Source organism: Aquimarina latercula DSM 2041, assembly GCF_000430645.1.
Classification (GTDB): Bacteria; Bacteroidota; Bacteroidia; order Flavobacteriales; family Flavobacteriaceae; genus Aquimarina; species Aquimarina latercula.
The window spans coordinates 692,057-807,399 of sequence record NZ_AUMK01000003.1; the positions used below are offsets into that span (position 1 = coordinate 692,057).

A 115,343-nucleotide genomic window follows, 5' to 3' on the forward strand; every position below is an offset into this window, starting at 1 on the left:
TGGAGTTATTACTGGTGGTGGACCAGGTATTATGGAAGCTGGTAATAAAGGTGCCCATTTAGGAGGAGGAACCTCTGTAGGTTTAAATATTGACTTACCTTTTGAACAACACGATAATCCATATATTGATAGTGATAAAAGCTTAGATTTTGATTATTTCTTTGTTAGAAAAGTAATGTTTGTTAAATACTCTCAGGGGTTTGTGGTTATGCCTGGAGGGTTTGGAACGTTAGATGAGCTATTTGAAGCAATTACATTGATACAAACAAAAAAAATAGCAACATTTCCTATTATTTTAGTAAGTACTGAGTTTTGGGGAGGACTAATGGATTGGGTAAAGAGTACTCTTTTAGATAAATTTGGAAATATTAGCCCTGGAGATATGGATTTAATTCATATTGTAGATACTCCAGAAGAAGTATTACAAATTCTAGATAAATTCTATGGAAAATACAATTTAAGTCCTAATTTCTAAAAATATCTCTTTTCACACAAACTCAACAAACTCAATAATGAAAGGAATATTCATACCCCTTATGGTTTTTTTTGGTGTTCAAATTTCTTTTGGACAAGCCACAATTAAAACTATGTTCTATAATGTTCTTAACTATCCTGAAGCCCCTCCGGAGAATAGAGAAGAAATACTGGAAATTATAATAGATAGTTATGAGCCTGATATTTTCATGATTTGCGAATTAGAAACAGAAATTGGAGGTGAAGAAATATTGAATGAATCATTAAATGATGACAATAACAACTATTCCAGTGCTCCTTTTTTAAGTAATTTTTCTAATTCTGATGTAGAATTACATCAATTATTATATTATAATAACCAAAAGTTTACCTTAATAGATAGCCAAAGACTAACAACTACAATAAGAGATATTAACTGGTATACTTTAGAATTAATATCAGATAATCAAGTCACAAATCCTATTAGAATTGAAGTTTTCGTATCACACTTAAAAGCAAGCAGAGGTACGGAAAATGAGGTTAAGCGTTTAAATATGGTTAATAAATTTATTGATAATTACGAGAATCTAGATGAAGATGCATATGTCATTTTTGCCGGTGATCTAAACGTATATTCTTCGGATGAACCCGCTTATCAAGAGTTACTAAATAGTAACAATAAAATTACCATGGCTGACCCTATAAACAAGCCAGGAAACTGGACTAGTAATGAGACTTTTACCACAATACATACCCAAAGCACCCGTCTTAGTAGTGAAGACTTTGATAATTTTGGAAGCGGTGGTGGATTAGACGATCGCTTTGATTTTATTTTAATATCAGAAAATATGATAAACAATACAGAATTAAGTTATGTTCCTGATAGTTATCTTGCTTATGGTAATAATGGTGATTGTTATAATCAAAGAATTGATGATACAGATTGTACGGGAATATATGATAGTTCATTGAGAGATGCATTATATACTATGAGTGATCATTTACCTGTAGTGATGGAACTACAATCAAACCAACAGTTTTTAAATACTCCGGAATTTACAGAAACAGTAAAAAACATACAATTAACCAATGGCAATATTATCCGTGATAAACTGTCTTTACAAATTGATAATACTTTAGAATCAATAGATTTTGAAATATATAATACCTTAGGACAAAAAATAAAATCGTTTTCCGCAGATAGTAATACTATTACTAATATTTCTGTTTCTGAATTAAGTCTCGGAATGTACTATCTTGTTCCTATTAATATAAATAATAATACGATCAAATTTTTAAAAGTAAATTGAAACTTATCAGAATATTCCATATAATTCTTACTATATTTTTATTTCAAGCCAATAATTATGCGCAACATAATATTGTTATTGACGGAGTTCTCGATACTGAAAATAAGGTAATATCAATACAACAAGAGATTACATTTAAGAATACTTCTAACGACACCTTGCGAGAGATTTTTTTACATGACTGGGCTAATAGCTTTTCTAGTAAAACCACTCCATTGGGAAAGCGTTTTTCTGAAGATTTTGTAAGGAAATTTTATTTTGCAAAGGACTATGAACGTGGATCTACCATCATTGAATCAATTTCAGATAAAGCAGCTAAAGAATTAACTTGGTCCTTACAAGAAAAAGCTCCGGACATTTTAAAACTTGATATAGATACCCCACTGTACCCAGGAAAAAGCTTTACCTTTAACCTAAAGTATAAAGTAAAAATTCCTAGTGAAAAATTTACTAGATATGGATACCATAAAAATGGAAATTTTAGTCTAAAACATTGGTATATCCTTCCTGCTGTTTATGACACAAAGTGGAATACATATAGTCATAAGAATTTAGACGATCTTTATGCTCCTACAATAAGCTATAAAATTAATTTTACTTTACCATCTATATATCATCTCACAAGTGAATTTGATCATACAACATTATCAGATTCAGATAGCCCTACTAAAACGATTCAACTTCTTGGAGAAAAACGAAATGAAGTCAATTTATATCTAGAGAAAGAGAATAGCTTTTATACCATCGAAACAAAGAACATTGAATTTATCAGTAATATTAGGGATAATGATTTGATGCCCGAAATGAAAAGCGTAGCTGTTGAAAAAATTCTAAAATTTCTAGAAAAACACTTAGGCCTATATCCTTTTGATAAAATTCTAGTTTCGGAAAATGATTACAAAAAAAATCCAGTTTATGGATTAAATCAATTACCAGATATTTTAAGACCATTTCCTGATGGTTTTCAGTATGAGATCAAACAACTTAAAGCTATTACAGAAAGTTATTTAGAAAAAACATTAATTATTAACCCTAGATATGACGCTTGGATAAAAGATGCGATACATATCTATATAATGATGGCATATACAGAACAGTATTATCCCGAAATGAAAATAATTGGTAACCTGAGTAAGGTTATAGGGTTACGATGGTTTCACGCTGCGGATCTAGAATTTAATGATCAATATTTTTTAGGGTACAAAAATATTATACGTAATTTTAGAGATCAACCTTTAAATACACCGCAGGATGAACTTATTAAATTTAACAAAAATATTGCCAATGCCTATAAAGCAGGAGTAGGTTTCAAATATTTGGAAGATTATCTAGAAGATGATAATATTCTTGCGGAGGCAATCCAAGAATACTATACCAATAATATATTGAAACAAACAAATTCTCAAGAATTTGAAAAAATATTAAAACGACTTGCCACAAAGGATGTTGATTGGTTTTTTGAAGATTATGTCAAGACGAATCAGAAACTTGATTTTAAAATTTCATCTGTAAAAAAGAGCAAAGACTCTCTAGAAGTTACTATAAAAAACAAAAGAGATAACAATATGCCAATATCACTGGGGGCAACCAGAGATGATGTACTAATCTCTAAAACGTGGGTTAAAGATATACAAGGCAAAAAAAAGGTTACGATTGGTAATGAGGATATCGATAAACTGGTTTTAGATTACGATCAAAATATTCCAGAATTTAATAGAAGAAACAATTACAGGAACTTAAATTGGATTTTTAATAAACCATTTCATTTTACTTTTATACAAGACGTAGAGGATCCTACAAAAAGTCAAATATTCTATACTCCAGAGTTCGAGTTTAATAATGTATATGATGGATTTACCATTGGTGCTAAATTTTTTAATAAAAATATTATTAGAAAAAACTTTGATTACAGAATTAAACCTAGTTATGGATTTGCCTCCAATAAATTATTAGGTTCTGGTTTTTTTCAGGTAAGGCAACAAATTGCAGATCACGATCTTTTTCTAATACGATATTCTTTTAGCGGCAGCAGTTCTAGTTATGCACCTGGATTATTAGTTAGACGCTTTTCTCCAACCGTACGTTTTTCTTGGAGACCAGAAGATTTACGATCAAATAAAAGTCAGACATTAAGCATAAGAAGTGTAAACGTTTTTAGACAACGTGATGAGATAAACCCAGTTAACACACCGGATTACAGTGTTTTTAATGTCCGATATAGATATTCTAACTTCAATCTAATCAACACCTCTTCTTTCAATTTTGATTACCAATTAAACAAAAATTTTAGTAAATTCTCTACTACTATAAATTATAGAAAACTATTTCTTAATAACCGACAACTTAATCTTCGTCTTTTTGCTGGAGCGTTTATATTTAATGATACCAGTAGAGATGGTGATTTTTTTAGCTTCGCCTTAGATCGCCCTACAGATTATCTTTTTGATTTTAATTACTTAGGTCGTAGTGAAGATAGTGGTTTAGTAAGTCAACAAATTATTATCGCCGAAGGAGGTTTTAAATCTCAACTAGATTTCCCATTTGCTAATCAATGGATTACAACACTTAATGCTAATACCAATATCTGGAATTGGGTATATGCTTATGCCGATGGAGGTATCGTTAAAAATAGAGGAGTCTCACCAAAATTTGTATACGACGCAGGAATACGATTAAGTCTTGTAGCTGATTATTTTGAGCTTTTCTTTCCTATAGCTTCTAATAATGGTTTTGAAATAAACCAACCTAATTATGACGAGAAAATTAGGTTTATTGTTACGTTAAGTCCTCAAACTCTTATTGGGCTTTTTACCAGAAGATGGTATTAATTTAGCCTACAAACATTTCTATAAATAACGTTCGTTTGAATCAATAGTTTTTTCTGGTGTAGTTTCTAGCAAGAATTTCATGAAAATATACAAGCTTAAAACATGTGCTATATTGATAAGAACTGTAAAAATTCGATTAAAGTAAAATAGTTCATTTATAGGTAATAAAGAAATTATGAATATACATAAACAAGAAACTATAATCAACTTCAAACCACCTCTATATGTGTCTTGCATATAGATAAGATAGGCAACCAATATATACACTGTAGAACTAACCAAACAAAAAACTACTTCTGGTACGACCTCCCTAACCATATCTATTAGTAATTGAGAAATAGAAAAAATTAAATAAGCCACTAACGCAGAACTAATTAAAATTGGAATTGACAAAAAAGTACTACGTTGAACGGTTTTAATGAATAAATATTTTCTTAAAGCTATTGTACAAAATATAAAATATAAAGATGTAAGAATACAAATACTGGAAAAGTTAGAAATGAAATCTGTATAAATAAGAACATCACAGAAAATCATAGAAACTAAGCTAAGCAGATACCATACATTGAACTTCTTAATATTACACATATATATCCCCCCTATAAAAAACATAGTTATGGGCAAAGCATAAGCCAAATATTTTCTATCAAAAAATGTCGTAATTATAATAACTACCGAAAAAGCAAGGTAAAATAATATGTCGGTGAGTTTTATATTCTTCAAAAATTCACGATTACATTAATAATGATAACGAATATTTCTTCTAAGTTATATTATTTTTTGGATTTGTAGGAAAAAAAGATAATAAACCTTAATTCCTACATTTACAAAAACATATACTCTCATCGCGCTATCAAAGAACAAATTGATTATCAAGTATATAAAAGTCATTATACTACAAGAAAATTGTACCAACACACTACCCTATTAAACCTCTTTTCTAGAAATGTGAAAATTTTGAATATTTGTTAATCAAGTCTTAAAATAATTACTCAAAAAAAGAATTCAACAATAAAATACTATTTTAAATGAATTATCTTCAATAAATTTAATACTTCTTATCTTGGAATTGGCTTGAATTTTCGCTAAATTTGCAAACCGTAAAAAATCGTTCACATGCAGTCTGAAACAACTATTACACCTAATATTTCCTTCGAAGAATATAAAGATCAAATACTTAGAGATTATAAAATCGCTTTAACAAGTAGAGAGTGTAGTTTGTTAGGACGTCGTGAAGTACTTACCGGAAAATCTAAATTCGGAATTTTTGGAGGAGGTAAAGAATTACCACAATTAGCAATGGCTAGGGTATTTCGTGATGGTGATTTCAGATCGGGATACTATAGAGATCAAACATTTATGATGGCTATTGATCAATATAATGTAGAACAATTTTTTGCTGGATTGTATGCGCACACGGATATTGAAAAAGAGCCTTTTGCGGCAGGAAGACAGATGGGCGGACACTTTGCTACTCATAGTCTTAATGAAGATGGATCTTGGAAAAATCTAACAAAACAGAAGAATTCTAGTTCAGATATCTCTCCTACAGCTGGTCAAATGCCAAGATTACTAGGACTTGCGCAAGCATCAAAAGTATATCGAAATGAAAAAAGTGTATCTGAGCACACTAACTTCTCCATTAATGGAAATGAAGTTGCTTGGGGTACTATTGGTAATGCAAGTACTAGTGAGGGTCTTTTTTGGGAAACCGTAAACGCAGGAGGTGTTTTACAAGTACCTATGGTAATTAGTATTTGGGACGATGAATATGGTATTTCTGTTCATGCAAAACACCAAACTACTAAAGAAAATATTTCGCTAGTATTAGAAGGTTTCCGACGTGATGAAAAACATGATGGTTATGAAATCATTGTTGTAAATGGTTGGGATTATCCCGCTTTAGTGGATGCGTATGAGACAGCAGAAGATTTAGCTAGAGAGCAACATATTCCTGTAATTGTACATGTAAAAGAACTTACTCAACCACAAGGTCACTCCACTTCTGGTTCTCATGAAAGATACAAAAGTGAAGAACGCTTAAACTGGGAACGAGAGCACGACTGTAACAAGAAATTCAAAGAATGGATTATTGGTCACAATATCGCAACAGCTGATGAATTATTGGAACTAGAAAAATCTTGTAAAAAAGCAGTAAGACAAGGAAAAAACAATGCTTGGAATGCTTATATCTCTGAAATTAAAGAAGAGCAGAAACAAGCTTTAATAAGATTAGAAGCGGTAGAAAATAAAAGCGCAAATAAAAACTTTATCTCTCCTCTTGTAAGAACATTGGCAGATAAAGATGAACCAATAAGAAAAGATATTCTAGAAGCAACTAGAAGAACATTGCGATATTTAATTAAAGAAGATTTTGCCGAAAAGACAGCTCTACAGAATTGGATAAATAATTATATTGCCGAAATTCAACCAAAATATAGCGATCACCTATATAATGATTTTGACAGTAATGCTACTAAAATAAAAGAAGTAAAACCTGAATATACCGATAATGCAGAAACAGTAGATGCTAGAGTAATATTAAGAGATAATTTTGATCAAATATTTAGTAGAGTCCCTGAATCTTTAATTTTTGGAGAAGATAGCGGTAAAATTGGTGATGTTAACCAAGGACTTGAAGGATTACAACAGAAATTTGGAGAAATCAGAGTTTCTGATGCTGGAATTAGAGAAGCAACAATTATTGGACAAGGAATTGGTATGGCAATGAGAGGCCTTAGACCAATTGCGGAGATACAATATTTAGATTATATACTTTATTGTATTCAAGGACTAAGTGATGATCTTGCTACTTTAAGATATAGAACTTTTGCTAAGCAAAAAGCACCACTAATTGTTAGAACAAGAGGACACCGCTTAGAAGGTATATGGCATTCTGGATCTCAAATGGGTGGATTGATTCATTTATTAAGAGGTATTCACATTCTTGTTCCTAGAAATATGACTAAGGCTGCAGGATTTTACAATACGCTACTAGATAGTGATGAGCCTGCTGTTGTTGTAGAATGTCTGAATGGGTATCGTCTAAAAGAAAAAATGCCTTCTAATTTATCTGAAATAAGAACTCCATTAGGTATTGTAGAAACAGTAAAAGAAGGGAGTGACATTACATTAATTTCTTATGGCTCTACACTAAGATTAGTTGAGCAAGCTGCTAAAGAACTATTATCTGTAGGGATAAACGCAGAGGTAATTGATGTGCAGTCTCTTATACCTTTTGACCTAACTCACGATATCGTAAAAAGTATTGCTAAAACGAACAGAGTTTTAGTAATAGATGAGGATGTTCCTGGAGGCGCTACTGGATATATACTGCACAAACTTATTGATGAGCAAAATATATATCAATATTTAGATAGTGAACCGCAAACTTTAAGTGCTCAACCACATCGCCCAGCATTTGGTACAGATGGAGATTACTTTAGTAAACCATCTACAGAAGATATTTTTGAAAAGGTGTATGAAATAATGAACGAGGTAAATCCATCTAATTTTCCCCGGTTAAGATAATCAGTTTACTTAAAAAGGATTTTCTATTTTGATTCGTTTGCCTTCTTTGTAAGAAATAACGAAAATATTTTTATCAATAACACCAGACTTTAGCAATATTTTTCTGAATTCCTGGGCCTCAACGAGTGTTTCGAAAATCCCTAAACTTAATTTATAGTAAGAGGTATCACTGTACACAAGAGAGTTTGTGAATTTTTCTGAAACCAAAGAAATTTTTTTATCCGTAAATGACTGAATTTGAACAGAATAAACAGTATCCTTGTTTATTAAATCTCTGTACATATAAAGGTTTTTTAAGTCATTTAAATCGGATTGATCACTTTTCAATTGATTAAGTTGTGTTTTTAATCCGTTAATTTCTGACTGAAAGGAAGAGAACTCCTTATTTTCCATTACTAAAACATCACCATTATTTCTATCCACCCAAAACACCAAATAAACAATTAATGATATCGTAAGTATTAATAAAACAGAACAAAGTAATTTAAGCATCATTTTAGATGCTCTATTCCGTTTAAGTTCAACAGATTTGTCATTAAGAAGATCTTCTAATTTTCGTTGCTCTACTTCAGCTTTTTCTATTTGATAATGCAATGATAAAAGATCTTCGTTTTTAATATCTGGCATTGGTATGGAGGTTTAATGATACTTTATAGGCTTACGGTAATTTTTGCTTGGTTATTTTATAAACGATTCCATCATTCATCTCTAAGATCATAATAGGATCCTCAGAGATAATTTTCTGAAACGCTTTTAAAGGAAATCCTTTAGAAATTTGGTTTAAATTCTGAATACGAACTTTATCATTTAGCTCTAACCTTCTTAGTTTCGTATTTGTATTAGAAACATAGTAATTATCATATAAAAAATACAATGTATCGCCATTTTTATCAATATCGTATTCGGCGTCATTGTTTTCTTTAGCTTTTTTTACTGCTTTTCTACCTTTATAGTACTCAATAAAATCCGCCTCAATAAAAATAACACCATTCGTTCTAAACACATTCTTCACATAACAATGTTGTTTTTTAAATTTTAGCTTTTTAGCATCATCTTCTATTACGTCTTGAGCGCTATCTACCATAGCTGAATCAATACCTATTTCAGAATTACCATCAACACGTGATCCCAATTTTTCCTTATAATCAGATATATCAGTTTTTAGTTTCATTAATTCTTCTTGTAAAGAATCATTCATTTTTTTTATCTGATCTATATTCTCCGGCGTGTCCTGTGCTTGATCAGAATCTGGATTAAAACCATCCTGATTTAGATAATACATAGTAAAAGACATCCCTATGACTACCAAAAAGAACAAAATCATAAAAACAATACTATTCCTTTTACTTCTTTTCAACTCTTTGGATATAGAAACAAGACGATCTTCTAGTTTCTGTTGTTTCATACCAGATTTTTCAATCCTATATTGTACAGATAATAATTCGTCTTCTTTATTTTTCATTTCGCATTCTAAATTTCTATAAAATCATTTACCCTATGGTATCCATTTAATATCTTTAAAATCAGGTTTCCTTTTTTCCAAAAAGGCATTTCTTCCTTCTTTTGCCTCTTCCGTCATATATGCTAATCTAGTTGCTTCACCTGCAAAAACCTGTTGCCCAACCATACCATCGTCAGTAAGATTCATTGCAAACTTTAGCATTTTTATAGAAGTAGGTGATTTTTCTAATATCTCTTTAGCCCACTGATATGCAGTGTCTTCTAATTCTTCGTGAGGTATAACAGCATTTACCATACCCATTTCATATGCTTCTTGCGCTGAATAGTTCCTTCCTAAAAAGAAAATTTCTCGAGCCTTTTTTTGCCCTACCATCTTTGCCAAATAAGCAGATCCATATCCACCGTCAAAACTCGTAACATCCGCATCTGTTTGTTTAAAAATAGCGTGTTCTTTACTTGCTAACGTTAAATCACAAACAACATGAAGACTATGCCCTCCTCCTACTGCCCATCCAGGCACAACTGCAATTACTACTTTTGGCATAAATCTAATTAATCGTTGTACTTCTAAAATATTCAACCTATGCATTCCGTCCTGACCCACATATCCTTGATGCCCTCTAGCTTTTTGATCACCACCGCTACAAAAACTATACACTCCATCCTTGGTTGATGGTCCTTCTGCAGAAAGTAACACAACTCCTATAGACGTATCTTCCTGAGCGTCATAAAAAGCATCATACAACTCACTAGTTGTATTTGGTCTAAAAGCATTACGAACATTAGGTCTATTAAATGCTATTCTGGCAACACCTTTTGATTTTTTATAGGTTATATCTTGATATTCTTTTACAGTTTTCCAATTTATCGAACTCATTATATTTTTTTTATGCTATCAAAAATAATACAATATATTGTATCCAGCTACATCATTATAGTAGTTAAATCAAGTTAAAAAAGTAATATTTTTACATCTTTCATATAAATTAACACAGGTTTTGCACGATTTTTGATATTTTAGACAAAACAGATAATTAGAAATTACTATGAAGATTCTCCCTATCTTATTTTTAAGCTGTATTGGTCTTATCTCTTATGGACAAGAAAAGCCTTCATTAACAATTGATTGGGAAACTTGGAATACACATATTGCGGATAACAGCTCTCAATATACGCTTGAACATAAAGAAATAACTCCTTCTTTATCTTATGTAAGAGAGTTAATTTCTACTGGAAATTACGTTTTAATGGAGATCAACTTATCCGTTGATTTACGTAAACAACATCTTGAAAACGAAACACCAATTCTTTTACTTCCTGAAAATAAATTTATACAATCCGATTATGCGTTCTCTCTTCCTAATAACACAAATCAAAATCAAAATAATTTAAGATTTACGATAACAGGTAATGGAGGATATAACGCTAATAATAGCGGAAAAGGAGGTGTTAAAAACAATGCTTATAGGGATGCAAGTACTTATACGGGAATATATTGCCCCGCGACTGGTGTTCCTTTAACGTATTAAAAATACAACTATGTTTAGTAATGGATTATTGAAACTAATCGACTAAACGAATACCATCTTTTTCTATCACTATTTTTTTCGCTTTATATAAAGAACCAATAGCTTTCTTAAAACTTTTTTTACTCAGCTGAAAAACATCTTTGATATCCTTAGGATCTGACTTATCATTAAGATCAATAAATCCTCCACTTGACTTTAATTCATCAAGTATTTGTTGAGCATTAGGTTCTATGGCACGATATCCGTGTCTTTGCAAGGTAAGATCAATCTTTCCATCGGGACGTACTTTTTTCACAAATCCTTTTAATTGATCTCCTGGTGTTATTTTTTGAAAAATTTCATCTTCATACACTAAACCTAAATGCTTTTGATTGACAATCATATTCCATCCATAAGGAGATGGATGTGATGCAATTAAATCTACCTCATCATAAGAAGATAACAAAACTAAAGAATTATCTAAAAATGCATTCGTCTTACTTGACCCAACTAATCTATTCGTTTCCTCGTCTAGATATACATAAACAAGATACCAGCTTCCAATTCTCATCTTAGATGCTTGCTCTCTAAAAGGTATAAACAACTCCTTTTCTAACCCCCAGTCCATAAATGCTCCAATATCTGAAACAGTGGTACACTTTAAATAAGCAAATGATTTTACCGTAGCATACGGTTCTAAAGTTGTAGCGACAATTCGTTCTTCATGATCTAAGTAAAGAAATACTTTGATCTCGTCTCTAATCATAAACTGATTCGGAACATATTTGTTAGGCAATAACACTTCATTCCCATCATCATCACTAAGATAGACACCTTGATCTCTCTCTCTTACAAATTCCAATGTGTTATATTCACCAAGCTTAAGCATCGTTTTATATTTTTGCGCAAAGATAATTGTTTAATCTTCCTATATATCATATTAAAACAAAAAAAGGTGCTCAATCAAGAACACCTTTTCTGTTTTCAATATCTGTTATTCTATTTGTACACAGATTCTTTCTTAAAATGCTTTGCTAATAAATAATAAACTACTGCTCTATATTTATTTCTATTAGATTTCCCATACGCATCCATAACAGAAGCAATTGCCTCATCTAACTTTGGTCCATCGGAAAGACCTAACTTTTTAATTAAGAAATTTTTCTTTACAGTTTCTAATTCTGAAGGATCACTCCCAGATACTGTAGCAGCATCTTTATTATAAATAGAAGGTCCACAACCAATAGTAACTTTAGTTAAAAAGTCCATATCTGGAGTTTGACCAATTTTATCTTTAATATCCGCAGCGTACTTAGTAATCAATTCGTCTCTTTTACTCATAAGGTGATAATGTTTTAGGTTTTAGTTAATTTATTATGTTATCTCAAATATAACTCATTTATAAATGAATTATTCATTTATAAATTATAATAAACTTGTTTTTTTAGACAAAATGCTTAAAATAATCGATTAAAACACCATCATTCATTTTTCTAGGAGTAAAAACTTCTAATAATTGAGGTTTGTCGTTCTTATTATAGAGATTTCTTATAGCTTGTCTTAGTTCATCTTTTCCTTGAACAGTGGTATATTCAAAATTAAACATAGTAGACAATTGCTCTGCTGTTAAACTATGTTTTGTTTCGAAATAAGTACTAAAATTGTAGCTCTCAGATTTACCAGGTAAAATTCTAAAAATCCCTCCTCCACTATTATTAATTAAAATAATCTTGAAATTAGAAGGAATAGAATCATTCCACAGTCCATTACTATCATAAAAAAAACTAAGATCACCGGTTATTAATGTAGTAGGAACCTCTGAAGCTACCGCTGCACCTATTGCAGTAGAAGTACTTCCATCTATTCCACTTGTTCCTCGATTACAGTATACTTTAAATGAAGGGTTCAATGAAAATAATTGCGCATACCTAACAGTAGAACTATTGCTTAACTGAATCATCTGATCATTAGGAATAAGATCAAACATCGTTTCAAACACTTTGAGGTCAGAAAAATCTACTTCTTGTAGATACTTCTCGTGTCTTACCCTTCTTTGATTTCTTTTTGCAATCCAAAAAGATTTATACTCATTATCAATAATCTTTGTATCCGGTAAAAAACCCGATAAAAACATACTAGGGTTCATTTTTATATGCTCCGTTAAGCAAAAATATGTATCATAGGCTTTCTTTTGATCAATATGCCAATGAACTTTAGGTTGGTAATTTCGTAAAAAAGCCTTTATTCTTTTAGAAACTACCATACCTCCAAACGTCAATAATACATCCGGTTGTAAAGCTTTAAATTCACTATCACTTAGAGAGGTAATTAATTGATCAATACAATTTACATGTGTTTCGTGATGGATATTAGATGTCGTTTCTGTCAAAACTAAAACCGAGGGATCTTTAGCTAAATAATCAATCAACTCCTTTTCTATACTATTAGGAGGGTTTACTCCTATCAATACTAATTTACGTTTAGATATATTCCATTGCTTCAACATGGTAGAACGTAACGTATCAGAGATACGTTGTTCTATGTGCTCCACAGGAATATTCTTAGGAACTATTGTTGGTTGAGTAATCGTATCATATAACGGCTCGTAAAAAGGAACATTAATATGAACAGGTCCATTTCTTTCTATAGCTTTATTAAGCGCTATATTAATCTCCCGCTCATTATGTTTTTGGGCTTCATGCTGTTTTTGTTTTATCTTAATATCATCTATTTCAATCTCAGGAACAATTTCTGAATATAAGTTGGCTGAATATAAAATATGATTTTCAAATACATTCTTTTGTCGAATCGTTTGCCCATCACCAATATCAATGCGTTCAATAGGTCGATCTGCACTTAATACTACTAACGGTACATCACTATAAAATGCCTCTGAAATTGCAGGGTAATAATTCAATAATGCGCTCCCTGAAGTACAAACCAATGCAACAGGTTTTTTTATCTGTTGTGCAATTCCTAAAGCAAAAAAAGCAGCGCATCGTTCATCGACAATACTATAACATTTCATAGTAGGGTTTTCCGTAAAACCAATTGTCAAAGGAGCATTTCTAGATCCAGGAGAAATAACCACATGTAAAATTCCTTTTGCTTCACATAAAGCAACTATGGTTTGAGATAAAGGAATTTTGGAATATAAACGTTTCTTCATTCGAGTGGCTAAATTACAATATAGTGTCAAGTAAAGCCAGTCTTTTGAAGTATTTTAATACAAAACCTTTTTCATTGTTTCACTTTTTCGTACAGTTTCTTCCCACTCTTTTTCTGGAACAGAGTCTTTAGTAATTCCTCCTCCAATATAGACAATAGCTTTCTCTTGGTCTATTTCCATACATCTAAGATTTACATATAGGTTGGACACAACATTACCTTCGTGATTAATTAGCAATTCTCCTAAAAAACCTGTATAATATTTTCGGTTATATGGTTCATTATTTAAAATAAATAATCTCGCTGAATCTTTAGGCAAACCACATACAGCAGGTGTGGGATGTATACCTTCAATAATAGAATCAATATCAGAATCTTTATTTTTTACAACACCAGTAATATCTGTTTTAAGATGTAATAAGGAACCAGCCCTATACGTATAGGTTTTAGATTTTTTGATGTTATTGATTTTTGGCAAGAGCTTATTTAAAACAAAATCCGTAACCATAGCTTGTTCTTCAATTTCTTTTGTTCCCCATTCCACATTTAAAGAATCTACATAAGGTTGAGTTCCCGCTAAAGCCATCGTGTTAAATTCATTTCCTCTTATTGTCATAAGAGTTTCTGGTGTAGCACCAAGCCAAGTTCCGACAGCAGGATGATACCATAAATACACAAATGCATTTGGGTAACAATTAATCAATCTTTTAAAAACTTCTAAAGGATTTTTTTTAGAAAAAGAAACCTCTTCTCTTCTAGAAACAACTACTTTTTTAAAAAGATCATCGTTAATAGCACGTACGCTATCTTTTACAAGCTGTACATATTTTATTTTTGCACTTAGATCCTGTTTGGTAGACAAGATATCCTTTTGAATATGTTTTGACATTTCGTTAGTTGATGTAACTAGGGAACTGTAATATGTGCTTTTTTCTTTGGGGATTAAAACCGCTTGTTTCCTATTATCAAATGGAGCAAAAACAAAACCAGCGGTACTATACGAATCGATTTCATATAAATTATTATCATTCTGCAAAAAACAATTTATAGTTAATTCTTGAGACTTCCGATATACTACGAATGGCAGTTGACTATCCATATGGGATTGGATTTTTAGGTATAATGCCAAAATATCCATATTACCTAGATTTTGCTAATGCTATTGTAGTTAACTTAACAATCGAAATTAATTGCTTTTCTTCATTACGTATTTTTATATCCCAAAGTTGAGTTGTTCTCCCTTTATGTACAATTTCTGCTCTAGCATATACATAACCTTCTCTTATACTTTTTACGTGATTCGCTGAGATCTCTAATCCTCTAATATAATACTCCTTTGTATCTAAAAAAATATGCGAAGCTGCGCTACCAACACTTTCTGCAAGCGCAACCATAGCACCGCCGTGTAACACACCGTCAGGCTGATGAACTTTTGATGTTACAGGCATCTTTGCTACCAAATAATCTTCACCTACTTCACAAAAAGAAATATCCAATGTTTCCATTAACGTATTCTTACACATTTTAGCACATTGCTCCAATATCTCTTCTTCAGTTAACTTCATAAATTTAATTTTAAGTAAAAATAAACAATGGCATTAAATAATTCTAACTATATTTATGTATTATTTTAACGAACGTTCAATAAAATGCCTAAAACCAAAACATCCAAAGCAGAAGTCTTGAGTAAAGTAATCCCTATACTTAGAGAAAAAGGTATCTGCAAAAGCAGTATGAGTGAATTAGCAAAAGCTTGTGAAATTCAAAAATCTCATTTCTATTATTATTTTAATAACAAAGAACAGTTGATAAAAGAAGTCTTAGCTACAGTGAACAGTTATTTTAAACATAATTTATTTAAGGTGATTGAAAACAACACCCTTACTACTGATCAAAAATTAAAAAAAATTCGCATACTCATTGATAAAATGTTCAAAAACGCCAATAGTGGGTGTATTATGGCAAATACAGCATTAGAAACAGCACATTTAAACCCTATTTACAAGGAAGAGATTAAACACTTTTTTGAAGATTTCATATCTGGTTTACAACTATTACTAGTCCCTAATTACTCTAAAGAAGAATCCTTATCACTTGCAGAACAGATGGTCCAAGATTTAGAAGGTGGAATTCTGTTAATGCGGGTATATAATGATCATAAATACATTAATAATGCTGTTTCTAGAATGGAAAAAATAATCTTAAAAGGATAATTATGAAATCATTTACTATTCAATCTAACGACGGATACCCTATTTCCGCACACGAGTTTCTTCCTGAATTTTCAAATAACAAAACTATTGTATTTGCTCCAGCAGTTGCTGTACCGCAAAAGTTTTACTTTAACATGGCTAATTACCTAGCAGAAAAAGGATGTAACGTATTTACTTTTGATTATCGCAGTATTGGTTCTTCCAATTCTAAAAGTATTCAATCTCTAAAAAAACATGGATTTTTCTCTTGGGCAATGGATTTTAACGCGGTTTCTAACTATGTAAAAACAAAATACCCAAATAACCTACAATACATGATTGGTCATAGTTATGGAGGAAATAGTGTTGGTTTCAGTGATGCATTTCAATATTATGATAAATATATAACTATTGGATCCCAATTTGGCTTTTATAAACATTTTACTCCTAGAATGCGTTTTTTAATATATTTAAATTTCAAATTCTTCGTTCCAATTACAACCTCTATTTTAGGATATTATCCATCCAGTTGGTTTGGATTAGGTAGACCATTGACTACAAAAGCTGCCAAAGATTGGGCTACTTTTTTATTACATCCAGATTCCATGTTACATTTCACAGATGGCAATTCAGAAACTTATTACCAAAACATAAAGGAGTCTATGTTACTTATTAGCATAGATGATGATCTTTTTGCTCCTAAAAAATCGGTAGACATTCTGGCAGATAGAGTATACAGCCATGCCCTAACTACAAGAAAGCATATAAATCCTTCTGATTACAATTTAAAAACAATTGGACATTTTGATTTTTTTAGAAAGAAAAATCAAGATATCTTGTGGCCGATAATAGATCAATGGTTTGAACTATAAAAGTGACTAATTATGCAAAAAGAGGTTGTCTATCAATCTACTAACACATTTGACACATTGAATGATTTAACCAATCAAACCAAAACAGTTTGGCTCGTATTTCATGGAATTGGCTATTTAAGTAGATATTTCATCCGTTTATTTCAAAGTCTTGACGCTAAAGACAATTATATTATTGCTCCGCAAGCTCCTTCTAAATATTACAAAAACAATGATTATAAAAGAGTAGGATCTAGCTGGTTAACAAAAGAAAATACTGGAACAGAAACTAAAAATGTACTCAACTACATAGATGCAATTATGGAATTAGAGAAGCTACCACCTTCTGTAAATTTTGTAGTTTTAGGATATTCACAAGGGGTGAGTATCGCCAGCAGATGGATCGCAAGTAGAAAGATACAACCAAATGCCTTTGTTATGATTTCTGGTGGGTTTCCAAAGGAATTGAAAAAAGATGATTTTACTTTTCTAAACCAAACTACTAAGGTGACCCACATTTTAGGTGAAAATGATCCTTATTTTGAAATCAAAAAAGTAGAAGCTGAAAAAATACGTTTAAAAGAGATATTACCACAAATAGAATTTAGATCTCATCCTGGTGGTCATGAATTAGACATAAGAACTGTTAAAAACATTTTTTGAGCGGTAACATTTTCGGTTATTAAGACATATACTTATAGAAGCTTTAATTTAAATAGCTATTATAATGTCTAAATATTCCTTATTTATAATACTCATCTGCCTATTTTCTTTAGAAATAGTATACCCTTATGAAGATTATTATATCGATCGTGTAACAGGACTAGAGCTAGGATTAGATGGTTCCGAAACAAATAATTTAAGAGTTATTGATATTAGAGAATGGAACTACGTAATTGAAGAAAAAGGAGGCGTCAAATCTATCTCTGGTATACAAGAATTACACAAAAATAGCTCTATAATTACATTTGATGAAGATCAGATACAAATGGAAGTACAAAGAATTGCTGATGACACTATGGAAGAAGGGTTAGAGAATCAGGTTTTCATAGTATTAAATGTTAATAATGGAAAAGTTTCTGCGGTCAGAGACTGGATACCAGAGCTAAAGACCAATTCAGAAATCATGATTAATACATATGGCGTTGGTAGTAATAGTGCTCCACGGGTAGGAGAAGGGTTAATGCTTCTAGGACAATTACACGGACATCCTAAAGAATTGCAAGAAAACAAAAAAAATATTAGAACTGTTTCTGAATTTGATATAAAAGTAGCCCGAGAACTAGGGATTACAATTTTTGCCGTTGATGCTTTTAACGCATTTGATATTTTTGATTCAAAAAACTCTAAAAATGGTTCTAAATCCCTTCACATACACTGCGTTACAAAGAATGGTGAAGTTAAAAATTTTATTGGCAGAACTATTGGAAAGAACAATATAAACACCTTTAACTTTTCTTATTATTTCGATTCAATTTTAAGAAAAAACAATAGCATAAAAGTTCTATAGCATTACATTAATCAAAGAAAAAAGTATATCCTATCTATAAAGTATCTATCAATCTTCTTGAATTCACTGTATCATAGATAATAGTTAATTTTTGAATTTTATTATCTTCTGAAAGATCTAAAATATCAACTACTTTAAAATTCACTTTTTCATTATTCTTAAGTATCCATTCATAATCAAAAAGTAAGGAAAGGCGATTGGTATCTTTCTCTAAAAATATTCCATCTAAATGAAGTTTGGAAGAATTCGTGTCTGCCGATAAATCCTTATAGAATTTAGCTGCTGATAACGTACCATATAAAGGAGATATCACAATACCATCATCGGTGAATAGGTCTACTACTTTGGCTACGTCACCTTTTTCTAATAAAAAAAGATATTTCCTTGCTACTTCTTCTTTTGTCATCTTTAAATTTTACAAATATCTTTCTTTAATGATTTCTACGTGATGGTTTTGATGACCAGAAAGTATATAACCCGCAGCTCTAGCACTCATAGGGCTACCACTCGCCTCTCCTATTTGACTTAACATCTCTGATGTAAATCTTTTATATAAAGTAATTGAGCTATTCCTTACGGATTCAAAGTCTTCAATAAGATCTTCAATACTAAATGTATTTGCATTAGAATTCGGCACATAAGCATCTTGATCAAAACCAATCAAAGGAGTTTCATCTTTTCTCGCGAACCTAAGTGCTCTATATGAAAATATACGCTCCGTATCAATTATATGCTGTATCACCTCTGCTATGGTCCATTTACCATCTTCATAGGCATAAGTCAATTTTTCCTTAGGGATAGCGTTTACAAAATCAATAAACTTCTTCTTTCCTAGCTGTAGCCCTTCTACGATATTATTACTTTCTGCTTTATCTATAAAACTTCCGTAATATGGATTATATTCTTCTTGCGCAAGTAATGATTGCATATATAACTATTTATAAATTTTGTTGAAATTTACTAATTCTAGAAACATTCATTGATTGCATTAACAGTTATTTATAAGATAAGCGGATTATACTAAATAGTAAATTTATTGTTTAGCATCAATAAACTTTATTGCCTCTATAACATTCTTGTCTTTAGTTAAATCTTGAAAGTTAGCCTCTTTAATAATCTCTATTTCCGGTTTAATGGTTTTTGTAAACGTCGCAGATTTATCTGTCGCATAACTTAATGTTATCGCAGCTTTTGTTTTAAATGGCAATTCAAATAAATCATTAGCAGTAGTCAAACCACAACTTTCCTCTCCGATAATCACCGTGTTTTTTCTTCTTCTAATACCTAAGGCTACAAACTCTCCAGCACTAGCCGTCATTACACCAGTTATTAAAGCAACAGGGGTTTCTGTTTTAGGTCTAGTAGCTGTCTTTACTTGCGCTTGTATTTTTTGATCTTCATAATAAATGCCATTATCAAGTCCCGAACGATTTTTTACATTCTTATCCGCATCTAAATATAATGACACTGTATTATCGCCGATTAAATGGTATAATCCAGCAAGCATGACATTAGAGTTCCCTCCTATGTTTAGTCGTAAATCAATGATCCATCCTTTTATTTTGTTAGAAGTATCCACTTTTATGATGGCATCATATATTTCTTGACTTCTTTCATTTAGTTCCTTTTCTGTCGCATTCAATAATAACATTCCTGGAATAAACACATATCCATAATGATCATTAATTACTTTTATATCAAACTTTGGTTCTTCACTGTATTTTGCCAATAAACTACTGTGTAAATCTTCTTTAGTAATTTGTCTTTTGAGACTACTTTGATACATTTTTTTCTCTGAAAAAAGCAATAAATGATCTCCTTTAATAGTATCAAAAAGTTTCGAGCAAACCTCTAATGATTCCTCGAAAGTACTTTTCTTCAAAGCTTCTTTTTTTACATATGGTTTTATTTTACTCCAGTTAACATTTTTTCGATACAGATAATTAGCTTCTAACTGTTCAAAAAAACGATCATAGAATATATTAATACTATCTTGAACGGATTCAACTTTTTCTTGACTGTAGCTCTTTGAATAAAATACTGAAATGGTAATGATTACGACTAAAAAAAATCTTTTCATAACTATGGTTTTTAAATTTCACTTCTTCAAAATTATAGACCATGAAAAGAAAAACACTTCTAAAAAAATACAAGAATGTCCAGAAAAAAAATATTGGACTTATTCGTTTTTATGATTCTTCTTATACTGCGTAGGAGTTAGACCCGTTATCTTTTTGAATACCGCATTAAATGAAGATTTTGAACTAAAACCAGATTTTTCTGCAATTGCTAATAATGTAAACTTTTTTTCTTCAGAAGAAACCAACAATGTTTTTACCTTTTCGATTCTATAAGTATTTATAAAATCATTGAAAGACATATGATACGTATCGTGGATATATAGGGATAGTTCTTTTTCTGATATAGATAACAAAGACGCTAGATCAGAAACTTTGAGGTTTTGATTTGTAAAAATCTCTTCTGTTTTCATATAATACGCTATACTATTCCTCAACGCAATATCTGTTTCTTCTTCTTTATGATCTTTTAGGCAAAAAGTTTTAAACAGCAGATTAGATTTTGTAAAACCAATAAAACCTATCCAATAGATATAGATAGAATTTAAAACCAATATTACATAGTAAAACTCTCCGCTATCTTCGAGATTAAAAAGAACTGCAATGATTTGATGAAGTAAATTAAGAATAATAAATACAATAAACATCCAGGAAAATGTGGAAAACCATTCCCAATTTTTGCGAATAGACAGAGAACCTTTGATCTGGTCTTTATTCTTATTTATAAATCCTAGGACATATATCATGAGAATTAGGTTAAACGTCAGATAAACAAAATCATTATATAGAAAAAAACCTGTTTGATAGACTCTATAAAAAATATGTTCATCAATACCACTATGGAGCATCACATACCAATAAGTTCTTAAGATTCCATACAAAATTGCGGGAATAAACAATAGATATTCAACAAAGGAAATAACGTAAGCTTTTTTTTCTATTTGGCTTTTTATATAAAAATAAAATCCCACACCAATAAGATACTTATACGGAAATGGAAAAGAAGTCAAAGGAAGAAAACCTATTGAATTGACATTCATATACAGGAATGCATATGTCAAATTATAAAAGGACAAAGAAAATAAAAACAATATGTAATAATTAAATGCTCTTTTATTCTCTCTTCTTTTAGAAAGTAGATATAAACATAGTGTAAAACCCTGTATTGCACCAAAAAGGACTATAATATTTAATACTGTGTAATTTATGGTGTTGTTTTTATTAGTAAAACGATCAATTAATAAATAAGTCTTTGGATGGTTTTAATAAACTTAATTCTTTGTTCTATAAATATTTCTTGGGTAATCAGAGATTCGTACATTTTCTTTTTGCAATTCGTTTAATGCATTTTTTGCTATCCAAATTGCAGAAGAGCTCTTTAATTCTAATAATTGATTAGCAACTTTTATAGCTTTTTTATTTAAATCTATATTTCTCTTTCCAATATTTCTCAAAGCCCAATTTATCGCTTTTTTCACATACAATCTGTCATCATTTGATTCTTTTTTAATGATTGGAAAAAATTGTTCAAACAATTCATTATCTGATTTTTTATCAGCCATACAATAAGCAGCCATAATAGCAAAACCAGCTCTTTTTTCGAATTCGGGTTTTCTCTTTGTCCAATCAATTATTTTAGCCAGTGCAAATTTACTTTTAGCAAACAGTCCCATACAGAAGCTATCACAAATTTCCCAGTTTTCAAAGGTTTTTACCCATTTCTCCATCAGTTCTTCTGTAACATCATTAGGATTAAATAATTTACTACACAACAACCTACCTTCATATATATTACTATCAAAAAGCTGCAAAGCAAGATCATTTCTACCCTTTCCAATATCTTTCGCTAATTCTTTTAGATCTTTATGATATATGCCTAAAGAATTGTGAGCTACAATTCCAAATTTCCTTTCTTTGAAAATTATTTTTTCAGGGTCTTTTAGCTCATTAAGATATACTATTATTTCATCGTAAGTCACACTAAGTTTTTCTGTTCATTAGATTATTCATTCCTACTATTTTACAAAATAAGTAAGAGGATCTTTTATTTTGTTTTCCTTTTCACCCAATTTATTATTAAGGTTAACGCCTTAGGAGAAAAAGTCTGTTCTATTTCGGCATATTCGCTTAATGAACCACTTTCTGATTCTTGAAAAAGGTGATTTAGATTTTCTAAGGTTACAATTTCTACATCTTGGTTACCTCCTTTTGCTAAGGCATTTTTAATTCCGGATAAATTTTCTTTTACTGAAACCTGCAGATCTTTATCTCCATTTAGAGCTAACACAGGAATATCAATTTCTTCTAAATATGCTGCAGGTTGGGACCTAATAAAACTAGCTACTTCTGAACCAGTAATCTGTTCTACCAACATTTTTCTTTGATTCTCTGGAAATAGCGCTCCATATTTATTAGAGTAATACGAGTTAATACTGTCTTTTAATGAAATATTATCTAAGTCAGAATTCACTACTATATCATAAGCTTCCTTTACTACTTTCTGACCTTGTTGAATTTGTAATTCATTTATTCCAAGATTTCTTTCGAAAGCAGCTTTTTGCAAAAGCATTAATTCATCCCCGTTTATTCCTGGCGCAGCAAGTAGAACCAAAAAATCTAAATCACCTTTCTCTACAGCAACTTTAGGAGCGACAATACCACCAATACTATGACCTATTAGTCCTATTTTAGAATCACTAAATTCCTTTCTTTCTTTTAAAAAATCAATTGCATACTTGACATCAGCAGCAGAGACGTCTATGGTAACCATATTAAAATCTCCTTCCGATTCGCCCACACCTCTTTCATCAAAACGAAATACAGCTATTCCGTTCTTTGTTAATTCATTTGCCAACACAAAATATGGTTTATGACCAAACATATCTCCATCTCTATTTTGTGCACCGCTACCACTAACTATAATAGCCAAAGCGTAATTACCCTTCTCTTTCGGCATTGTTAGTGTTCCACTTAACTTCACGTTATCATCTTTATTAACAAATACTACATTTTCAGAATGATAATTAAATGGTGGTTTGGGTTCTTGAGGTCTATTTAATGTAATAGTTCCTTTCTTAAGGTCTAAAGGAATAGGATGACCGCTTTGCGAAAAATTACCAATAATCTCCATCTTATCATTAAGTTTTCCCTTATACTCTAGTTTAAGATCGGGAAATGAAATAGTAATTATTGAGTCTGCAAAAACTGTGGCTGAAGCCTTAGCGCCGCTCAATCCTTGTTTTAAAATGCTAAGTGTTGATACATAATCATTAGCAACTTTTTCTATATTAAAAGCTATTTCTAACTTATTTCCATTAACATTTACTTCTCCAATCCAATCTCCAGAAACATCCTGAGAAAACGAAAAAACTGTAAAAAAGAAAAAAGAGAAGATGATAAATATTCTATCCATTTGTGTGAATGTTTTATAAACTAAAATAGTATATATTTTATACTCAACTAATTTATACTATTTTAGTTAGTAAATGGTATGAACAAAAAAAAGAATGAATAAAACTCATTCTTTTCGAAAATCATTTTAAACTATTGTAGCGAATATTACTCTAATGAAAATGTATACACACCTGTATCCTGATCAAATACAAATTCGGAATTTTGTATTTCTAAATTACTAAAATTGATCACATCACAACATTCTCCTTTAATTCGTTCTGTAGTTAATTCTAAAGCAAATAACTCCGAATTAGAAATTTCTATTGAATAAGCAGTTGTTCCCGCAGATATACTTGTCGAGTTTATTACCAAAATAGTAGTGTTATTTTCATTTATTTCGGCGAAATCAATCGTATTTTGATTATTTATATCTAAAATCATAATATTATTAACCTGAAGCGTACCGTTTGATATAACATTTTCTCCATCTGAATTTACTATTTCAAATCTAAATAAAGCATCTGGAGCACATACTACCAATTCACAATCGCTACTATTACAACTACTGAATAAAAGAACCATCATCAAAATAAGAGAAAAAAAACTAACTTTCATTATTTCATTTTTTAGTTATATCTATTAGATACATAACTTATACAATAGTTGCTTCAAGTATATAAATAACAAATACTATTATCAGATACTCCTAAACAAAAAAACCACAATAATGAAGTTATTGTGGTTTATCTTTTACATATAATCTCCCTAAGCAGAATTACGACTTGCATTAATATTTCCAAATAATGAACGCGTCACCATTTTTTCATAAATTTCTAAATCCTCTGCATCTTCTCCAGTTCTATTAATATCTTGGATTTTCTTTAATGCATATTGCTGAATAGTTAGCAATGGAAGTACAATATTTTCTCTAATATCGATAGAAGCCTTCCCTGCTGGTTCATTTTCCATTAACTCAGAATATCCTGTTAGTTTTAACAATAGGCGTTTAGTAAGTGTATATTCATCATGTATAATATTCCAAAAAGCGCCATATTCTTCATCTTCTTTCATATAAGCTGTTAATTGAAAAAACGATTTAGTCAAACTCATCATACTATTCCCTAACAACGCTCTAAAAAAAGCTGATTCCTTATACAGACTTGTTATTTTGTCAAATTCGTCTCTATCTTCAAAAGTTTTTAAGGCTGTTCCAACCCCATAAAACCCAGGAACATTCTGTTTTAACTGACTCCAACTACCAACAAATGGTATTGCTCTTAAGTCTCCAAAATCTAAACTACTACTTTTACTACGTTTAGAAGGACGACTACCTATATTCGCTTTTCCATAATATTTAAGCGTACTCATATGCTCTAAATATGGTAAAAACTTAGGATGGTTTTTAAAATCCACATAGGTCTGATAACTAATATCCGCCAATTCTTGCATTGTCTCTTTATTCTCTTTAGAAAAAAGATTGGCTTCGTTTGCTGTTAGTTGATTCTCTACTCCAGCTCCTAACAATTGTTCTAAATTATATTGACAAGAATCTAGTGTTCCGAAATTAGAACTAATGGTTTGTCCTTGGACCGTTATTTGAATTTGTTCATCCTCGACCGTCGGGCCAAGAGACGCATAAAATTGATTAGTATTTCCTCCTCCTCTAGCTGGTGGACCACCTCGACCATCAAAGAATATTACTTTTACATTATATTTTCTAGAAATCTCTGTAAGTGCTTCTTTAGCTTTAAAAATACCCCAGTTTGCCATCAGATATCCACCATCTTTTGTACCGTCAGAGAAACCTAACATAATAGTTTGTTTCATTCCTCGACTCTTTAGATGCTCCATATAAACTGGATTACTATACAATGTCTCCATCACCTGATGAGATACACGAAGATCAGGAACAGTTTCAAACAGTGGTATTACATCAACAGTAGGTTTTTCCCAATCACACAATCTAATCATAGCAAAAGCTTCCATGACATTAAGAACACTACCATTGTTACTAATTATGTAACGATTTGATCCTCGCTCTCCATTATTATTCTGTATGGTTTTAATTGCATAAATAGATTCTATGGTAGCTCTAGCCATATCATTATCTAATACTGAAGGATCTAATTTTCCTGTTACAGTAGACAATACCTTTATCTGCTCTTCTTCTGATAGTGTTTCGTAATTTTCTGGAAAAAAACCTAATCCTAAATCATTAGTTTTCTTTACGATCTCAGTAAGCACACCATGATGTACTCTAGAATCTTGCCTGATATCTAAAGTTCCAAAATGGAAACCAAAAATCTTTACCTTATTAATTAAATCCTGTAATTCTTCTAAAAACAAGGATTGATGTTTACTTATTAATTCTTCTCTAACTTCTAAAAGACCATTCATTAAGGTATCTATTGATAAAGGTTCAGCCGTTTTAGCATAATAGAAATTATCATATAAAGCAGACTCTAGAACTCCTAATTTATCCTGCAAATTTCCAAAGGTAATTCTACGTTTTAACTTACGCATATCTCTATAATAATTAATCAATATAGTTTTACGTAATCTTTTTGCAACTTTGAGAGTCGTTTCTGTTGTCACAAATGGATTTCCATCTCTATCTCCTCCAGGCCAAAAACCTAGGTTTATTAGATCGTTTTCGAGATCTTCTCCTTTGAATATATTTTGTTGAATATAGTTATAAATAGTCCCTACAGAATGATAGAATACATTTTCTAAATACCATATTAAACTAACAGCTTCATCATATGGAGTAGGCTTTTCTTTTTTAAAAAATGCTGTCTTACCTAATTGTGCTAGTAATCTTTTTATTTTTTGAGAATCATTCTCTCTTATTGCTGTATCAAGATCATGAATAATACCTAATACGGTACCTGGATAAAATTGTGTAGGATGCGCTGTTAAAGTTGGTCTAATCTTAAACCTCCTTAAATACTCCTTTAATTCTTCTAGTTGTCCTTTTGCTTGTGCTTCTTCTTTAATGCTTCGTAGCGTACCTCTTCCATCCATATTATTAACGATCGGAAACGCTGCATCTTCTATAGCATCAAACAATACTACCTGACGTTCTATATACTGAATAAATCTAAACAGCAAATCATGCTTATCCTTGTCTGAAGGATCATCTTGATAAGATGTAAAGAAGTTTTCTACTATTTCTGAAGGGTTCATCTTTTGATCATACCCTTTTTCACAAACTTCTTTAAAAAGAGGTAATAATACACCTGTATTGGTGATTTCATCAAAAGGTAATGTAATAAATATACTATTGTATATCTGATATTTAGTAAGAACGTTGTGGTTAAAACGATCTATTTTTGGTTGTCTTGCCATAATTGTGGTTACGAATATGGTTGATTAATAATTATTTTACATTAAAAAACCCTCTAAGATGATTTCCTAAAGGGTTTATATGTTTTAATACGATTGCCCTTTACAAATCTTGGAAAATAGAATGCATTAAGCGTTTTTTATCATTAATACTTTCCTCTAGTGATATCATAGTTTCCGTACGGTATACCCCATCAATATCATCTAACTGGAAAATAATGTCTTTCGCATGATTAGTATCTTTTGCTCTTACTTTACAAAAGATATTAAACTTTCCAGTAGTAATGTGAGCTACAGTCACAAAAGGAATTTCTTTAATTCTCTGTAATACAAATTTGGTTTGCGAAGTATTCTGAAGATATATCCCTACATAAGCGATAAAAGAATACCCTAATTTTTTATAATCTAATGTTAATGAAGAACCTTCAATAATTCCAGCTTCTTCCATTTTCTTAACACGCACGTGTACGGTTCCTGCAGAAATAAGTAATTTTTTTGCGATATCCGTAAATGGGGTACGAGTATTTTCGATCAACATGTCTAATATTTGGTGATCTACTTCGTCTAATTTAAATTTTGCCATAGTAATTCTAATAAATTTTCCCGATTAATTACATTGCAAAAATAACAGAAAAATTATCTATTCATACACTTTTTTTCAACTTTTTCTTAATTCTGTTGAGAATAATTCATCATTTAACTTGAATTTTAACAACTCATTTTCCGGAAGTACCTCTACTGTAACGTTTTCGTTAAATATCACTCTTTTGTTACCGATAATTTCTCTGTGACCATAAACATTTCGTAAATCATCAATTTTAACAACTTTTGGAATGAATTTAATATCATTTTGGGATAATTCTTCAGCATACTGGATGGCGATATCAACATTCTTATTATCTAGAATAACATCTCTAATGACTATATCGTAAAAACATTTCCCATTTTCTGGAATATCAAAATAAGCCTGATGCTTATTCCCTAGCACATCATTCATTGAAATATATTGAATAGATGTTACTAATGCATAAAAAATATAAACTCTAGTAGTATCCCGTGTATAATCGTTCTTATAATGTCCAGCTTCAAATAAAATAGTAGGAACACCTAAATCTGATAATGTATCTCCAACACAATTTATATTAAAGCCATCATCATATCTACCAATACCATTAGGAATGTACTTTTGTAATACAGAATTCATTTCTGCAATAATCTCCATAGCTATTTTTCGAGACTTGGTAATTGTGCGCTCATTATCACCAGCAGGTGATAAAAAAGAAACAGTAGCAGGTATATTTGTTGTTCCTACACTAAAAATAGTACGTTGTCCGTGTAAATTAAATGCGAAATCTGGTTTGATCTTATCAATTACATTTCTCAATATTACACTTTCCTTTTGACTCCTATCTTGAGCGTCTCTATTAAGATCAATCTGATTATGATTAAGCCTAGTATAAGCCTTTGCGCCATCAGGGCTTAATATAGGTATTATATATAAAGTACAAGAAGCTAATATTTGTTTTGAAACTTCGTTAGAGTCATCGGATAGCATATTCAAAAAATCGAACATCGATTTTGTAGTTGTACTTTCATTTCCATGCATCTGTGACCAGAACAACAACTTCTTGGAACCATTACCAACTTTAATAAGATGTATAGGTGCTTCATTTTCTGAGACACCTAACAGCTCCACAGTCATTCTATTAGAAAGATTATCTATTAACGGACCAATATGACCCAGATGTATGTAACGTCCTGATAACCTTGATTCTTTGTATTTAGTAAATGAACGAGATAATTCATTAATATCCATAAGCATATAAAAGAACCAAAATTACTACTGTTTACCGAAGATTCATAACAAATAGCTTAGTTTTTACAGATGTAAACCTAAGCTGTATTTACAATTGTAAATAAGTGTTATTTACAGATGTAAACATTTGAAAAATGGTGTTTGTTTAAGATGTTAAACAGAAAGTTAAATCATCCATTTATAATACTACGGAATTAAGTAATATTTCATTGATTGTAACATAAATTACTGTTTTTCAAGAATTAAAACATGTTTACCTATAGTTTTTATTTAATATTAGAATTGTTTATTATTCTTAAAGTTACAATTGTAAACTATTCTTTTGTAGGGTTTGTTTACCTTTGTAACACATTGCTAATTATAAAACGGTTTACAATGGTAAACACTGCAGCTTTTGGAAAAAGAATCCAAGAAATCATGAAATTTTATCACGTCTCGGCCTCAGGGTTTGCCGATGCTATGGGTGTTGGTCGTTCTTCTATCTCTCATATTTTATCTGGTAGAAATAAACCTAGCCTAGATTTTGTTATGAAGATTACTGAAGCCTACCCTGAAGCAGAGTTATATTGGCTTTTATACGGACAAGGATCATTTCCTAAGTCAAAAATCCCTAAACAAGAACAAGAAACACCTGCACAAAAAGAATCCATAACTCCTACTCCAATAATATCACCTACCGAAACGGAATCAGAACAAGACCTATTTTCACATTCTAATAATGATATACCTTTATCCAAGGATGCTTCAGAAGAAACAATAGCACCAATAATTAAAACTAATTCGACAAATAAAAATATTAGCCAGATAGTATTTTTTTATAAGGATGGTACTTTCGACGTTTATAAGAATTAAATATCTTAACAACTTTTATACTGGTTACTGTAAAATCTGTTGAAATAGATTTATTTTCGTTTCTCGTTATTATACTTTTATGAAACGATTTATTTTTTTATTATTTATCTCTGCTCTGTTTACAGGATGTTACCAACAAAAACGGGACTGTACAGAATTTCAAACAGGAACGTTTGAATTTGAGACATATCTAAACGGAGAACTTGCTAAAACAACGTTTATACGTAATGATTCTATAGAGATTGATTATTTTCAAGGTAGAAGTGACACCGCTAGTATTCGTTGGATTAATGATTGTGAGTATATTGTAAAAAAACTTCACCCAAAAAACATGGCTGAAGAAAAGGCTATACACATGAAAATATTAACTACAGAAAAAGACACTTATACTTTTGAATATGGGCTTGTAGGTGTTAAAAAAAATAAACAAAAAGGAACTGCCAAAAAAATTAAGTAATGTTTGAGATTTTCGCAACAGCAGATGCTTGGATAGCATTGTTAACACTAACCTTTCTAGAAATTGTGCTAGGAATTGATAATATTATATTTATTTCATTAGCTTCTAGTAAATTACCTGATCAAGAACAAAAAAAAGCTACAAACATTGGTTTGTTATTAGCTATGGTAATGAGGATTGTTTTACTATTTGGTATCTCCCTACTTGTAGCAATGGAGGCTCCTTTTTGGCACATCAATCTTCCTTGGATAGAAGCAGGAATTAGTGGTCAATCCCTAATATTATTTGGAGGAGGAATATTCTTATTATACAAAAGTGTCCATGAAATCCATGAAAAAGTAGATGAAAAAGGAGAAGAAGAGAAAGAAATAAAAGAAAAGAGTTCAAGTTCTTTATCTAAAGCTATTATTCAGATTACATTGATTAATGTGGTTTTCTCTTTTGATTCCATACTTACTGCAGTTGGTATGACTAATGGATTAAGTGATAATCCAACAGATGCTTTGATTATCATGATTATTGCGGTAGTTATTTCTGTTTTAATTATGATGTTGTTCGCTACTCCTGTTGGTCGTTTTGTAAACAAACACCCATCTATCCAGATTCTCGGACTATCTTTCTTAATATTAATTGGATTTATGTTGATAGCTGAAGCTGCACATCTAGCACATTTACAGATATTTGATTCAGAAGTAGGTACGATACCAAAAGGATATTTATATTTTACTATCGCATTTTCGTTATTTGTAGAGTTTATCAACTTTAAACTACGTAAAAAAGGAAAATTAAGCAGCCAAGAGAGCTAGTTTTACAACTTATAAATCAAGAATGAGTAAACTAAAAGAATTACAAGATCGTAGTCATACTACATGCGAATTATGCGGTGCTACTGATAATCTATCAATATATGATATCCCAGAATCTCCAAATGTAGGGTTAGACTCTAGTATTCTTATTTGCTCTATTTGTAAAGATCAAATTGAAAATGTTCTTACAATGAACCCTAATCATTGGCGTTGTCTTAATGATAGTATGTGGAGTCAAGTCCCTGGCGTACAGGTCATGGCGTATAGAATGCTTCATAGATTAAAATCTGAAGGGTGGCCACAAGATCTTATAGATATGCTATATCTGGACGATGATACTTTAGCATGGGCTAAAGCTACAGGAGAAGGTGATGATGAAAGTACTAAGATTAAGCATTTAGACTCTAATGGAGCTTTACTCAATGCAGGTGACAATGTGGTTTTAATAAAAGATCTAAATGTTAAAGGAGCTAATTTTACCGCAAAAAGAGGAACTGCTGTTCGCAATATTTCTTTAGTCCACGACAATCCTGAACATATAGAAGGAAAAGTAAGTGGTCAGCATATTGTCATTTTAACCAAATTTGTAAAAAAGTCCTAATTAATATATTCATAATCAAAAAACTGAAAAATTTTTACTTAAAATTTAAGTAAAAAAAATATTCAATATCCTCAATATTTTTTGTTTCTCATAGTTATTAAAGAATTTTATCTTGATTTTACCTAGTTAATTAATCACTTTAAGCAAATAGTTACAACTTACTTAAAATCAATTTTTTGAAACATAAAAAAAACAATTATAATGAACTTATTTTACAAATCAACATTTCGAATTATCCTTTCATTTTTATTTCTAATATTATCTCTTGGAAATACTAAAGCACAGACCTATTGTATACAATCAGGATCAGAACAAATTGCCGGAGAAGAAGATGGATTTAGATATGAGTTATGGAATCAAAATTCTCAAGGAACTGCTTGCATGACACTGGGAAATGAAGCATTATTTAGTGGAGAATGGGATGGTATATTGAACTATTTAGCGAGAAGAGGATTAGGGTACAATCAAACACAAGAACATCAAGAAATAGGGAACTTTTTCGCTACATATAACTGTAACTACAACCCTTCTACTTCTTCAGGAAACTCCTATCTATCTATTTATGGATGGACTATTGATCCCCTTGTAGAATATTATATTATTGAAGACTGGCGAAATTGGATTCCATCAATGGCTGATGGAGCAGTATTAAAAAAGTCTTTCGAAATAAACGGAAGTATTTACGATATTTATGAAAACACAAGAGTAAATCAACCATCAATTGTTGGAATCGCTACTTTCCAGCAATATTTTAGTATTAGAAGAGACACAAGAAATAGTGGTACAATAGATATTTCTGAACATTTTGAGCAATGGGAATCTATTGATATGAATTTAGGAAAACTACACGAAGTTTCTTTTGTTGTAGAAGGATACCAAAGTAGTGGTAGTTTTGAGTTTAACGAACTTAATATAGTTGCAGACAATACGACACTAGGAATAAACGAGATCAATAACCCCAATTCTTATTTTAAGATTTACCCTAATCCAGCGATTGATGAAGCTTATATAAAGTTTAAAAAAACTAACACAACTAAAAAACTTAAAATCTATGATACTTCAGGTAAAATGGTGTTATCAAAAAACTATGACAACACAGAGAACATAGCAAAAATTTCTAATTTAACAAAAGGTGTTTACTTTGTTTCATTAAACATCAATAATCAAAAGGTAGTAGATAAATTAATTGTCTACTAAGAATCACTAATACAATTGTTTTAATTTACTAGAATATTCTTTTTAGAACAAACTTGTCTGTTCTCCATCTCCATCATCATCTTCACCGTCTAACGAAACACCATTACCAGATTCTACATCTCCAGATATCTTTGAATCTGGAGTTACAGATTCTTCCTCAACTACTTCTATTTCTTCTGCTGGAATATCATCCGGCTCATCATACGGTAAAGGATCTAATAAATTAATCTGTCTTACTTTTTCTGTAGTTAATTGGTTTCCTTGTGCTTTTATACCTTTTATTGAAATAAAATCCTCAAGACTTATCTCATCATTTGGTCGCTGATCTTTTCCTCTAATTTTATTATATACTATCTCCGCAATTGGTCTATAATCGGTAGAGACAATTTCTAAAAACGATTTCTGATGATCGGAAATAAAAGTCTCTTCTCGATCCGCATTTTCTACTATGAATCGTTTTACATAATATCTTTCCTTATCTCCATCCCAGTAAATAGCAGAAATTGGTTTCATAGGTTTCCACTTCTCTAAAACTATCATATCAGATCCAAAATGAACTGTAATCTCTGGAACAATTGTCTTCAAAACACCTTTTTGATTGATTATCAACAACCTATCTTCTCCTTTAAACTCACCTAAAAGCTCTCCTCTTCCATCAACATTCAATCTTCTAACTGTATCATCAAACCAAATCTTACGAGGTTTCAATGTAGAAACCCCTAACTCCTTTAACTCAATTTTTTTAATATTATACTTAGTAACAATATTTCCTTTTACTCCTCTACCCTTTATCAATAAGTCAGAAAAATCAAGATCAAATTTCAGCTTCTTAATACTTCCCGCTTGGCGAAGAAAAATAGTAATCACTTCTGCTTCTCCATTAGGATTTGCAGTAAAATAAGTTGCTTTAGAACCTTTCTTACCTTGGGTTAAATCATATTCTTTATCTCTGGTAACACTAGTAACAGCAAAACGTTTAACATATGATGCTCCTCCTCTACCGTCTTGATAAATCATATTATAAATAGTACGTTTATCTTTCTTTTTAAAGACCGCAACATGAATAATGTCTTTCCCAACAAAAGTCTTAGCATCCACCTTTGTTATCATCATTTTACCATCTGCCATAAAACAAATAATATCATCAATATCAGAACAATCAGTTACATATTCATTTTTACGCAATGATGTACCTACAAAACCTTCTTCTCTATTTACATATAGTTTTGTATTTCTTATAACAACTTTCGTAGCTTCAATATCATCAAAAATTCTGATTTCGGTTTTACGCTCTCTTCCTTTACCATAAGTATCTTTTAACCTCTTAAAGTAAGAGATAGCATATTCTACAAGATGTTCTAAATGATATTTTACCTGTGCTATATCATCTTCTAACGCCTCAATTTTTTGTTGCGCTTTATCAATATCAAATTTTGAGATTCTTTTAATTCTAATCTCTGTCAAACGTACAATATCCTCTTCAGTAACTGCACGTTTTAAGTGTTTTATATGAGGTTGTAACCCTTTATCAATTGCTTGTATTACTCCTTCCCAGGTTTCTTCCTCTTCTATCTCACGATAAATACGGTTTTCGATAAAAATTCGTTCTAATGATGCAAAATGCCATTGTTCTTGCAATTCATTTAATTGAATCTCCAACTCTTTTTTAAGCAGCTCTAAGGTATTATCCGTAGAACGTTTTAACATTTCGGAGACTCCTATAAAATTAGGACGACTATTCTCTTCGATAACACATCCCAACGGCGAAATAGATGATTCACAATTAGTAAAGGCATATAATGCATCTATAGTTTTATCAGGAGAAATACCTCCTGGCAAATGCACTAATATCTCCACTTCAGCAGCGGTATTATCTTCTATTTTTTTTATTTTAATCTTACCTTTATCATTAGCTTTAAGGATAGAGTCTATTAAACTAGAGGTTGTAGTAGAGAAGGGTATCTCATTTATAACCAGTGTGTTCTTGTCTAATTGTGAGATTTTTGCACGCACTCTAACTTTTCCTCCGCGGTTTCCATCATTATAGTTAGTAAAATCAGCAATTCCTGCAGTTGGAAAATCTGGGAGTATTGTAAAACGTTTTCCTTGTAAATGTTTTATTGAAGCTTCTATCAGTTCAATAAAATTATGAGGAAGAATTTTAGTACTTAATCCTACTGCAATACCTTCGGCCCCTTGAGCAAGAAGTAATGGGAATTTTACAGGAAGATTTATTGGTTCCTTTTTCCTACCATCATAAGATAATTGCCAATCGGTAACTTTTGGATTATAAACAACATCTAAAGCAAATTTTGATAAACGCGCTTCAATATATCTAGATGCGGCAGCTCTATCACCTGTAAGAATATTACCCCAGTTACCCTGCATATCGATCAACAGATCTCGTTGTCCAATCTGCACCATAGCATCAGCAATACTTGCATCACCATGCGGGTGATATTGCATTGTATGCCCCACTATATTTGCAACTTTATTATATCTCCCATCATCCAAATCTTTCATAGAATGAAGAATTCTTCGTTGCACAGGTTTTAATCCATCTTCTATTGCTGGGACTGCACGTTCTAAGATTACATAAGATGCGTAATCCAAAAACCAGTCTTTATACATCCCAGTAACTTTGGTAATAACTTCCTGAGGTTGATGATCCTCTGGGGTTAACTCATTATGTAATTCTTCGTTTTCGTTTTCTATATCCATACCTTTTTCTGGGGCACTTTTTTGTATTCCTTTAGTACTACTCTTCTACTGCGTCTAATTCTACCTTTAAATTTTCGATAATAAATTCTTGTCTACTAGGTGTATTTTTTCCCATATAAAAAGATAGTAGCTCTTCTATAGACTTATCTTTATCTAACATTACAGGATCTAAACGAATATCATCTCCAATAAAATGAACAAATTCATCTGGCGATATTTCTCCTAATCCCTTAAATCGAGTGATTTCAGGCTTTCCAGACAATTTTTCAATAGCATCTCTTCTTTCCTGCTCAGAATAACAATAGATGGTTTCTTTTTTATTTCGTACTCTAAAAAGTGGTGTTTGAAGAATATACAAATGACCTTCTTTAATTACTTCTGGAAAAAATTGAAGAAAAAATGTAATTAATAATAACCTTATGTGCATTCCATCGACATCGGCATCAGTAGCAATTACAATATTATTATATCTAAGATCTTCTAAGGACTCTTCTATATTTAATGCTGCTTGTAATAAATTAAACTCCTCATTTTCATACACAATTTTTTTACTCATATTGTAGCTATTTAGCGGTTTCCCACGTAAGCTAAATACGGCCTGTGTATTTACGTCTCTAGATTTTGTTATTGATCCACTTGCAGAATCTCCCTCGGTAATAAATAAAGTACTCTCTAAATTCCTGTCTTTTTTGCTATCAGTAAGATGAACTCGGCAATCTCTTAATTTTTTATTATGTAAACTTGCTTTTTTTGCTCGTTCACGAGCCAGTTTACGGATACCAGATAAATCTTTTCGTTCTCGTTCTGCTTGTAGTATTTTTCTTTGCAGTGCCTCTGCTACATCTGAGTTCTTATGTAGAAAATTATCTAATTTTGTTTTTACAAAATCATTGATATAGGTTCTAACAGTTGGCAAATCTCCACCCATCTCCGTAGAACCTAACTTCGTTTTTGTTTGACTTTCAAAAACTGGTTCCATTACTTTTATACTAATAGCAGAAACAATTGATTTACGAATATCACTAGCCTCATAATTCTTACCGTAAAACTCCCTAATTGTCTTAACCACAGCTTCTCTAAAAGCAGCTTGATGTGTTCCACCTTGGGTAGTATGTTGTCCATTCACAAAAGAATGATACTCTTCACTGTACTGAGTTTTACTATGCGTAATTGCTATTTCTATATCATTACCTAACAAATGAATAATAGGATACAACCTATCATCTTCATTAATATTATCTGAAAGCAGATCTTTTAGTCCATTTTCTGAAAAATATTTTTCTCCATTAAAAATGATGGTTAACCCAGGATTTAGATACACATAGTTTTTAAGCATCTTCGCCACATACTCCGTTCGATACTTATAATGTTTAAAAATGGTATTATCAGGAACGAAAGAAACTTTTGTTCCTCTTCGTCTAGAGGTTTCGTCTAGAGTATCTTGATTCGTAAGGTTTCCTTTTTCAAATTCTGCAGATGCAGATTTTCCATCTCTAGTAGATTCTACTCTAAAATACGTGGATAAGGCATTAACAGCTTTTGTACCAACACCATTTAACCCTACGGACTTTTTAAATGCTCTTGAATCGTATTTTCCACCAGTATTCATTTTAGAAACTACATCTACAACTTTACCTAAAGGGATTCCACGTCCATAATCTCTAACAATTACTTTATCTCCTTGTATTGAAATTTCGATCGTTTTACCAGCGCCCATAACATATTCATCAATAGAATTGTCAAGCACTTCTTTTAATAAAATATAGATTCCATCATCAGCTGAAGATCCATCACCTAATTTTCCAATATACATTCCAGGTCGCATACGGATATGCTCTTTCCAATCGAGGGATCGTATATTATCTTCGGTATATTTAGTTTCCTTACTCATAAAATTTTAGGTAGAATGCTTGCTAATATAAGATTTCACTTACTAAATTGAAATAGTCCTCTTACAAAGTAATTAACAATTCTAAATAAGTTTTTGTTGATTATTTGAACTACAATGGATTAATTAAAAAATTGATCGATATTATTAGCAAAAACACTTATCATACTTTTCTAAAGTATGATTTAATATTATAAAATACTTATTCTTTAATATCTTATACATCTAAATTAAAAATAGTGTTTCTACTAAACTAAGTTGTTAGGTTTCTAAATACAAGCATCTTGATAAAAATTAAAAAAAATACAAGCTTAACTATTTCTACATCGAAAAAACTTACTCAAGAAAAAAATAAAACAATTATAATTACCAAAACTAACAGGCTAATATTGCGTAAACTACAAGTTTCTGATGCAGAAAAGTTCTTTTCATTAAATTCTGATCCTGAAGTTTTAAAATACACAGGTGATTATCCTTTTTTATCGATTGAAGATGCAAAATCCTTTTTAAAAAATTATCAAGAGTATAATATAAATGGGTATGGACGCTGGGCTGTATTACTTAAAGAAACAAATGATTTTATTGGCTGGTGTAGTCTTAAACGAAACAAAGATGGAGATATTGATATCGGTTTTCGTTTTTTTAGAAATAAATGGAATAAAGGATATGCGACAGAATCTTCAATAGCCGCATTAGCATATGGATTTACTCAATTAGGTATTAAAGAAATTATTGCAAGAGTGGTATCAGAAAACAAAGCTTCCATTAAAGTTTTAGAAAAAATAGGCATGACGTTTTGGAAAAAAAGCGACTGTAAAGGAATCCCCAACGTCCTATTTTACAAAATCGATAAATCTGATTTTCAAAATATTGTGTGCAAATAAAAAAGGTGACCTACCGTATAGATCACCTTTTAAAAATCTCAATTTTTCAATTTCAATATTATTTTAAATCAAATCGATCTAAATCCATAACTTTAGACCAGGCTGATACAAAATCATTAACAAACTTTTCATTAACATCTTCTGAAGCATATACCTCAGCAACTGCTCTTAATTCTGTATTAGAACCAAAAATAAGATCAGCTCTAGTACCTGTGAATCTAGTTACTCCTGTTCTACGATCACTACCTTCAAACAGTGTGTCATCCTTAGATATAGGTTTCCAAGTATAAGTAAAATCTAAAATATTCTTAAAGAAGTCATTTGTTAATGCATCCTCGCTATCTGTAAATACACCATTTTTGGAACCATCATAATTAGCGCCTAACACTCTTAAACCTCCAACAAGAACTGTCATTTCAGGAATAGATAATGTTAGTAACTGAGCACGATCAATCAATAATTCTTCTGCAGCTAATTTTAAATCACCTCTTAAGTAATTTCTAAATCCATCAGCTAAAGGTTCTAAATGTCCAAATGATTCTACATCTGTTTGTTCTTGAGAAGCATCTCCTCTACCACTTGTAAAAGGCACGTTTACATCGAAACCAGCATTTTTAGCTGCTAGTTCTACACCTACATTACCTCCAAGAACAATTAAATCAGCTATAGAAACATCTCCAGAAAAATCTTTTTGTATACCTTCATAAACACTTAAAACTTCTGATAAAGCTTTAGGATTATTTACTTCCCAGCTTCTCTGTGGTTCTAAACGAAGACGTCCTCCATTAGCTCCTCCACGATTATCAGAACCTCTAAATGTAGAGGCAGATGCCCAAGCTGTAGTAACTAATTGCGAAACGGTAAGACCAGAAACCGAAATCATATTTTTTAAAGATGCAATATCCGAATCTTTAAGGCTCTTACCTGCTGGAATTGGATCTTGCCATATTAGTTCTTCACTAGGAACTTCTGGACCTAAATAACGAGAAACAGGCCCCATATCTCTATGTGTCAATTTATACCACGCTCTAATAAAAGCATCTTCAAACTCTTCTGGGTTATTACGAAAACGCTGAGAAATCTTTAAATAATCAGGATCCATTTTTAATGCCATATCGGCATCGGTCATCATTAAAGCTTGTCTCTTCGAAGCATCACCTGCAGTTGGTGCTGTAGGAGCTCCAGAATCCGCAGTTGGAGTCCATTGATTTGCTCCTGCTGGACTTTTTGTTTGTTCCCAATCATAATCTAATAACACTTTGAAATAATCATAATCCCATTTATCCGGATTAGGTGTCCAAGCACCTTCTAAACCACTAGTAATCGCATCATCCAACACTCCTGTTCCATACGTATTTTTCCAACCTAAACTCATCTCTTGAATAGAAGCTCCGTGTGGTTCAACACCCACATATTTATCTGGGTCTGCAGCACCATGAGCCTTTCCAAAAGTATGACCTCCAGCTGTAAGCGCAACAGTTTCTTCGTCATTCATCGCCATTCTACCAAACGTTTCTTTAATAAGTTTAGCCGTCCCTAATGGATCAGACGAGCCATTAGGACCTTCTGGATTCACGTAAATTAACCCCATATGAGCCGCACCAAGATACCCTTCGAGATCACCATCTGCGAAACGTTCTTTATTAGCTAACCATTCTGTTTCATCACCCCAATAAACATCTTGTTCTGGTTCCCATACATCTGCTCTTCCTCCAGCAAATCCAAACGTTTTTAAACCCATAGATTCTATTGCGCAATTCCCTGCTAGAATCATTAAATCCGCCCAAGAAATCTTTTCACCATATTTCTGTTTAATCGGCCATAGCAGTAATCGCGCTTTATCCAAGTTTCCGTTATCTGGCCAACTATTTAACGGTGCAAAACGTTGATTACCTGTACCTGCTCCTCCTCTACCATCACCAACTCTATAAGTACCCGCACTATGCCATGCCATTCGGACCATTAAACCTCCATAATGACCATAATCTGCAGGCCACCAATCTTGAGAGTCTGTCATTAAAGCCACTACATCTGCTTTAAGTTCCTCATAATTAACACTATTAAATGCCTTCGCATAATCAAAATCATCACCCATAGGATTAGACTTTGATCCATTTTGACGAAGAATATTTAATTTTAATTCATTTGGCCACCAATCACGATTTGTGGTACCTTGACCAGCAGAGGCCTTAGCAGTTCCGCCCATAAAAGGACATTTACTAATATCGCCCTCACCATTAATATTGTAACTTCCTGTGTTATCCATAATTTTATCGAGTTTTAAAGTATGTCTTTCCAAATTTAATGAATTGCATTTCTATTACATATAGATTAATTATATATTTAAATGAATTAACAATAAATAAAATCTATACCATATGAATTAAAACAAAACTTGCGTAACCGAATGATTACATTTATATTTGTAACCAATCAGTTACACATTAATAATGAGAAGAGATGTTTTTCAAGCCATTGCAGATCCCGTTAGAAGAGATATTATCTCTTTACTGGCAGAACAAGCACTATCTATTAATGCCATTGCTGAAAAATTTGATATTAGTCGACCTGCTATCTCTAAGCATATAAAGATCCTAGAAGAATGTGGAATTATATCAATAAATAAAAAAGGTAGAGAAAGATATTGTCTAATTCAGCCTAAAAACCTTGTTCCTGCATTCCTATGGATAGATCAATACAAAAATTTATGGGAAGAAAAATTAGACTCTTTTGAAGAATATTTAAATAAACTACAATCTAAAACCTAAACAATGAATGATTTAAACAAACGCACATTATCATTAAGTAGAACCTTTAATGCACCAATAGAATTAGTTTGGCAAGCTTGGACACAACCTGAACATATAGCTCAATGGTGGGGACCAAAAGGAATGAAAACTAAAGTTATCTCTCATGATTTTAGTGTTGGAGGAACATGGAAATATTCAATGTTAATGCCTGATGGTAATGAATTTATCTCAGAAGGTGTCTACACCGAAATCATAGAGCACAAAAAAATATCGTCATCTGCTAATTTTAAACCAATGACAGAAGGAGTAGAAATACAAGCGCTATTTGAAAAGAATGGAGATAAAACTAATTTTACTTTTAATGTAGTCCACCCTACCGAAGAATATTGTCTACAACAAGAAAAAATGGGCTTTATGAACGGTTGGGGATCTGTTTTTGATAGACTTAAAGAATTTGTTGAAACCATATAATATTAATTATCAAACAGTTTTTATTATTTACATTACAGTAGTAATTTAAATGTAAGATATCCTTATTAGCCATTTCTTCTGTATTCTAAAAAACTATACCTTTAACAAAAATTGCTAAACCTAAGATATAACAACAGGTATTAAAGTGTATGGAAAAAGAAAACTATTCGGAAATATCTTCAAGTGACAATAAAAAATATGACACCATAATTATTGGATCTGGTGCTGGTGGACTTTCTTCTGCAATTTGCCTAGCTCGTTCTGGTCAAAAAGTTTTAGTACTAGAACAACACGATGTTCCTGGAGGATGGTGTCATAGTTTTTATCTTAAAGGATATCGTTATACTCCCGGAGTTCATTATGTAGGTCTACTAAATAAAGGAGAATCGACCAGTACACTTTATGAAGGCTTAGGAATTGCAAATGATATTTCTTTTTTTAGAATGAATCCTGATGCTTATGAACATTGCTGGATTGGTGATAAGCGAATTGATATGCCTGCAGGATACGAGAATATCAAAAAAACACTAAGTAAAAAATTTCCTGAAGAAGAAAAAGGAATCTCTAGTTATTTAAAACTAGTTAGTGATGTTTGTTATGAATTACAATTAATTCCCAAAGTAAAAGGCTTCTGGGCACACCTAACCATACCATTCCGAACTAAAAACATGGGTAAATACAGTGTATTTAGTTTACGAAAAGTGATTAAAAAACATATTAAAAGCCCATTACTTAGAGCTGTCTTAAACATACAAATTGGTGATCACGGATTACCACCAGGACAAGCAAGTTTTCCATTACATGCAGCGGTTATGGGACATTATTCTAGTGGTGGTTATTACCCAATTGGTGGTGGCGGTGCTTTGGTAAAAGCAATGACAAAAGCACTAAAAAAACATCAAGGAGAAATCAGAACTAGTCAAAAAGTAAAACAAATCTTATTAGAGGGTAACAAGAAAAAGAAAGCGATTGGGGTACAATTAGAAAATGGAGAACAAATTTTTGCAAAAAGAATTATTTCTAATGCCGATCCAGGAAAAACATTTATTGATTTAATAGGGAGAGAGCATATTAGTAAAAAGCTTAATAAACGTTTAAATAAAACGAAATACTCTTGTACTTCATTAATGTTATTTCTAACAGTTGATATGGATATGCGCAAAGCAGGTTTAGACTCTGGGAATATTTGGATGATGGCTCACGAGGATCTTGATACTATATTTGAAGAAACTCAAAAAATTAATATTTTAGAAGGTGATACGTTTCCTGGAATGTTTATTAGTTGCACTACACTTAAAGATCCTATAAGTTTTGATGGTAGGTACCATACTATAGAAGCCATTACTTATATTAACCACGAATCCTTTAATCAATTTAAGAATGAAGATAGTAGACGTTCTGAAGCCTATTTAGATTTTAAAGATCAATTAATGTCTAAGATGATTAAAACTCTAGAGGCAGTTATTCCTGGAATAAAAAGCAACATTGTACAAAAGGAATTGGGAACACCGATTACCAATGAATATTATATAAATTCTACCAATGGCTGTGTTTATGGAACAGAAAAAAGTTTTTGGCAAATAGGACCTTTTGCATATAAAGCAAAAAGCGAAATAGAGAATCTCTATTTATGTGGAGCCAGTGTTTTATCTCATGGTGTTGCTGGAGCTGGTTATTCTGGTGTGGAAACTGCTGCAAAAATTCTAAAATGTAGACAAGAAGATCTTATACAGCCTGATGATTCTCAAGAAATTAAAATTTATGAAGCAGAAGATGATTCTGAATATCCTGATTGGATGAGGAAAAAGATTAAAGTTAAAAGGGATCGTCTAGCAGCTGGAGTGGATGGGTTTCCTGAAACTTTATCTTAAAAAAAAATATTTCAAATTAAATATAAAATTCTTTTAATAAAAAAACGGATCAATTTGATCCGTTTTTTTATTCTTTTATACTTTTGAACTATCCTTTTAGCCAAGAATTTCGTAATTCTAATTGTGCTTTTGTTGGATTTTCTATATCACTTAAAGCTTTACCTTTAGTATAGGATTTGGTAAGATTTGTTTTTATTATAATTTCTTTTCCTTCTCTATCCAATTTTACCTCTACCTCATCACCAACTTTCCATTGTAGCGTTCCTTGTAAGACAGAATTTGCATTTAACAAAGTTAATTCTGTTCCATTGATCTCCTTTATTACATCAAATGGCTGTACTCCATTATCCGCCCAGAAACTATTTTCAGTAACTTCTTCTGTAAAAAATATAGTTTTCTTATCCTGATCTCCTCCAACTATTATAGAACTACCGTTTCTTACATAATCTGTTTCAATATTTTTTTCACCCACTGAAAGACCTACTTTCCTAAAAAAATCGTTATAATTAATAGGAGTATCTCCAACCACATGTGTATTTAAGAACTCTCCAATAGATGGATAGGTCATTTCAACGATTTCTTCAATTATTTTATCATCCTCAAAAGGTTTATTCTTACCATATTTTAGGGATAGTTCCTTCATTAGAGATAAAATACCTCGATTTCCTTTGCTTTCTTCTCGTATAAGTATATCAATACACATACCTATCAAAGCTCCTTTTTCATAAACATTTGCATAATTCTTTGCATAAGGTTCATTTAATATGTTTTCACTCATTACAGTAAAACTCATCGCATCATCATATAAGTTAGCAGATTCAATTTTACCCATCATCTTAGTATAAAACTCTTCTTCTCCAACTAAATCTTGGTTTATCTGAAAAACACTAGCAAAATACTCTGTAACTCCTTCATACATCCATAAATGTTTAGAAAAAGTAGGATCGTTATAATCGAAATAGTGTACATCTTCTGAGTGAACACTTAAAGGTGTTACGATGTGAAAAAACTCATGAGATACTACATCTATCATTGCAGATGCCAATGCATCTTCTGGTATAGCTTCTGGCAATACGACTACAGTAGATGTGTGATGCTCCAATGCTCCGAAACCGGTAGGAGCAGTCTGCGACTGAGGCGCCAGATATAAATAAATATCATATCTTGGAGTACTATCAATATCTCCCAAATACTTTTTCTGGGCCTTCATCATTTTAAAAACAGTTTCTTTAATTCCAGCTGCAGTGTATGTTTTGTTTGGAGAATATACGCTTAAAACGATTTTAATTCCTCCTACTTCAAACTCTTCTACATCTAATTTACCGTACATCATAGGGTTGTCGGTAATATCAAAATATCTTGCAGCAAAATATTTATCAACTGTAACCGTACCATCCTCGCTTTTTTCAGAGCCAACATTTTGTAAAGCAGAAGTTCGTTGCATTGTCGTCGGAGCTTTTACTTCTAATGCATATTGGTTGTTTTTTAAAACATCAAAATAACCAATAAACCCATGTAAGTTTAACACAAAATTATCTTCTTCAATATTAGTGCCAGAGGGAGAAAAAGGTGTCCCTACTCCAGTATTCTCGATATCATAAGTATCATTAACGTCATACACAATCTTATCCAATTGTTTCGCATTTGCGATCAGCCAAGTATTAGTATCAACCTTTTCCGTTTTCAGTTCAGCTCCATTATAATCTAATGCTCTAAAACCATCTACAAACTTTCCGAAATCACTAACTGCATATGTTCCTTGGACAACCTTTGGAAGATAATATTTAACAGTATCTTGTATAAACCTTCCGGGATTAATAACCACAGGAACTTTATCATCTGTAACCTGAGTTAAATCAACCTCTGTAGTTATTGGAACTTTAGAAGCAATCCCATTTTTTTGATTAACTGATCCACATCCAATTAGCATGACGCTAATGGTCAATGACAATAATACTTTTTTCATTTATTCAATTGTTTATAATGCTAGACGCAAAAAATTAGTGAGCGTTACAACTTTGGTCATGCAAAATATATAAATTGTATAGACTTTAACCTATTTTTGGGCATTATTTACTTATACCTATCACTTTGGATATTAATATTGATACAACCAGAATACGACTTTCTGAAGATCTTAGATCATTTAACCTATCAAAACCTACCATAATATTTTTACACGATTCCTTAGGGTGTATAGAACTTTGGAGAGATTTTCCAAACAAAATAAAACAGTCTACAAACTTTAATGTACTTTCTTATGATCGTCAGGGGTATGGAAAATCAGAAAGGTTTTCAGAAACTAAAAGAAGCAAAGATTATCTTAAAAAGGAAGCTGAAATATTAGCACGATTAATTGATACCCTAGAGTTAAAAAAAGTTATCCTTTTTGGTCATAGTGATGGAGGCACTATTGCATTACTTACAGCTTCTTTATATCCTGAAAAAGTAACTGGTATAATTACCGAAGGAGCACATGTATTTGTAGAAAAAGAAACTTTACAAGGAATTCGCAAAGCCAAAATTGCCTATAAAACAACCAATCTAAAAGATAAGCTGACTAAATATCATCGGAATAATACAGAGGATGTATTTAGAATGTGGACGGAAACTTGGTTATCTCCCTCTTTTCTGGATTGGAATATTGAAAACTATCTTTCAAACATACAGTGTCCATCTTTAATTATTCAAGGAGAAAATGATGAGTATGGAACTTTGGAACAAGTCTACAGTATTGTTCGAAAAACTTCTGGAAAATCTAAGTCCTTAATCATCCCTAATATTGGGCACACTCCGCACAAAGAAAATTCTGAAGTAGTAATAGACAAAACGACAAACTTTGTCCTAAATTTATAAATTCGTGGCAATACACTACTCCTAAAAAACCTGAAATCTAATATTTCAGTAATTAAATCTCTATTTTTGAGTTGTCATATCTTATAAAACTCAAAAAATATATTATGAACTTCATCAAATCATTTTTTATTATACTGTTTTTGGGCTCAGTATTAAATGCCCAAGAAAATTTAGAATATCAAAAACCCGTAAAGGAAATCCTAGATTTGGTAGATGTCCCACTCGCACCATCTATACGTATTGATCAGAAAGGAGAACATATGATTTTTCTATATCGAGATGGATATAAAACTATCGCAGAATTATCAGAAAAAGAAATGCGCTTGGCGGGATTAAGAATTAATCCAAAAACAAATATTTCTAGCCGTACTAGTTACTATAATAATATTAAAATAAAGAAAATAGATGGAGAGCCTGTACAAGTGACTGGATTGCCAACTAAGCCTAGAATATCAAATATATCTTGGTCCCCTAATCAAACCAAAGCCGCATTTACAAATACAAGTGGCAATGGAGTTGAATTATGGATTTTAGATATAAAAAATAATAAAGCTAATAAGATAACAGATGCCACATTAAATGCTAATATTGGTTCTCCGTTTAGATGGTTTAAGGACGATTCTTCTTTATTAGTAAAGTTTCTACCTAATAAAAAGAAAGATCTAATTAACGTAGATGAAGCAATTCCATCCGGACCTACCATTTCTATTAGTGAAGGAACAAAAGCACAAAATAGAACATATCAGGATCTTTTAAAAAATCCAAATGATGAGTATAATTTTGAGCAACTAGCAACTTCAGAAATATTTAAAGTAAATCTTGATGGTACTAAGAAATCTTGGTCTAAAACAGGAATGATACGTAATTATTCTTTTTCTCCTGATGGAAACTATGTAATGGTCACTGAAATAAAGAAACCATTTTCGTATTTAGTTCCTTATTATCGTTTTCCTCAAGAAACTACTATTTATAAAAGTACTGGTGAAGTTTTTAAGACTATTAATAAAGTTCCTATTGATGAAGTACGCCCTAAAGGTTTTATGTCTGCTAGAACCGGAAAAAGATCTATTAGTTGGAGAACAGATAAACCATCTACTCTAATTTGGGCGGAAGCCTTAGATAAAGGTGATCCAAATATAGAAGTTGAATATAGAGATGAAGTTTTTCAACAAGATGCTCCTTTCGAAAGCACACCAAAATCAATACTAAAAACAATCAATAGATATAGCGGAATTCAATGGAGCTCAGATAATAACATAGCTTTTGCTTATGACTATTGGTGGAATACTAGAAATACGAAAACGTACGTTTTTAATCCAAACGAATCCTCTGAAAAGCCCCAAATAATACATGATAGAAATTATCAAGACAGATATAATGATCCTGGAAACTTCGTAACTGCTAGAAATGAATTTGGACGTTCTGTAGTAGACATTAATAAAGGAAATGTATACTTAATGGGAGATGGTTATACTAAAGAAGGGCAATTTCCTTTTGTTGATCAATTTAGTATAAAAGGTAACACTACTAAGAGGGTGTATACTTCCTCATATACTGACAAAGTAGAAAACATCTATTTCGCAACTAATATAGAAAAAGGAGAATTTCTTGTAGGAATTGAATCACCTAGTGAATATCCTAACTATTATATAAGAAATATAAACGCTAAGGACCAAGTAAAACAAATTACTAATTTTGCTAATCCTTTTGCGGCGCTACAAGGTGTGCATAAAGAAGTTATCAAATATAAAAGAGATGATGGATTAGAATTATCGGGTACCTTGTACTTACCTATTGGATATGATAAAACAAAAAAGGAAAAAATGCCAATGATTTTATGGGCATATCCTGAAGAATTTAAAGACAAAAAAAGTGCTTCACAATCAACTTCTAACCCCAACGAATTTACTTATCCTTGGTGGGGCTCTATGGTGTATTGGGTTACCAGAGGTTATGTTGTTTTAGATGACGCTTCTTTCCCTATTGTAGGAGAAGGTGATGAAGAACCTAATGATTCTTTTAGAAAACAATTAGTCGCTAATGCAAAAGCGGCAATTGATGCAGTAGATAACTTAGGTCTTATTGATCGAAATCGTGTGGCTGTAGGTGGACATTCATATGGAGCTTTTATGACAGCTAACCTATTATCACATTCTAACCTTTTTGCTGCTGGTATTGCTAGAAGTGGTGCATATAATAGAACACTAACACCTTTTGGATTTCAAAGTGAAGAAAGAAGTTATTGGGAAGCTCCTGAAGTTTATAATACAATGTCGCCGTTTATGCACGCTGATAAGATGAAGACTCCTCTTCTTCTTATACACGGAAAAGCGGATAATAACTCTGGAACGTATCCATTGCAAAGTGAGCGTTATTTTAACGCCCTAAAAGGATTAGGGGCGACGGCAAGACTTATAATGTTACCTAAAGAAAGTCACGGATACAGAGCTAAAGAATCTATTTTACATCTTTTATGGGAACAAGATCAATGGCTTGAAAAATATGTAAAAAATAAAAAATTAGAAATTCCAGAAGGAACCAACTAATTATTTATAATGCTGTCAGAGAAATATCGTTTTTTCTGACAGCATTTATCTTTAAAGACTAAGGGATTAGATTTTTAGAAATGATATCCCTAAGATCATTCTTATTTAATGGCTTATTGATGATATCATTCATTCCTATTGCCAAACACTCTTCTTGTACTTCTCCCAACTCGGCAGCTGTTAGCGCAATTATAGGTGTTGTTTGATCAAACTCTCTAATTCTTTTAGTTGCCTCACTACCATTAAGATATGGCATATTAAGATCCATTAAAATGAGGTCAAAATCCTCCTTTTTAACCATTTGTATAGCATTAAATCCATTCTCTACTATAACACAATCGTATCCTATTAGACTTAATAAATTCTTAGTAACTATTTGATTAATCTTATTATCCTCAGCTACTAAAATTCTTCGGTATACATTAGTTGCTCCATTGTTTCGATCACTCGAAGACTGATCTTCTCCTTCTTCTAAAATCTCCAATTCTAAATCAAAATGGAATTTTGTACCTCTACCCTCATTACTTTCTAGATAGACATTACTGTCCATCATTTGTAATAAGTTCTTTACAATAGAAAGTCCTAAACCAGTTCCTTCTAAATTATTTGATTCTCTATCTACTTGAGAAAATTTCTCAAACACAAAGTCCTTTTTATCTTCTGGGATTCCAACACCACTATCCTCTACTTCGTATCTAATCTGTATTGTGTTATTTTCTTTACTTAATATTTTAATTCTAAGCCATATTTTTCCATTCTCCGTAAATTTTGATGCATTTCCTATAAGATTAATCAAAATTTCTGATAACCTAAGCGAATCAACATTAAGCGAACTTGGCAAATCATTCGGCACCTCTAAAATAAGTTGGTTATCTTTACTTTTAGCTTGATACTCAAATGAATTGAGCAAATTTTGAGAAAGTTTAAATAAATTTGTTGGAGTTTTTGCTAATCTTACCTTATTAGATTCTATTTTACTAATTTGCAACACATTGTTTATCAGGTTTAAAAGATAGTCTCCTGAAAACTTTAATGAACCTAATAGTTGTCGATGTTTTTCCAATACATCTTCATCTTCAAGCAATAAGGAGGTAATTCCTACTACCCCATAAAGTGGTGTTCTTAGTTCATGACTTACTGTAGATATAAACTGAGATTTAACCTGAGTAAGCTTTTCCGCCTCGGCTTTTGCCTCTACAAGCTCTACATTTTTATCTTTTAATACGTCATTTAATTTTTTCTTTGATCTATATCCTATATACAGAAAGAATGCAGTAGCGAATAAAAATATCAATCCCGCAACAGAAATGATATTAATAGTTCTATTGTTTTTAGCCATTTTGGTCTGGTATTCTCTTTCCGTTTTTGCTATTTCTAATTCACGCTCATACTCATCAACACTAAAACTAACTCTTGCGACTTCTATTTGCTTCAAGGTTTCCTTGTTATAAACCTTATCCTTATACTCTTGATAACGTTTAATATCTTTATAAGCTTCTCCTAATTTACTCTGTTTTTCATACATTTCTGCTCTAGCTTCATAAATATATGATAGCTCTAATAACATATTATGTCTTTCAGCTATTCGGAGGGATTCTTGGAAAAACTCTTCAGCTTCTTCCAGATTATCTTGACCTAGCGCTAATTTTCCTTTTAGATAATACACCTCGCAATATCCTTCTACATCTTTATTTTCTACAACTAATTTTTGGGCTTCTTCTAAATAAGGAATTGCTTTATCATATTCTTTTGCATCCACATAGGTCCAAGCTAAATTAATTATAGGAGTCATATACTCTTCAGAATTATTGAGAAGTTTCCCTAATTCTGTAGCATTATTATAATAAATCAATGAGTTTTCTAATTCTTTATAACCATCAGAATACACATTTCCTAAACCATTATTATTCCATAAAATCAATAATGAATCATTTGCTTTTTCAGCATACTTTAGTGACTTTCTATAATATTGTTCCGCATTCTTATAATCAACTAATATTTGATAATTATATGCCATTAAATAATATGCTTCCGCTTTATAATGATCATCATCTAATTCATGAGCATAATTAACAGCTTTAATAGCATATTCTAATGATTCTTTAACCTTGTACTCGAATGTTAAATTATTCGATGTTTCAATTAAATATTGTAAACTATCATTAACAGGGAACCTGGATTCTTGCTGACCATAAATCAGAAGTGGAATAGAGAATATTAGATATACAAATAATAATTTTTTCCTCAAAATATGCAGTTTTGATTAACTAGCAGAGATACTAAATTAAGCTATAATTTACCAACAAAAGTGATTAATATTCTATGTTAATTTACTAAAAAAAGTACAATATGTATTGATTTATTGTTTCAATATTAAAATAAACAAATAAATGACCGATGGTTTTCACTTTTTTCTTGTAGTAATATAAATCCCAAAAATTACAATCCCTGCTCCTATTATTTGAAGTACAGATAAACTTTCTTCTAAAATAAAAAATGCTAATAATATTGTTGATACAGGCCCCAAACTACCTATAATGGCAACATTAGAAGCTCCTAAACGGGCGATTGCCCAAGAAATAAGATATGATGGAATTATTGTAGAAAAAAAAGCCATTAAAACACTAAGCACATATACCTCCAAAGAATAGCTTAAAATATCACTTCTATCAAAAATTAGATATTGAGAAATAATACATAAAGAAGATATAATCATGGCATAAGAGGTAAAAACAACTACTCCAAACTTTGGAATTAACCAGCCACTACCCACCAAATAAATAGCATACGTAAGTGCACTTAAAAAAATTAGAGATACTCCCGAAAGAAGGTTCGGAGTATCTAACTGAAGTTCTTGCCAAAATGTAATTAATACTCCTATATATGTAATTAGTATAGCAACTAATTGTTGTTTCGTTATTTTATGTTTTAGAAATATTCTAGAAATTACTAGCACTAAAGTTGGATATACAAATAAAATTATCCGTTCTAACCCTGCTTTAATATATTGTAATCCAAGAAAATCAAAATAACTAGCTAAATAATATCCAATAAAACCAAAAAACACAATCCACAAATAATCTTTCTTTTTGATCTTTTCTAGAGAAGAGGGTTTATTAAACTGTGCTATAATTATATAAACCGGAAGAGAGAATGACATCCTAAACAACAACAAATGTTCCGAAGTCACCTGATATTTATAAGCCATTTTTACCATGACTGCTTTTGCAGAAAATAACACAACACCAATAATAGCTAGTATTATACCTAATGAGATTTGTTTAGATTTTTGCATTCGGTAAAATTAATCACAATATCTCTTGCAGGTATTACACACATCTAGCAAAATTACGATGTCCAACAAAAAACCTCCTGAAAGTTTTCAAGAGGTTTTTCTATAAAAATAGTATCTAAATATTTTATACATTAAATAAGAAGTGCATTACATCTCCATCATTCACAATATATCCTTTCCCTTCTACTCCTAATTTTCCAGCTTCTTTTACTTTAGATTCACTTCCAAAAGAAACGTAATCATCATATTTAATAACTTCCGCTCGAATAAATCCTTTCTCAAAATCTGTATGAATAACACCAGCTGCTTGGGGAGCTGTAGCACCAATAGGAATTGTCCAAGCTCTTACTTCTTTTACGCCCGCTGTAAAATATGTTTGTTGATTTAACAATTTATAGGCAGCTCTTATTAAAACTGATGACCCTGGCTCTTCTAACCCCATATCCTGAAGAAACATTTGTCTTTCTTCATAATCTTCGAGCTCAGTGATATCAGCTTCTGTTCCGACAGCAAGAATAATTACTTCAGCATTTTCTGTTGATACAGCTTCCTTTACCCGTTTTACGTGATCATTACCATTCACTGCAGCACTTTCGTCTACATTACATACATACAATACTGGTTTATCAGTTATAAACTGCAATGGTTTTACAAACTCTGCGTGATCATCTTCAGAAACTTCAATAGCCCTAACTGAAGATCCTGCCTCCAAACCATCTTTTAACTTTAATAATATTGCTTCTTCTTTCTGTGCTTCTTTATTACCAGTTTTAGCGGCTCTCTTTATCTTATCTAATTTCTTTTCGAGAGTTTCTAAATCTTTTAATTGTAATTCTATATCTATAGTTTCCTTATCACGAATAGGGTCTATTGAACCATCAACATGAACAATATTGTCATTATCAAAACAACGTAGTACATGGATAATTGCATCAGTTTCTCTTATATTTCCTAAAAACTGATTTCCTAAACCTTCTCCTTTACTAGCTCCTTTTACTAATCCAGCAATATCAACAATTTCTACAGTAGCAGGTATAACACGCTCAGGGTTTACCAGTTCTTCGAGTTTTTCCAATCTTGGATCAGGCACATTAACAACACCTATATTAGGTTCTATTGTACAAAATGGAAAGTTCGCACTTTGCGCTTTCGCATTGGATAAACAATTAAAAAGTGTTGATTTTCCTACGTTTGGTAATCCAACTATTCCTGCTTTCATATTAATATAACATAATAGCAAATATGATATTTGCTTGAATTTTTGAGAGTGCAAAGATAACGGTATTAACGCATAGTATACAAATACTAGTTAAAGAGATTCTATAATTAAAATAAATATTAGTAATCAATGTATATCATTGAATCCTTCATAATATATAACTATACAAAATGTTCTCCTTACATTTTTGTAATTTTACAATACCAAATAGATAAACCTATGAAAACGTTTAACAACATTATTGTAATAATTCTATTTCTTTCTGGCTTTATAACATATGGTCAATCTAAAGAAGAAGAAAATAATAATGAAGAAGAAAAATCGACAGAAACTAAACCTAAAGAGAATTCTTCTGAAGAAGTAGTGACAAAAATTATTAGGATTAAAGGTGCTAATGGAGAAGAAAAAGTAATTAAACAACAACAAGTGATTACCAAAAAGAGTGAGGTTACACTTAATCCAGATGAAGAAGATGACGAAACTAATAGAACGGCAGTTTATAAACCTCAAAAAGTTTCTGTGAAAAATGCTGGAACTACCTCTAATGAGAGAATATATAGTAGTGTTCCTGATGGCACTGGTTATATATTAACACTTATTGACGAGCAAGGAGAAAAAATATCCAAAGCGAAACTACTTTCTAATGGATATTATATAATAAACAGTGGTATTAAAGATAATTGTTTAGGACATTTTGATGAGGCAAAAAATCTAGTTCTAGAAACCTATGATACCGTTAAGGATTCTGTTATTACCCTCACCTATAAATTAAAATAGGGTTGTTTTTTTCTTGATTTAGATTAAAAAGATAATTGTTTATACGATTTCAAAAAAAAGCTAAAATTCTAACAGAAAACTAATATATCCTCTTGACTATATTTAAAATAAAAGAACCGCTTAACTAAATTAAGCGGCTCTTTAAAACTATCAAATCAATTTATATTAATTGTCAGGAGATACCTGTAAATCTCTAATCAATACCTGACCGTATACATTAGAATTCTCATGGCTACTACTAGTTGATTGTAAATAACAACCTGCTTTAAAGTAGTTCTCATTAGCATTACCTATATCTACAGATTCAAACAATTCTGCTATTCTATTACCACTATTATTTAAGTTATACAGTCTCACAACTCCATTACTCATAGTTAACTCAAAATAGTATTCAGTATCCATTTGCATATTAAAATTAATGGTTCTTCCACTTCCTTCTATCTCTTCAGTAACATACCCTAATATTCTTAAATCAACAGATCCTGAGTTTTGTCCACTACTTCCTTGCACCTGAACTCTAATAACATCATCGTAAGAATCATCTCTCTCATGGATTTGACCAAATGCTAATTTACCAGAAGGTGGTAAATCTTCAATCTTAAATCTCCATTTCATAGAGTGTTCCGTATTAGTATTACCATTCCAATACCCATCTCCACCATTAATTATTTCTCTTAACTCAGATCTAGGGTTACTAGATCCTCCTGATGTAGGATTTCCTGGGTAACATCTAAAGGCCGCAAACCCATCCTTTTCGAAAAAGAAATGACTTTCATTTTTACTTGCATTATCAGCATAGTTTAACCCATTATCATTACTCCCAACACTTAGATTTCCACTAAAACCATTTAATTTCCAACCACTACCGATAATACTAGATGCAGTTCCACCTGTTGGTGGTGGAGGTGGATTAATAGTACCTCCTACTTCGGTAAAAAACCATTTTTGACTATCCCATCCGCTATAAGCCCATTGATCTGCATTACTTCCATTAGATGTCCCTCCTACTCGTAAACTTTTTCCACTATCTCTATTTTTTAATCTAAAATATCCATTCCCCACAGAAAGTATTTGCCACTGTTGATGTGTTGTTCCTTGATAAGCCCATTGCTGAACATTAGCTCCGTTAGAATTATTGCCTCCAGAAACCTCTAATGATTTACCACTATCTACCCCTTTTAAACGTACGTAACCATTACCAACAGAAAGTATTTGCCACTGTCTATGGGTAGCACTGGTGTTAGCATCTGTTCCCCATACTTGAAGATTTGCACCATTATTGTTACTTCCAGCTGCAATATCTAATGTACGGCCACTTTTTAAGTTTTTAATAGTGTAGATTTTTCCAACAACAGGTGTAGCCTTTGCTTCGAGAGTTTGATCATTAATAATAGAATCCTCAGAATCAATAAATTCTTCATTTTCACAAGAAATTCCAACCAATACTAAAGTAAAGGCCAAGAAAATTTTAGTAAAAAAATGCAAACCAGATGCACTTTTTTTTCTACGAAAAGTTTTCATAATTGTTTGTTTTGAATTATTCATAATATTTGTGTTAAATATTTGGTGTACCAATAATAAAATTGGTCAACCAATTTAGTTATCACAATAGTAAGAATTTAATTACATAACTCAAACGTTTTCGTAAAATATTTATAATTTATTATCAATATTGTTAATATTTTAACCCAAATAAGATCGAATTCACATCTTTTAAAACCAAATATTAACATAAATGTTTTTAAACCAATTCGATAAGCCATGGAAAATTACGAATGAACTATATGATTATAACAGCATCATATATATAAAAAAGACCGCCTAATTATTAAGCGGTCCTATACACTTTATTTTAAAACAAATTAATTATCTGGAGATACCTCTAAATCTTTAATCAATACCTGACCATAAACATCAGAGCTTTCATGACTACTACTTGTTGATTGTAAATAACAACCAGCTTTAAAGTAATTTTCATTAGCATTACCTATATCTATAGATTGAAACAGCTCCTCTATTCTATTACCATTATTATCAAGATTATATAAAGTAACAACACCATTACTCATGGTTAGTTCAAAAAAGTACTCTGTATCTAATTGCATATCAAAATCAATTGTTCTTCCCTCACGATCTTCAACCTTCTCAGTTACGTACCCTAATATTCTTAAATCTACTTTTCCAGAGCTTTGTCCACCATCTCCTTGCACCTGAACTCTGATTACATCATCATAAAAATCATCTCTCTCATGAATTTGACCAAAAGCCAACTTCCCAGAAGGTGGTAAATTTTCTACTTTAAATCTCCATTTCATAGAGTGTTCTGTATTGGTATTACCATTCCAATACCCGTCTCCTCCATTAATAACCTCTCTCAATTCGGATCTAGAGTTACTTGATCCTCCAGATGTAGGATTCCCTGGGTAACATTTAAATGCTGCAAATCCATCCTTTTCGAAAAAGAAATGACTTTCATCTTTACTTGCATTATCTGCATAATCTAATCCGTTATCATTACTACCAATATTCAAAGAGCCTGTAAATCCATTTAACTTCCATCCAGGACCTATAATATTTGCTGCACTTCCTCCCGGTGGCGGAGGTGGACCTTGTGGTGTTGCATTAACAACTCTACTAGCGGAAACATTGCCCGAATTATCCACTGTCACTGCATTAAATGAATAAGAAGTACCATTAACCAAATCATTAATAGTCACACTTTCTCCAAAAGAAGTTACCTCTCCTCCATCATATGTAATTCGCACATTATTAAAATCAGAATCTCCAGGATTATTCCAATTTAAAGCAACAGAACCATTTCCAGGTATTGCACTTAATCCTGAAACTGGTCCTGGAGGCGTTGTATCACTATTATCGTCCTCGTTACCATAAATTTCGGTTTCTATAATACTATTCCAACTGTTTTTAGAATTACCAAAACTAGATATTCTTACAAACCTTGCCTCCACATCGTCAAAATCAAAAATTTCTAATCCTTCTGTCGTTCCGCTACTTCCACTAGTTTTTGCATCAAATACTGTGCTTAATGAAGAAGTAGAGTTACCAACTCTAATTTTAAAATAAGCTTCTCTTTCATCACCTTTAAACCAAGCAATTTTTAAACTTGACACAGTTTTTACCGTACCTAGATCATATGTAATATACTTACCTGTATAGCCATTAGATGACCACCGTGATTCTGTGTTTTCAATTTCACCATCTACTGTATTTTCAGGCCCATATCCAGTTTGATTTCCATTCGCAGAAACACTAATTGGTATTATCTGACCTGGAGCAGTTGGTCCTTCTATCAAAGTACTATTAAGACTGAAGTCGTCAAATCTAACATCTCCACTATTTCTGGTTCCTAGTATAGTTACTAAAGAAGCATTACCACTATTAAAGGTGATAGTAATCTCTTCAAAATCATTTGTATCAAAATCATTTGACTGTCCTGCTACAGAAAGTTCTCCATTTCCTTTTACCCAAGCTTTCAGAACATAATCCGTATTTCTACTAACATCAACCGTTTGCTCTATTTTACCAGAAGAATTAGATACTTTACCTGATTTAGACCCCGAATTTTCATCGCTTGAGATCGCATAATAGTCTGGATCTCCCCAATTAACTTCTCCAAGTTCAAATCCAGGGTTTTGAATTGGTATAGAAATCCTAACTTCTGAATCTCCTTTTATAGTTTCTAATAGTTCATCACTAATCTCTTCATTTGTACAGCTTGTCACTGAAATGAATAGTATTAAAATAAAAGCTGAAATAGAAAACAAAAGGGGAGTTTCTTTTCTAATAATTAATGTTTTTTTCATTGTTAATGATTGTTTTTAATGCTTACGCTTGTTAAAAGTTATAGGTTAAATTTAAAATGGTAAACCAATTAAAAAATTGGTCGACCAATTTTTGTGCAATGATAATAATTTACACCAAACGCACAAACGCTTTTATAAATTAAACGGGGAAAAAACACCTAATTATTAAAAGATTAACAAACTCATACATACTTTGTTAAATTTAACAAAATGATCAAGAAGCTATTTTAATAAATTGTAAATGAGGTGTTTAAATTTAAAATCCAATTAAATTTTTCCAGAGTGAATTTAACAAGTACTTAATTAAAGTTTTAACCGTATAACCTAAACGAGTACTAAAAAATAGAATTCGTAGCCAATTAAATAGTATTCGTTTACATCTTATGGTAATCAACTTTGTTCTAATTCTATAATGTTCTGCAGTAGATACCACTTTAAAAAAATCTTTAAAATAGAATATTATCAATAAAACTAGATACCAAAACTCAACTTATAATAAATACGATGGCTAGGCATAAAATCTAGATTAATTGAATATCTTTAATTGCTAAACCAATAAATATATTCACATGAAAAAACTCGCACTCATTTTATTCAGCTTATTTACAAGCTTAACTTTTAGTCAACAAATTATTACAGGAACAGTAACTGATACATCAGGATCCCCTATTCCATTTGTTAATATCACTGAAAAAGGTTCGGATAAAGGAACTATAACTGATGACGATGGAAAATATACCATAGCAGTAAATGAAAATGCAATTTTAGTATTTAGTTTTGTCGGTTTTCAAACTCAGGAAATTACTGCAGGCACAACCGATAAAATAGATATTACCTTATTAGAGGGTGAAGCCCTTAATACTATTATCGTTGTAGGTTCTAGAAGCCCGAAACGCACAGCAACGGATACTCCTGTGGCTGTTGATATTATTGATATGCAAGATATTGTAACTAAAAGTGGTAAAATAGAAATTAATGAACTATTACAATACTCTGCTCCTTCTTTTAATGCGAATAAGCAATCTGGTTCTGACGGTGCAGATCACATTGATCCTGCTAGTTTAAGAGGTCTAGGTCCAGATCAAACTTTAGTATTAATCAATGGAAAAAGAAGACATAGTTCTTCTTTAATCAACATTTTTGGAACTAGAGGTCGTGGAAATTCTGGAACGGACCTTAATACAATTCCTGCTACCTCAATAAAACGAATTGAAATTTTACGTGATGGCGCCGCGGCGCAATATGGTTCTGATGCAATTGCAGGTGTTATAAACATTGTACTAAAGGATAATATTGATAAACTAAGTGGTAGTATTAGTTACGGAGCTTATAACACAAATGCTAAAGGAAATTTTCCTGATGGTACGCCAAATACAGACGGGAATCGTTTGGACACTGAGAATGATGGGAATAGAATCGCCGATGATAAAAGTTTTGATGGTGGTTCTGTTAAAGTAACTGCTAATTACGGTGTTGGTATTGGAGAAAAAGGATACGTCAATTTTACCACAGAATATTTAAGTAAAAATAAAACGCTTAGACCTGGATTTGATTTTAGAAGAGGATTTGGAGAAGCTGCCATTGATGGTTTTAATCTTTTTGTAAATGCTAATGTTCCCCTTTCAGAAAAAACAGAACTATATGCTTTTGGAGGAAGAAACTATCGAGATACAGATGCTTTTGCGTTTACTCGTAATGGAGGCGAACGCGTGGTAACTGAAATTTATCCTAATGGTTTTACTCCAAGAATAACTTCTAACATTATTGATAATTCAATTTCTGCTGGAGTACGAACTGTAACAGACAACGGTTGGAAAATTGATCTAAGTAATACTTGGGGTAAAAACAATTTTCACTATTTCATAGAAGGTACATTAAATGCTTCATTAGAAGAAAATTCGCCTACAGAATTTGATGCAGGAGGGCACAGCTTAAGTCAAAACACTATTAACTTAGACTTTTCTAAGTATTATCCAAAAATGGCTCAAGGTTTAAACCTTGCATTTGGAGCAGAATACAGAACTGAAAACTTCGTCATCTTTGCAGGAGAAGAAGGTTCATATGCTACTTATGACATAAATGGATTAGCAATTACCGATCCGGCAACGCAAACACAACCTATAGATCCTGATAGTGGAGAATTAAGACCAGGAGGCTCACAGGGGTTTCCAGGATATAGTCCTGCTAACGAAGTAGACAGATCCAGATCTAATTTATCTTTATATGCAGACGCAGAATTAGATATTACGGATGTGTTTCTTTTAGCTGGTGCAGCAAGATTCGAAAATTATAGTGATTTTGGAAGCACTATAAATGGAAAATTAGCATTACGAATTAAAGCTTCTGATAACATTAATATTAGAGGTTCTGTAAGTACAGGGTTTAGAGCTCCATCATTAGCACAAATCTATTATAATCTTAGGTTTACTGATTTCCAAGGTGGTATTGCGACAGAAACATTGTTAGCTCCTAACAATAGCCAAGTTACCGCTTCTTTCGGTATTGACAGATTAAAAGAAGAAACTTCTTTAAACGCCTCCCTTGGTTTAACAGCTACACTAGGAGATTTTTCTGCTACAGTAGATGGGTATTACATAGACATAAAAGATCGTATTGTTCTTACTGGTACTTTTGAAGCTACAGAAATTGATAATGTTAATGAAGCTCAGTTTTTTGCTAATGGAGTCGATACAGAAACTGTAGGTATGGATCTTGTACTCTCCTGGAAAGGGAATTATGATTTTGGAACATTATCTGCGTTATTAGCAGGAAATGTAAACAATATGTATATCACAGCTGTAAATACTAATTTAGATACTGATATTTTCTTTGGAAAAAGAGAACAAGCATTTTTACTGGCCTCTGCTCCAAGAAGTAAATTTGCATTAAACCTTAATTACAATACGGAAAAATTTAATGCTGGTCTTGGTTTGACTCGTTTTAGTGATATCACTCTCGTAGATTTTGTAGACACAGAAGATGAATATGGGGCAAAAATAACCGCTGATCTTACCTTAGGTTATAAGTTATCAGACCAATTAAAACTAACCATTGGAGGTAACAATATCACTAACGAATATCCTGATCAACAAAATGATGGAGAAACCGAAGCTGGTGGATATTGGGATGCCGTTCAAATGGGATTTGGTGGAGCCTATTATTATGCTAGATTAGATTTTAGCTTCTAAATGGTTTAAAGTTGTATTATCAATCACAATAAAAAGAGTCGGAAATGATTTGACATCAAAGTCATTGTTTTCGACTCTCTTTTTGTTTACATAAATACTTACGCATATCGTTATTACTTTATTATAAACATTGTAATCACAATATCCAATACATAAATATTTTAAAGTAAAATAGTCTATATCCACTGTTTTTTTATTTGTTTTTATTAACAGATCAAAAAAAACAAAAATCCAAAAATAGACTACCAAAAACTATCATTTATTCTAAACAAAACTTAAAAAAATAAAGTTTTATCATTTTAGCATAATCCAGACAAGTAGAAAGAGAAAATCTCCCTCTAAAAAAAAGGTTTAATAATACGCTCTACCCTTTGTTAATATTGATTTATTACTATCTTTATTTTTAAACCAATTTAATAATTATTTACATGAAAAAACTCACACTCATTTTGTTGGGCTTATTTATTTCTATGACCCATGCTCAAAACACAATCACTGGAACTGTTACAGATAGCCAAGGTTCTCCACTACCTGGTGTCAATATTCTCGAAAAAGGAACCAATAATGGTAGTATTACCGATTTTGAAGGAGCCTATAGTATCGAAGCAGATCCAAATGGAACGCTAGTTTTTAGTTTTGTAGGATTCGAAAGTAAACAAGTTAAAATTAATGCTCAATCGATTATTAACGTTACTCTTTCTAGCGGCTCAGAGCTTGATGAAGTTATTTTAGTAGGAACTAGATCTTTACCAAGAAGTAATACTACTTCTTCGTTACCTGTTGACGTATTGCCAGCAAAAGAATTAGCTTCTACTGGTCAAATTACATTTGATAAAGCACTGCAATACAAAATACCATCATTTAACACTGTACAAACCCCTGTAAATGATGCTACTTCCCTATTGGATCCATATGAAATTCGAAATATGGGACCTAGTAGAACATTAATTCTTATTAACGGAAAACGTAAGAACCTCAGTGCATTACTTTATACACAAACTTCTCCTGGTAGAGGTGAAACAGGCTCTGATATTTCAGCTATTCCAACAGATGCTATTAAAAGAGTAGAAATTTTAAGAGATGGAGCATCTGCTCAATACGGATCTGATGCGATTGCCGGAGTAATGAATATTATTTTAAAAGATAGTTACAAAGATGGTTCGGCAACCTTACGAACTGGTATTACCTCTGAAGGTGATGGAGAAACAATTGGCATAAGTGTTAATAATGGATCTACTATAGGAAAAGACAAAGGTTTCTTTAATTATACAGTAGATTTTTCTAAAGTTAGTTTAGCAAACCGTCCAGGAACAGTAGATGCACAAGGAGAGGCAACAGATTTTGGAGCGGATATCGCAGATGTACAAGCATTTCTAGATCTTTTCCCAGATGCCGGTAACATTAATGGATCTCCTGAAACGGCAGCTGCAAAATTTTTAGTAAATGGAGGGTACGATATTAGTGAAAACACTCAAATATATATGAATGCTGCTTATGTATACAAGAAAGTAAATAGTTTTGCTAACTATAGAACTCCATATTGGCGTACAGAAGCCGATTTTCCTTATTTAGCTGATTTTTTTCCAAATGGTCCTAACGGAGAATATATCGGATATGTTCCTACTTTTGAAGGAGACCTAAATGATTATAACGCTACCATTGGTTTTAAAACCAAAAAAAATGGATGGAATTATGACCTTAGTTACACCACTGGAGGAAACTCTCAGGATTATACCGTAAATAACTCTCATAATCGTAATTCCGTATTATCACCATCTACTTGGATTGACGCAAATGATAATGGTGTAGTAGACCCGGGAGAACTAACAGAAGGATCAGAATTATATCGTGAAAACAGTCCTATTTCCTTTGATCCTGGAGGTACAAAATTTACACATAGTGTTGGAAATATAGATATAGCAAAGCTCATTACCGATGAAATAAGTATTGGTTTTGGAGCTGAATTTAGAACAGAAACTTTTGAAATTATAGAAGGTGATCTTGCTTCTTATGACGGAGGTGGTGCAGATTCTTTTGCTGGTAATAGACCAGAAAACTCTGGAAAATTTAATCGTTATAACTTTGGAGGTTATTTTGATATTTCTGCAGATATTACAGAAGATTTTTTAGTAAATGGTACTATTCGATTAGAAGATTATAGTGATTTTGGTGAAGCTTTTGTATGGAAAATAAGCAGTCGCTATAAATTTTTAGAAGATAAATTCACTGTTAGAGCTTCTTTATCTACAGGATTTAGAGCTCCAACTTTACATCAGATATATACTCAACGAGCTCAATTTTCATTTATTCCTGGTCAAGGTATACAAGTAGGAGGATTAATTAATAACGTTTCTCCTCAGGCACAATTCCTATCAATTCCACAATTAGATGCAGAAAAATCTACAAACTTTACAATAGGTGTTGGTGCTAAGATTAGTAAAGACTTTAATTTCACCTTAGATTATTATAATATTAAAGTAGAAGATAGAATTGTGCTAAGTACAGAAATCGGTGCTACTGCAGCAGGTGATACACCTTTAGATGACGTACTAACAGCTAATAATTTATCAGACGTAAGTTTCTTTGTCAATGCTATTGATACAAGAACATCAGGAATTGATTTGGTAGCCAATTACAGAAACATCGTGCTGGGGCCTGGTAAACTTGGTTTTAGTCTATCTGGTAATTATACAATTCAAAATGAAAGAGATGGAGCTGTAAATAACCCTCAGTTAGTTGCAGATGCAGGACAATCAGTAGTAAATGATACTCAAGAAGCATTATTTTTCACTTCTAGGCCTGAGTTTAAAGCTATTCTGGGTGCCAACTACGATATTGGTAAGTTCGGGTTCTCATTAAACAACACATTATTTGGACCTACAAAATTTAGAAATCAAGGATTACAAGATCTAGAAGGACTGGTAGGGGGAGATGCTGCTGATAGCGATGGAGGGTCTGATCTTGGAGTAGAATTTATGACCAAAGTCGTTACTGACCTCGGAATAAACTACAACGCAACCGATAAAATAACATTGGCGTTAAACATTAACAATGTTCTAGATATATTACCAGAATGGGAGTTTAAAGCGCTTACTCCTACTGGTACTGCCGTTCTTAATGATGCCGATGCTACAAAAACTGCATTTAATCTAATAACATTTAATGGTAGATACTCTCAAATGTCATATGATGGTTATCACTTTAGTCAATTGGGAACTATGATAAATCTATCTTTAAATTATAAATTCTAGAACAAATTTTCATTTTAAAATTATGATTCGCTTTATTCTAATTAATTAGAGTAAAGCGAATTTGTTTTTAACACATCGCCTATAGTGTTAATATACTTATCAAATTTAATTAAATCATTATGAGAACCGCCTTCAATAGTTATCATTTTCTTTTTTGAAGTTAAAATACTTCTGAATAATTTTTGACCGGATTCATAGGGAACTACTCCATCATCGGTACCGTGATAAATTGTAATAGGACACTTTACATTTTCTATAAACGTATTAGATGGGAACTTATATTTCAAAATATTCTTTACTGGAAAAATCGGTAACCAATGTGATGTAACATCTTCCATGGAATTAAATGGAGTCTCTAGTATTAATTTAGAAGGATTATTTAAAGAAGAAACTTTGGTTGCAATACCAGTTCCTAAAGATCTCCCATATACGATCACTTGACTCTCTTTGTATTTACTTAAAACATACTCATAAAATAATTGAGCATCGTCATATAACGAACTTTCTTCTGTTATATTCCCTGTACTTTTACCATAACTTCTATAATCCATTACAACAACATCATATTGTTTATTTACGAAAAAGGAAGCTATTTCTCCCCATCTGGATAAGTTCCCTTTATTACCATGAAAGTATAATATAACTCCTTTGGGATCTTTACATTTAAAATGAAGCGCATTTAACTTTTCTCCATCCGTAGTTTCTAAAAAAAACTCTTCAAAAGAATGATTAAATTGATATATAAAATCTATTGGAAGCTTTTCTGGTTGAAAAATAATTTTATGTTGAAGTAAATATAATAGTCCTAATCCCATAAAATATACAATCAATATCCAAATTATTCCTTTTTTAAGCTTGGACATTTACTTTTTTTGAGGAGTGTTTTACACCGATGCTAGTATTAGATAAATTAATTTTTCTCATTTTAGAATTGATAATTTCTCCTAGCATTTTATGATAGGATTCAAAATTATTGAGATTCTTATGACCTCCTCCAATTACGGTATAAAGACGAGTTAATTTAGGTTTTACTTTTGATAACTTTATACTGGATTTAAAAGGAATTAATTTATCGTGAGTCCCGTGAATTATATGAATAGGGCAATTCACATACTTTAACCATTTATAAGTGGGTATTGGATACCTCATTATTAAGGAAATTGGCATAAACGGAATAAACTTAGCCGCTACCTTACTCAAACTATAATATGGCGCATCCAGTATTAACATTTTAGGATTGTTTATTGATGCTAATTTAGTAGCAAAACCAGATCCCATGGATCGTCCATAGAGTATTATATACTTTTCGTCTACTTTTTCTTTTAATTTATTATAAACGAACTGAAGGTCACGTTTTATCGCTTTAAAAGAACGCCTTCCTGTACTTTTACCAAATCCACGGTAATCTAACATACATACATCATATCCGTGTCTTGTAAAATCAACAGCAAACTTACCCCAACCTTTTATACTTTTAGAATTTCCTTTAAGATAGAGCACCACACCTTTAGGATTCTCTACCTTAAAATGAAGTCCATTTATAATAGCACCATCCCTAGTTTCTAGATTATACTCTTCTACAACTTGGTTGTTATAATAAAATTCAAAATCTTTATCTAATTTCTCTGGTTTGAAAATAAAATATTCTTGCAAATAGTATAAAGCAACGCTAGCAATAATATAAAATGCAAGAATAATAATTGCTATGTATCCCCAATTTGGCATATTAGTATTCTTTAAAAAATGCTTGTAAGTAACTAATTTACAAAAAATTAAAATGAATTGCATAAAAAAATCCTGCCGAAGCAGGATCCTAATATTTTATTCTTAATTGACTTATCTTTTATCGTCGAGCATCATATATCCTAAAACGAACACCTACTCTTGCATAAATATCGAAAAACTTACTATCAATATCAACTAAATTATCTGTGAAATCATTCATTGCACCTGCTTCAAAAAAGATATCAAACATCTCTCCTATCATTTGCGAAAAACCTACTCCATAAACTCCACCAATTACTAGTTGCTCATACTGATCGGATTCCAAATCAATATCTCCTAATTCTACATTAGTGTTTATTCTAAAAGAAGGACCTACATTGATAAAAGGTCTAAAGCGATCCTTTCCTCTACCAAATAAATATCTAAATTTAGGATTAAAACCTACTTGTAAAATCTTTAAATCGGCTGGTAAAACTGTAGGGATATTTGAAACGATTTCACTATTTCTTTGCAGAACATCAATTGAGAAAACTATACTAGTTTTAGCTCGAACTCCCATCACATAGCCATATCCTGCATTAAAATAAAATCCTGTACCACGATTACTATCTGCATTTTCAATATTTATACTAGAACTTGTTAAACCACCAGAAACTTCCCAACGATATTGTCCAAATGAAGTAGCCGAAATAGCAACAAGTAAAATAAAGAATATTAATTTTTTCATAATTTCATGTTTAGATTTGAGGTTAAATTCTTGACGAAAATACTAAAATTTAAAAAACAAGCATAAAAAAACCTGTCGATACCGACAGGTTTATAACTATATAAGATCGTTAATCTATTATTCTTTGTGCATAAATGCCTGTTTCTGCAATAAAAACTCTTCGGTTTCTACTATATCTTCATCTGGAACACAACAATCTACCGGACACACAGCCGCACATTGAGGTTCTTCATGAAAACCTTTGCACTCCGTACATTTATCTGGAACTATATAATATATTTCATCGCTCACAGGTTCTTGCGCCTCTTCTGAGTTAACTGCTTTTCCTCCAGGAAGTACGACATCACCTTCTAAATCTGTACCGTCGGCATATCTCCAATCATCCGCTCCTTCATAAATTGCAGTGTTTGGACATTCTGGTTCACACGCACCACAGTTTATACATTCATCCGTTATTATAATTGCCATAGCTCTTTTTTATTCTAAATTTGCAACACAAAAATAACTCGTAAACTAGTGATAAACAAATTAGAAATGTTATTAAATGACCGAATCACCGCATTTTCTGAATTAGGCAAGTTCTTAAGTCAATTCAAAAATACTGGTTATGAGAAGATTAACAACATCAAAAATAACGAAGATTTTTTTGATGGAATGACGCAAAAAATAGAATCTGCCAAACATCATAATGGTTGGTTTACAGAAGAAAACATAGTGTTTTCACTATCGCAATGGAGTAAAACACTTACAAAACATAACCTAGAACAATGGTTATCTTCGTATTCATTAGATCAAATAGAATTGAAAACAATTGGAATAATTATGGCAGGTAATATTCCTTTAGTTGGATTTCACGATTTTATTTCAGTATTAATCAGCGGCCATAACGTATTAGTTAAACAATCTTCTAATGATAATCAATTACTTCCATATTTAGCTGCGTACCTAATCAATATAGAACCAAGGTTTAAAAGTAAGATCTCCTTTACCACCGAAAAATTCACTGATTTTGACGCCATCATTGCTACAGGAAGCAATAACACTGCTCGCTATTTTGAACATTATTTTGGAAATAAACCCAATATAATTCGCAAAAACAGAAATTCTGTAGCTGTTTTAACCGGTAACGAATCCAAAGAACAATTGGCAGCATTAGGAAACGATATATTTAGATATTATGGATTAGGTTGTCGCAGTGTATCCAAACTTATGGTTCCTAAAGGTTATGATTTCGATCTATTTTTTAAATCCATTTATGCTCATAATGATATCATTAACGGTGCTAAGTATGCCAATAATTATGATTATAACAAAGCGGTGTATTTAATGAGCAGTTTTAAGCTACTAGAAAATGGTTTTCTAATGCTAAAGGAAGATACCAGTTATGGTTCTCCTATTGCCACTTTATTCTACGAAACTTATAATAATAAAGAAGAGCTAATCCAAAAGTTTGAAAAGGATAAAGAAGCTATCCAATGTATTGTAAGTGATGATTTTTCAGAAGAAAGTATTGATTTTGGCACTACTCAACACCCTTCTCTGTCAGATTATGCAGATAACATTGATGTTATTGAATTTTTAACAAAAATTCAATAAATATTTTATCATATTGATAATGATTTTGTTTTAGATTATTAGCACCTTTGTGGTGTTTTTTCTTACTGGTTTAAGGAGCCAGAAAACAATAAGAAAAGTAAATAATAAAAACAATAAAATCACTGATGAAAAAGCACAACTTTAGCGCAGGACCTTGTATTTTACCACAAGAAGTATTCAAAGAAGCATCCCAGGCTGTATTAGACTTTAACGACTCTGGGTTATCCATTTTGGAGATTTCACATCGTAGCAAAGATTTTGTAGATGTAATGGAAGAAGCCCGTAGTTTGGCTTTAGAATTATTAGGATTAGAAGGTAAAGGTTATAAAGTACTTTTTCTTCAAGGTGGAGCGAGTACACAATTCTTAATGGCTGCTTATAATTTATTACAAACTAAAGCAGGATATATCAATACAGGTAGCTGGAGCGATAAAGCCATTAAAGAAGCCAAGATTTTTGGTGAAGTTATTGAAGTTGCTTCCTCTAAAGATGCTAACTATAATTATATCCCTAAAGGGTACAAAGTACCAGAAGGTTTGGATTATTTACATTGCACAAGTAACAATACCATATTTGGTACACAAATTAAAGACTTTCCAACTACCGATGCACCACTTATATGCGATATGAGTAGTGATATTTTCTCAAGACAATTGGATTTTTCTAAGTTTAGTCTAATTTATGCTGGAGCTCAAAAAAACATGGGGCCTGCAGGAACGACGTTGGTTGTTATTAAAGAAGATATTCTTGGCAAAATAGAAAGACAAATCCCATCAATGTTAGACTACAGTGTACATATTAGTAAAAGCAGTATGTTTAATACACCTCCTGTTTTCCCTGTATATACATCTATGCTTACACTTAGATGGCTAAAAAAACTTGGTGGAATAGCTGCCATTGAAGAAGAAAACGAGAAAAAAGCAAAACTTATCTATTCCGAAATAGAGCTAAATCCTCTTTTTAAAGGATTTGCAGAAAAAGAAGATAGATCTACAATGAATGCAACCTTTTCTTTAGTTGATGAAGACCTAAAAGAAACCTTTGATGCAATGTGGAAAGAAGCAGGTATCAATGGTGTTAATGGACATAGAAGTGTTGGAGGATATAGAGCAAGTATGTACAATGCTATGAGTATAGAAAGTGTTGCTGCACTTGTAGACGTAATGAGTGATTTAGAAAGAAAAGCATAACCAACTTACAACAAACCGAAGCTTACTATTCTGGAATAAGAACAAAAAAAATTAAAAATCAAACCTTTAAAATGAAAGTATTAGCAAACGATGGAGTATCACAAAGTGGTATAGATGCCCTAGAAAAAGCTGGATTCGAAGTGCAAACCACCACTGTGGCACAAGATCAATTAGTAAATTATATAAACGATAATGAAATCAATGTACTACTGGTACGAAGTGCTACCAAAGTACGAACTGATATCATTGACAATTGTAGCTCCTTAAAAATCATTGGTCGTGGTGGTGTTGGTATGGATAATATTGATGTTACTTATGCTAGAGAAAAAGGACTGCATGTAATTAATACGCCTGCCGCTTCTTCTGGTTCTGTTGCCGAATTAGTATTTGCTCATTTATATGGGAGTGTACGTTTCTTACATGATGCGAATAGAAATATGCCGTTAGAAGGAGATAGCAAATTTAAAAACCTTAAAAAAGCATATGCTGGTGGTACAGAATTAAGAGGAAAGACACTTGGTGTAATTGGTATTGGTCGTATTGGACAAGCTACGGCAAAAATAGCAATCGGAGTTGGTATGAATGTAGTAGCATTTGACCCCTTTATTGAAGAAGTAGATATTCCGGTTGAATTTTTTGATGGACAATCCTTAAACTTCAAAATAAAAACTGTTTCAAAAGAAGAAGTTTTGAAACAAGCAGATTTCTTTACATTACACGTTCCAGCACAGAAAGAATATGTGATTGGTAAAACTGAAATAGACCAAATGAAAAATGGTGCTGGATTAATCAATGCAGCCCGTGGTGGTGTTATTGATGAAGTAGCATTAGTAGAAGCGCTAGAAAGTGGTAAACTAAGCTTTGCTGGTCTAGATGTTTTCGAAAACGAACCAAATCCTGCTATAAAAGTATTAATGAATAACAAGATCTCGCTAACACCTCACATTGGTGCAGCAACAGGAGAAGCGCAAGATAGAATTGGACAAGAGCTTGCCGATCAAATTATATCTATACTTAAATAAGAATAGAAAATCTTAAGAGATCATCAAAAATAAAACACCTTTTACGAAAATTCGTAAAAGGTGTTTTTTATTTACCTTATATCGATAAAATTATCATTTCATCTGGTTTTATTATAAAATAAGGGGAATAAATTCTATAATCTTACCTATAAAAAATGTAAATTTAGATCACATAATAAAAAAATATAAATCATGTCTGGAATTTTAGATCTTTTAAATAGCCCAATGGGGCAACAAATCATTAGCGGAGTAAGTAGTCAAACAGGACAATCCGCAGATAAAACAGGAAATTTACTAAGTATGGCTATGCCAGTGCTTATGGGAGCAATGCAAAAAAATGCTTCTACTCCTGAAGGAGCTTCGGGATTATTAGGAGCGTTATCCGGAAAACATTCTGGTGGTGGAATCTTAGATAATCTTGGTGGTTTGTTCGAAGGTGGAGTTGAAGACAATGTTACTAATGATGGAGCTGGAATTCTTGGACATATTTTAGGAGGTAAACAACCAGCTGTAGAAAATGCATTAAGTCAAAAATCTGGAATGGATGCTGGCTCAGTAAGTCAAATACTTAAAGTAGCTGCACCTATTCTAATGGGAGTTTTAGGTAAGCAAGCTTCTCAAAGTAACGTATCTGATGCCAATGGATTATCTAGTATGTTAGGTGGAATGCTTGGAGGTGGTCAAGGATCTAAACAACAATCTCTTATCGAATCATTTCTAGATGCTGATGGTGACGGAAGTATTCTAGATGATGTTGCAGGTATGGTTCTAGGAGGCGGTCAGAAAAAAGGCGGTATTGGAGGGTTACTTGGTGGACTTTTCGGAAAATAAAATCAAAAAAAGTTTTAATAATTTTTAAAGAGTCTTGATATAAACGTCAAGGCTCTTTTTCTATATCGATACACATGATTATATTTCTACAAAACATTACAAAACGTTAAAAATCAAAAAATATTGATCGACTTTTTGTATTTTAAACGTATGGTAACGAAACAGGTTTTTTTTATACTTACTCTAGTATTAATCATTTACAGTTGCGGAACAACTAAAGATCGAAAACTAGACACAACATCTACTGCCAATACTTCAGATACATTAAGAATTGCTAATGATGATTTAGAGTACGAAATCATTATCATAGAACCTGGATTTAATAACTGGTTAGTAACACAAAGACCCAGAGGATATTACAATCAACAGTTTTTAGAAATAAGAAATCGTCAATATGTTATAGAATACAATCAAAGAGTAGTTCAACCACAACGTTTTGATCCTAATTTATATATTCAACAAATTAACTATGATCAGCACACTGATTATGGATACGAAGTAAATTATCTACTATATAATTATTTCTTATTTTTTGAAAAACAATACAACCAGCGTTTTTTCGTAAGCAGAGGATAAAGATTTTGACGAGGGAAGTTTATATTGTATTTTTGTTCAATGCAAAAATTCAAAGATCGTTGGGAAATCCAAGCTAATTGGCAACTTATTTTTCCTCTATTAGGACTTACAGGTTTATTGATTTCTTCTTTTTTACTAAGCAAAAGACTTATATCCGGAATTTTTAAATTATCAGAAGATCACGAAGCGTATATTCTTGCTTTATCCTTAATCTCTTTGTTTCTTTTTATTCCCTTATTAGGACTTACTTTAAAAATCTTTAGTGCATTAGAAAAAAAATGGGAAATTAACTATCGATGGGAAATGATAGCTATATTTATTGTTTTTGCAATTACAGGATCTACGGCTGCAAGAGTTTCTGACCCATTACTAACTCTAATTGGATTGAGCAAAGAAACTACGAGTGGCTGGATCTATTGGCCTCTTAGAATATTTTTGATATTCCCTATATACCAAGTTATACTATTAATTGTAGGATGGTTATTCGGCCAATTTAAGTTTTTCTGGTGGTTCGAGAAAAAAATGCTCCGTAGAATGGGCTTCGCTAAATTTCTTGATTAAAAATGTTTTAAAAGACTTATTAGATAAAGTAAGTAGCAATGCTTACTATTGAACTATCTCTACCTCAATTGTTTTACCGTCTTTATCAAAAACTTCTTCCTTATTAATTACAAATGTATATAACCACATAATGGTAAAAGATGGAATAATATCAGTACCTGGTATAATCTCTTCTATAAATGTTATTACAGATGCTATTTTTCCTTTTTTTCCAGGATACATATCCAACATTTTTTTTGCAGCATATGGAGCCCAAATGATATCTAAAAAAGGGCCGACAACTGGAATAACCATCGAAGCCATACCAATCAAATCATAAACAATGCCTTTCTTTAGTAATTTATATTTGTTTTTTTTCATAAGTTTCTATTTACTAAAGATATAACAAAAAAAATGCCAAAAAATTGTTATGCCAAATCTGCAGTTATCAATCTTAAAAACTCGGTTCTTGTTTCTATTTTCTCAAATTGACCTCTAAATCCAGAAGTAGTGGTTACAGAGTTCTGTTTTTGCACACCACGCATCATCATACACATATGCGAAGCTTCTATTACAACAGCAACACCTTGCGGTTTAAGTGTTTTATTGATGCACTCTAAAATATCATGAGTTAATCGCTCTTGTACTTGAAGACGTCTTGCAAAAACATCTACAATTCTAGGCAATTTACTTAACCCAACTATATGCCCATTAGGAATATATGCTATATGGGCTTTCCCAAAAAATGGAAGCATATGATGCTCGCATAGAGAATACAACTCAATATCCTTTACAATTACCATATCGTCATAATCTTCTTTAAACATGGCACTTTTTAATATCTCTTCGGGATCCTGATGATACCCTTGAGTCAAAAACTGCATGGCTTTCGCCGCTCTCTCTGGAGTCTTAACAATCCCTTCTCTACTTACATCTTCTCCTAAATCCGTAATAATCGACTTAAACTTATCTTTTACATCATCAGTAACCTTGATATTATATTCTTCAAATTTATTGTATGGCATTATACGTATATTAATTCTAAATTTCCTTTTTCAACTTACTCTTAAAAGTATGCTGCAATTTACTTAGTTTTGGGTTAATCACAAACTGACAGTATCCTTGTTTACTATTTTGGTTATAATAATCTTGATGATAATCCTCCGCATTATAAAAAGGCCCTAATGCTGTTACTTCTGTTACAATTGGACTATCAAAAACACCTTCCATTTGTAGCTTATCAATCATTGAATGAGCCATTTTTTTTTGATTTTCATTTTCATAAAATATAGCGCTTCTATATTGAGTACCTCTGTCCGCTCCTTGCCTATTTAAAGTAGTAGGGTCATGAGTCGCAAAAAAGATTTCTAATAACTCTCTATAGTTAATAATATTTGCATCGTACACTATCTTTATTGCTTCAGCATGCCCAGTTCTTCCTGTTGTTATTTCTCTATATGCAGGGTTTTTTATAGAACCTCCGGTATATCCAGAAATCACTTGAAATACTCCTTGTAACCTTTGAAAAACTGCTTCTGTACACCAAAAACATCCTCCAGCGAAAACTGCGCTATCTAAGTTATTATTTCCCATAATATTGTTAAAAAGTAAATATTGTTTAACGAATGTACATATATAGTAAACAGCCCTAATGCTTTTTAACTTTTCATTAGTACGCCATTCAGATGTAAATCCTAGTTTTGCAGTTGAGTCGAAAAAGTAAGGATTTTTTTACAAAACATGAATAGAAAATTACGCCCTATCCTTAGTGTGCTATTTATACTGCATACTATTCTTTTATTTGGTCAAGAAAAAAAACAAATTACGGCACACAGAATATCTACCTCACCTAAAATTGATGGTATTCTAGATGATCAGGTATGGTTAGATATTAGTCCATCTGGTAATTTTAATATGTGGCAACCTGGTAATGATGGGACTATACCAGAAAGTCTTAGAACAGAAGTAAAAATGGCATATGACGATAAAGCGGTATATTTCGCTGCTTATCTTTATGATGATCAACCTGATAAAATACTACGCCAATTTAGTCAAAGGGATAATGTTTTTGCTCAAGCAGATTTCTTTAATATATCCATGAACACATACAATGATGGAATTAACGAAACACGTTTTTTTATTACTAGTGCCGGAACAATAGGAGATGCCAGAGCTGATCAATTCAATGAAGATTTTAGTTATAATGTAGTATTTGACGCAAAAATATCTTTTGATGAGAAAGGATGGTATGCTGAATTTAAAATTCCATATAATGCTTTACGTTTTCCCGAAATACCAGTTCAAGATTGGAGTATTAACTTTTTTAGACGGTTACAGAACAGGAACGAAACACATTCTTGGAATTTTGTAGATAACGAAGTAGGACAACGCACACAATATAACGGGCTTGTAAAAGGCGTTAAAGATATAAACCCACCTGTTAGACTTACTTTTTTTCCATTTGTTCAAGGTTTAGCAACTACATCCGACGGAGAAACAGAAACAGATTTTAGTGCAGGACTAGATGTTAAATATGGATTAAGTGATAGCTTTACTTTAGATGCCACTCTAATTCCAGATTTTGGGCAAGCTGCATTTGATGAAGTTAGACTTAACCTAGGACCTTTTGAACAAACTTTTGGAGAAAATAGACAATTTTTCACGGAAGGAACGGAACTTTTTAATAAAGGGCGTATTTTCTTTTCTAGACGTGTAGGTAATGGTCCTACAGGTTCGGTATCCGATGAAGATCTATTAGAAAATGAAATAGCAGAAGATGCTCCTACTAAGGTAAACCTGTTAAATGCACTCAAAATATCGGGAAGAACTAAAGGAAATTTAGGGATTGGTTTTTTTAATGCAATTACCGAAAAAACCGAAATACGTATCACCGATACTATTACAGGAAATCAAAGAAAAAAAGTAGTTGAACCTTTAGCCAACTATAATATTTTTGTATTAGATCAACAATTTAATAACAACTCTTCTATTTCATTAATTAATACTAATGTTACCCGAAACGGAAGTGATTTTAGAGATGCCAACGTTACTGGTTTGGTATGGAACTTAGCTAACAAAGCCAATTCTTATCGATTAACTGGGCGCTCTATAGTAAGTCAAGTAAATCTTCCTGGTGACAATATTGGTGGTTTTAGATCAGAACTTGATTTTGATCGTATTAAAGGGAAATGGAGATATGGATTTGGACACGATCTAGCTAATACCACTTTTGATATAAATGATTTAGGAGTAAATTTTAGAAATAATTTCAATAGCTTCCGAGTTAGTACTTCTTACCAGATTTTCGAACCTACTAAACTATTTAATAACTACAGAATTAATCTTTTTGCTAGACATCGTAGATTATATGACCCTAGTGTTCAAACTTCCAATTCCCTTGGTGTCGATTGGTTTTTTGTTACTAGAGAACGTTTTGCTTTTGGAGGTTTTACTATTTATGATTCTGATACTGATGATTACTTCGAACCTAGAGTAGATGGCAGATTTGTAACATTCAGTGAAAACCTTGGTGTAAATCTATGGGTATCTTCAGATTATCGTAAAAAGTTTGCTTATGATATTCGACTATTTCATCGTAATTGGTTTGAAGATGATCAACAAACCTACAGCATGAACCTTTCTCCTAGATATCGGTTCTCCGATAAACTTTTAGTTATTTGGACTACGGATTACTCTGTTAGAAAACGTAATTTTGGATATATCGATAATGATGATACTGATGTTTTCTTAGGACAACGAGATATTACTACAGTAGAGAATTCTCTTAGTGCTAGCTATAATTTTGACCCATATAAAGCAATTAATCTTCGTTTCAGAAATTTCTGGAGTACAGCTGATTATTCTGAAAATATTTTTTACACACTTAATGATGATGGTTCACGAACTCAAACAGACTATGACACTACAGAAAATGATCCTAATACAAATTTTAATATCTGGAATTTAGATTTAAGTTTTAGTTGGAGATTTGCTCCAGGAAGCGAAGCTACACTGCTCTATCGTAATCAAATATTTAACCAAGATGAATTATCAACGATTAATTATACGGATAGTTTAGATAATCTTTTTGGTCAACCCATAAAACATACCTTATCATTAAGAGTCGTTTATTTTCTAGATATAAATAATTTAAAAGGTTCTTTTAAAGGATAATCTTGGCGAATTTTAGGATATTAGTTACTTTCACAATCTCTAGAGATATAATTGATGATAAAAGCTAATAATATTCATAAACACTATGGCGATTTACATGTCTTAAAAGGTGTTGATTTACATATAAAAGAAGGAGAAATTGTTTCTATTGTAGGTGCTTCTGGTGCAGGAAAAACTACATTGCTACAAATTTTAGGAACTTTAGATAGAGCATCAAAAGAAAAAGGAAGTGATTTATCAATTAACAATAACATCATAAATTTCCTTTCGGAGAAGCAACTTTCTAAATTTAGAAATGAACAATTAGGATTTATTTTCCAGTTCCATCAACTGCTACCCGAATTTACCGCTTTAGAAAATGTATGCATTCCAGCTTTTATTAAAAAAGTACCAAAAGCGGATGCAGAAAAAAGAGCTAAAGAATTACTTGGTTTTTTAGGATTAGAACATCGAGCTGATCATAAGCCCAATGAGCTTTCCGGAGGAGAACAACAAAGAGTTGCTGTTGCCAGATCTTTGATTAATAATCCTAAAGTAATTTTTGCAGATGAACCTTCAGGTAATTTAGATAGTGAGTCTGCCGAAAATTTACATAAATTATTCTTCAAACTTAGAGATGAGTATGGACAAACTTTTGTTATCGTTACCCATAATGAAGAGTTAGCAAATATGGCAGATCGTAAACTAGTTATGGTAGATGGTAAAATTGTAGACAAGTCATAGATCATTGAACACTTTTTAGAATTTCCGCACAGAACTAAATCCAGTGAAGAAACTTAATAAAACTGAATTAAAAGAATTTCTTGATGAAAAAGCAGCTTTTTATGAGCAGCCGAAATTCATAGAAACGGATCCAGTTCAAATCCCGCATCTGTTTACCCAAAAAGAGGATATCGAAATTGCTGGTTTCCTAACCGCTACTATTTCTTGGGGAAATCGTAAAAGTATTTTAAAAAATGCTCATAAATTAATGTCTCTTTTAGGTAATTCTCCGCATGATTATGTTATGAACCATTCGGAGACAACACTGGAAAACCTGGAAGGTTTTGTACACAGAACTTTTAATAGCAAAGACCTCTCCTATTTTATAAAAGCATTACAAAACATTTACAATAAGTTTGGTGACTTAGAAAGTTTCTTTTCTCAATATAATGAAGAAGCCTTTTTACAAAATGCAATACATCACTTTAAAAAAGAGTTTTTTACACTACCGCACCTTCCAAGAACTCAAAAACACATTAGTGATCCTCATAAAAATTCTGCTGCTAAAAGGATCAATATGTTCCTTAGATGGATGATAAGAGATGCTGGTCCTGGTGTAGATCTAGGAATTTGGAAAAACATGTCGCCATCTCAATTATCCTGTCCTTTGGATGTACATTCTGGAAATGTTGCTCGTAAATTAAATCTATTAAGTAGAAACCAAAATGATGCCAAAGCATTAAACCAACTGGATGTTAACCTAAGGTTATTAGATCCTCTAGACCCTGTAAAATATGATTATGCTCTATTTGGATTAGGCGTTTTTGAAAAATTCTAGCTTAGAATGGTTCTAAAGAATAACACTGTCTTTACATTATAAACATTAGATTGATGTTTCTTTAATAAACATAAAACCTTTCCATAAAGCTATTAAACTGAATGACAAAGTAAATTTGCTGCAACAAAATTCACATAGTCATGAAAAATTATTTACAGCTTTTTGCGCTAATTTGCGGTTTATTATTAATTTCTTGTAACGACGACGACGATACATCCACACCTCCTATTGGAGATCTTATTGAATTAGAGAGTAGATCTGTTTCGCCTGTTCTTTTAAAGAAAATGTCTGGTTTTACAAATATTGAAATTTACAATTTATTATCTTCTGAAGATACTTACATACCAGACTTTACATATGGATCTATGGCGGATGGAGCCGGTCTACTTCGTAATACAGACGGAACTTATACCCTAATAAACAATATAGAAGCGGATTATGCAATAGCACGTATTACGCTTGATGAAACATTCAAACCAATAAAAGGAGAACATATACTTAATGCAGTTGCAACTGCTGAAACTGCTCAATGTTCTGGATCTATGATTACTCAAGAAGAGCATGGTTTTGGTCCTATGTATTTATCAGGAGGAGAATGGGGAGGAAACTCTAAGGGAGTTTTTGCAACAGATCCTTACAGAGATCCTTCTATTGCTTCTACTCCAAGAATGTTAACTTCTATGGGGCAATGGTCTACAGAAAATGCCGTTGCTATTGGAAAAGATGCATACCCAGATAAAACTGTAGTATTTATCGGAGATGATAATAGTAATGACGAAGTACCTTCTGGTCAATTAGGTATGTATGTTGGAAACGCTGGTGATCTAAATGGTGGAAAATTATATGGATTAAAAGTAACTTCTGCTGGAATTACATATGAAATGGATATGGAAGAAGGTACAGCATACGATATGGAGTTCGTAGAATTAACAGAAAAAGATATTGATCTATTAGATGCAGAAGCTAAATCTAAAGGAGTTATGGGATTCTCTAGATTAGAGGATATCGACTGGAGAAGAGGTTCTGGGGCTAATAATAGAGAAGTTTATCTTGCTGTAACTGGAAGAGATAAGCCAGATCTTATCGGAAAAGGAACTCGTTCTGGAAGAATATACAAAGTAGTATTAAACGAAAATGATCCAACAGGTGCTGGAAAAATAACTTGTGTATTAGATGGTGATAAAGAAGGTGGTAAAGCAGAAGCTTTTCACAGTCCTGATAACATACTAGTTACAGAAAACTATGCTTACATTCAGGAAGATCCAAATGGTATCCAAGATTTTAAACCTGCAGCTGCTCATTATGCAAGATTATATCAATACGATCTTAATTCTGGTGCGTTACAAGCTGTTTTAGAATGTGATCAAGTAGCTGCTGCAGCTCAAGGATATGGAGCTATAGACAGAAGTTGGGAAATTACAGGAATGATAGATATCTCTGATGTTATTGGAGTTGAAGAAACCTTTATTTTAATTACTCAAAATCATGGTTGGGAAAAAGCTGATGGTACTGCGTTTACAGACCCTAATGCTAATCCTAATGTTGCTGATAGTAGAAAAGAAGGAAGTATGCTATATATCATTAAAGGATTAAAAAGATAATTCATAAATTATATGAATCTTATGCAATTATTGCTAATAAATATAATCAAAAAAGGGGCTTGTCTTATGACGGGCCTCTTTGCTTTTTTTATTCTTTTTTCTTGCGCAAAAGAGGAAAAAAAAGAAGAAACTGCACCGATCTCATTCAATACCAAAATGCAAAAGCAATTTGATAAAGATATTTCTTTAGCAATTGCTCATTTAGATAGTATAAAACAGGATCCTAATAAGATTGAAAAGAATTTTAAAGAATCTAGAAAATACTTTAAAAAGTTAGAACCTGTATTATCTACATTAGATATTGAAAACTATGGTTTTCTCAACCAACCAAATATTTTAAAGGTTGAAGAAGAAGATTTTACAGATATTAAAATAAAGTCTCCTAGTGGGTATCAAGTATTGGAAGAAGAAATCTTTGTAGATAAAAAAGATACTACAACGATCATAAAACATGTAAATTTAATAGCTAGTAGATTAAAACTTATTCAAAAAAACACAGGATTTGATCACATAAAACAGTATCACTTTCTATGGCTATTTAGAAAAGCAATTGCCCGAATAGCACTTACGGGTATTACTGGTTTTGATTCTCCTGTTTTAGAAAATTCATTAGAAGATTCTAAAATTGTGTATCAAAGCTTACACACTTATTTATATATGTTTAAAGATGAATTTAAAGACCCTAATCTATTTAAGGCGTGGAAAGAAGAAATACAAGTCACTATGGATTCCCTACAAGGTGAATTTAATGAATTTGATCGCTATCATTTTATCAAAAACAGAACCCATAAACAGTTAACTCTTTGGAATCAAACAGTTTCTGATTGGAAAGTCGAGTTTCCTTTTGAACTAGCTATTAAAAATGATGCAACCTCTCTTTTCTCTTCAGATACTTTTAATGTAACCTATTTTGCAGATAGAAATCAAAAAGCGATAACTCAAGATATGGTATCATTAGGTAAAAAATTGTTCTATGACACCAACCTTTCTACTGATAAAAAAGTCAGTTGTGCTACTTGTCATCAACCAGAAAAAGCTTTTACAGATGGATTAAAGATATCAAAAGGTGTTACTCGTAATAGCCCTACACTACTGTATGCAGCATTACAGCAAGATTTTTTCTATGACAAAAGAGCTGGCGGATTAGAAGGGCAAATTATCAGTGTTGTAGAAAATGCCAATGAATTTCATTCTGATTTAAAAACGTTAGAAAAAGCTGTTATTAGTAATAAAGAATATGTAGAACAATTTGCTAAGGTATATCCTAATCGGGAAATTAATAATAACGATATCAGGAATGCAATAGCCAATTACATTCGTACTTTGATTCCTTTTAATTCTAAATTTGATAGAAATATCAATGGTTTGGAAAACACCTTATCAACAAGTGAAATTAATGGGTACAACCTTTTTAATGGTAAAGCCAAGTGTGCAACTTGCCATTTTGCCCCTTTATTTAATGGGACGGTTCCGCCTGATTATAAAGAATCAGAGATGGAACTTATAGGAGTTCCTAAGCATAATGATACGATTAATGCTACGATAAGTGAAGATTTAGGTAGATATGCGATTTATAAAACTCCAGAGCGAAAGCATTTTTTCAAAACATCTACAGTCAGAAATGCAGCTTTAACAGGACCGTATATGCATAATGGCGTATATACTACTTTAGAAGAGGTTATGGATTTTTATAATCGTGGTGGTGGCGCAGGAATTGGTATAGAGCAAGAATACCAGACATTACCTCCAGACCCCTTAAATCTTACTAATCAGGAAATTGATGATATTATAGCATTCATGAAAAGCCTAAATGATAATATTTCGGAATCAGAGTATTAGAAAACGTTGTTTAGAATAAATCTAAAAAATAACACTCTATTTACATTCTAAACATTAGGGTAATGATATTTTAATAATGATAAAACATACCTATAAAATGTCTGATCTTTTTGTGTCATAAATTTATGAAAAACAAAATCACACCATCATGAAAAAACATTTAGGCTTAGCTATTGTATCAATAGCATCATTATTAGTAACATCCTGTAATTTAGATGATTTCAGTGGAAATCCTGTTGGAGACAGAATTGAATTCGAAAATCATTCGATTTCACCTGTACTTCTTAAAACTACTCCTGAGTTTGAGGATGTCGAAATATATAATATTCTTTCTTCTGAGGATACATACGTTCCTGATTTTACCTACGGATCTATGGCTGACGGAGCTGGTTTATTAAGAAATTTCGATAAAACATTTACGCTTATCAATAATATTGAAGCAGATTACTCTGTTGCAAGAATAACACTTGATCCAACTTTTAAACCAGTTAAAGGAGAACATATTCTTAATGCAGTTGCCACTGCAAATACTGCGCAATGCTCTGGATCTATGATTACAAGGTTAGAGCACGGATTTGGTCCTTTATACCTTTCAGGAGGAGAATGGGGAGGAAATTCTAAAGGTGTATTTGCTACAGATCCTTTTAGAGATCCAAATGCTGCTTCTGTTCCTAATATGCTAACAGCTATGGGGCAATGGTCTACAGAAAACGCAGTTGCTATTGGACAAAGAGCATATTCTAACAAAACTGTTGTTTTTATAGGAGATGATGATAGTGATAACGAAATACCATCTGGCCAATTAGGAATGTACGTTGGTAGAAAAGGAGATTTACAAAGTGGTAAACTATATGGATTAAAAGTAACTTCTCCTGGTGTTACTTATGAAATGGATATGGAAGAAGGTGTTGCTTATGATATGGAATTTGTAGAGCTTACTGAAAAAAATATTGACTTATTAGATGCCGAAGCTAAATCTAAAGGAGTATTAGGATTCTCTAGATTGGAAGATATCGATTGGAGACGTGGTACTCCAGATAACAACAGAGAAGTTTATCTTACTGTAACTGGAAGAGACAGACCTGATCTTATCGGAAAAGGAACACGTTCTGGAAGAATTTACAAGGTAGAACTAAATGATATAGATCCTGCTGGGGCTGGTAAAATTACATGTGTTTTAGACGGAGATAAAATTGGCGGTGTTGCTGAAGCTTTTCATAGTCCTGATAATATTTTAGTAACAGAAAATTATGCCTATATCCAGGAAGATCCTAATGGTATTCAGGACTTTAAACCTGCTGCTGATCATTTTGCGAGACTATATCAGTATGATCTAAATACTGGTGCACTAAAAACTGTTTTGGAATGTGATCAAGTTGCCGCTGCGGCCCAAGGATATGGAACAATAGACAGAACATGGGAAATTACTGGTATGATAGATATTTCGGAAACCATAGGTGTTAACAATACTTTCTTGTTAATTACTCAGAACCATGGTTGGGAAAGAGCTGATGGAGTTCCATTTACAGACCCTACTGCCAACCCAGATGTTGTTAATAGTAGAAAAGAAGGTAGTATGTTATATGTAATAAAAGGTTTAGAAAGATAGTTTTCTTAATTACTCTATATAAACTAATCATTTTCTTATTAAAATAGATAAATAAACGAGGCTTATTCTCTATAAATAAGCCTCATTTATTACTTCAAATCACTATAGTGAACCCAAATTCTCTTCAACCAAGTTCTTGGTATTTCCAATAGATTCTAAATTAAAAGTTGTAGAAATATTAAATCTTTACTAACATTTAATCGAATACAATGCAGGAAATCATAATTTTTAATATTTTTTTGTTAATTTTATTAAGAATTGTTTCACACCAGGCAATTCTTGATGAAGATGATTATTCCTGAACTCCCCATTAACGAAGATTTTAGAATTGAAGCTTTAAAATCTTTAGGTATATTAGATACAGAGCCTGAAAACGAGTTTGATGAAATAACTGCGCTTGCCGCATATCTCTGTGATACAGAAGCTGCTCTTATATCATTAGTGGATGATGATAGAGAATGGTTTAAATCTTCCTATGGTTTTTCTTCAAAAGAAATTCCTAGAAATCAGTCCTTTTGTGCACATGCCATTTTAGATCCAGATACTCCTTTAATCATACATGATGCTAGAACAGACGACAGATTTCATGATAACCCACTTACACTAGATGGTACTGTAATATTTTATGCTAGTATTCCTCTTATTGACAAGAATGGATTCGCACTAGGAACACTTTGTGTTATCGATAGCCAACCAAAGAAACTTAGTGACAAACAACTAGAGGCTCTAAAATCATTAGCGCATCAAGTAGTTATTCTTTTTGAATTGAATAAAAAGAATAAAGACTTAGAAAAAATAGAAGATAAACTTAGAAAACGTAACGAGTCATTAAAAGAGTTTGCCAGAGTGATATCTCATGATTTAAAAATGCCCTTGGCTAATGTAATTACTACCTCTGATCTTTTAAAATTAAAATTAGCAAACGATCTGGACAAAGAAACTTCAGAGTATTTCGAATATATAAAACAATCATCATTTTCTATGAGTGATTACATTAATGATGTATTGGATCATTATGAAAGTGATAGCCTCGTTCAAAACAAACCTGAATCATTTAAGCTAAATCATCTCTTAAAAGAAATAGCAGAATTATTAAGTATTAAACCAGATTGTACTATTAATTTCCCAGAACCTAATCCTTCATTAAAATCTAACAAATCTGCTTTAAAGCAAATATTTTTTAATCTAATCGGAAATAGTATCAAGTATAATGACAAAGAACATATTATCATTGATATTGAACATTCTGAAGATAAAGTTTTCTATTATTTTAAAGTTACTGACAATGGAATGGGAATTCCTGAGGATAAAATTGACTCGATTTTCGAATTATTTACTACCGCAAATGGAACCGATAGAAGCGGAAACAAAGGAAATGGAATAGGTTTATCAACAGTAAAAAAACTAGTAGTAACTCTTGGTGGTTGTATTAAGGTAAAATCTACACTTGGAGTATGTACCTCTTTTGACTTTTCTATAAAGAAATAAATAGATTTTATTTTATTGTTGCTATACAAGCTTCGGCACATTTTTCTCCATCAATAGCTGCAGAAATAATTCCTCCAGCATAACCAGCACCTTCTCCACAAGGGTACAACCCTTTTATTTGTGTGTGTTCCAATGTTTTTCTATCTCTAGGAACTCGTACCGGCGAAGATGTTCTTGATTCTGGAGCGTGAACCACTGCTTCATTTGTCAGATACCCTCGCATGCTTTTATCAAATACCTTAAATCCTTCTTGTAGTGTTTTATGAATGAATTTTGGAAAAACCTCTCCCATATCTATCGAACTTAAACCAGGTTTATAGGAAGTTTCTGGTAAATCTACAGATACTTTTCTATTGGTCAAATCCACTAACCTCTGTGCAGGAACTCTTTGAGTCTCTCCAGCTAAATGCCAAGAGCGTTGCTCAATACTTTTTTGAAAATACATTCCTGATAACGGTCCATACTTCTTAAAATCTTTAAAATCTTCTAAACGAAGCTCCACAACAATACCACTATTAGAAGTAGGTTGATCTCTTTTGGAAGGTGACCATCCATTGGTAACTACTTCTCCTGGGCTTGTTGCACATGGAGCAATAACTCCTCCTGGGCACATACAAAAAGAATACATTCCTCTACCATCAACCTGTTTTACTATGCTATATGGTGATGGAGGAAGATAAGGTCCTCTAACCTCACATTTATATTGTATCTGATCAATTAATTGCTGAGAATGTTCTACTCTAACTCCTAGAGCAAAAGGTTTTGCCTCTATTTCAATTTCTTTCTTGTACAATAATTCAAAAATATCTCTAGCAGAATGTCCGGTAGCTAAAATAACTTTATTCGTTTTTATGAGGTCTCCATTTTGTAGAATTACAGAATCAATTTCATTATTTTTAATATCAAGATCGGTTACCCTAGTCTCAAAATGTACTTCGCCCCCATTTTCTCTTATTTTTTGTCTAATGGCTGCAATAATTGCAGGTAATTTATTGGTTCCAATATGAGGGTGTGCTTCTACCAAAATTTGATCTGTAGCTCCAAAACCTACTAATAACTGAAGAATTCGATTTACATCTCCCCTTTTCTTAGAACGTGTATATAATTTACCATCACTATAAGTTCCTGCTCCTCCTTCTCCGAAACAGTAATTAGAATCTTCATTAACAATATGATCTCTATTTATAGCTTTGAGATCTCTTCTTCTTTCGCGAACATCTTTTCCTCTTTCTAATACAATAGGTTTATAACCAAGCTCAACACATCGTAATGCTGCAAATAAACCTGCAGGACCTGCACCAATAATTACTACCTCACTAGCGTTAGAAACATCCGGATAATCGGGTAACTTAATTGGTATTTCCTCAAAATCCTCTTGTACAAATACTTTTATTTTTAAATTTACTTTGATCGCCTTTTGACGCGCATCAATAGAACGTTTTAAAACTTGTATGTGTCTAATCTCATCAACAGAAATTCCATTCTTTCTAGACACCATGATCTTCAAACGGTCTGGATTTGCAGCTATTTCTGGTGATACTTGTATGCTAAATTCGTATTGCAAAGGATATATATTCTAAAATTTTCGCGAAGATACAATGTTACCTATAAACAACTCTATTTGTTACGAACATAAATCAGTTTAAACTTTCCGCTAGTATGCTCGCGTTCATCTATTTCAAATTGCTTAAGCGAATTAAACAAAGGAGTCAGTTTTGCAAACCCAAAATTTCTAGAATCAAAATTAGGCTGTTTCTTTAGAATTAATGAACCTACGTCTCCCAAAAATGCCCATCCATCTTCACTTGCAGCGTCTTCTACTGAATTCCTCAATAATCTAATAGTTTTTGAAGTGATTTTATCTAGATTAGATTTATCAGACTTTTCTTTACCATCTTTTTTCTCAGTATCTTTTTTCAAAATTTCTAAATAAATAAACTTATCACAAGCTACTATAAAAGGATCCGGAGTTTTCTTTTCTCCAATTCCATACACAACAACACCGGCTTCTCGCAGTCTCATTGCTAATTTAGTAAAATCACTATCCGAAGACACCAAACAAAAACCATTCACTTTTTCTGAATATAAAATATCCATTGCATCTATAATCATGGCAGAATCTGTGGCATTCTTTCCTGTTGTATAACTATATTGCTGTATCGGATTTATTGCATTTTCTAACAAAATATTTTTCCATTTTGCTAGGTATGGTTTTGTCCAATCACCATAAATACGTTTAATAGTAGGAGTTCCATACTTGGTAATCTCCTCCATCATTTCTTTTATATACTTGGCAGGTATATTATCCCCATCGATTAGGACCGCCAATTTTGTATCTTTCATCATGGTTTTAAAGGTACACAAATACAATAGCTAAAAAAAGAATTCAATAGTAATCTAATGTGCATTAAAGAAATACTAAAAAACACACAACATAGACCTTGGGAACTGCCGTCTGATAATTGGAGATTTTATCAAGAATGGAATAGAGCAATATTCTTACATTGGAAAGTTGACTATGACGAATTAAGAAAACTTGTTCCTAAAGAATTGGAGATAGATTTATACAATGGAGAACCATGGGTATCATTAGTTGCATTTTCTATGGAAAAAATCAGACCTAAATTTCTTCCCTACTTTACTCCTATTTCTAATTTTGATGAAATCAACATTCGCACTTACATAAAATCTGGAAAAAAGACCGGAGTTTATTTCTTAAGCATTGAAGGAGGGAAAATAATTTCTTGCAGTATTGCTAAAGCCATCTCGGAACTTCCTTATCGATATTCAAAAATCAAAAGAGACTCCAATAACTATACATCTAAAAATAAAAAGTATAAAGATTCTCTAAAAATTAAATTTACAGTAGGTAAAGAACTAAACAATAAATCTGAACTTGATATTTGGCTAACAGAAAGGTATGCTCTTTTCCAGGATACTAAAAATTCAATCAACGAATATGAAATACATCATCCAGAATGGTCTATCCAAGATATTGAAATCAACAATTTAGAAGTGAATTATCCCCGCTTCGATGATTTATTAAAAGGAACCCCTCACAAGACAAGTTATTCTAAAGGTGTTCGAGTAATCGCTTGGGGAATGAATAAAAAGAAAAAAAAGTCAATTATCCATAAAATTATCTAAAAAATGTATTTTGCCCAGAAAAATAAATACTTCGTCGATACTATATATTATTGAGGTAAGAGGAATATGATAAGAAAAAACAGCTCTACACCGCTAGTCTCATTAAAAAAACTTTAACTTTTATTAATATTTAAGTTTCTATATTTGATTTAAACAAACAATCAATATACCCATGAAAAAACTATTTTTTTTAGCCATTGCGCTTATCGGTTTTACCACAGTTTCAAATGCCCAAAGCTTAAAATTTGGTGTTAAAGGAGGTGTGAATTTCGCTAATATAGATTCTCGATTTGACACTGATGCCAGAACTGGTTTTCATTTAGGAGCGGTAGCAACTATCGGTTTACCTGGTAATTTTGCTATTCAGCCAGAAGTTTTATACTCTGCTCAAGGTACTGATGATTTAAAAGTTGATTATATCAATGTACCAATTTTAGTAAAATACAAATTCTTAAAGTTTGTTAGTTTCGAGGCGGGACCTCAGTTTGGTGTTGTTGTAAATGATGATTATGAAGTGGGAGAACCTGAAAGCTTTGATGTAAGTATTGCCGCTGGAGCTGGCGTAACCTTTGGGAAATTCTTTGCACAGGCAAGATATAACCATGGTCTTACAGACGTTGATGATGCTGTTAGTAGTCAAAATAGAACTTTTCAACTTTCTGTAGGATATTATATTTTTTAATAAAAAACAGCTATAAACCTAAAAAAAGGCGGAAGTTAAACTTCCGCCTTTTTTTTATGATCTATTTTTTCTGCGTCTATTATAGTTTCTATTATTCCGTTTAGGTTTAAAAGAATTTTGATTTTTCTTTGGTGGCGCAGCATTATAATCAAAAACAAAACTAGGTTCAAAACCTTCTATCACTTCTTTATTTAGTGTTAACCCCAGTAATTTTTCTATTCCCTTTACATAACTTACTTCTTCTTGCGATACTAGAGAAATTGCTTCTCCACTTGCTCCTGCTCTACCCGTACGACCAATTCTATGCACATAATCCTCAGCTATATTCGGTAATTCATAATTAATCACATGTGGCAAAAGAGGAATATCTAACCCACGAGCAGCAATATCAGTAGCCACCAATACTCTAATTTTATTTTGTTTAAACCCGCTTAATGCTTTAGTTCTTGCTCCCTGACTCTTATTTCCGTGAATTGCTGCAGATGTAATTCCATTTTTAGACAACTTCTCACTCAATCGATTCGCTCCGTGTTTTGTTCTTGTAAAGATGAGTACTTGTTTCCAATTACCATCAGAAATCAATTTAATAACTACGGTACTCTTTTTTGCTTTGTCTACCTTATATATTTTTTGATCTACCATCTCGGCGGTAGAATTTTCTGGTGCAGCTTCTACAGAAACAGGGTGATGTAAAATCCCATTAGCTAGTTTTTTTATTTCTTTGGAGAATGTTGCAGAAAACAATAAGTTTTGTCTTTTCTTGGGTAATAATACTAGTATTTTATTGATATCTCTCTGAAACCCCATATCCAGCATTCGATCTGCTTCGTCCAAAACTAAAATCTCAACTTTAGAAAGAGATAAAGCTCTTCGTTCATGTAGGTCCAATAAACGACCTGGAGTAGCAACCAAAACATCCACTCCGTTTCTTAACGCCTTTATCTGAGGATTAGCATTTACACCTCCAAAGACTACCATAGATCTAAGATCCATATACGTACTATAGGCTCTTACATTATCTAATATTTGTGCCGCTAATTCCCTTGTGGGAGTTAATATAAGTGTACGAATTGGTCTTTTTCTAAATGGTTTATCCTGAGCTAATAATTGAAGGATTGGTAATGTAAAACCAGCCGTTTTTCCTGTCCCAGTCTGAGCAGATGCTAAAACATCTTTTCCTTCTAAAATTGGTGGTATTGCTTTTTCTTGAATTGGTGAAGGTATTGTATACCCTTTTTTCTCGATTGCTTTTAATAAAGCATCGGATAATCCTAATGATTCAAATGACATATAAATTGTTTAAGAAACAACAATCTACTACATAATGCCATTTCTGAATATAGCCGCAAAGGTACGTTTAATTTTAGTATATTATTTCACTTCGGGTTTTCATATTTTGTAAATCCCTAAAATGCAGTATATTTCCAAAAACAGTATCTAAATTAGTGAAATCTTGCGCTAAAAATTAGTTAATCATAAACCATCCGTAACAAATCTTATAGTATATTTGACAAACAATAATCAAGAATGCAATTTAAACACCCAGAATTTCTTTATGCTTTATTTGCCCTTCTTATTCCTATTATTGTTCATTTATTTCAATTAAGACGTTTTCAAAAAGTACCTTTTACTAATGTACAATTTCTAAAAGCGGTTACCATTCAGACTCGTAAGAGTTCACAAATTAAAAAATGGTTAACCCTATTAGCTAGGTTATTAGCATTTGCAGCACTTATTATTGCTTTTGCTCAACCATTTTTAGCTTCAGAAGAAATCGTTGGAAAAAAAAGTGAAACTGTTATTTATCTAGACAATTCTTTTAGTATGCAAGCCAAAGGTTCTAAAGGCCCATTGCTGCAGAGAGCGATTCAGGAATTGCTTAGCTCTTTATCAGAAGATGAAGTTGTTTCCATATTTACAAATACAGAAACTTTTAAAGAGGTTACCAAAAAGGATATCCGAAATGACTTACTACAACTAGAATATACTTCGAATCAAATAGCATATAGTGCTGCATACTTAAAGGGAAAACAGCTTTTAGGTAATTCTCCCGAAACTATAAAGCGTATCATTATGGTTTCAGATTTTCAACAAAAAGAGGAAGTTTTTGACATACCTACTGACGTAGAAACCAAAACAAATCTTATAAAATTAACACCTGTAACTCGCCAGAATATCGCTATTGATAGTCTTTCTCTAAGTAGAGATGAAAATAATGAAATGGTTCTAAATGTTTTATTAAGTAATACTGATGCACGTGCTGATAATATTTCTGTTGCTTTTTATAATGGAGAAAAACTAGTTGCGAAAACAACAGCTTCTATTCCTAAAAACAGTAAAACCTCTACAGAATTTAGAGTTGATGAGAATACTAAAATTAACGGCCGTATTGTTATAGAAGATCCTTCATTAAACTTTGACAATTATCGATATTTTACCATTAATACTCCCGAAAAAATAAAAGTGGTAGCTATTAATGAAACTAGTGATAATTTTATAAAAAACATTTATACATCCGATGAGTTTTTATTAATTAGCGCCAAAATAGATGAGTTAAACTATAATGATATTGGTAATGCCAATCTTGTATTAATCAACGAGATTAAGCAAATTCCTGTTTCACTAATTAATGCTCTTAAGTCTTTTAAAGATCTGGGAGGTACTATTTGTTTTATTCCAGCAGCGGATGGAAATCTTGCATCATACCAACAGTTTATAAATAGTTTTTCTTCGGAAAGTTTAATAGCAAAAAGTATTCAAGAAAAGAAAATTACAGGAATCAATTTTTCTCATCCCTTATACAAAGGGGTTTTTGATAAAAGAATAACCAATTTTCAGTACCCAAAGGTAAATTCTTACTATCAGACTACTGCAAATAATACAATCTTATCTTTTGAGGATAGTAGTCCCTTTTTATATGTAACAAAATCCATGTACGTATTTACTGCGCCTATTAATAATGAGAACTCTAATTTTAAGAACTCTCCATTAATTGTTCCCACTTTATACAACATTGGAAAACAAAGTCTAAAACTTTCTGATATTTCTTATAACATAGGACAAGTAAACACCTATGATGTTCCCATTTCGTTAGGACAAGATGGAATTTTATCATTAGAATCAAATGAAGAAAGTAGTATTCCATTACAACAGAGTTTTGCTACCAAAGTTCGAATTACAACAGACGAGGTACCTTCTAAAGCCGGTATTTATGCTCTTAAGGACAAAGAAAAATTGATTCAGCATGTGGGTTATAATTACAATACTTTAGAAAGTGATTTACAATACTATAACCTCTCTACAAACAAAGAATATGAGGTAAGCGATTCTGTAACCACTCTGTTCGAGCAAATAAAAGAAGAAACTAGTATTAACGAACTTTGGAAATGGTTTATTATTTTTGCTTTGATTTTCTTATTAATTGAAATCTTATTATTAAAATATCTCAAATGAATTTCTTATTAAAGGCAGCTACTATTTTTGATCCATCATCGCCCTTTCATAATCAAACAGTAGATATTCTTATCGAAAATGGAATCATTAAAGATATCGATTCGTTAATCGAAATAACAGAAAATGTAGAGGAAATTAAATTAGATACATTACACGTTTCTCAAGGATGGTTTGATAGTAGCGTAAGTTTTGGCGAACCTGGGTATGAAGAACGAGAAACAATAACAAATGGACTGGAGGTAGCTGCAAAAAGCGGTTTTACTAGTATTGGATTAAACCCAAACACGCTTCCCATAATTGACACCAGTGCTTCTGTAGGTTTTCTGAAAGGAAAATCTCTACAAAACGCCGTAGATCTATATCCTATCGGTTCTCTTACAACAAAATCCGAAGGTATTGACTTGGCAGAGCTTTATGATATGAAACAAGCTGGAGCCATTGCTTTTGGAGATTATAAAAAACCTATCAAAAATCCAAACCTACTAAAGATTGCTCTTCTATATGCTCAGAATTTTGATGGATTAGTACTTTCTTTTCCTCAGGATACGAGTATTGCTGGAAAAGGTATGGTACACGAAGAAAAACAAAGTACATTACTTGGACTTAAAGGTATTCCTGCATTGGCAGAAGAATTACAGATATGCAGAGACCTTTTCCTTTTAGAATATACCGGAGGAAAGTTACATATTCCGACAATTTCGACTGCAAAATCAGTTCAATTAATTAGAGAAGCAAAATCAAATAAATTAAATGTAACTTGTAGTGTTTCTGTTCATCATCTATCTCTTACTGATGAAGAATTAACAAGTTTTGACACAAATTACAAGATACTACCGCCGTTACGAACAAGAAAAGATGTAAACGCTTTAATTGAAGGAGTTAAAGACGGAACAATAGATATGGTTACAAGTGATCATCAACCAATAGATGTCGAAAATAAAAAAGTAGAATTTGATAACGCTATGTATGGAACAATAGGTTTAGAAAGTGCTTTCGGAATCCTAAATAATATACTAGATATTAATCATACTATATCACTACTTACCAAAGGAAAATCCATATTTGGAATTGAAACGGATTCCATAGATAAGGGAAATAAAGCTAACTTATCATTATTTACCTCAAAAGGAAGTTCCATATTTAAAGAAGAACACATAGGATCTACTTCTAAAAATAGTGCATTTTTAGAAAAAGCTACGAAAGGTAATACGTATGGAATTATTTCTAACGGACAAATAGTACTAAAATAAACACCTATTCTCATGCAATCAGATTACGAAAAACAAGGTAAAACTGCAGCTATAATAGCATATATAACTATTATAGGTACTATTATAGCGCTCTTTATGAATCAAGATAACAAAAACAAATTTGCTACTTTTCATATTAGACAAGCTTTAGGAATTAATATAGGTTTTTATCTGTTAGGAGCATTAGTAAGTATGTTCGATTCTTGGATAATTTCCTCTTCCTTTTACATTTTTATCTTCGTACTTTGGGTTTTTGGTTTAATAACCGCTATAAGAGAAGAACAAAAAACTGTTCCAATTGTAGGACCCTATTTTCAAGAATGGTTTACATTCGTGAAATAAATAACACTATATAATTATTTATTCCATAAGAAATTTAGTGAGTTTCAAATCAGGAGAAAGCGCGATAACTAGTATTACAGAATCACTATCTGATTGTACTAGATACCTATAACCTTCATCTTGATCCATTAAATCAAATTCTGAAAATTTACCTTGACTATCCATATTTTTGGCGACAAACTCCTTTACTTTATCTAAAGTAAATGTAGTCTGTAAGTCCGCAGAAAATTGATCAAAGATTTTCTGAGCATCATTAGCGTTATACGAACTAATTATAGTCTTCATTGTACTTTCATAATCAACATCTGTCTGGGAAACACCAATATGGAAACAGAAAAACAGACTAAAATAGATTACTTTTTTCATCATTAAATTCATTTTAAGGAGCTTAAATTTAGGGAATATTCCACTAATAATTATCGAAATTAAGTATTAACACGTATTTAAGCAATGAGAATTACGTAATTATCAGTATTGTAAATTAAGAATTTCAAAATAATATATAAAAAAACCTGTGAAACTGATTTCGCAGGTTTTGAATTATGGTATTGTTATTATATGCTATTGTTTTGGTTTTGGACTCCATTTTAGGAAGTTTGGTTTTACAACTAGCATTGCCCATCCCCAGTTTTGTAATCCGCTAGGATCAGCAACTCCTTTTAGAATTTCCATACTATCACCAGCAAACATCTGAGAGTACCCTATTTTTAAGGTAGCATATGGTAGTATTTTTTGAGTAAAAACTAAATCTAGTTCTGTACCTAAGTAAGTATCATCAGTTCCTGCAATATCTTCTGCAGCAGAGAAATAGTGAAGTTTTGCTAATAAACTACTGCTTTTACCAGTTTTGATAACAGCTTTAGCATATATATCTTGTAATCCTACACTATTGGCATGATTCCCTACATAAAAGTAATCCATATATCCATTAAATTTATGATTCGTTCCAAAAATTGGGAAGAAGGATGTAATCTCGCCATCTGTCCCTCCATTATCATCACCACTAAGTAGTTCTCCACCTATTCCGAATAAAGTTTTTCCTGGTTTATAGGTAACCTCTAGACCGGCGTTATATGCCGATAAATCAACTGTTTCTGTAAACTTACCGGTTTGTGCATATAAGTTTAAAGCTATTTTTAATCCTTTAGCAGGTTTTGCAACTAAATGTGTACCAAAGGTTTGTCTATTTACGGTGCCATCAATTGGAGTTTGACCATCGGTATCCAAATTCTGATAAGAATTATTTACAAAAAGAAAACTCCCAGAAAATTTAGCCCAGTCTTTATGTAACCAAGCATAAGCCATTCCTTTGTAATCAAATACAGCTCTTACATTACCATCATTATTAGGATCAAATAAGGTGTTTATTCTACTTACTCCATTTTGATTAAAAGAAAAACCAAAATCTAGTTTTAGGCCACTTTCATTTTTATACTTAATCAAAGCTGCATCATGAAACCTTCCTTGCATTGCCCAATCCAATCCACCAAGTATTCTCTGATCATCATAAGACAGTGCTTGTCGACCTATTTTTGTCGACCATCCACTACCAAACTTAAAATTAATCCAAGCTTGAGCTAAGGAAAAACTACTGTTGTTGTCAGCAGCAGCTATCTGAGGAGTATCACCCCAAACACTAACATCCTGCACACTAAGATATGTAGAAAACTTATCTGCAGTATATCCAAATTTTAATCGAGAACGTTGTTGTACAAATATAGCTGCATCTACTCCTGATGGAACAAGATTCCCGAAACCACGTAAATATTCTGCTCTGGGTCTTATGTCTGCATCAATACTAAGTTCTTGGGCCTTTATACTACCAATTAGCAATAAAGCACACATTAATAATTGTAGTCTTTTTTTCATATGAATTGGTTTTAAAAAATTAAATAAAAAAAACGTATTAAAAACTTGTTTAAAATACGCTTTTTTCCCCATTTAAATAACAGGTGTTAGTTATAATTTATATTTTCACTTTTTCATATAAACCTGTAACTGTGTTAAAAGCTTTTGTTAAGTCATTACTGATTTTATACATTTCAGAAGGCTTAAACCCTTGATTCATTAGCTTCTTTTTATTGTTTTTAACACTCTCCCACTTGGTCATTGCAAGCCCTAACTTTTCATCAATTTTCTCATTATTAAAATTAGAAATCAATAACATAGTTATAGCACCATCAATTTCATTAAATACGTTATTCAACATCTGTTCAGAATTCTTTGTCTTCAATGTGGTTTGATTTGCAAAATAATACAATGCTAATCTTTGAGAAAGCATACGTTGTCTTCCTGCCATATTAATAATTTGCTTAAGCTCTAAATCGGATTCACCAGAACCGTCATCCTCTAAAAGATCTTGATCGTTTTTATTAGCTCCTTTTGATTCCACAATAACAGCAGATACCACATCATTGGTTGCTTTTAGTAAATCTGTATTTAAATCAATAATCTTTTTTGCATTATCATAATTTGGAGTACTCTCTATAAGCTTTTTAAACTCTACCCAAATACCATTTACCTTTGTAATTCTATCTTTAGTTACCTTATAACTAGAATTCTGATTGATAATACCATTCTGTTTCTCGAAGATAATTTTACTAGTCAAAAGGTCCCTCTTAACTTTTGCATCACTAGGGTTTTCTACTAAATACAGGTAGGACTTAGCCATTTTTTGACTTAGCATTCTTTGCTTTCCAGAAATATTAACCGCTTTATTAAAGGTTAACATTCCGTATTTTATGTTTTGTTGTGCACTTATTGTATTTGTGCTCGACGCCACTATTCCAAATAAGAATAGTAACATTATAGACTTAAATGTAAAATTTTTTTTCATTGTTTAATTTTTATAATTGAGATTAATTTTAATATTCCTCTAAGGATAAATGGGTGATTTTATTATCGGATGATAGTCCTAAAACTAGAATTGTAGAAGAATTTTCGAATTCCATTAAATAACGTTTGTTACCATCGTCATCCATTAAAAAAGAAGATTCTCCCATCGTTCCTTTTTTAGCCTGATTATCAGTAATAAAACTCGTTACTTTGTCCAATGTAAAAGAAGACTGTAAATCTGAAGAAAACAGTCCAAAAAGGGAATTAGCATCTTTTGCATTATATGCATCAGAAATTTTTGTGATAGTCATTTGATAACTATCCTCGGTTTGTGTAAAACTAAAACATATAGATAGTAATAGTAAGTAGGTAATTTTTTTCATAAAGTTTGGGATTTGGTATTAAAGATTAATATTTTACTTAATATTCCATTATAGGAAATTTACGGTTTAACCGTAAATTATTTTGAATAACTGAAACAAAACTATTTCAAAATCCGATTAAACACATATATCTTCGATATAATACACTTTTAATAAGTTTAGTAGCGCTTATTTTAAGTTTATTGGAAAATTTATATAACAACCTGTAATATTCGTTAGATAATATAAAATTGGTTTATGCCAAAAAACACTGTTTATTTAAAAATTATTATGGCAGTCATAACTTTAAATATTTGATTTACTAAATAGTTACTAAGAGCATTCATAAAGTTTATTTTACATACAAATCATTTTTAATATTATCTAAAACTAGATCAAGCTTACGGGTAAACCGTAATTTTGATACGTTTTTAACATAATTTTAACTTATGTTTAACACGGTCTCGTTAAAAAAACTGATTTAAACGCTTAAAATGAATCTAATTAATCCAAGAAAAATATCTTGTTGTAAAATAAGAAACACAAAAATCTCGTTATCAATTATTTAGAAAAAAAGTATTTGTAAGCTTAATCCTACCAAAACTAACTAACAAAATTACCTTATAGTGTTTATGAAGAGACTATCTAAAACAATTTCAAAAATTTTAATAATCTGTGCTTTAACTATATTCACACAAATTGGTGGACTGCTTTTCTTTATTTCAGAATTTATGATCTCGAAAAACATCAAAAGTTATCGATTAAAAAAAATTAGCTGGTTTATTGGTTTATATATATTTAGTACATTTTTAATTGTACCATATCTCGCTCCTTTATTTGGGAGAGAAAAAATTAGAGATAATGATCTTATAACGTCGTGTACTTTTTTTACCAAATTATGCAATAGAAATTATGTAACTCCAGAATTAAATATCGCCTTACAAAACATAGCTAAAACTGTAAGTGAAAATAATAATAAAATTAAGCTCATATATCTAGATGCTAATTTCCCTTTTATTAACGGATTTCCATTACCTCCTCACCTTAGTCATAATGATGGTAAAAAAATTGATCTCTCTTTTATTTATACTAACAGTAGCGATCAGATCACTAATAAAAAACCTGCGCTTTTTGGGTATGGTATCTATGAAGGCCCAAATTCTAAAGAATATGATCAAATTAAAGTATGCAAGAAAAAAGGATACTGGCAATATGATTTTGCTAAATACTTGACTTTTGGAATTTCAAATAATCAACTTAAGTTTTCAAAAAAAGCAACAAAAGATTTACTTTTGACAATTGTAAATCAGAAAGAAGTAGGGAAAGTTTTTATAGAACCTCATCTAAAAAATAGATTAGGGGTGCAACATCCTAAAATTCGATTTCATGGTTGTCAAGCAGTAAGGCACGATGATCATATACATTTACAACTAAAATAACTTCAATAAAATTGAACCTTAGCTAAAAGAAGATGGAAGTCAAAACTTTATCATTACATCATATCATTAAAGAACCAACTATTAAAAAAGATAAAGCACCTGTTTTATTTATGTTTCACGGATATGGAAGTGACGAAAATGATTTGTTTTCTTTTGCTTCAGAATTACAAGAAGAAGTATTTATAATTTCTGTTAGAGCTCCCTATCCAATGCAACCCTATGGTAATGCTTGGTATGCCATCTATTTTGATGCCGCGCAAGGAAAGTTTAGTGATGATGTACAAGCTATTGAGTCACGAGATAAAATAGCAACATTTATAGATGAAGCTGTCGCAACCTATAATTTAGATCCTACCAATGTAACTCTACTTGGTTTTAGTCAAGGTACAATTCTTAGCTATTCTGTAGCACTATCATACCCTAAGAAAGTAAAAAATGTGATAGCATTAAGTGGCTATTTAAATGAAGATATCCTTAAAGAAGGTTATGAAAACAATGATTTTTCAAAACTTAACATATACTGTTCACACGGTAGTGTCGATCAAGTAATTCCTATAGATTGGGCGAGAAAAGCTCCTGTAAAATTAAAAGAGTTAGGAATACATACTTCACTAAACGAATTTCCAGTTGGTCACGGAGTCGATCCTCGCAATTTTTATCAATTTAAAGAATGGTTGACTAATCATATTTAGAAAAGTAATATAAACCATAATAAGCGATAGTTTTTTTCGTTGGAATAAAGACACTTATCTCAAACTCCAAACATGAAAACACTATCCTCACTACTTGTTTTCGTATTCTTAACTATTACCTTTTTAGGTAATGCGCAGATTACGTATGAAACTGTTTTTCCAAATATAGATTTTGAATTTCCTGTTGAAATACAATCCCCCAATGATGGAACAGATCGAATGTATATTGTTGAACAAAGAGGAAGAATTAAAGTTTTTCCGCGGGTTAATAATGTAGGAGCTAATAGTGTAGATACCTTTTTAGACATATCAGATCGTGTACGTTTTAGAGACGGTCAAGAAGTTGGGTTATTAGGATTGGCTTTTCATCCTGATTATGAGACTAATGGATATTTTTACACCTACTACACCACGGATAGCCCAGTGTCAGGCATATCGGTAAGAATGGTACTTTCTCGGTTTACGGTAAGTACTTCTAATTCTAACTTTGTCGATCCAGATAGTGAATTGGTGATTTTTCAGTTCGATAAAAATCAGAATAATAGCAATCACAATGGAGGTAAAATTGCTTTTGGCCTAGATGAATATCTTTATATATCTATTGGTGATGGTGGAGGTGGAAATGATCCTGAAGGGAATGGACAAAATAAAAATACTGTTTTTGGTAGTATTCTTCGTATCGATGTAGATTTAGACGGAAATAATCCAGTAGAAACGAATCCAGATTTACCAAATGGTAATTATGAAATTCCAAGTGATAACCCTTTTGCCAATTCTGATGGATTAGATGAAATATATGCCTATGGAATTAGAAACACTTGGAAATTTTCATTTGATAATGAAACTGGAAGATTATGGGGTGCTGATGTAGGTCAGGGTGCTTTTGAAGAGGTAAATATAATTGAAAATGGAAAAAACTATGGTTGGAGTCGATTTGAAGCCAATTCTGTGGCTAATAGTAATGTAACCATCAATGAACCTACTGTTTTTCCGGTTCATTTTTATAACCGAAATCAAGGAGATCGTTCCATAACTGGTGGCTATGTGTATCGAGGCTCAGAGATCACGAGTCTAAATCCTGATATTAACTCTAAATATATTTTTGGAGATTATGTAAGTGGAAGAGTTTGGGTACTGGATTATAACCCTTCTTCTGGAACAGCTAACAGTACATTATTATTTAATACATCTGGTGAGTTTGTTTCTTCTTTTGGAGTAGATAAAAATGGTGAACTATATTTTAGTGATTATGGAAGTAGTGCACAAATCTATAAACTAGTGGATGGAACGACCACAACACCGGGAACTGCTATAAGTGGTATTGGACAATGGCAATCATTAAATCAAGGAGTTCCCAATGGAGTCATTCAAGCTATCGTAACAGATACTAATGGCGATGTATATCACGCTGGAACTTTTAGTGAAGTAGGAAATATAAGCGCTAATAATATCGCCGTTTGGAATGATTCATCTGGATGGAGATCGCTAGGTACTGGATCTAATGGAACTATTAATACACTTAAAATTTCTTCTAATGGCAATTTATATGCTGGAGGAGCTTTTACTGAAATAGGAGGTGTTTCTGCACAAAATATAGCCGTCTGGAATGGGAACAACTGGTCTGCATTAGGATCAGGAATAGATGGAACAATAGCGTCTATTGAAATTGATGATAATAACAACGTATATGCTGGAGGTGTTTTTGAAACAATAAATGGCAATACTGTAAGAAATATTGCAGTATGGAATGGCACAACTTGGTCAGCATTAACTGATGTAACTAGTGGAATAGCAGGAACAAATAATGAAGTAAGATCATTGGCATTAGACACAGACGGAATACTATATGTAGGTGGAAATTTTGACGAAGCTGGAAACGTTACTGCGAATAGAATTGCTACTTGGAATGGAACTAACTGGGGAGCATTAGGTACAGGAACTAGTGGTTTTGTAGAGGCAATCGCAATAACTCCAACAGAAGTGTTTATTGGAGGTAATTTTTCTATAGCAGGTGGTCAAACTGTTAATAGAATAGCAAGATGGAATAAAAGCAATACTACTTGGTCATCTGTTAATAATGGAGTGAATAATATAGTAAACACATTAATTCACGATGGAAATAATTTATACGTCGCTGGTGCTTTTGACACTGCCAATATTGATACTAATAATAGTGTTATTGTTAATAATATCGCAAGATGGAATGAAACAAATGGTTGGGAAGCATTAGGTACTGATATTAATGTTGGAGTAGATATTAAAATAAACACCATGAGTTTTGCATCCGATAATGAAGGTATTAATACTGTTTTTGCTGGCGGTAATTTCTCTACTGCAGGAGCTATCAATGCTAGCAATACTGCGCAATGGATATCCGAGAATACTTTAACTATTCCTGAAACAAATGAACCAACCACCTTTTTATACCCTAATCCAACTAGTGGCATAGTACAATTACCTAAAGAAAACGAGTGGATACTTACTAATAATATCGGCAAAATAATTAATAAAGGAAAAAGTACTACTATCGATATTTCTGGGTATGCTACCGGTATGTACTTTTTGAAATTAAAAGACAAAAAGACTTTAAAGATCATTAAAAAATAGAAAGCAAATTTTAACGATATTTATCCCCAAGACCAACTCCTCTTAAGATCATAGGTGTTATTTTTTCTAACCTCGTAGCTTTGGTAGTATCTCGTTTTGCATTAGTAATATATTCTGCGTATTCTTTTTGTTTAAACCGAGGCAACTTCTCAAAACTATTTTTTAGATCCTTATTAGCTTCTAAAATTACTTTTAACTCTTCTGGTACATTAATATTGGTTGAAGGTTTTTTAATTATTATTTCTTTACCATCTTTTTGATTTTGTATCGCTTCAAGAACGTATTGTAACACTAAGTCTTTTTCTATTTCTTCATAAGAAGAAAATCTCCATTGTCGCAAACCTTTTGTCTTTCCTTCTTGTGCATTAATCAATTTACCTTGATCATCTTTTAGAAACACTCCTTGATGAAACCATATCCCTACATAGGATTTAAATGCTGTCAAACCTATTACATTCTTACCATCTATCGTATATGTTGGTGTACCCCATTTTATTGTTTCCTTCATTTCTGTAGAAATCATAATTGATCTTAATAATTCCAGGCTTTTTTTCCAGTGTAACTTACTGTTAATAAAAACATCCACTGTTTTACTATTTTCCAAAACACAAAAAATATAGTTCTATTTTCTCTCTAAAATAAATTTTACTCTGCTAAGTATTCTTTTAATCTTTGTCCTAAAAAATAATTCCAACCTGCGATACAACTATCTCTAGTAAATTCAGGAACATTAGACGGAAAATCTTCTGTTACTACCAGGGATAACTTAAGTCTAGTTCGATTATCTTCCTTATACAACTCAAAAGTCACAAATGCATCACCCGGATACTCTACATAGCTCCAAGTGTATGTGATTTTTTTATTGAGTATTACTTCGGTTATTTCCCAACAATGTGTATAATTTCTATCTTCGACCCGCACTAAGAATTGGGTTTTAAAACCAACTTCTGGTTTAAATGATCTAATAGCATCAAAAAACCAGAATTTCATTTCCTTTACACCTGTTATTGCTCTCCAGACTTTATTTTCAGGAACATTGTAATATTCTTCAATAATTATGGGTTCATCAGTAACTTTCATTATCTTAAATAATTAAATTTCAATTATTTATTAGCTTTACTAAATTAAACAAGTTATATGTATTAACAAAAAAATACTATGGCATTGAATTTGATCAATTATCAAAAAAACAATCAACTCATGAGAACGTTACTTTATTTTGTCTTTATCCTATTCTTATTCTCAGCTTGCTTTCCTACTAAAATAGCACCTACAATTAAAGAAGATAAAGTAATGGTTGCTAAAAAGTTTAAGAAAGGGCTTCCCAAAAGAAATTCCTTTATTTTCGAAGATCCCAAAAATGAAAATGAATTTTACGACTATATTAATTACAAATTTAAATTAGATAATAAAGACGTTCAATGGAATGTTCCTTTCATAGTAAATAACATAACATATTACCTCTCTTTTAACGAAGTAGAGAGAACCACAAAAACAATCAACCTAGCACCCTTGGTAATCGATGCAGCATTAGAAAACAATAATTTAGAACCAGTTTTAGAGAATTCTTACACAAGTCGCAGTGGAAAATGGTATCTAGTACTTACCGTTAATGATGAAGAGTTTATGGATTGTCTTAAAGAAAGTTATGTAAAAAGAGATGAGATTGTTGTATTTCTCAGACAACTTAGAAAAGAATATCTCGCAACCAGCGATTACAGATCTCTATTATTTAAAAAATAAAACCAAATCATATACCATAAACTCGTTACTCACTAGGGCTTTTAAAAGAATTTTAATGTATTGGTATATAAAAGTCAACTAAGCATTTGTTCTCTGGATGATTTCTGAAATCATTATGATATATTTCAAATGGAGTCACCTCTGATTTCTTATACCCTTGCTCGTTCATCCAAACAAAAAGACTACTCCAGGCTTTTTCAAAATCTTCGGGAGTGATTTCAAAATGACCAACAATATTTCTCCCCTTTTTAATAATAACTGGGCTGATTTCACCTTCAGAAACAAAAGGTTCGTTCATCAATATACAAACACTCATTCTAACTTTATCTGGTGATGTTACCTTGAAACTATCATGAAATATTCTTGCCATTTTAGTATCAGGGGTTTCCATAATTCCTTTAGATGTCCCCCATTTTATTAACTTTTCAAAAACATTTCCTATCCCTTCTATCCCAATATGAGTAATACTTGCAAAATGTAATTCTGGTACTTCTTTTACTTCGATTTTTGCATTCATTTTAATCCAATTTAAATGATTATTAATGTTACAAATGTATTTTTCAAAAATCGATTCCTCTTGTCCAATCTTGCTTTCTACTTTACTAATCTTGCTAAACTTACTAGGAAGTTGTTTTCTAAAATCGGTCGGACTTACTCCATAAAAACTTTTAAAAGCTCTAGTGAATGAAGAATTACTACTAAAACCATATTGAAGCGATAGCTCAGCAATACTAACTTCATTTTTATGCATAAGCTCTAAAGCGATTTTTTCAATACGTCTTCTATTTACATAGGAATTCAGTGTCTCACCTATTACGGCCTTAAAAATTCTATGAAAATGAAATGGAGAATACAGTGCAACCTTCGCAACTGATTCTAAGGATAAATCCTCGTCTAAATGCTCATCAATATAAATAAGAACAAGATTAATTCTATTTATATATTCTTTATTTGATTGTTCTTTTGAATTAAATTTCATTAAAATATTTTCTTAAAATTAATCCAAGTCATCTCGATCAAAATCTTTAATAAAATCAGTGGTGTTTTTAAAACCTAACTTTTCAAGTTTTTCAAAATATGGTATATAATCAGATTCTTCAAATTCATATGTATCAACATTCCACAAAAAATGTATAATCCACTGATACCATCTTGCTGGGGCTGGATATTTTCTTAAATACGTTATACGATCGTCAAAATTTAAAACTTCTTGATCCAACCATTCATTTAAAATCATTATGTGAGTTTCTCCTCCTCCCATTCTCCAACCGATACTATACGGATGAAGATTAGGTCCGTATATCCAAGGCGGAGGAATATCACCATACTTTTTTGTTAGTTCATTACTGGCTTTTATGTACCATTTAGAATTTTTATATTCTCCCATACATTCGATAAACAATACTATCTTTTAATATGACCTACTTTTTGTTATAAGTTCTTTATTACACCAATACCAGATTGCGTCTTCACTATTAGGTTCATAAGGAGCAAATTTATCGAACTCCATTCCAACTTTTTCCATCACTCTGATCGATGCTTTATTATCTTTAAATGCAATTGCAATTATCTTTTTTAGTTTAAGGGAATCAAAGCCATACTCTAAAATTGCACGAGATGCCTCTGTTGCTATACCCAATCCCCAATATTCAGGTAAGAACCTATATCCTAAATCAATTTCATCAAATTCTGGCAAGTATGCCAATCCTGACCATCCTACAAATTTATTTCCTTTTTTTAAAATAGTAGCCCATCTACCATATCCATATTTTTTATAATCAATAATTCTTGTTTCTATGGCTTTTTTTATTTCTTCCCTAGATTTTACTACAGGTTCTCCTGTATACTTTTGTACGGCAGGATTAGAATGCAGATTGTATAGTACTTCTATGTCATCAAGAGTAATTTCTCTTAATAATAATCTTTCTGTTTCTATTAAAACCTTCACTTTATTGATTATAATATTTTAGGCATACCCTATTGAGAATATAAATATACCTAAAATGTTATACTCAATTGTTCTATCACACTAGAGTTCCATTCAAGCGTAACTGTTAATAGGTTTTCTTTCTCGTTCCAATCAGTTTCAACTATCTTATCTCCTACCTTAACAGATGCTGGAGCAGTTTTTATATTATGAATAATTAATGATAGTTTACGACTGATTTTAGCATAATCATTGCCTGTTTCAGACTTTAAATTTATAGAAAGTGTATCATCTACATTCTTACTATTGAAACTTAAAATCTCATACTTACCTTTTTCATAGGCATTTGGCGTATTTCCATCATCATCATATAATTTCCCAAAACTAGAACTCGTTTGAACATCGTGATAATAATGTAACGTAAGCTCCTTAGTATTATATAATTCTGTATTCTGGATAGTCTCTACCATAGGAATAAATGCACCTGCTTTTACAAATACAGGAATATGATCCTCTTCGGTTTCTATAGTAATATATCTACCTCCTTCATATTTTTCACCTGTATAAAAATCATACCAATTAGATCCCTTAGGAAAATAAACATCCTTAGATGCTACCCCAGATTTTACTATTGGAGAAACTAAGAAACTGTCTCCCCACAAGTAAGTATTAGAAACCGTTTGTAATTCTTTAGCCTCAGAATCTTCAAAAAACAAAGGTCGCATTAACGGAACTCCTGTTTGATTATTTTCAAAAGCTAACGTATAATTATATGGAAGCATTTGATATCTCATTTCTATACTCTTTTTCGCTAATTCTTTTGTTTTTTTATCATGAAAAACTGGTTCTGGTGCAATATGTTCTTGAGCATGTGGTCTATAAATAGGTTGAAAAACTCCATACTGTAACCACCGAGTATATAGTTCTGCGTCAAATTTTTCTCCTCCAGCAAAACCACCTAGATCCGAATGCATATATCCCAATCCTTGAATCCCCATTGATAAGGCTATTTCGGTTTGAGGTTGTAAACCACCCCAACTTCTATTAACATCTCCCGACCAAGGAATCATCCCAAATCGTTGTGATCCAGAATATCCAGCACGCATCAAAATAAAAGGTCGTTGATTAGGGAAATCTTTTTGGTACCCTTCTTGAACTAATCTCGCCCAATCGTGTCCGTAAATATTATGAACTTCGTCAGCAGATCCTGTGGCATGTAACAATGATGATGGATGAACTTCAGGTTCACCAAGATCTCCCCACCATCCTGAGACTCCATATTCTTTAGTATATGTTTTATAAATATTCCAAAACCAATCTTTACCTTTTTGATCATAAATATCAATAATTCCAGTGTTTCCAAAATAGAAATCATATCTAAAAGGATTTCCTAATGAATCTTTACCAAGAACTTTTTCAGTTACAGCTTCTTCCCATTTTTTGGATGTTGATAAAACAAAAGGTTCTGTTATTAAAATGGTTTTTACACCTTGGTTTTTGAAATCATTGATCATTTGTTTAGGGTTAGGAAATGAATCTTTCAAAAACTCTAGATTTCCCATATGCCCTTTGATGTCTTTTCCAAACCAATAAATATCTAGAATTACTGCATCTAAGGGAATAGAATCACTTTTAAATTTCGCTATAGTTTCCTTAGTTTCCTTTTCTGAATGATATCCAAAACGACTTGCAAAATTACCAAAAGCCCATCGCGGAGGTAATGGTTGTTTTCCTGTTAGATCAGTATACTGATTCATTAAATCTTTCCAATCATCACCAGCTACAACTTGATATGTCTTTCTTCCATTGATCGTTTCGTAACTCAATGTATTATCTTTTTTACTATCAATATCAAGAAAACCGATCGGAGCATTATCAAAATGAACTGCATATTTTTTAGATGATAGTACTAAAGGCATCGTATAATTCATTAATTCAGCACGAGTTTCATAACCATAATGCGCTCTATTATATAATTGCAAACGATTACCTCTTCTATTCATTCCTACTACTCTTGCTCCTGCACCATAAATAACTTCATCTTTATCTAAATTAAAATTCAATATTTCTGTAGAATCTGTTTTAAGATATCCCTTGTTCTCTGAGATTAATTCTTTTCCGTTATATATATAAGAAATATGAAATGGTTCTTTTGTTATATGAACACTGATCCCATCAGAATCGCCGTATACAATACTTTTATCAGTTTCCTCTACGTTAGCAACAATTCCATTTTCTAAAATAACCGCATGAGATTGCGGGTTAAACGTTTCTCCATTTGGAATAAATGAAGTTTCTATAATTTTATTAGAATATAGTTTTATAAGGTATTTCCCATTCTCTCTAGAAACCTCAATAAAACCATCTTTTTTATAGCTATCGATATTGGTTATAAAATCACTCGCATTAGGTTTACAAGAAAACGCTAAAAATGTTACTACTCCGGAAAGGAAAAAGAAAAATAATCTTGACTTCATTATGTAATGGGTATTTTCTAATGTTGATAAGATTCAAATATACTAGAATACCTTTAAAATAAGGATACAACAACTGATGACGATACCGAATTATTGAATTTTCATTCAAAACAAAAAAACACAATAAAAATCACAATACTTCACTATAACGTTTTCGTAACTAAATAGAATTAGTTTAATCATATCGTAATCGATTTCATACAGTAAAAGCATTAACATAAAATACCTAACCTTAACCTAAACATTTGTTGAGATAGACTAAACATTTTGGTAATACCGAAAGATTACTTTTAGGGTATTAATAACCAATTTAATCTTAATCGTATTACACATGAAAAATCATCCTTACACTATGGTAAGTAGACACAAAAAATCATTATCTATCTATGTCTGCTTAGGCTTTCTACTTTCATTTTCTTCTTTTGCACAAACCAAAAAAGATAAAACAACTCCACAATTTGATTTACCTAAGGACAATTATTATGGTCAAGAAATTTATGCAAAAGGAAAAGGAAAATCTTTTAGAAACTTTGGAGACTTACTATTCTCCAGAGCAGTTTTAGATGCAGCTAGTTTCTCTGAAGGTCCTACCTCTGGTCTTTTAATTGGTAATGGACCTATTAATGAGCAAAACCTTCCTTTTGATAACAAGCAACCTATCCAAGGATTTTCTGCTGTCTTAAATAATATGGACGGAACTTTTACTGCAATGTCAGATAATGGTTTTGGAAGTATTGAGAATTCTTCGGATTATAATTTACGTTTATACAAAATCAAACCTAGATTTGAAACTTTTTTTAGAAGAGGAGAGGGAGATATTCAAGTATTAGAATATACCGAACTAAAAGATCCTAATGGACTAATTCCATTTGCAATTACGAATCATTTTAGCCAAGATAGAGTTTTAACCGGTGCAGACTTTGATATTGAATCTATCCAAAGAACTACTAATGGAGATTATTGGATCGGAGATGAATTTGGACCTTTCTTATTACATTTTGATCAAAATGGGGTATTAATAGACGCTCCTTATCCTCTACCTGATCTAGATAATGCCGGTAAAGAATTACGTTCTCCACAAAATCCATTTAGTGAAGAAGCGAGTGCTATTAGAATTATGAATGCTATGAGGGCGCATGCACAAGCTAATGGTAGTAAAGCCCCAGTAATGTCACCTTGGTTTGTTATGTTAGATGATAATGATGAAACTACGGTAGTAGGAAGTAGAATGACAACTGCCAATGGATTGGTAGAAGCATCAAGTGAATTATTTAATGTTTCTTCTTTAAATCGTGCTGGTCATCCAGTAGTTGTATACACCGTTAACGATACAGAAAACATGAATCGTTTGTTGGACCTAGACTTACAAGGAATTATTTCAGATCGCCCCGACCTTTTATTAGAAGCTGTACAAAATTTTGATAAGAACCAAGACGGTCGCGCTGATTATATGGATGATAATGGACTTATTGATGTTACTCTTTTTGATGCACAAGGACATCGTGGAGCTAGAAATTTACGTCCAGAAAACACCATACCATCTATGGAAGCAGCATTAGATTATTTGATGCCTACATTAGAAACAGACTGTGGAATCACTTTAGACGGAATCCCTGTACTAGATCACGACCCACATATAGAAGCGGCAAAAACAAGAAAAGTAGATGGCACTCCATATGAATATGAAGATGAAGTATTGGTAAAGAATCTTACATTAGACAGTATCCAAAAAACATTTATTGCAGACAAAATCTTAGCCGGTAGACCTGCACAAACCAATGATCTTTCACTCTCTCCTGTTGCTGTAGCTTTTGCAAATGAAAAAGGATTTATTGATCCTTACGTAATACCATCATTACAACAATTATTTGATTTTGTAGAGTTTTATGTTAACTATTATAAAAATGGAGAAGGATCTTCTCACCCTGAAGCTACGAAACGTTGGATGAACGCATCTAAAGTTCGTTTTAATATAGAAACCAAAATTAATCCAAGAACAGATCTAGATGATCGAGGTGATATTTTTGCTGAGAGAACTTTTGGTCCGGAAATATTTACCAAAGCAATTGCTGATATTATTGTTGCGAATGAATTAACGGATCGTGCAGATATACAAAGTTTTGATTTTAGAACACTATTACTTTCACAAGCTCAGTATCCAGAAATTAGAACGGTTTGCTTATTTGGTGATTTCCCTAAAGTTGGAGATGCTGGCGATGGTACCAACTTACAAGATCAAAATGGAGAAAATACTCCTTGGTTAGCAGGAATGTACTGGCCATATCGAGTGACAAAATTAGACACTCCATTTAATGTAAAACAAAGTGGTGGTTTCGAAGGAATGGCTTTAACTACAGATAATACCACATTATTACCATTGCTAGAAAAACCGCTAGAAGGTAGCGAAAATAACAATCTATTAATCCACGAATTTAATCTTGCTAGTAAATCTTATACCAATAAAAAATATGAATATCCACTTAACGAAAGAGCTTCTGCAATTGGTGATTTTGTAATGTTTAGTAGACAAAGAGGATTAATAATCGAGAGAGATGGATCTCAAGGAGATCTTGAAGGGTTCAAAGCTATTTATGAAATAGAACTAGACGAAGATTCTACGATGGTTCAAAAAAGACTTAATGTAGACTTATTGAACATTAGAGATCCTAGGAGAATTTCAGAACCTGGATTACCTGGAGATATAGGAATTGGTAGAGAATTTGCTTTTCCTTTTGTTACTATAGAAAGTGTTGTAGTTCTTAATCCGTTTTTGATTGGTGTTCTAAATGATAATAACTATCCATTTAGTGTTGGTCGACATGTTGGTGAAGGGTTACCTGATGACAATGAGTTTATTTTACTGTGGTTAGACCAACGATTAGGATTGCCTTGGTACAACAAGAAAGATACTGTATTAAGATTTAAAGAAGACGATTTTAAAACATATCCTAACACTTTTACCAACAAGGTGACTTTCTCTTCTATAAATGAAAAGATAAGCGTAGTAAGTATTGATATATTTGATTTGGCAGGAAACTTAGTTAAACAAATAAATTCTACTAAAACAAATGAAAATGGTTTTGAATATATATGGGATGGTAAAGCCGATAGTGGTGCTGATGTATCTACAGGAATATATATTGCAATTATCCAAGCTGATGGAGAATTTATAAAGAAAAAGTTAGTAAAAAAATAAAAACTTAAAATTAACCAACTTACTAGCATTAATAACCAAAAAAAAGACCTGCCATATTAAGCAGGTCTTTTTATTTATACTCGTAATATCTCTTAATTTTTAGGGTATAAGAATGATTGTTCAACTTCGAAATCCACTACTCCATCTTTTCTAACATCATAAATAATAAATAATTGCCCCCAATAAACTCCATCTGTAAAATCTGCTATGATCCATTTATGATTTAATAATCTTACTTTATTAATTGCCATATTACCCTCCATTCCCTCAAAAGGAACAATTGGATTATCAGCTCCTGCTTTATTTTGACTTATGATTTGGTCACTAATAGTTAACTCTAACTTTTTTGCATCATATCCTTGCTCTTCAAAATAATTAATAGCTTCTTCATCACTATCTAATGAAAAATAAGTTAGTTCTAAAATTTTATCTATTAATGAATCTTTTTCTGCATCTCTAGATTTTAACTCATCTTCCTTCTCTTCTATTTTAGCCATCAAGTTATCTATCTTACCATCATAAGATTCCTTGGCTTTTTTAGCATTCATAAATTGAAATAATATGAATAAAACTGAAAAAATAAATAGGTAAAGAAATATTCTACTTCGCATATTAGATTGTAATTTTTAAATTATCGTAGGCTAAAAAAACGTTTTCTGGTAATTGTTGTTGTACTTCTTCATGAAACCCAAGCATATGGCTTATATGCGTAAGATATGCCTTTTCAGGCTTTACTTCATCAATAAACTCTAATGCTTCTTCTAAATTAAAATGAGAGTGATGCGGCTCAATTCTGAGAGCATTTACCACCAATACTTTCACCCCTTTTAATTTTTCGGTTTCCTTCTTCTCAATGGTTTTTACATCAGTTAGATAAGCAAAATCTTTAAATCTAAAGCCAAAAACTTGTAATCGATTGTGCATTAAATCTATCGGGATCACATCCAGGTTGCCCAGTGAAAATGGTTGGTTAGTTAGTTCATTTTCTATAACACTGGGTGCTCCTGGATATTTATTTTCTGATGAAAATATATAACTAAATCTTGTTCTTAAAGCATTTAATACTCTTTTATGCGCATATACAGGAATATCTCCTTGTCTAAAAAAAAATGGCCGTATATCATCCATTCCCATCGTATGATCGGCATGTTCATGAGTAAAAATTATCCCATCAATCCTATCTACTTCATTTGTCAGCATTTGTTGTCTAAAATCAGGACCGCAATCTATTACATACTGATACTCGTCCCATGAGACTAAGACCGACACACGTAATCTCTTATCTTTTTGATACTTACTAAGGCATACAGGATGTGTACTTCCTATTATCGGAATTCCTTGTGATGTTCCTGTACCAAGAAATGTAACTTCCATATCGCATATTGACTAAAGGCAAATGTAATTATAATTTTTTTGCTCAAAAAGTAATTCATTTCGACACTTTATTATTTATATCTATTATAAAATGCGAAAAATTGCTTTCAGTTTTTTTTAATAATACTTAATCTATTAGTAACTTTACATAAACAAAAAAAGCCCATTTCGCTATGCCTATTACTATCATGGGGGATAAGGAATTCGAGTCCGTCCCTTCGCTTAAGAGTAAAGCCTTACGAATCAATCTAAATGCTAACATCTATGGAACCTTCGCGGAGATAGGTGCCGGTCAGGAAACAGCACGTAATTTTTTTAGAGCTGGAGGTGCATCTGGTACTATTGCAAAAGCTATGAGTGCTTATGATAAAGATTTTAGTGATGCCATCTACGGAATAGAAGATGATAAACGCTATGTAACCGAGGCTCGATTAAAAAAGATGTTGAAGCACGAGGTACGTCTTATAGAAGAGCGAATAAAGAGAGAAAAACATCCAAATAAATTATTTTTCAGTTATGCTAATACAGTAGCTACAATTGATTTTGCTAAGAAATATAAAGGACACGGTTGGGTTGGTATTCGATACCAAACTAAACCAGATGAAGACTATAATGAAATAATACTTCATATCCGTTTTCATGAAAATGATGCTAAACTACAGCAAATGACCTTGGGAGTTTTAGGAGTTAATCTTATTTATGGAGCTTATTATAAATATGATAATCCAAAAAAATTACTTCGTTATCTATATGATCACTTAGATAAAGACCAAATTGAAATTGACACTATTAATTTTTCCGGTCCAAGATTTAAAAAAGTGGATAACCGATTAATGAGTTTGCAATTGGTTAAAAATGGAATGACCGAAGCGGTAATGTTTGGACCTGATGGTAATAATGTTCTACCCGCTGCTGTATTATATAAAAAGAATATCCTAGCTCTAAGAGGAAGTTTTAGACCAGTGACCAAAGTAAATATGGATATTTATAAAAAGTCACTTAATATGTTCCTTAATGAGAATAAGGTACGTAAAGAGAAAACAATTGAGATTTTTGAAATCACCTTATCTAACCTTAGAGCAGAAGGGGAAATCGATGAAGAAGATTTTATGTCTAGAGCAAGATTATTATGCTCCTTAGGGCAGACTGTAATGATTTCTAATTTCCAGGAATATTATAAAGTTGTAGAGTACTTCTCTAATTATACTAAAGAGCGTATGGCGCTTTCTATGGGTGTAAATAATCTAGTAGATATATTTGACGAAAAATACTATCGACATTTAAGTGGAGGTATTCTAGAAGCTTTCGGAAAACTCTTCTTTAAAGATCTTAAAGTATATTTATATCCTTTAAAAGACCCTAAAACTGGAGACTTAACTACAAGTGAAAACCTTAAGGTACATCCTAGAATGAAAGAATTATATAAATTCTTTAAATACAATGGAAAACTTCAAGATATTGTAGATTTTGATCCTTCTATAATGGATATATATTCTAGAGAAGTACTTCGAAAAATTCAGGAAGGTGAATCTGGATGGGAAGAACAATTACCTGAACTTATTCCAGAAATGATTAAAGAAAATAATTTCTTCGGTTATAAAGAAACCGAAAAAGTACAATAAACAAGTACTTAAATTTTTACATCTTAATAACCACTTAGGGACTAGCAGTAAATACTAATATATTAGTATATATTTCGGTTATATTTAATTCCGAAAACTTAAATATTCTAAGCTATAATTTCTATTGTTACATAATATGTGTGATAATAGAAATTATAGTATTTGATTGTTAAGAATTACTTACAGAACTTTATTTTGACAATTAAAGCATATCCCTAATTCTAATTGCAGAGTAAAGTAAGTAACACTCTTTATTCTATAATTAGTAAGGAAATGGAAAAAACAAATCTTTAGAGAATTTAAAACTTTTTTTACTGACCTATGCAACAAGTATCAATCAAAACCAATCCTGAAATTGCATTGGTTTATAAAAAATACCCTGCCCTAGTTATGGGTAAAATAATGAATCTTCGGAATTTAATTATTGAAACAGCTAAAGAAATAGAAGACATAAAGAGTATTGAAGAAACATTAAAATGGGGAGAACCTAGTTTCTTAGTTAAAAAAGGTAGCACAATAAGAATCGACTGGAAAAAGAGTAAACCCAATCAATACGGCATGTATTTTCAATGCACTAGTAAATTAATTACCACATTTAGAGTTTTATACAAAGATACTTTTCAGTTTGAAGGAAACCGTGCTATTATATTTCCAATAGAATTTGATATTCCAGAAAAAGAACTAAAAAATTGTATTACTGTTGCTTTGACCTATCATAAAGTAAAACATCTACCGATGTTAGGAATGTAAAGAAAACAAAAAGCATATGAATTATAAGTACATATGCTTTTCTGTTTTAATATAAAACACACTCTCAAACAATTTGAGCAGCGTTATCTC

The 115,343-nt window shown here is 31.8% G+C and carries 97 protein-coding genes (1 of these 97 cut by a window edge); 48 read left to right on the forward strand and 49 right to left on the reverse strand.

The genetic code is table 11. From position 1 onward, the window contains the following. From H526_RS0103270 to H526_RS0103290, 4 genes are all read left to right on the forward strand, one after another. Positions 1-475: the 3' portion of an LOG family protein gene (locus H526_RS0103270; RefSeq protein ID WP_027391673.1), read on the forward strand. The gene continues 215 nt to the left of window position 1, outside the view; the window shows 475 of its 690 coding nt (coding positions 216-690); the start codon falls outside the window, past its left edge; its stop codon occupies positions 473-475. Between the two features lie 37 nt (positions 476-512). Further along, positions 513-1,763 (forward strand): hypothetical protein, encoded by a 1,251-nt coding sequence (locus H526_RS0103275; protein WP_027391674.1) that lies wholly within the window; start codon positions 513-515, stop codon positions 1,761-1,763. After that, complete coding sequence (locus H526_RS0103280) at positions 1,760-4,591, forward strand: gluzincin family metallopeptidase (RefSeq protein WP_035084211.1); 2,832 nt, start codon at positions 1,760-1,762, stop codon at positions 4,589-4,591. The genes H526_RS0103275 and H526_RS0103280 overlap by 4 nt, the downstream gene beginning before the upstream one ends. Positions 4,592-5,707: 1,116 nt before the next feature. Further along, positions 5,708-8,122 (forward strand): alpha-ketoacid dehydrogenase subunit alpha/beta, encoded by a 2,415-nt coding sequence (locus tag H526_RS0103290; RefSeq protein WP_027391677.1) that lies wholly within the window; start codon positions 5,708-5,710, stop codon positions 8,120-8,122. 9 nt (positions 8,123-8,131) lie between these two features. Here H526_RS0103290 and H526_RS0103295 read toward each other — a convergent pair whose 3' ends face one another. Genes H526_RS0103295 through H526_RS0103305 form a run of 3 tightly spaced genes read right to left on the reverse strand, consistent with a single transcriptional unit; the run spans position 8,132 to position 10,460 of the window. Then, positions 8,132-8,749, reverse strand: a complete 618-nt coding sequence (locus tag H526_RS0103295) for a hypothetical protein (protein WP_027391678.1) — start codon at positions 8,747-8,749, stop codon at positions 8,132-8,134. A gap of 31 nt (positions 8,750-8,780) precedes the next feature. After that, on the reverse strand, positions 8,781-9,584 hold the full coding sequence (locus H526_RS0103300) for a hypothetical protein (RefSeq protein ID WP_027391679.1): 804 nt from the start codon (positions 9,582-9,584) through the stop codon (positions 8,781-8,783). A gap of 33 nt (positions 9,585-9,617) precedes the next feature. Next, the gene (locus tag H526_RS0103305) at positions 9,618-10,460 is read right to left on the reverse strand and encodes a 1,4-dihydroxy-2-naphthoyl-CoA synthase (RefSeq protein WP_027391680.1); all 843 of its coding nucleotides are present in this window, start codon (positions 10,458-10,460) and stop codon (positions 9,618-9,620) included. Positions 10,461-10,629: 169 nt separating this feature from the next. On the opposite strand from H526_RS0103305, the gene H526_RS0103310 reads away from it, so the two are divergent. Further along, a complete protein-coding gene (locus tag H526_RS0103310) occupies positions 10,630-11,112 on the forward strand; it encodes a hypothetical protein (RefSeq protein WP_027391681.1) in 483 nt (160 codons plus the stop codon). A gap of 34 nt (positions 11,113-11,146) precedes the next feature. Here H526_RS0103310 and H526_RS0103315 read toward each other — a convergent pair whose 3' ends face one another. The 5 genes from H526_RS0103315 to H526_RS0103335 all read right to left on the reverse strand — a co-directional run bounded on the left by H526_RS0103315 (position 11,147) and on the right by H526_RS0103335 (position 15,824). Then, a complete protein-coding gene (locus H526_RS0103315) occupies positions 11,147-11,980 on the reverse strand; it encodes a CvfB family protein (RefSeq protein WP_027391682.1) in 834 nt (277 codons plus the stop codon). Between the two features lie 110 nt (positions 11,981-12,090). Beyond that, complete coding sequence (locus H526_RS0103320) at positions 12,091-12,432, reverse strand: DUF2853 family protein (RefSeq protein ID WP_027391683.1); 342 nt, start codon at positions 12,430-12,432, stop codon at positions 12,091-12,093. A gap of 103 nt (positions 12,433-12,535) precedes the next feature. Continuing rightward, positions 12,536-14,260 carry a 2-succinyl-5-enolpyruvyl-6-hydroxy-3-cyclohexene-1-carboxylic-acid synthase gene (gene menD / locus H526_RS0103325; protein ID WP_027391684.1) on the reverse strand — a complete coding sequence of 575 codons (1,725 nt, stop codon included), beginning with the start codon at positions 14,258-14,260 and terminating at the stop codon, positions 12,536-12,538. A gap of 54 nt (positions 14,261-14,314) precedes the next feature. Then, the gene (locus H526_RS0103330; protein WP_027391685.1) at positions 14,315-15,397 is read right to left on the reverse strand and encodes an isochorismate synthase; all 1,083 of its coding nucleotides are present in this window, start codon (positions 15,395-15,397) and stop codon (positions 14,315-14,317) included. A 1-nt stretch (position 15,398) separates the two neighbouring features. After that, complete coding sequence (locus tag H526_RS0103335; protein ID WP_027391686.1) at positions 15,399-15,824, reverse strand: PaaI family thioesterase; 426 nt, start codon at positions 15,822-15,824, stop codon at positions 15,399-15,401. 84 nt (positions 15,825-15,908) lie between these two features. Here H526_RS0103335 and H526_RS0103340 point away from each other — a divergent pair, with 84 nt between their 5' ends. From H526_RS0103340 to H526_RS0103355, 4 genes are all read left to right on the forward strand, one after another. Further along, a complete protein-coding gene (locus H526_RS0103340; RefSeq protein ID WP_027391687.1) occupies positions 15,909-16,472 on the forward strand; it encodes a TetR/AcrR family transcriptional regulator in 564 nt (187 codons plus the stop codon). A gap of 2 nt (positions 16,473-16,474) precedes the next feature. Continuing rightward, positions 16,475-17,323, forward strand: coding sequence for an alpha/beta hydrolase family protein (locus tag H526_RS0103345; RefSeq protein WP_027391688.1), 849 nt, complete (start codon positions 16,475-16,477; stop codon positions 17,321-17,323). Between the two features lie 12 nt (positions 17,324-17,335). Then, positions 17,336-17,965, forward strand: coding sequence for an alpha/beta hydrolase (locus H526_RS0103350; protein WP_027391689.1), 630 nt, complete (start codon positions 17,336-17,338; stop codon positions 17,963-17,965). A 64-nt stretch (positions 17,966-18,029) separates the two neighbouring features. Beyond that, the gene (locus H526_RS0103355) at positions 18,030-18,812 is read left to right on the forward strand and encodes a hypothetical protein (RefSeq protein WP_027391690.1); all 783 of its coding nucleotides are present in this window, start codon (positions 18,030-18,032) and stop codon (positions 18,810-18,812) included. A 34-nt stretch (positions 18,813-18,846) separates the two neighbouring features. Here the strand turns inward: H526_RS0103355 and H526_RS0103360 are convergent, their stop codons facing one another. From H526_RS0103360 to H526_RS0103410, 10 genes are all read right to left on the reverse strand, one after another. Continuing rightward, complete coding sequence (locus tag H526_RS0103360) at positions 18,847-19,218, reverse strand: nuclear transport factor 2 family protein (protein WP_027391691.1); 372 nt, start codon at positions 19,216-19,218, stop codon at positions 18,847-18,849. Between the two features lie 9 nt (positions 19,219-19,227). After that, positions 19,228-19,740 carry a DinB family protein gene (locus H526_RS0103365; RefSeq protein ID WP_027391692.1) on the reverse strand — a complete coding sequence of 171 codons (513 nt, stop codon included), beginning with the start codon at positions 19,738-19,740 and terminating at the stop codon, positions 19,228-19,230. A gap of 105 nt (positions 19,741-19,845) precedes the next feature. Further along, positions 19,846-20,892 carry a S41 family peptidase gene (locus H526_RS0103370; RefSeq protein WP_027391693.1) on the reverse strand — a complete coding sequence of 349 codons (1,047 nt, stop codon included), beginning with the start codon at positions 20,890-20,892 and terminating at the stop codon, positions 19,846-19,848. A 99-nt stretch (positions 20,893-20,991) separates the two neighbouring features. After that, positions 20,992-21,930, reverse strand: a complete 939-nt coding sequence (locus H526_RS0103380) for a helix-turn-helix domain-containing protein (protein ID WP_027391694.1) — start codon at positions 21,928-21,930, stop codon at positions 20,992-20,994. A gap of 231 nt (positions 21,931-22,161) precedes the next feature. Next, positions 22,162-22,869, reverse strand: a complete 708-nt coding sequence (locus H526_RS0103385; RefSeq protein ID WP_027391695.1) for a DNA alkylation repair protein — start codon at positions 22,867-22,869, stop codon at positions 22,162-22,164. A gap of 65 nt (positions 22,870-22,934) precedes the next feature. Then, positions 22,935-24,302: an alpha/beta hydrolase family protein gene (locus H526_RS0103390; RefSeq protein ID WP_051335948.1), complete on the reverse strand. Its 1,368-nt coding sequence runs from the start codon at positions 24,300-24,302 to the stop codon at positions 22,935-22,937. A 146-nt stretch (positions 24,303-24,448) separates the two neighbouring features. Then, positions 24,449-24,898, reverse strand: coding sequence for a hypothetical protein (locus H526_RS0103395; RefSeq protein ID WP_027391697.1), 450 nt, complete (start codon positions 24,896-24,898; stop codon positions 24,449-24,451). A gap of 150 nt (positions 24,899-25,048) precedes the next feature. Beyond that, the gene (locus H526_RS0103400) at positions 25,049-27,631 is read right to left on the reverse strand and encodes a phosphoenolpyruvate carboxylase (protein ID WP_027391698.1); all 2,583 of its coding nucleotides are present in this window, start codon (positions 27,629-27,631) and stop codon (positions 25,049-25,051) included. A gap of 100 nt (positions 27,632-27,731) precedes the next feature. Next, positions 27,732-28,211 carry an Lrp/AsnC family transcriptional regulator gene (locus H526_RS0103405; protein WP_027391699.1) on the reverse strand — a complete coding sequence of 160 codons (480 nt, stop codon included), beginning with the start codon at positions 28,209-28,211 and terminating at the stop codon, positions 27,732-27,734. Positions 28,212-28,286: 75 nt separating this feature from the next. Beyond that, a complete protein-coding gene (locus H526_RS0103410; protein WP_027391700.1) occupies positions 28,287-29,444 on the reverse strand; it encodes a M14 family zinc carboxypeptidase in 1,158 nt (385 codons plus the stop codon). A gap of 375 nt (positions 29,445-29,819) precedes the next feature. Between H526_RS0103410 and H526_RS0103415 the strand changes: the two genes are divergently transcribed. From H526_RS0103415 to H526_RS28165, 5 genes are all read left to right on the forward strand, one after another. Next, on the forward strand, positions 29,820-30,296 hold the full coding sequence (locus tag H526_RS0103415) for a helix-turn-helix domain-containing protein (protein WP_027391701.1): 477 nt from the start codon (positions 29,820-29,822) through the stop codon (positions 30,294-30,296). A gap of 79 nt (positions 30,297-30,375) precedes the next feature. Further along, positions 30,376-30,753 (forward strand): hypothetical protein, encoded by a 378-nt coding sequence (locus H526_RS0103420; protein ID WP_027391702.1) that lies wholly within the window; start codon positions 30,376-30,378, stop codon positions 30,751-30,753. Further along, on the forward strand, positions 30,753-31,559 hold the full coding sequence (locus H526_RS0103425) for a TerC family protein (protein WP_027391703.1): 807 nt from the start codon (positions 30,753-30,755) through the stop codon (positions 31,557-31,559). The genes H526_RS0103420 and H526_RS0103425 overlap by 1 nt, the downstream gene beginning before the upstream one ends. Before the next feature lie 22 nt (positions 31,560-31,581). Further along, complete coding sequence (locus tag H526_RS0103430; RefSeq protein ID WP_027391704.1) at positions 31,582-32,160, forward strand: PhnA domain-containing protein; 579 nt, start codon at positions 31,582-31,584, stop codon at positions 32,158-32,160. 201 nt (positions 32,161-32,361) lie between these two features. Next, positions 32,362-33,357: a glycoside hydrolase family 11 protein gene (locus H526_RS28165; RefSeq protein ID WP_051335950.1), complete on the forward strand. Its 996-nt coding sequence runs from the start codon at positions 32,362-32,364 to the stop codon at positions 33,355-33,357. A gap of 42 nt (positions 33,358-33,399) precedes the next feature. Here the strand turns inward: H526_RS28165 and H526_RS0103440 are convergent, their stop codons facing one another. Together H526_RS0103440 and H526_RS0103445 are read right to left on the reverse strand one after the other, a co-directional pair. Further along, on the reverse strand, positions 33,400-36,078 hold the full coding sequence (locus tag H526_RS0103440; RefSeq protein ID WP_035084218.1) for a DNA gyrase/topoisomerase IV subunit A: 2,679 nt from the start codon (positions 36,076-36,078) through the stop codon (positions 33,400-33,402). A gap of 37 nt (positions 36,079-36,115) precedes the next feature. Next, entirely contained in the window at positions 36,116-37,969 is a 1,854-nt protein-coding gene (locus tag H526_RS0103445; RefSeq protein ID WP_027391706.1) for a DNA topoisomerase IV subunit B, read from the reverse strand. Between the two features lie 386 nt (positions 37,970-38,355). Between H526_RS0103445 and H526_RS0103450 the strand changes: the two genes are divergently transcribed. Continuing rightward, a complete protein-coding gene (locus tag H526_RS0103450; RefSeq protein ID WP_245591178.1) occupies positions 38,356-38,850 on the forward strand; it encodes a GNAT family N-acetyltransferase in 495 nt (164 codons plus the stop codon). Between the two features lie 58 nt (positions 38,851-38,908). On the opposite strand, the gene katG is transcribed toward H526_RS0103450, so the two are convergent. After that, on the reverse strand, positions 38,909-41,116 hold the full coding sequence (gene katG, locus H526_RS0103455) for a catalase/peroxidase HPI (RefSeq protein ID WP_051335951.1): 2,208 nt from the start codon (positions 41,114-41,116) through the stop codon (positions 38,909-38,911). A gap of 184 nt (positions 41,117-41,300) precedes the next feature. Here katG and H526_RS0103460 point away from each other — a divergent pair, with 184 nt between their 5' ends. From H526_RS0103460 to H526_RS0103470, 3 genes are all read left to right on the forward strand, one after another. Beyond that, on the forward strand, positions 41,301-41,618 hold the full coding sequence (locus H526_RS0103460) for an ArsR/SmtB family transcription factor (RefSeq protein ID WP_027391709.1): 318 nt from the start codon (positions 41,301-41,303) through the stop codon (positions 41,616-41,618). A 3-nt stretch (positions 41,619-41,621) separates the two neighbouring features. Beyond that, on the forward strand, positions 41,622-42,071 hold the full coding sequence (locus tag H526_RS0103465) for an SRPBCC family protein (protein ID WP_027391710.1): 450 nt from the start codon (positions 41,622-41,624) through the stop codon (positions 42,069-42,071). A 149-nt stretch (positions 42,072-42,220) separates the two neighbouring features. Next, positions 42,221-43,942, forward strand: a complete 1,722-nt coding sequence (locus H526_RS0103470) for a phytoene desaturase family protein (protein WP_051335952.1) — start codon at positions 42,221-42,223, stop codon at positions 43,940-43,942. Positions 43,943-44,030: 88 nt separating this feature from the next. Here H526_RS0103470 and H526_RS0103475 read toward each other — a convergent pair whose 3' ends face one another. Next, positions 44,031-45,908, reverse strand: a complete 1,878-nt coding sequence (locus H526_RS0103475) for a M61 family metallopeptidase (protein WP_027391712.1) — start codon at positions 45,906-45,908, stop codon at positions 44,031-44,033. 125 nt (positions 45,909-46,033) lie between these two features. On the opposite strand from H526_RS0103475, the gene H526_RS0103480 reads away from it, so the two are divergent. After that, positions 46,034-46,798: an alpha/beta fold hydrolase gene (locus H526_RS0103480; RefSeq protein WP_081415534.1), complete on the forward strand. Its 765-nt coding sequence runs from the start codon at positions 46,034-46,036 to the stop codon at positions 46,796-46,798. Positions 46,799-46,902: 104 nt separating this feature from the next. Continuing rightward, the gene (locus H526_RS0103485; protein WP_027391714.1) at positions 46,903-49,344 is read left to right on the forward strand and encodes an alpha/beta hydrolase family protein; all 2,442 of its coding nucleotides are present in this window, start codon (positions 46,903-46,905) and stop codon (positions 49,342-49,344) included. Between the two features lie 58 nt (positions 49,345-49,402). Here the strand turns inward: H526_RS0103485 and H526_RS0103490 are convergent, their stop codons facing one another. From H526_RS0103490 to ychF, 3 genes are all read right to left on the reverse strand, one after another. Continuing rightward, positions 49,403-51,592 carry a tetratricopeptide repeat-containing hybrid sensor histidine kinase/response regulator gene (locus H526_RS0103490; protein ID WP_027391715.1) on the reverse strand — a complete coding sequence of 730 codons (2,190 nt, stop codon included), beginning with the start codon at positions 51,590-51,592 and terminating at the stop codon, positions 49,403-49,405. Between the two features lie 156 nt (positions 51,593-51,748). Then, complete coding sequence (locus tag H526_RS0103495; RefSeq protein ID WP_027391716.1) at positions 51,749-52,639, reverse strand: DMT family transporter; 891 nt, start codon at positions 52,637-52,639, stop codon at positions 51,749-51,751. A 124-nt stretch (positions 52,640-52,763) separates the two neighbouring features. After that, complete coding sequence (gene ychF / locus H526_RS0103500) at positions 52,764-53,858, reverse strand: redox-regulated ATPase YchF (RefSeq protein WP_027391717.1); 1,095 nt, start codon at positions 53,856-53,858, stop codon at positions 52,764-52,766. Between the two features lie 219 nt (positions 53,859-54,077). Here ychF and H526_RS0103505 point away from each other — a divergent pair, with 219 nt between their 5' ends. Next, on the forward strand, positions 54,078-54,635 hold the full coding sequence (locus H526_RS0103505; RefSeq protein WP_027391718.1) for a hypothetical protein: 558 nt from the start codon (positions 54,078-54,080) through the stop codon (positions 54,633-54,635). Between the two features lie 165 nt (positions 54,636-54,800). Here the strand turns inward: H526_RS0103505 and H526_RS0103510 are convergent, their stop codons facing one another. Further along, entirely contained in the window at positions 54,801-56,156 is a 1,356-nt protein-coding gene (locus tag H526_RS0103510; protein WP_035084223.1) for an RICIN domain-containing protein, read from the reverse strand. 341 nt (positions 56,157-56,497) lie between these two features. Further along, positions 56,498-58,459 (reverse strand): polysaccharide lyase family 7 protein, encoded by a 1,962-nt coding sequence (locus H526_RS30565; protein WP_051335953.1) that lies wholly within the window; start codon positions 58,457-58,459, stop codon positions 56,498-56,500. 569 nt (positions 58,460-59,028) lie between these two features. Here H526_RS30565 and H526_RS0103520 point away from each other — a divergent pair. Next, positions 59,029-61,647: a TonB-dependent receptor gene (locus tag H526_RS0103520; protein WP_027391720.1), complete on the forward strand. Its 2,619-nt coding sequence runs from the start codon at positions 59,029-59,031 to the stop codon at positions 61,645-61,647. A 428-nt stretch (positions 61,648-62,075) separates the two neighbouring features. Beyond that, on the forward strand, positions 62,076-64,898 hold the full coding sequence (locus H526_RS0103530) for a TonB-dependent receptor (protein ID WP_027391722.1): 2,823 nt from the start codon (positions 62,076-62,078) through the stop codon (positions 64,896-64,898). A gap of 41 nt (positions 64,899-64,939) precedes the next feature. Here the strand turns inward: H526_RS0103530 and H526_RS0103535 are convergent, their stop codons facing one another. The 4 genes from H526_RS0103535 to H526_RS0103550 form a co-directional block, all read right to left on the reverse strand. After that, positions 64,940-65,761 carry an alpha/beta hydrolase gene (locus H526_RS0103535; protein ID WP_027391723.1) on the reverse strand — a complete coding sequence of 274 codons (822 nt, stop codon included), beginning with the start codon at positions 65,759-65,761 and terminating at the stop codon, positions 64,940-64,942. Further along, positions 65,748-66,623 carry an alpha/beta hydrolase gene (locus tag H526_RS0103540; protein WP_027391724.1) on the reverse strand — a complete coding sequence of 292 codons (876 nt, stop codon included), beginning with the start codon at positions 66,621-66,623 and terminating at the stop codon, positions 65,748-65,750. Before H526_RS0103540 ends, H526_RS0103535 begins: the two co-directional genes overlap by 14 nt. A gap of 118 nt (positions 66,624-66,741) precedes the next feature. Then, positions 66,742-67,350 (reverse strand): porin family protein, encoded by a 609-nt coding sequence (locus H526_RS0103545; protein ID WP_027391725.1) that lies wholly within the window; start codon positions 67,348-67,350, stop codon positions 66,742-66,744. Between the two features lie 117 nt (positions 67,351-67,467). Then, a complete protein-coding gene (locus tag H526_RS0103550; RefSeq protein WP_027391726.1) occupies positions 67,468-67,818 on the reverse strand; it encodes a 4Fe-4S dicluster domain-containing protein in 351 nt (116 codons plus the stop codon). Between the two features lie 66 nt (positions 67,819-67,884). Between H526_RS0103550 and H526_RS0103555 the strand changes: the two genes are divergently transcribed. From H526_RS0103555 to H526_RS0103580, 6 genes are all read left to right on the forward strand, one after another. Then, on the forward strand, positions 67,885-68,946 hold the full coding sequence (locus tag H526_RS0103555; protein WP_027391727.1) for an acyl-CoA reductase: 1,062 nt from the start codon (positions 67,885-67,887) through the stop codon (positions 68,944-68,946). A 125-nt stretch (positions 68,947-69,071) separates the two neighbouring features. Next, positions 69,072-70,136: a 3-phosphoserine/phosphohydroxythreonine transaminase gene (gene serC, locus H526_RS0103560; RefSeq protein ID WP_027391728.1), complete on the forward strand. Its 1,065-nt coding sequence runs from the start codon at positions 69,072-69,074 to the stop codon at positions 70,134-70,136. Between the two features lie 71 nt (positions 70,137-70,207). After that, on the forward strand, positions 70,208-71,158 hold the full coding sequence (locus H526_RS0103565) for a D-2-hydroxyacid dehydrogenase (protein ID WP_027391729.1): 951 nt from the start codon (positions 70,208-70,210) through the stop codon (positions 71,156-71,158). 192 nt (positions 71,159-71,350) lie between these two features. Continuing rightward, positions 71,351-71,989, forward strand: coding sequence for a DUF937 domain-containing protein (locus H526_RS0103570; RefSeq protein WP_027391730.1), 639 nt, complete (start codon positions 71,351-71,353; stop codon positions 71,987-71,989). A 150-nt stretch (positions 71,990-72,139) separates the two neighbouring features. Further along, positions 72,140-72,565 carry a DUF6146 family protein gene (locus H526_RS28175; RefSeq protein ID WP_035084233.1) on the forward strand — a complete coding sequence of 142 codons (426 nt, stop codon included), beginning with the start codon at positions 72,140-72,142 and terminating at the stop codon, positions 72,563-72,565. Between the two features lie 39 nt (positions 72,566-72,604). Continuing rightward, entirely contained in the window at positions 72,605-73,126 is a 522-nt protein-coding gene (locus H526_RS0103580) for a DUF6787 family protein (RefSeq protein ID WP_027391731.1), read from the forward strand. Positions 73,127-73,171: 45 nt separating this feature from the next. Here H526_RS0103580 and H526_RS0103585 read toward each other — a convergent pair whose 3' ends face one another. From H526_RS0103585 to msrA, 3 genes are read right to left on the reverse strand one after another with little or no spacing between them, the layout of a single operon-like run. After that, a complete protein-coding gene (locus H526_RS0103585) occupies positions 73,172-73,486 on the reverse strand; it encodes a hypothetical protein (protein WP_027391732.1) in 315 nt (104 codons plus the stop codon). A 47-nt stretch (positions 73,487-73,533) separates the two neighbouring features. After that, positions 73,534-74,130 carry a GTP cyclohydrolase I FolE gene (folE, locus tag H526_RS0103590; RefSeq protein WP_035084236.1) on the reverse strand — a complete coding sequence of 199 codons (597 nt, stop codon included), beginning with the start codon at positions 74,128-74,130 and terminating at the stop codon, positions 73,534-73,536. Between the two features lie 16 nt (positions 74,131-74,146). Next, entirely contained in the window at positions 74,147-74,698 is a 552-nt protein-coding gene (gene msrA, locus H526_RS0103595; RefSeq protein ID WP_027391734.1) for a peptide-methionine (S)-S-oxide reductase MsrA, read from the reverse strand. 147 nt (positions 74,699-74,845) lie between these two features. Here msrA and H526_RS0103600 point away from each other — a divergent pair, with 147 nt between their 5' ends. The 7 genes from H526_RS0103600 to H526_RS0103630 all read left to right on the forward strand — a co-directional run bounded on the left by H526_RS0103600 (position 74,846) and on the right by H526_RS0103630 (position 85,355). Beyond that, complete coding sequence (locus H526_RS0103600) at positions 74,846-77,278, forward strand: DUF5916 domain-containing protein (protein ID WP_027391735.1); 2,433 nt, start codon at positions 74,846-74,848, stop codon at positions 77,276-77,278. Positions 77,279-77,332: 54 nt separating this feature from the next. Then, positions 77,333-78,001, forward strand: coding sequence for an ABC transporter ATP-binding protein (locus tag H526_RS0103605; RefSeq protein ID WP_027391736.1), 669 nt, complete (start codon positions 77,333-77,335; stop codon positions 77,999-78,001). A 43-nt stretch (positions 78,002-78,044) separates the two neighbouring features. Continuing rightward, positions 78,045-78,818, forward strand: a complete 774-nt coding sequence (locus H526_RS0103610) for a TIGR02757 family protein (RefSeq protein ID WP_027391737.1) — start codon at positions 78,045-78,047, stop codon at positions 78,816-78,818. A 140-nt stretch (positions 78,819-78,958) separates the two neighbouring features. Then, positions 78,959-80,419 carry an alkaline phosphatase PhoX gene (locus H526_RS0103615; protein ID WP_027391738.1) on the forward strand — a complete coding sequence of 487 codons (1,461 nt, stop codon included), beginning with the start codon at positions 78,959-78,961 and terminating at the stop codon, positions 80,417-80,419. 66 nt (positions 80,420-80,485) lie between these two features. Next, entirely contained in the window at positions 80,486-82,258 is a 1,773-nt protein-coding gene (locus tag H526_RS0103620) for a cytochrome-c peroxidase (protein ID WP_051335968.1), read from the forward strand. Positions 82,259-82,406: 148 nt separating this feature from the next. Then, complete coding sequence (locus H526_RS0103625; RefSeq protein WP_027391740.1) at positions 82,407-83,867, forward strand: PhoX family protein; 1,461 nt, start codon at positions 82,407-82,409, stop codon at positions 83,865-83,867. 282 nt (positions 83,868-84,149) lie between these two features. After that, on the forward strand, positions 84,150-85,355 hold the full coding sequence (locus tag H526_RS0103630) for a sensor histidine kinase (protein ID WP_342667680.1): 1,206 nt from the start codon (positions 84,150-84,152) through the stop codon (positions 85,353-85,355). Positions 85,356-85,362: 7 nt separating this feature from the next. Here the strand turns inward: H526_RS0103630 and H526_RS0103635 are convergent, their stop codons facing one another. Together H526_RS0103635 and H526_RS0103640 are read right to left on the reverse strand one after the other, a co-directional pair. Further along, positions 85,363-86,919 (reverse strand): NAD(P)/FAD-dependent oxidoreductase, encoded by a 1,557-nt coding sequence (locus H526_RS0103635; RefSeq protein WP_027391742.1) that lies wholly within the window; start codon positions 86,917-86,919, stop codon positions 85,363-85,365. A gap of 53 nt (positions 86,920-86,972) precedes the next feature. Then, complete coding sequence (locus H526_RS0103640) at positions 86,973-87,701, reverse strand: NYN domain-containing protein (protein WP_027391743.1); 729 nt, start codon at positions 87,699-87,701, stop codon at positions 86,973-86,975. A 54-nt stretch (positions 87,702-87,755) separates the two neighbouring features. Here H526_RS0103640 and H526_RS0103645 point away from each other — a divergent pair, with 54 nt between their 5' ends. Both H526_RS0103645 and H526_RS0103650 read left to right on the forward strand, forming a co-directional pair. Further along, a complete protein-coding gene (locus H526_RS0103645; protein ID WP_027391744.1) occupies positions 87,756-88,502 on the forward strand; it encodes a YqjF family protein in 747 nt (248 codons plus the stop codon). A 172-nt stretch (positions 88,503-88,674) separates the two neighbouring features. Next, the gene (locus H526_RS0103650; RefSeq protein ID WP_027391745.1) at positions 88,675-89,184 is read left to right on the forward strand and encodes a porin family protein; all 510 of its coding nucleotides are present in this window, start codon (positions 88,675-88,677) and stop codon (positions 89,182-89,184) included. 54 nt (positions 89,185-89,238) lie between these two features. Here H526_RS0103650 and H526_RS0103655 read toward each other — a convergent pair whose 3' ends face one another. Further along, positions 89,239-90,474: a DEAD/DEAH box helicase gene (locus H526_RS0103655; protein ID WP_027391746.1), complete on the reverse strand. Its 1,236-nt coding sequence runs from the start codon at positions 90,472-90,474 to the stop codon at positions 89,239-89,241. 237 nt (positions 90,475-90,711) lie between these two features. Here H526_RS0103655 and H526_RS0103660 point away from each other — a divergent pair, with 237 nt between their 5' ends. Genes H526_RS0103660 through H526_RS0103670 form a run of 3 tightly spaced genes read left to right on the forward strand, consistent with a single transcriptional unit; the run spans position 90,712 to position 94,229 of the window. Then, entirely contained in the window at positions 90,712-92,637 is a 1,926-nt protein-coding gene (locus tag H526_RS0103660; RefSeq protein ID WP_027391747.1) for a vWA domain-containing protein, read from the forward strand. Beyond that, entirely contained in the window at positions 92,634-93,887 is a 1,254-nt protein-coding gene (locus H526_RS0103665) for a dihydroorotase (protein ID WP_027391748.1), read from the forward strand. The genes H526_RS0103660 and H526_RS0103665 overlap by 4 nt, the downstream gene beginning before the upstream one ends. A gap of 12 nt (positions 93,888-93,899) precedes the next feature. Next, positions 93,900-94,229 carry a magnetosome magnetite crystal formation protein family gene (locus tag H526_RS0103670; protein ID WP_027391749.1) on the forward strand — a complete coding sequence of 110 codons (330 nt, stop codon included), beginning with the start codon at positions 93,900-93,902 and terminating at the stop codon, positions 94,227-94,229. 18 nt (positions 94,230-94,247) lie between these two features. Here the strand turns inward: H526_RS0103670 and H526_RS0103675 are convergent, their stop codons facing one another. The 4 genes from H526_RS0103675 to H526_RS0103690 all read right to left on the reverse strand — a co-directional run bounded on the left by H526_RS0103675 (position 94,248) and on the right by H526_RS0103690 (position 97,447). Further along, positions 94,248-94,595, reverse strand: coding sequence for a hypothetical protein (locus H526_RS0103675; protein WP_147404069.1), 348 nt, complete (start codon positions 94,593-94,595; stop codon positions 94,248-94,250). A 195-nt stretch (positions 94,596-94,790) separates the two neighbouring features. Beyond that, positions 94,791-96,098, reverse strand: coding sequence for an alginate export family protein (locus H526_RS0103680; RefSeq protein ID WP_027391751.1), 1,308 nt, complete (start codon positions 96,096-96,098; stop codon positions 94,791-94,793). Between the two features lie 97 nt (positions 96,099-96,195). After that, the gene (locus tag H526_RS0103685; protein ID WP_027391752.1) at positions 96,196-97,065 is read right to left on the reverse strand and encodes a type IV pili methyl-accepting chemotaxis transducer N-terminal domain-containing protein; all 870 of its coding nucleotides are present in this window, start codon (positions 97,063-97,065) and stop codon (positions 96,196-96,198) included. Between the two features lie 28 nt (positions 97,066-97,093). Then, the gene (locus H526_RS0103690) at positions 97,094-97,447 is read right to left on the reverse strand and encodes a hypothetical protein (protein ID WP_027391753.1); all 354 of its coding nucleotides are present in this window, start codon (positions 97,445-97,447) and stop codon (positions 97,094-97,096) included. Positions 97,448-98,058: 611 nt separating this feature from the next. On the opposite strand from H526_RS0103690, the gene H526_RS0103695 reads away from it, so the two are divergent. The 3 genes from H526_RS0103695 to H526_RS0103705 all read left to right on the forward strand — a co-directional run bounded on the left by H526_RS0103695 (position 98,059) and on the right by H526_RS0103705 (position 102,164). Further along, positions 98,059-98,865 carry a hypothetical protein gene (locus tag H526_RS0103695; protein ID WP_027391754.1) on the forward strand — a complete coding sequence of 269 codons (807 nt, stop codon included), beginning with the start codon at positions 98,059-98,061 and terminating at the stop codon, positions 98,863-98,865. 32 nt (positions 98,866-98,897) lie between these two features. Continuing rightward, positions 98,898-99,557: an alpha/beta hydrolase gene (locus H526_RS0103700; RefSeq protein WP_027391755.1), complete on the forward strand. Its 660-nt coding sequence runs from the start codon at positions 98,898-98,900 to the stop codon at positions 99,555-99,557. Positions 99,558-99,629: 72 nt separating this feature from the next. Then, complete coding sequence (locus tag H526_RS0103705) at positions 99,630-102,164, forward strand: PQQ-dependent sugar dehydrogenase (protein ID WP_027391756.1); 2,535 nt, start codon at positions 99,630-99,632, stop codon at positions 102,162-102,164. 10 nt (positions 102,165-102,174) lie between these two features. Here H526_RS0103705 and H526_RS0103710 read toward each other — a convergent pair whose 3' ends face one another. Then, positions 102,175-102,768, reverse strand: coding sequence for a YdeI/OmpD-associated family protein (locus H526_RS0103710; RefSeq protein WP_027391757.1), 594 nt, complete (start codon positions 102,766-102,768; stop codon positions 102,175-102,177). Positions 102,769-102,809: 41 nt separating this feature from the next. Further along, positions 102,810-103,244, reverse strand: a complete 435-nt coding sequence (locus H526_RS0103715; RefSeq protein WP_027391758.1) for an SRPBCC family protein — start codon at positions 103,242-103,244, stop codon at positions 102,810-102,812. Between the two features lie 120 nt (positions 103,245-103,364). Here H526_RS0103715 and H526_RS0103720 point away from each other — a divergent pair, with 120 nt between their 5' ends. Then, the gene (locus H526_RS0103720; protein WP_147404223.1) at positions 103,365-103,907 is read left to right on the forward strand and encodes a hypothetical protein; all 543 of its coding nucleotides are present in this window, start codon (positions 103,365-103,367) and stop codon (positions 103,905-103,907) included. 52 nt (positions 103,908-103,959) lie between these two features. Here the strand turns inward: H526_RS0103720 and H526_RS0103725 are convergent, their stop codons facing one another. Genes H526_RS0103725 through H526_RS28185 form a run of 4 tightly spaced genes read right to left on the reverse strand, consistent with a single transcriptional unit; the run spans position 103,960 to position 108,311 of the window. Next, positions 103,960-104,886, reverse strand: a complete 927-nt coding sequence (locus tag H526_RS0103725; protein WP_027391760.1) for an AraC family transcriptional regulator — start codon at positions 104,884-104,886, stop codon at positions 103,960-103,962. Between the two features lie 18 nt (positions 104,887-104,904). Continuing rightward, positions 104,905-105,294 carry a hypothetical protein gene (locus H526_RS0103730; RefSeq protein WP_027391761.1) on the reverse strand — a complete coding sequence of 130 codons (390 nt, stop codon included), beginning with the start codon at positions 105,292-105,294 and terminating at the stop codon, positions 104,905-104,907. A gap of 24 nt (positions 105,295-105,318) precedes the next feature. Continuing rightward, positions 105,319-105,855, reverse strand: a complete 537-nt coding sequence (locus H526_RS28180; protein WP_051335954.1) for a GNAT family N-acetyltransferase — start codon at positions 105,853-105,855, stop codon at positions 105,319-105,321. A 50-nt stretch (positions 105,856-105,905) separates the two neighbouring features. Then, the gene (locus tag H526_RS28185) at positions 105,906-108,311 is read right to left on the reverse strand and encodes a glycoside hydrolase family 31 protein (protein WP_035084245.1); all 2,406 of its coding nucleotides are present in this window, start codon (positions 108,309-108,311) and stop codon (positions 105,906-105,908) included. A gap of 331 nt (positions 108,312-108,642) precedes the next feature. Here H526_RS28185 and H526_RS28190 point away from each other — a divergent pair, with 331 nt between their 5' ends. Continuing rightward, positions 108,643-111,507 carry an esterase-like activity of phytase family protein gene (locus H526_RS28190; RefSeq protein WP_081415536.1) on the forward strand — a complete coding sequence of 955 codons (2,865 nt, stop codon included), beginning with the start codon at positions 108,643-108,645 and terminating at the stop codon, positions 111,505-111,507. Between the two features lie 92 nt (positions 111,508-111,599). On the opposite strand, the gene H526_RS0103750 is transcribed toward H526_RS28190, so the two are convergent. Beyond that, the gene (locus tag H526_RS0103750) at positions 111,600-112,055 is read right to left on the reverse strand and encodes a hypothetical protein (protein ID WP_245591179.1); all 456 of its coding nucleotides are present in this window, start codon (positions 112,053-112,055) and stop codon (positions 111,600-111,602) included. 64 nt (positions 112,056-112,119) lie between these two features. Then, the gene (locus H526_RS0103755) at positions 112,120-112,881 is read right to left on the reverse strand and encodes an MBL fold metallo-hydrolase (protein ID WP_027391763.1); all 762 of its coding nucleotides are present in this window, start codon (positions 112,879-112,881) and stop codon (positions 112,120-112,122) included. A 173-nt stretch (positions 112,882-113,054) separates the two neighbouring features. Between H526_RS0103755 and H526_RS0103760 the strand changes: the two genes are divergently transcribed. Next, positions 113,055-114,503: a TonB-dependent receptor gene (locus H526_RS0103760; protein ID WP_027391764.1), complete on the forward strand. Its 1,449-nt coding sequence runs from the start codon at positions 113,055-113,057 to the stop codon at positions 114,501-114,503. A gap of 321 nt (positions 114,504-114,824) precedes the next feature. Further along, entirely contained in the window at positions 114,825-115,253 is a 429-nt protein-coding gene (locus H526_RS0103765; RefSeq protein WP_027391765.1) for a DUF1801 domain-containing protein, read from the forward strand. Positions 115,254-115,343 lie beyond the last annotated feature (90 nt).

Bases quoted from the DNA above. Each gene is read 5' to 3' on its own strand.
- H526_RS0103275 (WP_027391674.1), top strand. From the start codon at position 513: ATGAAAGGAATATTCATACCCCTTATGGTTTTTTTTGGTGTTCAAATT.
- H526_RS0103290 (WP_027391677.1), top strand. From the start codon at position 5,708: ATGCAGTCTGAAACAACTATTACACCTAATATTTCCTTCGAAGAATAT.
- H526_RS0103295 (WP_027391678.1), bottom strand. From the start codon at position 8,749: ATGCCAGATATTAAAAACGAAGATCTTTTATCATTGCATTATCAAATA.
- H526_RS0103300 (WP_027391679.1), bottom strand. From the start codon at position 9,584: ATGAAAAATAAAGAAGACGAATTATTATCTGTACAATATAGGATTGAA.
- H526_RS0103305 (WP_027391680.1), bottom strand. From the start codon at position 10,460: ATGAGTTCGATAAATTGGAAAACTGTAAAAGAATATCAAGATATAACC.
- H526_RS0103310 (WP_027391681.1), top strand. From the start codon at position 10,630: ATGAAGATTCTCCCTATCTTATTTTTAAGCTGTATTGGTCTTATCTCT.
- H526_RS0103315 (WP_027391682.1), bottom strand. From the start codon at position 11,980: ATGCTTAAGCTTGGTGAATATAACACATTGGAATTTGTAAGAGAGAGA.
- H526_RS0103320 (WP_027391683.1), bottom strand. From the start codon at position 12,432: ATGAGTAAAAGAGACGAATTGATTACTAAGTACGCTGCGGATATTAAA.
- menD (WP_027391684.1), bottom strand. From the start codon at position 14,260: ATGAAGAAACGTTTATATTCCAAAATTCCTTTATCTCAAACCATAGTT.
- H526_RS0103330 (WP_027391685.1), bottom strand. From the start codon at position 15,397: ATGGATATTTTGGCATTATACCTAAAAATCCAATCCCATATGGATAGT.
- H526_RS0103335 (WP_027391686.1), bottom strand. From the start codon at position 15,824: ATGAAGTTAACTGAAGAAGAGATATTGGAGCAATGTGCTAAAATGTGT.
- H526_RS0103340 (WP_027391687.1), top strand. From the start codon at position 15,909: ATGCCTAAAACCAAAACATCCAAAGCAGAAGTCTTGAGTAAAGTAATC.
- H526_RS0103345 (WP_027391688.1), top strand. From the start codon at position 16,475: ATGAAATCATTTACTATTCAATCTAACGACGGATACCCTATTTCCGCA.
- H526_RS0103350 (WP_027391689.1), top strand. From the start codon at position 17,336: ATGCAAAAAGAGGTTGTCTATCAATCTACTAACACATTTGACACATTG.
- H526_RS0103355 (WP_027391690.1), top strand. From the start codon at position 18,030: ATGTCTAAATATTCCTTATTTATAATACTCATCTGCCTATTTTCTTTA.
- H526_RS0103360 (WP_027391691.1), bottom strand. From the start codon at position 19,218: ATGACAAAAGAAGAAGTAGCAAGGAAATATCTTTTTTTATTAGAAAAA.
- H526_RS0103365 (WP_027391692.1), bottom strand. From the start codon at position 19,740: ATGCAATCATTACTTGCGCAAGAAGAATATAATCCATATTACGGAAGT.
- H526_RS0103370 (WP_027391693.1), bottom strand. From the start codon at position 20,892: ATGAAAAGATTTTTTTTAGTCGTAATCATTACCATTTCAGTATTTTAT.
- H526_RS0103380 (WP_027391694.1), bottom strand. From the start codon at position 21,930: ATGAATGTCAATTCAATAGGTTTTCTTCCTTTGACTTCTTTTCCATTT.
- H526_RS0103390 (WP_051335948.1), bottom strand. From the start codon at position 24,302: ATGGATAGAATATTTATCATCTTCTCTTTTTTCTTTTTTACAGTTTTT.
- H526_RS0103395 (WP_027391697.1), bottom strand. From the start codon at position 24,898: ATGAAAGTTAGTTTTTTTTCTCTTATTTTGATGATGGTTCTTTTATTC.
- H526_RS0103400 (WP_027391698.1), bottom strand. From the start codon at position 27,631: ATGGCAAGACAACCAAAAATAGATCGTTTTAACCACAACGTTCTTACT.
- H526_RS0103405 (WP_027391699.1), bottom strand. From the start codon at position 28,211: ATGGCAAAATTTAAATTAGACGAAGTAGATCACCAAATATTAGACATG.
- H526_RS0103410 (WP_027391700.1), bottom strand. From the start codon at position 29,444: ATGGATATTAATGAATTATCTCGTTCATTTACTAAATACAAAGAATCA.
- H526_RS0103415 (WP_027391701.1), top strand. From the start codon at position 29,820: ATGGTAAACACTGCAGCTTTTGGAAAAAGAATCCAAGAAATCATGAAA.
- H526_RS0103420 (WP_027391702.1), top strand. From the start codon at position 30,376: ATGAAACGATTTATTTTTTTATTATTTATCTCTGCTCTGTTTACAGGA.
- H526_RS0103425 (WP_027391703.1), top strand. From the start codon at position 30,753: ATGTTTGAGATTTTCGCAACAGCAGATGCTTGGATAGCATTGTTAACA.
- H526_RS0103430 (WP_027391704.1), top strand. From the start codon at position 31,582: ATGAGTAAACTAAAAGAATTACAAGATCGTAGTCATACTACATGCGAA.
- H526_RS28165 (WP_051335950.1), top strand. From the start codon at position 32,362: ATGAACTTATTTTACAAATCAACATTTCGAATTATCCTTTCATTTTTA.
- H526_RS0103440 (WP_035084218.1), bottom strand. From the start codon at position 36,078: ATGGATATAGAAAACGAAAACGAAGAATTACATAATGAGTTAACCCCA.
- H526_RS0103445 (WP_027391706.1), bottom strand. From the start codon at position 37,969: ATGAGTAAGGAAACTAAATATACCGAAGATAATATACGATCCCTCGAT.
- katG (WP_051335951.1), bottom strand. From the start codon at position 41,116: ATGGATAACACAGGAAGTTACAATATTAATGGTGAGGGCGATATTAGT.
- H526_RS0103460 (WP_027391709.1), top strand. From the start codon at position 41,301: ATGAGAAGAGATGTTTTTCAAGCCATTGCAGATCCCGTTAGAAGAGAT.
- H526_RS0103465 (WP_027391710.1), top strand. From the start codon at position 41,622: ATGAATGATTTAAACAAACGCACATTATCATTAAGTAGAACCTTTAAT.
- H526_RS0103470 (WP_051335952.1), top strand. From the start codon at position 42,221: ATGGAAAAAGAAAACTATTCGGAAATATCTTCAAGTGACAATAAAAAA.
- H526_RS0103475 (WP_027391712.1), bottom strand. From the start codon at position 45,908: ATGAAAAAAGTATTATTGTCATTGACCATTAGCGTCATGCTAATTGGA.
- H526_RS0103485 (WP_027391714.1), top strand. From the start codon at position 46,903: ATGAACTTCATCAAATCATTTTTTATTATACTGTTTTTGGGCTCAGTA.
- H526_RS0103495 (WP_027391716.1), bottom strand. From the start codon at position 52,639: ATGCAAAAATCTAAACAAATCTCATTAGGTATAATACTAGCTATTATT.
- ychF (WP_027391717.1), bottom strand. From the start codon at position 53,858: ATGAAAGCAGGAATAGTTGGATTACCAAACGTAGGAAAATCAACACTT.
- H526_RS0103505 (WP_027391718.1), top strand. From the start codon at position 54,078: ATGAAAACGTTTAACAACATTATTGTAATAATTCTATTTCTTTCTGGC.
- H526_RS0103510 (WP_035084223.1), bottom strand. From the start codon at position 56,156: ATGAAAACTTTTCGTAGAAAAAAAAGTGCATCTGGTTTGCATTTTTTT.
- H526_RS30565 (WP_051335953.1), bottom strand. From the start codon at position 58,459: ATGAAAAAAACATTAATTATTAGAAAAGAAACTCCCCTTTTGTTTTCT.
- H526_RS0103520 (WP_027391720.1), top strand. From the start codon at position 59,029: ATGAAAAAACTCGCACTCATTTTATTCAGCTTATTTACAAGCTTAACT.
- H526_RS0103530 (WP_027391722.1), top strand. From the start codon at position 62,076: ATGAAAAAACTCACACTCATTTTGTTGGGCTTATTTATTTCTATGACC.
- H526_RS0103535 (WP_027391723.1), bottom strand. From the start codon at position 65,761: ATGTCCAAGCTTAAAAAAGGAATAATTTGGATATTGATTGTATATTTT.
- H526_RS0103540 (WP_027391724.1), bottom strand. From the start codon at position 66,623: ATGCCAAATTGGGGATACATAGCAATTATTATTCTTGCATTTTATATT.
- H526_RS0103545 (WP_027391725.1), bottom strand. From the start codon at position 67,350: ATGAAAAAATTAATATTCTTTATTTTACTTGTTGCTATTTCGGCTACT.
- H526_RS0103550 (WP_027391726.1), bottom strand. From the start codon at position 67,818: ATGGCAATTATAATAACGGATGAATGTATAAACTGTGGTGCGTGTGAA.
- H526_RS0103555 (WP_027391727.1), top strand. From the start codon at position 67,885: ATGTTATTAAATGACCGAATCACCGCATTTTCTGAATTAGGCAAGTTC.
- serC (WP_027391728.1), top strand. From the start codon at position 69,072: ATGAAAAAGCACAACTTTAGCGCAGGACCTTGTATTTTACCACAAGAA.
- H526_RS0103565 (WP_027391729.1), top strand. From the start codon at position 70,208: ATGAAAGTATTAGCAAACGATGGAGTATCACAAAGTGGTATAGATGCC.
- H526_RS0103570 (WP_027391730.1), top strand. From the start codon at position 71,351: ATGTCTGGAATTTTAGATCTTTTAAATAGCCCAATGGGGCAACAAATC.
- H526_RS28175 (WP_035084233.1), top strand. From the start codon at position 72,140: ATGGTAACGAAACAGGTTTTTTTTATACTTACTCTAGTATTAATCATT.
- H526_RS0103580 (WP_027391731.1), top strand. From the start codon at position 72,605: ATGCAAAAATTCAAAGATCGTTGGGAAATCCAAGCTAATTGGCAACTT.
- H526_RS0103585 (WP_027391732.1), bottom strand. From the start codon at position 73,486: ATGAAAAAAAACAAATATAAATTACTAAAGAAAGGCATTGTTTATGAT.
- folE (WP_035084236.1), bottom strand. From the start codon at position 74,130: ATGCCATACAATAAATTTGAAGAATATAATATCAAGGTTACTGATGAT.
- msrA (WP_027391734.1), bottom strand. From the start codon at position 74,698: ATGGGAAATAATAACTTAGATAGCGCAGTTTTCGCTGGAGGATGTTTT.
- H526_RS0103600 (WP_027391735.1), top strand. From the start codon at position 74,846: ATGAATAGAAAATTACGCCCTATCCTTAGTGTGCTATTTATACTGCAT.
- H526_RS0103605 (WP_027391736.1), top strand. From the start codon at position 77,333: ATGATAAAAGCTAATAATATTCATAAACACTATGGCGATTTACATGTC.
- H526_RS0103615 (WP_027391738.1), top strand. From the start codon at position 78,959: ATGAAAAATTATTTACAGCTTTTTGCGCTAATTTGCGGTTTATTATTA.
- H526_RS0103620 (WP_051335968.1), top strand. From the start codon at position 80,486: ATGACGGGCCTCTTTGCTTTTTTTATTCTTTTTTCTTGCGCAAAAGAG.
- H526_RS0103625 (WP_027391740.1), top strand. From the start codon at position 82,407: ATGAAAAAACATTTAGGCTTAGCTATTGTATCAATAGCATCATTATTA.
- H526_RS0103630 (WP_342667680.1), top strand. From the start codon at position 84,150: ATGAAGATGATTATTCCTGAACTCCCCATTAACGAAGATTTTAGAATT.
- H526_RS0103640 (WP_027391743.1), bottom strand. From the start codon at position 87,701: ATGATGAAAGATACAAAATTGGCGGTCCTAATCGATGGGGATAATATA.
- H526_RS0103645 (WP_027391744.1), top strand. From the start codon at position 87,756: ATGTGCATTAAAGAAATACTAAAAAACACACAACATAGACCTTGGGAA.
- H526_RS0103650 (WP_027391745.1), top strand. From the start codon at position 88,675: ATGAAAAAACTATTTTTTTTAGCCATTGCGCTTATCGGTTTTACCACA.
- H526_RS0103655 (WP_027391746.1), bottom strand. From the start codon at position 90,474: ATGTCATTTGAATCATTAGGATTATCCGATGCTTTATTAAAAGCAATC.
- H526_RS0103660 (WP_027391747.1), top strand. From the start codon at position 90,712: ATGCAATTTAAACACCCAGAATTTCTTTATGCTTTATTTGCCCTTCTT.
- H526_RS0103665 (WP_027391748.1), top strand. From the start codon at position 92,634: ATGAATTTCTTATTAAAGGCAGCTACTATTTTTGATCCATCATCGCCC.
- H526_RS0103670 (WP_027391749.1), top strand. From the start codon at position 93,900: ATGCAATCAGATTACGAAAAACAAGGTAAAACTGCAGCTATAATAGCA.
- H526_RS0103675 (WP_147404069.1), bottom strand. From the start codon at position 94,595: ATGAAAAAAGTAATCTATTTTAGTCTGTTTTTCTGTTTCCATATTGGT.
- H526_RS0103680 (WP_027391751.1), bottom strand. From the start codon at position 96,098: ATGAAAAAAAGACTACAATTATTAATGTGTGCTTTATTGCTAATTGGT.
- H526_RS0103685 (WP_027391752.1), bottom strand. From the start codon at position 97,065: ATGAAAAAAAATTTTACATTTAAGTCTATAATGTTACTATTCTTATTT.
- H526_RS0103690 (WP_027391753.1), bottom strand. From the start codon at position 97,447: ATGAAAAAAATTACCTACTTACTATTACTATCTATATGTTTTAGTTTT.
- H526_RS0103695 (WP_027391754.1), top strand. From the start codon at position 98,059: ATGAAGAGACTATCTAAAACAATTTCAAAAATTTTAATAATCTGTGCT.
- H526_RS0103700 (WP_027391755.1), top strand. From the start codon at position 98,898: ATGGAAGTCAAAACTTTATCATTACATCATATCATTAAAGAACCAACT.
- H526_RS0103705 (WP_027391756.1), top strand. From the start codon at position 99,630: ATGAAAACACTATCCTCACTACTTGTTTTCGTATTCTTAACTATTACC.
- H526_RS0103715 (WP_027391758.1), bottom strand. From the start codon at position 103,244: ATGAAAGTTACTGATGAACCCATAATTATTGAAGAATATTACAATGTT.
- H526_RS0103720 (WP_147404223.1), top strand. From the start codon at position 103,365: ATGAGAACGTTACTTTATTTTGTCTTTATCCTATTCTTATTCTCAGCT.
- H526_RS0103725 (WP_027391760.1), bottom strand. From the start codon at position 104,886: ATGAAATTTAATTCAAAAGAACAATCAAATAAAGAATATATAAATAGA.
- H526_RS0103730 (WP_027391761.1), bottom strand. From the start codon at position 105,294: ATGGGAGAATATAAAAATTCTAAATGGTACATAAAAGCCAGTAATGAA.
- H526_RS28185 (WP_035084245.1), bottom strand. From the start codon at position 108,311: ATGAAGTCAAGATTATTTTTCTTTTTCCTTTCCGGAGTAGTAACATTT.
- H526_RS28190 (WP_081415536.1), top strand. From the start codon at position 108,643: ATGAAAAATCATCCTTACACTATGGTAAGTAGACACAAAAAATCATTA.
- H526_RS0103750 (WP_245591179.1), bottom strand. From the start codon at position 112,055: ATGAATGCTAAAAAAGCCAAGGAATCTTATGATGGTAAGATAGATAAC.
- H526_RS0103755 (WP_027391763.1), bottom strand. From the start codon at position 112,881: ATGGAAGTTACATTTCTTGGTACAGGAACATCACAAGGAATTCCGATA.
- H526_RS0103760 (WP_027391764.1), top strand. From the start codon at position 113,055: ATGCCTATTACTATCATGGGGGATAAGGAATTCGAGTCCGTCCCTTCG.
- H526_RS0103765 (WP_027391765.1), top strand. From the start codon at position 114,825: ATGCAACAAGTATCAATCAAAACCAATCCTGAAATTGCATTGGTTTAT.